Genomic DNA, 115,343 nt, shown 5'->3' on the forward strand with positions numbered 1-115,343 from the left:
TGAGCAAAGAAATCGGTGCAAGAAGCGTTAGGTTGGGTTTTGCGGCAGGATTCGCCGGCGACGATCACTTCGGCCCCTGTTGCGCCAGCGCGGATTTTGGCGAAAGCGGCTTGCTGGGTGGCTTCGACTTCGGCCAGCAGATCCTGCAATTCGCTGTCGGGTTCACCCAGCACCCCCATCCGGCAAATATCACCGATGTAACCGTCAAGATTGCCACCGGAATCAATCGAAAGCACCTCGCCCTCTGCCCAGGTCTGGCTTGATGCTGCGCGGTTGTGGCTGTTGCCAAGGGTCAGCAGGCAGTATTCAAACATCAGCCCGCGTTTGGTTTCTTCCTGACGCAGACGCTCGATAATCTCGAACTTGCTGTCGCCGTGTTTCGCGCCCTGAATGGTGGCTTGCATGGATGCGGTTATGGTTTCTGATGCTTGACGCAGAAGTTTCAGTTCCCGCTCTGTTTTCACCGCGCGGAGTTCTTCCAGCACGGTCGTGGCGTCAAACAGTGTCGCTTGGGGCATCTGTGCGGCAATTTCAGCGGCGGCGTTCATCGGCAGGAAAGAGGGTTCCACCCCGATCCGCCCCGCGCTGATGCCCATCCGGTCCAGATGTTCCAGTGCCTGTTGCGTGGAATCAAGGCTGGTCCAGGACATGGTATAGATGTGCTGTGGCCAGAAGGGGTGGTTCTCATGCTCGCCGCCTTCCATCTTATTGCCCACATAGGCGGTCTTTTCGACAGCACCTTTGATGTAGACGAAGACCGGCAGATAGCGGCTGTGGCCAATGGCATCCATCGCAGAGAAGAAGATGAACTGATAGCCCCCCAGCAGGTAGCGCACGTTATGCTTTGACGTCACCAGAAGCGCGTCGAGCCCTGCCTGCTCCATCAACGCATCCAGATGGGAGAAACTGTAGTCGAGATCGGGTTGTGTCATATCAGCTAGCCTTAAGGTCTTCTTTCGGGATGATGCGGAAATCCGGTGCCTCGCGCAGCATTTTTTCGGGGCCGGTGGGAGAATACACCACAAACAGTTGCATCGGCGTGTCGCCGGTGTTGAGCGTGGAGTGAAAGCGACTGTCGGGCACGAATATGGTGCAACCGGCGCTGACGGCGCGGGTGTCCGGCGTTCCGTTTTCGTCCTCCACCATTTGTTCACCGGTGCCGCTGATCACGAATATGATCTCTTCGGCGTCCGGATGGTTATGGCGGGAATGGCCCTGTCCGGGCGGTACAAACACAACGCCTGCGGAAAACTTTGTGGCGCCATTAACTTCTGGCGCGGTGGTAAGAGCCAAGCGCCCCCAGTCGAACCCGAAGTTGTCTACGTCATTGGGGTAGATGAAATATTTGTCGGTCGCGCGCATTTGAATTATCCTTTTGGTGTAATTTCGATGGCTTTGAACTCTTTGATCTGGTCGCGGATGGCGGTTTCGGCTGGCAAGCGTTCAGCACTGCTTGCGCCGTAAAATCCGTGGCAGCGGTCGGCGTGGCGCAGCACGTATTTGGCGTCTTCTGGCATGCTGATCGGGCCGCCGTGACACAGCACGATCACGTCTTCGCGCACGGAACGCGCTGCTGTTGCGATGGCGTCGATCTCTGTGACGCAATCGTCCAGTGACTTGGCCGAGGTCGCCCCAATGGCCCCGCCGGTTGTCACCCCCATATGAGCCACGATGATATCCGCACCGGCCTTTGTCATCGCGATCGCTTCGTCGGGGTTGAACACATAAGGGGTGGTCAGCAGGTCGATGTCGTGGGCTTGTCGTATCATATCCACCTCCAGCCCGTAGCCCATGCCAGTTTCTTCAAAGCTCTGGCGCATCATGCCGTCAAACAGGCCAATGGTGGGGAAGTTCTGTACACCTGAAAACCCCATCGTCTTCAGTTCTGCCAGAAACTGGGGCATCAGGATGAAGGGATCGGTGCCATTTACGCCTGCAAGAACCGGCGTGTGTTTGACTACAGGCAAGACTTCGACGGCCATTTCCCTGACAATTTCATTGGCATTGCCATAGGCGAGCAATCCGGCCGCCGAACCACGGCCCGCCATGCGATAACGGCCTGAATTGTAAATAATGATAAGATCAATGTCGCCGGCTTCCTCGGATTTTGCGGACAGTCCTGAACCAGCGCCACCCCCGATTATGGGCCGGTTTTCGGCAATCATAGTGTTGAAATTGTTCAGAATACTGGCGCGGTCGAAATAGGGCATAAGCTATTGGTCCTGTTGCAGGGATTGAAAGGCATCCACGGCGGCGGCCGAAAATGCTGGATCGTTTATGTGGTGGGGCAGGCGGATCAATCTGCGCTGCGCGGTCTGTTTGAACTTGGCTGCGAGCGTTTCAAACAGCGCGGCGCTGGCTTTGGGGTCGTGGAACGGCCCGTCTGTTATATCGAGCGCCGAAACCCCGCCTTCGGGCAGTAGCAAGGTAACAGGTCCACGACATTTGTTCAGTTTCGCCGCAATCCACGTCCCGATGTGTACGTTTTCATCAGGCGTTGTGCGCATCAGCGTCACATTGGCGTTGTGGTTGTAAAACAGACGGTCCGCAAAAGCCTTTGGCACGGTATCGGGTGCCCAGAAGTTCACCATATCCACAGCACCCGGAGCCCCGACCCAAGGTTTGCGCGCGCGCGCCACCGCATCCAGCCGCTCTGGGCCTGACGGCAATACGCCGCCCACCAACTCATCCCCGATTTCTGTCAGGGTCATATCCATCACCCCGCTTAGATAGCCACTGTCAAGCAGGCTCTCCAATGTGCGCCCGCCCGTGCCGGTGGCATGAAAAACAACGCAATCGTAATGATGTTTCATCTGCGCGGTGATTTGGGTCACGCAGGGCGTGGTCACGCCAAACATGGACAGGCCAAGCGACTCTTTCTCTACAATCGGGCGCAGATAGGGGCTGGATGTCATCCCCAGCAAGGCCTGTGCGGCGTTGTGCAGAATATTCCGGCTAAGCCGGTTTAGGCCTGCAAGATCAGTGACAGACGGAACGACAATCGTGTCCGTACTGCCAATGTAGGGCGCCATATCACCGGAAGCGAGCGTGCTGACCAGCAGTTTGGGCAGGCCATAGGGCAGTGCGCGTAGCCCCTCGCAGATCATCGCGCTGCCACCGCCGCCGCCAATCCCGATAATCGCGCTGATGTCTTTCTGGCGCGTGCTGCAAAACCGCGCAAACGCCTCTCCCATCGCCTGAACCGCATGTCCCCGATCACTACCGCCCAAAACATAGTCCGCACCTTTCGGGTGATGCGCGGCAACGTCGCGAGCTGAAAAATCTGCAGCATCCGCGCTGGTTTGGGTCGAGAGATCGACCGTCACAAGGGGCAACACGCCACGCCGCAGCAGGGTCGCGAGATGCTCGAGTTCTTCGGATTTCGTGTCGAATGTTCCGACAAGATACAGTTTTGACAATTGAAACCCTCCCGCTTCAACCAAAAGTAGTTCTAAAAAGACCCGCGCCCGTTCCGCGTGTTTTCTTTCCTGTGGATTGCATCTGGTCCGGCCAGAATGGGCGAAATCGGGGCGAGTCGTAAAGCCCTGTTTTTAGAAAATCTCCGCAGCTCCGCCGGCAGGAATGAGTGAATTCCAAATAAAATATAAGGAAAATAACGTATTTCTCTGCGAAATTGGAGAGGGTGAAGGTCGAAAACAATTTCTTGACTCGATCCCTTAACTGGTATTACCAAAAGTAACGTGGGAGACAAATACCCTTTAATTCCGCAGCAGACCGGAAGACCGTGGAACAGGGCGAATTGAGAATTAAAACCGGTGGAAAAACCGCCAGTAGATCACTGCACATTTGGGAGGAAAAACTTATGAAACGTAAAATGACTGGCATGCTTGCCGGGGCCGCGATCTCGGCTCTGATGGCGACGTCCGCCGCTGCCGAAGATCTGGTGATCTTCTGGGCGGAGTGGGATCCTGCCAACTTTCTGCAAGAACTTGTGAATGAATACGAAGAGGAAACCGGCATTTCGGTGACGGTGGAAACCACCCCTTGGGCGGATTTTCAGACCAAGGCATTCACGGAATTTAACGCCCGCGGCAGTGCCTATGACATGATCGTCGGCGACAGTCAGTGGCTCGGTGCCGCGTCCGAGGGCGGGCATTATGTGGATCTCACGGATTTCTTTAAAGAGAACAATCTGGGTGAGGTGATGGCACCGGCGACGGTGAAATATTACGCCGAATATCCCGGCAACTCTGGCAAATACTGGGCTATTCCTGCGGAAGGGGATGCTGTTGGTTGGTCCTATCGCAAGGACTGGTTCGAAGATCCGGCTGAAATGGAAGCATTCAAAGCGAAATACGGCTATGATCTGGCGCCACCGAAAACATGGGCCGAACTGACCGACATCGCCGAGTTCTTTCACCGCCCCGACGAAGACCGCTACGGCATCGCGATTTATACCGACAACAGCTATGACGCGATGGTCATGGGGGTTGAGAACGCGATCTTCTCTTACGGGGCGGATCTGGGCAATTTCGAAACTTACGAAGTTGACGGCTATGTAAACAGCGATCAGGCGGTTGCCGCGCTAGAGAACTATAAGAAGCTCTACAGCTACACACCTCCGGGTTGGGCCAAGACCTTCTTTGTGGAAAACAATCAGGCGATCACCGAAGGCCTTGTGGCTATGTCGATGAATTATTTCGCCTTTTTCCCTGCGTTGCTGAACGAGGCATCCAACCCCCATGCGGCCAACACCGGCTTTTTTGCCAATCCGGCCGGACCTGATGGCGACCAGTTTGCAGCCCTTGGTGGGCAGGGGATTTCGGTTGTAAAATACTCTGAAAATCAAGACATGGCGATGGATTTTCTTGAGTGGTTTATCAAGGATGAAACGCAGAAACGCTGGGCTGAACTCGGTGGGTATACCGCCAGCGCTGCGGTGCTGGAATCTGACGAGTTCCGTCAGGCGACCCCGTATAACGAGGCGTTTTACCAGACCATGTTTAAGGTCAAGGATTTCTGGGCTGTTCCTGAATTTGCCGAGTTGCTGACCTCTGCCAACCAGCGTCTGTATCCATTCATCGTTGGCGATGAAGGCACAGCGAAAGAGACGCTGGATGCGCTGGCCTCTGATTGGGAAAACACATTCAAAAAATACGGTCGCGGGCAATAAACCATTCTGCCTTTGACACGAAAATCGGGGGCGCTGCGGCGCCCCTAGTTTCCAGACCCAACGCCATTTGATCAGAACGAGCGAAGAAGGAACGCCCCGTGCCGACGAATAACATGACCCGGCTAGACCCGAACTCGCAGGCGGCCTCAAAGGGGCTTAGCGACCTGTCGATCCGCAATCTCTTTATAATCCCGACCATCGCATTTCTGATTATTTTCAACATCTTCCCGCTGCTGTATTCGCTGGGATACTCGTTCACGGATTTCCGCGCTTCGACCAATGCACCTGCCAAGTTCATCGGGCTGCAAAACTACCGTGAACTGCTGAACGATCCGTTTATTTGGAAAAACTTCTCGATCACCGCGAAATATGTGCTGATTTCCGTTACAGGGCAGGTCGTTGTGGGCTTTGGCCTTGCGATGCTGCTGAACCGTGCGATCCCTGCGAAAGGGTTAATCACGACGCTTTTGTTGCTGCCAATGATGCTGTCGATGGCGGTTGTAGGCCTGTTCTGGAAGCTGCTTTATGATCCGAACTTCGGGATCATTAACTACTTCCTCGGGCTTGGAAAATTCGAATGGCTTGCCGATCCTGATGTCGCGCTTTGGGCGATTGCCATTGTGGATATCTGGATGTGGTCGCCTTTTGTGATGCTGCTGTCGCTCGCTGGCTTGTCCGCCGTGCCAAAACATCTGTACGAAGCCGCCGAGATTGACCGCGCAGGCAATATCTACACGTTCTTCCGCATTACCCTGCCACTCGTGGCGCCGATCCTGATGATTGCGATCATCTTCCGCACGATGGAGGCGTTCAAAACATTCGATTTGGCCTATGTGCTGTCCTCCCAGCCCACAACCGAGCTGATTGCCATTCGCCTTTACAAGATGGCGTTTCAGGAATGGCAGACAGGTATGTCATCTGCATTTGCCTATATCGTGCTGATCATGGTGGTGGCGATTACCAATATCTATGTGAAATACCTTAACAAAGTGAAGGCGCGTTAATATGGCCGGCGTTCAGACATCCGCAGAAAAATGGACCAACCGCACCGCGATTGCCGCCGTGTTTGTTGCCCTGATCATCATGTTGACCCCGATTTACTGGATTGCGGCCACAGCATTCAAACCCCGAAATCTGGCAACAACCATACCACCGACTGTTGTCTATGAACCCACCGTTGCGCCCTTTGTGAAGCTGTTCACCAAACGCAGCCAATTGCGCGAACAGCCAACGCAAGAGGAATACGACAACGCCCCTTGGTGGGAGCAGATGGTGTTTGACGGCGGTGAAAAAGTTGTGCGGAACCGCAAAAGCGGTGAGGTTCGTTCCTCGGGTTATGGCGACAGGTTCAAAAACTCGCTGATCGTCTCGGTGATCTCAACGATCCTTGCGGTGGGGATGGGCACGCTGACAGCCTACGGGTTCAGCCGCTTCAAAGTCGCCGGAGAGGACGACTGGCTGTTCTTCATCCTTTCAACACGGATGCTGCCGCCCGTTGTGGTCGCGATCCCGATGTTCCTGATGTACCGCGTGGTTGGCTTGAACGACACGCATATGGGGCTGATCATCCTTTATACCGCGTTCAACCTGTCCTTTGCGGTCTGGATTATGAAGGGGTTCATTGATGAAATCCCCCGCGAATATGAAGAAGCCGCATTGGTGGACGGTTACACCCGTATACAGGCGTTCTTTAAGGTGGTGCTGCCCGAAGCGCTGACAGGTATGGCGGCAACAGCCGTGTTCTGTTTCATCACCGCGTGGAACGAATACGCCTTCGCGCTGATCATGACCAACCGCAACGCGCAAACAGCACCACCCTATATCCCGTCACAGGTCGGTTCCGGCCTGCCGGACTGGACCGTGATTGCAGCGGGGACGTTCCTGTTCCTGATCCCCGTGGCGATTTTCACCTTCCTTCTGCGCAATCACTTGCTGCGTGGCATGTCCTTTGGAGCAATCCGCAAATGAGTTTTCGAGAATTAAACTACCGCTTTCTGGCACCGGGCGCACAGACGCTGATGATCCTCGGGATTATCGCGCTCTGCCAACCCTGGAGCGAGTTTTTCCACCGCTACGGGCTGACCATGACGCTGTTCGGGCTGATCGCCTTTCTGGTGACATCGAAAATCAGCCCCGATGCGCCGGTTCAGGACGATTTCGTTGACGAGAGCGCCGATGTGCTGGAACTACACGGGGAACAGCCGGACGACGTTCGCGAAAAGGGCAGCTACAAAGACGGGGGGATCGTCTGATGGCACAGATTGACATGCGCAACGTGCAGAAATTTTTCGGCGCCAATCAGGTGCTTAAGGATCTGGACCTGACGATTGAAGACGGAGAGTTCGTGGTGATGCTGGGGCAATCCGGCGGTGGCAAGACGACCGCTTTGCGGGCGATTGCAGGGCTGGAAACCGTGACATCGGGGCAAATCCTGATTGATGGAGCGGAGATGCAGCACAAAAAGGCTGCTGATCGCGATATCGCCTTTGTGTTCCAGTCGTTCTCTCTCTACCCGCACATGACCGTGCGCGAAAATATCTCCTTCCCACTGCGCGCTGTGCGGTTGGGCGCGGCTGACCGCGAAAAAGCGGTGAATGAAGTCGCCGAAGTCCTGCAAATCACCGAGCATCTGGATAACAAGCCTTCCGCGCTGTCCGGCGGTGATATGCAGCGGGTGGCAATCGGGCGTGCGCTGGTGCGCCGTCCCAAGGCGCTGTTGATGGACGAGCCGCTTGGCGTGCTGGACGCCAAACTGCGCGAACAGATGCGTGCGGAAATCAAACGGCTGCACATCGCGCGGGGGTCCACTTCGGTTTATGTGACCCACGATCAGGTCGAAGCCATGTCGCTGGCGGATCGCATCGTGATCCTGCATGACGGCGTGCTGCAACAGGTCGGCGCACCGGAGGAAGTTTACCTTCATCCAACTAATGCTTTCGTGGCGAAATTTGTTGGCAGTCCGGTGATGAACATCCAAGACGCAGCCTTCAGCGGCCTGAACGGCAGTTCCGCGGTGCATATTGGCGGTGCGCAAAGCGGCTTTCACTTCCCCGAACAACTGGTCAACCATGTGCGCAATACAGGTCAGCCGATATCCCTTGGCGTGCGTCCCGAAGCTGTGTTGCTCTCGCATGAGGCGCAGGACGGGTATCTTGCAGCGCAGACCAGCAATATTGAGCCGCTCGGTAGCCATGACATTGTGGATGTGCTTGTGGGGGAAACCGTGCTGCGGGCCCGCACTGAAAGCGGTTTTGTCGCGCGCGAAGGCCAGCAGGTGTTTGTGAATATTGATCCGGCGCAGGCCCATTTCTTTGACGGGGCGTCGGGCTTGAATTTGAGAGAGGCGAACTGATGGCTGACATTACGCTACAGGGGATCAACAAAAGCTTTGGTCAAAACCGCGCCCTGCGCAATCTCGATCTTGAGATCAAGGATGGTGAGTTCTTTGTCCTTTTGGGGCAGACCGGCGCTGGCAAAACCACAACCCTTCGGGTGATTGCAGGGCTGGAAGAGCCTGACAATGGCAAGGTGCTGATCGATGGGATGGACGCCACCAACTGGAACGCTGCGCAGCGGGATGTGGCTTTGGTGTTGCAGCAATATTCGCTCTATCCGCGCCTGACGGTGCGGGGCAATCTGGAATTTCCGCTAAAATCGCGGACCCAGAATTTTACGCCGGAGCAGATCAAGGAAAGGGTCGATAAAGCAGCGGAGACACTACAAATCACCCGCCTGCTGGATCGCAAGGTGGAACGCCTGTCCGGCGGAGAGATGCAGCGTGTGTCGATCGGACGGGCCATCGTGCGCGAACCTCGTGTGTTCCTGATGGACGAACCGCTATCGGCCCTTGATGCCAACCTGCGCGACGTGCTTCGGGTGGAGCTGAAAAAACTGCACAACGAACTGGGCGCGACCTTTGTGTTTGTAACTCACGACCAGATAGAGGCTATGTCGATGGGCGATAAAGTCGGCGTGCTGAACAAGGGCCAGCTGGTGCAGGTCGGCACCCCGTCGGAAATTTACAATAACCCGCTGAACACTTTTGTTGCCGGATCGGTCGGCACGCCGCCGATGAACCTGATGAACGGCACGCTTGAGGGCGGTGAGGCGCGTATCGACAACGGGTTCAGCCTGCCAGTAACCGCGATAGGGGCCGGGGCAGGGCAGCCGTTGAAGTTTGGCGTGCGCCCTGAAGATCTAGTGCTTGAAAGCGGTGCGCCGGTGGAAGGGCGTGTCTTTGATGTCGAAGATCACGGCGTGATCAAAATCCTGACAATCGATGTGGGACAAAACCGTCTGCACGCGACCGTATCGGCCCAAATGAAAGTGGCGCTGGATGATGCTGTCCGGTTTGGTTGGAAGGCGGATAAGGTGTTGTTATTCGACCAGAAAAACGGCCGCAATCTGGCTTACGCCTAAATAGGTCAAGGCGCGGGAAACCGCGCCTTAAAGGCTGGCAGAGCCTCCGGGTTGCACAGGTTGTCCGGCGTATCCCCCGCCAGAATTTGCGCTGTAATCTCGGTCACTTTTTGCCCCAGCCGCAACATGCTTTCTTCGGTAATCCCCGCCATATGGGGCGTCAAAACCACGTTGCCAAGCGTCATAAGCGGGTGGTCGATGGGCAGGGGTTGTTGGTTAAAAACATCTATCGCCGCGCCGCCCAGATGCCCGGATTGGAGCGCCTCGATCAGCGCGTTTTCCACCACCACAGGCCCGCGCGCAACATTCACAAGGATCGCGCCCGGCTTCATGGACCCGATGGCGGTGGCGTCGATCAACCCGCGCGTTTCATCGGTTAGCGGGCAGCTGAGAACCAGAATATCCGACCGTTCCAACAGCTCCGTCAGGGAAACAGCTTCCACCGTTTCGGGCAGTTTGTCAGGGCTGCGGGTGTGGGAAATCACTGACATCCCAAACCCGTTCTGCGCCATACCTGACAGGGCTGTGCCAATATTCCCAAAGCCGAGGATTCCAAGCGTGCGGCCCGAAATCTCGCGCCCTGTCGGGGAGTGACGGCGGCCGTGTTCCCAGCCGCCAGCGTGCAAATCCCGTGTCACCATCGGGTTCTTGCGCAGTAACGACATAGCCGACCAGATCGCGTGCTCTGCTACCGTCACCGCGTTGGCCCCACGCACGTTCGTGACCATGACGCCTGCATTGGTGCAATCCTCCATCGGGATCATATCGAGCCCCGCGCCGTGGCGAACAGTTGCCATAAGTCCCTGTTCGCGCGCAATAATTTCCGCCGGAATAGGGGCGCGAACCACAATGATATTTGCACCGACAGACTCCGCAAGGATCGCTTCGGGGGTCGGGGCAGACGCCACTTTCAGCGTGCCAAGCTGTCCGAGCTCTTCGCTCACATCAGGGTGCAGACTGTGGGTGGAGAAAATTACAGGGGTCTCGGGCATGGCGTGGCTCCGGTTATTTGGGGGTGTTTTCGCCGGTCGGTTCCAGCAGCTCTGACCAGTAACTGCGGGCGTTGCGCAAGTGGGAATTCATCAGCGCCTTGGCCAGTGATCCGTCCCGATTAACCAGCGCATCGAAGATTTGCATGTGATCCGCGTGGGATTTGCGACTGCGTTCTTCTTTTTCAAAATAGACCGGTAAGCGGCTCTCGCTCAGCACGTAAAAAGTTGTGCAGATATTGTGGAAGATGGAATTCTGGGTCGCCCGCACGATTTCAAGGTGGAACTCATGGTCAAGCCGGGCGAGCCCTTCACCATCGGCAATCCTCTCCTCACTCGCTCTAAGGATTTCACGCAACCGCTCGAAGTTTTCTTCAGTGGCGCGTTCTGCGGCCAGTTCTGCGGCCTGAATCTCGTGGATTTTGCGAACCTCTACGGCTTCGTAAATCTGCATTGGTTCCAATGGGATGCCGGCGCGGGCATAAAATGCCATCTGCTCAATTCCGTGCTGGTTTTCTTTAACGTAGATTCCCGATTTGGCACGTCGCTCGATCAATTCCATCGCTTCGAGAATGGCCAAAGCCTCACGGATCTGGCCGCGGCTGACCTCGAAATGCTCTGCCAATTCCCGCTCTGAGGGCGCTTTGCCCGAGTTGGATTTTGCCACCGTTAACAGATAGCTGGCCAATGTTGGAAGGAACTGATTTTCCTGCATTTTACCCCTGAATTGCGTAGGCTCTGACGGCAGCCTCGTTCATATCTAAACCTATACCCGGAGTTTCGGGAATTGCAATCATACCATCGCTGACTGTGACCGGCGCATTGGACAATTCATGGATCATCGGGTTGGCCCCGAGCGAGAATTCAACCGTAAAGGCCGCTGGCGACGCCGCGCAGACCTGAAGGCCCGCAAAGAAGCAGGGGGCACCGGCCCACAAATGCGGGGCAAGGCGCAGGTTGAAAGCGCTGGCAAGCGTGCCGATTTTCATCGCCTCTGAAATACCGCCACAGTTGGCGGGGTCGGGCTGGAATATGTCTGCAGAACGCAAGGTCGCCAGATCGCGGAAATCAAAGCGGGTTGCCTCGGATTCTCCGGCGGCTATGGGGATGTGGGTGCTGGCGCGCAGTTCTGCCATGCCCTGTTTGTCGTCGCCCGTCACAGGTTCCTCAAACCACGCCAGATCCGCGTCGCGGCACAAATAAGCAAAGCGCTTGGCCCCAGCCACGGTAAACGTACCATGGGAATCAACCATGATATCCACATCCGGCCCAAGCGCCTTGCGCGCGGCAAGAACCCTCTCTGCCGAGCCGTTCGGGGAGGGGTCCATCGCGCCAACGCGCATTTTTACGGCCCTGAACCCGCCCTTATCAATGTAGGACTGAAGCTGTTTGCCGATGTTGTCTTTGTCAGCCCAACCGCCAGAAGCATAGGCCTGCATCCGGTCCGCCTTGCGCCCGCCGAGCAACTGCCAGACTGGTTTACTCTCTGATTTTCCAAGAATATCCCAAAGCGCGATGTCGACGGCGCTGATGGCTGCGATGGACATACCGCGCCGTGCGAAATCGGGCATGGAATGACCGGCGATGGCGGATTTTTCGGCCCGCACGCCGTTGTAAAGGTCTTCCCAGATCACCGAAACGTCGGCCGGATCTCGCCCGACGATACGCGGCCCGAACTCGTGGTTCAGCAGATGCACCAGCGTACCATAATGTCCCGCACTGCCAGCTGCGTTCTTGCCTTCGCCCCATCCGACAATGCCGTCTTCGGTTTCCAGCCGCAAAATCGCCGCATCAAAGGTGCGCAGCCGACCGAAATCGCTGACATGCTGTTGTTCGGTTTCAATGGGAATCTGCACCCACCAGGCCTGAGCCGATTTTATGCGCATGACGTATCCTCGGGTTGTTTTAAGCCGGGCGCGTTGGGAGATGACGCGCCCGGACAGGAACAGGGCGGACCCCGTTTACTTCATCAAGGGAAGAAGGGTTTCTGCGGTGATTTCCATCTGCCGCGCGTAGAAATCCTCGGCCAATAAGGACGAGCCGTGATCCTCAATGAACTTCAACTGCTCGGGTGAGATATCCACCGGATTTTTCTCAACCATATCGGGGTAGGGAGCCGCTGGCGTGCGGTCCAGAGGGGCCACAAACTCGTTGGTGAGCGCACCGTCATAGCCGATTTCTTTCAAGGTCTTAACGATCTTGGGCCAGTCAAGATGCCCCAACCCCGCAGCAAAGCGGTTGTTGTCGGCAACGTGGAAGTCGAACAGACGGTCACCGGCAAGGCGGATCGCGTCAAACATGTCGTCCTCCTCGATATTGAGGTGGAAGGCATCAAGGCAAACGCCGCATTCAGGGCTGACCGCATCCGCCAGCGCCAGCGCCTGTGCGCAGCGGTTGAACAGATAGGTTTCAAACCGGTTGAGCGGCTCCACCGCGATTTTTACGCCGACTTTTTGGGCGTGGTGAAAACACTCACGGGTCGCATCGACCACCCATTCCCATTCTTCTTCCGGTGTACCGTCCGGCACAACCTTACCCACCGTAGCGGGCACCAGCGTGATAATCTCGCCTTCCAGTTCAGACACCATCGTCAGCACGTTTTTGACGTAATCCACAGTACGTTCGCGCTGGCCTTGATCCTTGGCCGCCAGATTGCGATCACCGAGCGTCAAGGTCACAGCCCCCCAGCAGCGCATACCGGTGTCTTTCAGCAGCGCGCGGGTTTCCTTGGTGTCGTACTGATCCGGCTCGCCCGAAATCTCGATGCTTTCATAGCCGTATTGTTTGATCCGGCGCACGGTCGTCTCCAGCGGTTCCGCGCGCATCCAGTTGTGTGTCGAAAGATGCATTCCTGTCCTCCCAAAGGTCTGTTTCACACCCGTATTGCCCCTGCGCTTTTGCGCCTTGCGCCAAGGGAGTGCTTAAATTGGTTAGACCAGATAGCATCGAATTTTCTGATTGGTCAAGGGCTGGTTTTCGGGTTTTTAAACGTACTTACCAAACGGAAAACACGGTTTATCCCATAAAATTGGGTTGATTGGCTCAATTTCAGGATTTCGGCAGGATAAATTCCCTTTGAAGTGCTCTTCTATTTTGGTATGACCAGATTAAGCGCGCTGCCGAGTCTCTTGGTTGGGTCTCATAAAGCGCCGTAGGGAGCCTTTGGGAGGTGGGAATGAAAATCGGAATGTGCATGTTTTTATGGACCACCCATATCGGGCCGGAGCATGAACCCCTGCTGGCTTCGATCAAGGAGGTTGGTTTTGACGGGGTGGAAATTCCCGTCTTTGAAGGCACGCCCGAACATTACCGCGACACCGCAGCGATGCTGGATCGGATCGGGCTGGAGCGCACGGCGGTGTCGGCGATGGGCGATCCGGACATGAACCTGATCTCCGGGGATGCGGCGACCCGCAAGGCGGGGCTGGAATTTATGGACTGGGCCTTTGACTGTACCGCAGCGCTTGGGGCGACGCAGATTAGCGGGCCTTTGCACTCCACCCTCGGCGCGTTCAGCGGGGAAGGGCCGAGCAAGGCGGAAATCGGACACTTCATCGAAACCCAAAGACAGCTTGGGGATCTGGCGGCCAGTCGCGGCGTGGTGGTCGGGCTGGAGGCGCTGAACCGGTTTGAATGCTATCTGGTGAACACAATGGACGCGCTTTGCGGCCATGTGCGCAAGATTAACCACCCCAACATTACCGCCATGTACGACACATTTCACGCCAATATCGAAGAAACTGACCCGATCGGCGCGCTGACCCGAAACGCGGACGTAATTAGCCACATTCATATATCTGAAAACGATCGCGGAGTGCCGGGGCGTGGCAATATCCCTTGGGCCGACACCTTCAAGGCAATTGAACAGACCGGATATAACGACTGGCTGACGATTGAATCTTTCGGTCGCGGGCTGCCCGATCTGGCCGCCGCCACCAAAGTCTGGCGCGATTTTGCGGACAGTCCCGAACAGGTTTACCGCGAAGGCTATGTCCATATTCGCGCCTGTATGGAAAAGGCGGGGCTGAACACGCAGTATTTTTTTTGAGACAACAGAGTTGAGGAAGGTGCAATTATGAAAACGATCAAAGGGCCGGGCCTGTTTCTGGCGCAATTTGCGGGGGACGATGCCCCGTTCAATTCATGGGATTCGATCACCAAATGGGCGGCGGATTGCGGGTATAAGGGGGTGCAGGTGCCAAGCTGGGATGCACGCTTGATTGACCTTGAAAAAGCTGCAACTTCAAAAGACTACTGCGACACCTTCAAAGGCCAAGCCGAAGAGAACGGTGTAGAGGTGACCGAGCTTTCGACCCATTTGCAAGGCCAGCTTGTCGCCGTTCACCCCGCCTATGACACCGCATTTGACGGGTTTGCGGACCCTTCTGTACATGGTGATCCAAAGGCGCGGCAAGCTTGGGCGGTGGATCAGGTGAAAAAGGCGATTTCAGCATCTAACAATATGGGCATCACCGCCCACGCAACCTTTTCTGGTGCGCTGGCGTGGCCCTATATCTACCCTTGGCCGCAGCGTCCCGAAGGTCTGGTTGAGACAGCCTTTGATGAACTGGCCGCCGGTTGGCGCCCTATTCTGGATCATGCAGAAGAAAACGGCGTCGATATCTGCTATGAAATCCATCCGGGCGAAGACCTTCATGACGGTGTGACGTTTGAGATGTTTTTGGAGCGTGTGGACAATCACGCCCGTTGCAACATGCTGTACGATCCGTCCCACTACGCGCTGCAATGCCTTGATTACATTGACAACATCGACATCTACAAAGATCGGATTAAGATGTTCCACGTCAAGGACGCAGAGTTCAACCCAACGGGGCGACAAGGTGTTTATTCGGGCTATCAGTCTTGGGTCAACCGTGCTGGTCGCTTCCGCTCGCTCGGGGATGGTCAGGTGGATTTCGCGGCGATCTTTTCCAAAATGGCAGCAAACGATTTTGATGGTTGGGCTGTTGTTGAATGGGAATGCTGCTTGAAACACCCCGAAGATGGTGCGCGCGAAGGGGCGCAATTCGTTAAGGATCACATCATCCGCGTCACTGAAAAAGCCTTTGACGATTTCGCAGACGGGGGTGCGGATGAGGCCGCAAACCGCAAGATGCTGGGGATTGGCTGATGGTAGATCGTATCAGACTTGGCATGGTGGGTGGCGGCAACGACGCTTTTATCGGCGGGGTGCACCGTATTGCTGCGCGGATTGACGACCGGTTTGAACTGGTGGCGGGGGCGCTGTCGTCAACTCCGGAAAAGGCGCAGGCCAGCGGTGCGGCTCTGGGTCTTGCGCCGGATCGAACCTACGACGATTACAAGCAAATGGCGATCCGCGAGGCGCGGCTGAAGAACGGCATCGAGGCGGTGTCGATTGTGACGCCAAACCACGTTCATTACGCCGCCGCACGGGAATTTTTGAAGCGGGGCATCCATGTCATTTGCGACAAGCCGCTGACCTCGACGTTGCCCGATGCCCGCAAGCTGGTGAAGGCGGCGGAGGCGTCTGATGCGCTGTTTGTACTGACCCACAACTATACCGGCTATCCGATGGCCCGTCAGGCGCGTGAGATGATTGCCGCCGGTGATCTTGGGGATATCCGCGTCGTGCAGGTGGAATATCCGCAGGACTGGATGAGCGAGGAAGTGCAGAACAAACAGGCCGAATGGCGCACCGATCCTGAACGCAGCGGGGCAGGCGGCTCTATCGGTGATATCGGGGTCCATGCCTATAACCTCGCCTGTTTTGTGACAGGGCTGGAGCTGGACTCCCTCTCGGCGGATATGCAGAGTTTTGTGTCGGGTCGCCGTGTTGACGATAACGCCCATGTGTTGTTGCGCTGGAAGGGTGGCGCGCGGGGTATGCTGTGGAGCTCTCAGGTCTCGCCAGGGAATGAAAACGCGCTGAAGCTGCGGATCTATGGCACGAAAGGTGGTTTGGAATTTGCGCAAGAGGACCCGAATTACCTTTGGTTCACCCCGCTTGGTGAGCCAAAGCGCCTGATCACACGGGGAGGTGCCGGTTCGGGTGCTGCAGCAGGGCGCGTGTCACGCATTCCGCCCGGCCATCCCGAAGGCTATCTCGAAGGATTTGCTACCATCTACAACGAAGCCGCGGAGGCGATCCTTGCCAAACGGGAGGGCAAATCACCGCCCGAAGATGTGGTGTTCCCAACCGTGCAAGACGGGTTGAAAGGCGTAGAATTCATCGACGCCTGTGTCCGTTCCTCTGGGCGAAATGCCGCATGGGTGGACCTGCCTTAAGCGACGCTAAACCTAATTCTTAAAGAAATTTTTTAGTATCTGCTGGAAAGGTTGCATCTATTGGCGTGGGTGCAGCCTTTTCTTTTTGCTGGAAATTCCAGACTTTCTGAAAACTGTTTCTTGACCATCCGCAGGCTTTGAAATAGTACCTAAAAATCGGCGCGGGTATGGTGAAATGGTATCATAAGAGCCTTCCAAGCTTAAGGTGCGGGTTCGATTCCCGCTACCCGCTCCAAATCCACCCTAATACACTGTTAAGGTGGCGAACTGCGGACCGCTGGAGAATGCATGGCACAAGATCAGGGCATCACAGCTGACCCGCAATCCCGAGAGAAATCCAAAACCGTCGGGCCGCTAAACGGCCTCGCTCCGTTTCTGCGACCCTATCGTCTGATGATCGCACTGGCGGGGCTGTCTTTGGTCGTGACTGCAACCCTGTCGCTGCTGCTGCCGCTTGCGGTGCGGCGTGTTGTGGACGGGTTTTCATCGGGGTCTACCCAGTTGATGGACCAGTATTTTGGCGCAGCGATCGGGATTGCCGGTTTGCTGGCTGTGGGGACGGGGTTCCGCTATTATTTCGTGACACGGCTGGGGGAGCGGGTTGTCGCAGACATTCGCAAGGCCGTTTACACCAAAATGATCGGGATGAGTCCCGCCTTCTTTGACAAGGTGATGACGGGCGAGGTTCTAAGCCGGATCACCACGGACACAACATTGATCCAGTCCGTGATCGGATCGTCCGTGTCGGTGGCCCTGCGCAATGTGCTTATCTTTTTTGGTGGCCTGATCCTGATGATGTTCACCTCCGCTAAGCTGACAGGCGCGGTGCTGTTGTTGGTGCCGTTTGTACTGGTGCCGATCCTGGTGCTGGGGCGGCGGGTGCGCCGGCTCAGCCGTGAGAATCAGAACAAGATCGCTGAAAGCTCCGGCAATGCCTCCGAAACCCTGCTGGCCGCGACGACGGTGCAGGCGTTTACCCATGAAGCACGCAGCCGCGCGCGGTTTGACACGCTGACAGAAGAGGCGTTTGACGCCGCCCGCCAGCGGATCGGGGCCCGTGCGCTGACCACTGTGATCGTGATTTTCCTGATCTTCACCGGCATCGTCGGCGTTCTGTGGATGGGGGCGCGGGATGTGCGCGCCGACGTGATGAGCACCGGCGCCTTGGTGCAATTTGTGATCTACGCCGTGCTCGTCGCTGGATCTGTCGCTGCCCTGTCGGAGATCTGGAGCGAGCTGCAACGGGCCGCAGGTGCGACCGAGCGGTTGGTAGAACTTCTCCACGCTGAAGATCCGGTTCAGGATCGCGAGGATGCGGCGCAGATGCCCGATGCGATCAAGGGCGCGGTTGCCTTTGACGAGGTGACGTTCCGCTATCCCGCCCGCCCGAAAGCGCCCGCGCTTGACGGGTTTTCGCTGCATGTAAAAGCAGGAGAGACCGTGGCGCTGGTCGGCCCGTCGGGTGCCGGAAAATCCACTGTATTCCAACTGTTACTACGTTTCTTTGATCCTGATACTGGCCGTGTCACGCTCGATGGTATGGATATTTCCAGCCTGCGTCGCGATGCGTTCCGCCATCACCTTGCCTATGTGCCGCAGGACCCTGTTATCTTTGCTACCTCCGCGATGGAAAACATCCGTTTTGGCCGCCCGAATGCAAGTGACGCAGAGGTGATTGCCGCTGCCAAAGCCGCTGCAGCGGACGGTTTTCTAAACGCTTTACCGGAAGGCTATGACAGTTTTGTCGGAGAGCGCGGTGTCATGTTGTCAGGCGGTCAGAAACAACGGATCGCCATTGCCCGTGCCATCCTGCGGGATGCGCCAGTCCTACTGCTGGACGAAGCCACATCGGCGCTCGATGCCGAAAGCGAACAAGCGGTGCAACAGGCGGTGGATCGCCTTTCGGCAGATCGCACGACCTTGATCGTTGCGCACCGTCTGGCCACGGTGAAACGGGCCGATCGGATTATCGTGCTCGACGGTGGGAAGGTTGTGGCGCAGGGCACCCATGATGCGCTGGTGGCGGAAGGGGGGCTTTACGCCCGACTGGCCCGTCTGCAGTTCACTGCCGGTATGGATGATGTTATTGAGCGGCAGGTGGGGTAGCAGCGCTGCTTCAGTGAAGCAGGCTGTTCCGTTCTGCGCTTTCGGTTCCTATTACTCCAGCCGCGTGCCAGACCCCATAACGTGCGGCGTTAAACCAGTAAGCCAGTGATTCCCGTAGTACCATCTTGATGCCTCCGGTGATGTTATCGCCTCTGAACCTGCGGGCATGGATCAGGGTTGTGCGTTTTGCGCCAAAGGCTTTAAAGCTCGCCCAACTGCGGGGCAGGTGAAATCCCTCTGTCACAAGGATGATATGCTCCGCGCTTGCCCAAGCGTCGCGGCTGAACAGGGCGTTTTGCAGTGTGGAGTGGGAGCGCGTTTCCGACAGAATCGCGGTAGCTGGCACCCCCTGATTCATCGCCCGCCGCGCCATCTGTTCGCCCGCTGATGGTGCCCCCGCAACCATCGCGCCGCCCGTGAACAGGATCTGCGGCGCTGCGCCGGTTCTAAACAGTTCCACGCCCCGATCCACCCGCACTGTGGTTGATCGATGCAAGCGACCATCCGCTGACATGCCGCCGCCCAATACAATGATTAAATCTGCCTTAGATGGGGTTGGTTCCCACAAGGGTTGTAGGGCAGCGAATCCGGTGATGAAAACCACGGTCAGCAGGTAAATCGACAGAAAGACCGCGATCAAACGGCGAAAGATTGCAAGAAGCGCCATCGCGTTCCCTTTGCGGCTGAAAACACGCCTCCAAGGCTGGACGCGTGGCGCGGAATAGGCCATATAAGGCCCAGCTAGACAAGTGTAAGGTGCCACCCAGCCAAAACCTGAACGGGCAGGCTTCACATGACGATCCGGCAAATAATTGGCTGGCAAACGGCAAGGCTGACCGCCACGCCTGATGCGGTAGGAGCAAAAGAGTAACGTGATGAAGTCTATCCTGCGATTGTTTACATGGTGGAACGGCCAGACCCTGAACACCCAGTTCTGGACTTGGCGCAATGGCGTCAAGGTCGGTACGGACGACGAAGGCAACCAGTTCTATCAGAACAAGGATGGCACACGGCGCTGGGTGATCTACAACGGCGAGGCAGAGGCCAGCCGGATTTCCCCGGAGTGGCATGGCTGGTTGCACCAGACCTACCAAACACCTCCGACAGAAGCCCCTTTGCCCCGCAAGACGTGGGAAAAAGAGCATCTGGAGAACTTGACCGGCACACCTTTGGCCTATGTTCCAAGTGGCAGCTTGCGCTCTCCGACACCGCCCCACCGCGCGGACTACGAGGCATGGCAACCCGAATAAGCCTGCGCGGTTTATAACAGGTTTTGACAGTCAGCATCCGCTGGAATAGGGGGCCAATATGGCAAACAGTGCAGCAGAAACAGCAATCGGCGCAGTCGTTCTGATCGCAGCGACCGGTTTTTTATACTATGCCGCGAATGCGGTTGGCGTTTCGGGGACTGGCGACAGCTATACCGTGAACGCATCTTTCCGTTCGGTCGAAGGGATTTCCCTTGGCACCGATGTACGGCTGGCAGGGGTCAAAATCGGCACTGTCACAGGGTTGGATTTGAACCCGCAAACTTTCCGCGCTGAAACTGCATTGGCGGTTGGAAACAACATCGTCCTGCCGGATGACTCCTCGGTGGTGATAGCCTCTGAAGGGTTGCTGGGTGGTAACTTTGTGGAGATCGTTCCAGGCGGGTCGGAGTTCAACCTTGAAGACGGGGGCGAGCTTTTGGACACACAAGGTGCGGTCAGCCTGATCTCCCTGCTTCTGAAATTTGTGAGCGGCTCTTCTGAATGAAGCTGCTGACGGTCCTTTGCGCGGCGCTGATGGTGCCTGCGATGTCATTTGCCCAAAGCTCGGTAAAGACCAAGAATGGCGATATTGTCCAACTGCGCGCGCTAGATACCATCACCGGAGAGGTGGAAGACATCGACCTTCCTGTCGGGGATACCACGGTTTATGAACGCCTGATGGTATCTGCACAGGACTGCCGCTATCCGGCGGGTAATATTTCGGCGGATGCGTTTGCTTATCTCGTGATCCGCGATGTGCGTGAAAAACTCCCTGCTTTCGAGGGATGGATGATTGCATCCAGTCCGGCACTTTCGGCGCTGGAACACCCACGGTATGACATCTGGGTGGTCCGCTGCAAGCTTGCCAGTGAGGCAGAGCAGGGCAGCGAATAAACCGCCTTAACCATAGTATTTCGGTTTTAGATCGGCCAACAGGCGCCCCGCATCCGGTGTGACAGGCGCAGTGAAGTCTGCCCGTATCCGCAAAGCTTCTGCCAGCTGCTGATGATAGGCTTCGCGCGGAATTTCAATCGCCCCGAGGCTTTGCAAGTGGCTGGTGATGAACTGCGTGTCAAACAGGCTGAAGCCGCCCGTGCGCAGCCGGTGTACCAGATAGGACAATGCGATTTTCGAACCGTTGGTGGCTTTGGAAAACATGCTCTCGCCGAAAAACGCGCCGCCAAGGGTAACGCCGTAAACGCCGCCGATCATCTTGTCGTCCCGCCAGACTTCCAGTGAATGGGCCAGCCCCATGTCGTATAACGCACAGTAAAGCTGGAATATTTCCCCGTTAATCCACGTTTCGGGACGATCGGCGCAATGTTCCAGTGTCAGGGCAAAATCGCTGTTGATCCGCACAGAATAATCTTCCCTGCGGATCGCTTTGGCCAAAGAGCGCGAGATGTGGAATCCGTCCAGCGGCACGATACCGCGTTCGGTCGGGTCGACCCAATAAATCTCGGTGCTGGCGGCGGTGTCTGCCATCGGGAAAACCCCACTGGCGTAGGCCCGCACCAACAGCTCTGGTGTTACATCCGACACCGGATCAGGCGGGGTTCTGCTCTTCCAACCACTTTTCCAGCCAGTGAATGTCATAGTCGCCGGTCTGAATGTCCGGTTCCTGCAACAAATCGTGGAACAGTGGAATTGTGGTGTCTACACCGTCAACGATCAATTCCCCAAGCGCGCGGTGCAAGCGAGCAAGTGCCGCTTGGCGGCTGGTGCCGGTTACGATCAGCTTGGCGATCAGGCTGTCATAATAGGGCGGGATCTTGTAGCCTGCATAAAGCGCGCTATCCATCCGCACGCCGAGACCCCCGGGTGCATGGAAATGGGTGATCGTTCCAGGGCAGGGGCTGAAGTTCGGCAGTTTCTCAGCGTTGATCCGCACCTCGATTGCGTGGCCCTTGATGCTCAGCTCGTCTTGAACGAATGTCATTTCCTCGCCAGAGGCGACGCGGATTTGCTGTTTCACCAGATCCACACCGAAAATCGCCTCGGTCACAGGGTGTTCCACCTGCAAGCGGGTGTTCATTTCGATGAAATAGAACTCGTCGTTTTCATAGAGAAACTCGATCGTGCCAGCACCGGCATAGTTGATATCCGCCACAGCATCCGAACAGGTTTTACCAATACGGGCGCGCATTTCAGGGGTGATGCAAGGGCCTGGTGCTTCCTCGAACACTTTCTGGTGGCGGCGCTGCAAGGAACAGTCCCGCTCCCCGAGATGGACCGCGCGGCCTTTCCCGTCGCCAAACACCTGAACTTCGATGTGGCGCGGCAGGGTGAGGTATTTTTCGATGTAGACTTCGTCATTGCCAAAGGCGGCTTTGGCTTCGGAACGGGCGTTGTGGAAGGCATCTTCCAGATCATCCCGTGTCTTGGCCAGTTTCATACCGCGCCCACCGCCACCGGCGGTGGCTTTGACGATCACAGGGAAGCCCATGTCGTCGGAAACGGTATAAGCCTCTTCTAATGTATCAACGCCGCCCTCGGACCCTGGAACACAAGGCACACCCAGCTTGCGCATGGTGTCCTTGGCGGTGATCTTATCGCCCATAATGCGGATGTGTTCTGCGGTCGGACCAATAAATTTGATCCCGTGATCTTCCAGAACCTGCACAAACTGCGCGTTTTCCGACAGGAAACCATACCCCGGATGCACCGCTTCGGCGCCGGTGATTTCACAAGCGGAAATGATCGCCGGAATGTTCAGATAAGAGAGCGCACCCGATGGCGGGCCGATGCAGATGCTCTCGTCTGCCATGCGCACATGCATCGCATCGCTGTCAGCGGTGGAATGCACCGCAACAGTCTGAATGCCGAGTTCTTGACAGGCGCGAATAACGCGCAGCGCGATTTCACCCCGATTGGCGATGAGGACTTTAGAGAACATAAGCGACGACCTTTGATTATTCGAGGATGACGAGCGGCGAGCCGAATTCGACAGCGCTTCCATCTTCGACAAGGATGCGTTTGACCGTGCCGGAGCGAGGGGCAGGGATCTGGTTCATGGTTTTCATGGCTTCCACGATCATCAGGGTTTGACCTTCGCTGACCTGTGCACCAACCGAAACAAACGCCGGCGCGCCGGGTTCGGGCTGCAGGTAAACTGTGCCAACCATCGGGGACGGTACGGCACCTGGATCCTCGGCCGGATCGTTGGAAGCTGGCGCTGCTGCTGGTGCGCCAGAAGCTGCAGCGGCAGGCGCTGCTGTCGGCGCAGCAGGGGCCGCGGGAGCAGCATAAGCTTGTTGTGGTGCCGATACTGTGGTTGTGGCCGCGTAGCGTGTTACGCGCACGTTCAGGCTCGAATTGTCGTCATAGTCCCGTTTGACCTGAATTTCAGCAAGGTCTTTGGCACTGACAAGATCTGAAAGCGCTTCGATAAAGGCGACGTCGGCGTCCTGGTGTTTTTTTGACATCAAGGGGTCCTTAACCTGTGGGCGTCTGTCTAAGTGCAGACGTATCCGTCTATATAGGGTGTTTTTCCGCGCGATAAAAGCACAGAGTGGTGATGGTTTTCTGGCAGAGCAGCGGGACTTACCCGCGCACCTCTGCAACGATGTTTTGCATGTCCCGCAGGGGCAGATAGCCGCGTAAGATGGTATCTTCAATCACAAACGAAGGCGTGCCGGAAACTTTCAATTTGTGGCTAAGCTCACGCACGCGCGCTATGTGATCGGAGACTTCGGCACTGTCGAGCAGTGGTTTCAGCGGTTCAAAATCAATCCCGGCTTCCGAAGCGAGCATAGGCATGGTTTGTTCATTCACCGGACCCTGAAATGTCATCAGCACGTCGTGCAGGGTTTGATAAGCCTCGTCGCCGTAATGGCGCAGGGTTGCGATTGCCAGACGGGAAGACGCATCGCTATCCTCTCCCAGAATCGGCAATTCCTTCACAACCCAACGGATGTTGCCGTCTGTTTCCAGCAGCTTTGCCATGTCGCTGTGGGCCTTGCGGCAATACCCGCACCGGTAGTCCAGAAACTCTACGATGGTGATGTCACCGTCGGGATTGCCACCCACATAGGAGATACCGTCGTTGAAGATCTCTTCCGCGTTTTGTGACAGGATTTGCGCATCTGCTTGCGATTCGGCTTGTTGATCGCGGTCCCGCAGAACCTGCATCGCTTCCAGCAGCACTTCTGGGTTGTCCAGAAGGTAGGCGCGGACCTCTTCGCGAAAGCTTGCCCGCTCTGCAGATGTCAGATTGTCCAGATCACTGGCCACAGCGGGAAGCGCAAAGGCACTGATCAGGGCGGCGATTTTCAAAGATTTCATGGAAGGTCCGATCATTCCTAGTCCGTTTTCATTGGCTTGGGGTGGTCAAAGGCACGATAAACGCACCCCACCCGGATATGTTACAGCCCGTTTGCCATAAAACGGGGGCTGGCGAAAGTTCGATTCCACACAGCCTGCGGCGAAAGCAAAAGAGAGGGACGCTATCGCTGCCCTTGGCCCTATTGACGGCACACCCGCCGACTGAAACAAACTGCGCTCAACAAGATGCAGTGTAGGAGCGACAGGATGCGGATTTCAAGCAGGGGTGCGGTTGATCCCTTTATTGTGATGGACGTGATGGAAGCCGCCCAGAAGGAAGAGGCTAAGGGTCGCTCTATTATACATATGGAAGTGGGCCAACCCGGAACCGCCGCGCCAGAAGCCGCGCGGGATCTGTTGTCGGCTGAAATGGCCAAAGACCCGATGGGCTATACTGTGGCGCTGGGGCGGCCCGATCTGCGCGCCCGTATCGCACAGCTTTATAAGGACTGGTACGGTGTCTCCCTGTCGCCGGACCGCATTATCGTCACTGCCGGATCGTCCGCAGCCTTCACGCTGGCCTTTACCACCTTATTTGATGCGACCGAACGGGTGGCCATCGGGGAACCCGGCTATCCAAGCTATCGCAACATTCTTAAGGCGCTGTCGCTGGAGCCTGTGGGCATCCAGACCCAAGCGGAAAACCGGTTCCAGCCGAGCCTTGAAGACATACAAGCCGAGCGGGACCTTGCTGGGCTTCTGGTGGCAAGTCCGGCAAACCCGTCAGGCACGATGCTGGATAAACCTGCTTTGAAGCAGCTGATGGACCATTGCGCCGCACAAAACATCGCCTTTATCTCGGACGAGATTTATCACGGTATCCAATACGAAGGCCGCGCGGTCAGTGCTTTGGAAATCAGCGACGATGTTTTTGTCATCAACTCCTTCTCCAAGTATTTCTCCATGACGGGCTGGCGGATCGGCTGGATGGTCGTGCCGCAAACCCACGTTCGCGCGGTGGAGCGCTTGGCGCAAAACATGTTCATCTGCGCCCCCCACGCCGCGCAGGTGGCGGCCCTTGGCGCGATGGATGCCGAAGCCGAACTGACCGAAAATTTTGCCGTTTATGCCGAAAACCGCCGTCTGATGCTGGAAGAACTGCCAAAAATGGGGTTTGACCAGATCGCGCCACCGGACGGAGCGTTTTATGTCTATGCAGATATTACGCGGTGGAGCGATGACAGTGCCGCATTTTGCGCTGAAATTCTGGCGGATGCCGGCGTGTCCGTGACACCGGGGCTGGATTTTGATCCCAAGCGCGGCCACCAGACGATCCGTTTTTCCTACGCGCGATCCGCCGCCGATATCCGTGAAGGGCTGGACCGGCTTGCCGCCTTTATGGCGAAACGGGCGTAACAGCAGACTTTACCAATGGCCTGTGCAGATGTATCTAGCGGCCTGACAGATCAAGGACACCCGACTTATGCGTGCAGAAATTGAGACAATCGCGGCCAATATCGACAATTCGCTGGAATTGCTGAAGCAACGCATGGATTGGGAAACCGCCGGACACCGGTTGGAAGAATTTAACGCCATGTCCGAAGACCCCGATCTTTGGAATGATCCCGATAAAGCGCAAAAGCTGATGCGCGAACGCCAGGCCCTTGTGGATGCGATGGGGACTTATACCTCGTTGAAACAGGAGCTTACGGACAATCTGGACCTGATCGAACTAGGCGAGATGGAAGAGGACACCGATGTGGTGGCCGAGGCTGAAGAGGCGATCCGCAAACTGGCCAAGGTTGCCGCACAAAAAGAGCTCGAAGCGCTGCTCGACGGGGAGGCCGATGCCAATGACACCTTCCTAGAGATCAACGCAGGCGCTGGGGGCACAGAAAGCTGTGACTGGGCGTCCATGCTGGCGCGGATGTATGTGCGTTGGGCGGAAAAACAGGGCTATAAGGTCGAAGTGCAGTCGGAACAGGCAGGGGATGAGGCGGGGATCAAATCCGTGGCCTATAAAATCTCCGGTCATAACGCCTATGGCTGGCTGAAATCCGAAAGCGGTGTTCACCGTCTGGTGCGAATTTCTCCGTTTGATTCTGCTGCCAAGAGGCACACGTCTTTTACCTCGGTCTGGGTTTATCCTGTGGTGGACGACAATATTGAAATCGACGTGAACCCTGCAGACATTCGCATTGATACCTACCGGTCTTCGGGTGCGGGTGGGCAGCACGTGAACACCACGGATTCGGCGGTCCGGATTACCCACCACCCGACCGGCATTGTCGTCACCAGTTCTGAGAAATCCCAGCACCAGAACCGCGACATCGCCATGAAAGCGCTGAAGTCGCGGCTTTATCAGATGGAACTGGACCGTCGGTCTGCCAGCATCAACGAAGCCCATGAAAACAAGGGTGATGCGGGGTGGGGGAACCAGATCCGATCCTATGTTCTGCAACCTTACCAGATGGTTAAGGATCTACGCACGAACTACGAGACCTCTGACACTAAGGGTGTTCTCGACGGTGATCTGACCCCGTTTATGGAGGCGGTACTGGCACAGGATGTGGCGGGCATGTCGCGCGCGGATGCGCAAAGCGAAGGCTAGGCTTTCGCCCCGTCCTATGCCTGAAATGCAAAGCGGGCGTGGATTGGGGCGGGTGGTGGCGTCCCGGTGATGCGATCGGCAATCTTGCTGGCGATCAACTGGGTCGGCGCATTCAGATTACCACTCGGGATCATCGGCATGAGGGAGGCATCGACCACCCTCAGCGCCTCTACCCCGTGAACGCGCCCTTCATCGTCGGTGACAGCTTCGGGGCCATCGCCCATCTTGCAGGTGCCGCTGGGGTGAAAATCCGTTTCGCTGTTCTTACGGACCCAATCCGCGATGGTGTCAGGGCTTTGTGCGGCACCGCTGGTGGAAAGCTCGTCCCCCGCCAGCCCACCAAACGCCTTTTGCGAGACGAGATCACGGACCATGCCAATCCCTTCGGATAACTCTCGCAAATCCGCCTGATTTTTAAAGTAGTTAAACTTTATCAATGGCTTGTCCATCGGGTCTGCGCTGTTCAGCGTGACCGCACCACGGGATCGGGGGCGCAGCAGGTCAACATGAAACGTAAACCCCTGATTCACGGTGATCTTGTCGCCATGATACTCAAACCCCATCGGCCCGAAATGGTATTGCAGGTTGGGATAAGGCGTATCGGCGTTGGACCGAACGAGCCCTCCGGCCTCCCATATATTGCTGGCCGCCGCCCCTTTGCGAGTAAACAGCCACCACGCGCCTGCCATTCCCTTGCGCAGCGGATGGTTAATGCGGTGGATCGGGTAGCGCTTCAAGCTTTCGAATTGCAGGATGATCGTCGGGTGATCCATCAGGTTCCGCCCCACACCCGGTAAATCCACCCGACAAGGAATGTTGTGGCGGGCGAGCTCGTCGGCGGGGCCAATCCCTGCCAGCATCAACAGTTGTGGCGAATTGATTGCGCCGCCGGACAGAATGATCTCTGCGGCCTCAGCACTATGCTTTTTGCCTTTGTGCCAATAGGTTACGCCTTTGGCACGTGTCCCGTCAAAATCAATCGCTGCCACTTGCGCACGGGTGATCAAGGACACATTTCCCCGCGCCAGCGCAGGACGAAGATGCGCCACCGCAGCCGAACAGCGCCGACCGTTCCACCGCGTTGCATCAAAGCGTGCAACGCCTTCGGGGTTGAAGCCGTTCAAATCGTCAGACCGGCCCTGACCGGCTTGATCGCCTGCATCAAGGAACGCATCGTAAAGCGGGTTGTCGTAACTGCCTTTCGAAACGCCGAGCGGCCCTGACGCCCCGCGCCAAGTATCCGCGCCGCGATCCGAAGTTTCGCCCGCTTTGAAGTAGGGTAGGCAATGGGCATAGGACCAGTCGGACAGACCGTGTTCTGACGCCCATCTGTCATAATCAAGAGGGTGCCCCCGCATGTAAACCATTGAATTTATTGAGGATGATCCCCCGACGACACGGCCTCGCGGACAGTCGATGCCGCGATTATCCACGCCTTCATCCGGCTCTGCGATATAGTTCCAGTTAATCTTGGGGTCGCGCCAGGCGCGGTACACACCGGCTGGAATATGGATCATGATATCGCGATCCGCCGGACCTGCCTCCAGCACAAGGATCGATTTTGCGCGGTCAGCCCCCAGCTTGTTCGCCAGAACGCAGCCAGCAGAACCGGCACCAACAATGATGTAGTCGAATTTCTTCACGTCTGGTGCCCCCTCGCTGAGGTGAATTGAACATGAAGACGCAAAGGACCGCCAGCGGAAACTGGCGGTCTTTTGAAGTGACGCTGCTGTCGCGCTTAAGCGGTCATACGATCCTTAAAGCCGTGGCGGGCAGACTTTGAAATTGTGTAGCTGTCCTGCTTTACACGCAAGATGCGACCATCGCGCATCAGACGGTTCAGGGACCGGTTGGCGGCATCTTCAGAGATGTTGTTCTCCTCCATATAGTCGCCGATGGTCTGAATGATGCGTTCCTGACTGAAGCGCGGCTCGTTTTCTACAATGCTGAGATAGGCGGCAGAGGCCTCAAGCAGTTCATGCAGTGTGTTGGCTCCGATTTTGCGGGCAAATTCCTCAAAGCCGTCTCCCCCTTCAGGGCCCGCAGGCTCCGCAACTTCAGCCAAGAGATCGTCTGCCATGCTTGGGCGAACGATTTTCAGGTCAGGTCTGGGATCGGCCCAAGTTTCAGAGCGGGATGCGCGGGTGGTGAATTCAACGGCCGGGCTTTGGCCATCAGCCTCCGGCTTTTTTACGCGATCGGCTGCCTCCGCAGCTTCGTCTGAGGCGACACGCTGGTCTTTGCCCAGAATGAGCGTTGCGATCGGGTTGCGCGCACGGGGTGTGCCGGATTTGGCAATTGGACGGGTCAGCTGAATTGCTTCGTCGTGATCCTTCTGCGCCTTTGTCATCCGGTTCTTGAATTCGCTGGGATCCACTTTCAGGTCTTTCACAGCGGGGCGTTCGGTGCGAGTTTGTGCCGGCGGTGTACGCAAACGGCGTTCCGCCTCGGTTGCTGCGACTGCGGCTTTCAACCGCTTCAACGCATTCGACTTACGCGAATGGGCCGGTGTTTCCAGCTTGGAGTTTGTTGTCTCCAGCAGACGCTCCAGCGCTTCTTCTTCCCGCTTGATGGCATCGCGGGCGATTTCATCAGCGTTTTCTACGGCCAGAATGCTGGTTACAGCCTGAGCAGCGGCTTCTGCATCTTCGCGGTACCGTGCAGCTTCTTCCTCTTCGGCTGCAAGGGCTTCTTCTTCGGCGAGGGCTTGCAACTCAACGGCAAGCTGGTCTGGCTCTTCATCCGCTTCGGCTTCGGCTTTCGGGAAGGAGTTCGCTTCTGCGTCATCTTCGAAGATATTCAGTTCTGTATCGTCAAAAGCGAATGTATCTTCTTCGCTATCATCCTCTGCATCTAATAAGGCCGAGGCTGGCAGGGTGGGTTCGGATTTTGCAGGAGCCAGAACACCACGACGGGATGAGAACACTGCAGCCTCTACAAAGGGTGAGTCTTCTTTGGTCCGTGTGGCCGGTTTCGCCGGAGCGTTGGCTGCCCGTTCCTGACGCTTCGCCGATATGGAACGAGTAGAGGCAAACAAAGGTGTTGTGTCAGTCGGCTCTGCCGCAGGTGTTTCAACAGCCGGATCGGTCTGGAACGGCGCGGGGTTCGGTTGCGCAGGTTTGGCGGCGGCCTCTTTTGGCACGGGGCGCGCTGCTTCGTCACTGTCAAGCACGTCAGCTTTGCGCAGGGTGATGCCAGTATCGGTGACTTCCGCATCAACCTGATAGGGGTTCGCGTCTTTCGCGATCTGATGCAGGGCGTCGTGATCCGGCTTAAGAGGTTCGCCGCCGAAATAGCGGTCCTTCTGTGCAAGCTTGCGGAAATATTCGGCGACCAGCTGCATTGTGGTGAAAGGATCGTCAAATCCTTCCAGCGTGCAGGAGAAAGTGCCGTAGGACACTGTCATTATTTTTGGATGCGATTCCATGATAAAACCCTACTACTCGTTACTACTCTGATACTATGGTTAATTTACTACCTTGCGATGGCTCACCCTAGAAAAAAAGTCTAAAAGCTTCGTGAATCGCCGGGTTACTTTCCGGATTGAACCCGATTAGGAACCAATTTGGAAGACTTTACCCGCATTGTTCACACATCGCCTTCCGTCACCTTGCTTGGGGGTGGCGCGGCGCGGGAATCGGATCTCAGAGAATCCCTTGATTTTGCACCACTTCTTGTCTGCGCTGACGGAGGGGCAAATCATGCTGCCAAGTGGGGGATCAGACCGGCCGGAATCATAGGTGATATGGACAGTCTTTCTGCAGATTTAAGCGCGCAAACCGACGCGCCGCTGGCCGGTGTTCCGGTGATGGAAGTCGACGATCAAAATAACACCGATTTTGAGAAATGTCTGTCGGTCGTGGGGGCTTCTTTGGTGATCGGGGTGGGCTTTCTGGGCAAACGTCTGGACCATCAGCTTGCTGCTTTGAACGCAGTTTGCAAACATGCAGGGCGTTCGATTGTATTGGTTGGTGAACAGGATGTGGTGTTCCGTGCGCCTCCGGTTTTCACCTTGGATTTGCCTGCCGGCACCCGCGTTTCGCTGCATCCATGGACCGGTGCGCAAGCCCGCAGCGAAGGGTTGCGCTGGCCAGTGGCAGGGCTGGATTTCCAGCCTGACGGCCGGATCGGCAGTTCCAATGCGGCAACAGGCGGGGCCATGCGGATAGAGACTTACGCAGGGCATCTGCTAGTCATGCTACCGCGCCAGTTCTTGGGCGCAGTAGTTAAAGCGCTGGGACCTGCTGTTTAGGAGGTTGGCCTCAGCAGGCGGGCAAATTTACCGCCAGCCCCCCGAGGGAAGTTTCCTTATACTTGTCCGACATGTCCTCACCGGTTTGGCGCATTGTTTCCACGCAGGCATCCAGTGACACCAGATGCAACCCGTCGCCCCGCAGGGACAAAGAGGCGGCGCTGACGGCCTTGATCGCGCCCAGACCATTGCGTTCGATACAGGGGGCTTGCACCAGTCCTTTGATCGGATCGCACGTCATGCCAAGGTGATGCTCCAGCGCAATTTCTGCAGCGTTCTCAACTTGCTGAGGGGTTCCCCCCAGCACGGCGCACAGGCCCGCTGCCGCCATTGCCGAGGCCGATCCGACCTCTCCCTGACAGCCCACTTCGGCCCCTGAAATTGACGCATTATTTTTGATGATCCCGCCAATCGCAGCGGCAGTTAGAAGGAAATCCACAACGTCATCGCGCTTAGCGGTGGGGACGTGATCGAGATAATAGCGGATGGTGGCCGGTACCACGCCCGCCGCGCCATTTGTGGGGGCAGTAACCACCTGACCACCGGCGGCGTTTTCCTCGTTAACGGCCATGGCGTAGGCGGCGATCCAGTCGTTGATCACATGGGGAGGCGTCAGGTTTTTTCCCTGTTCCGCCTGCAACTGGCTGTGAATCCCCATCGCGCGGCGCTTCACGTTCAATCCGCCGGGCAGGATGCCACCGGTATCCAGACCTTTGTCGATACAGTGCTCCATTACCTCCCAGATGCGCATCACCCGTTCATGGAGGTTCTCCGGACCGGAGCGGATCAGCTCGTTCTCCCACTTCATCTGAGCCACAGACTTGCCGCTGTCCTTGGCCAGTGCCAGCATGTGATCGGCGTTGCGGAAAGGGTAGGGCACCTCTTGGGGGACCGCGCCAAGTTCGGCTTCGACCTGTTCCATTTCTTCCGCCGTGGCGACAAAACCACCGCCGATCGAATAGTATATCTGTTCAACCAACACTGCGCCGTGTTCGTCTTTCGCCCAGATTTTCATGCCATTTGCGTGGCCGGTCAGGACAGTTTCGTAATCAAAAACAAGGTCTTCCTCTGGATCAAAAGCATATTCGGGATGGCCCTCCGGCCTTACCGCTTTATGCAGGGCAATGCGCTCTTCTGCCATTTTTGCGGCATCAGGATCAAAATCATCCGGCGTGAACCCGTCCAGCCCGAGGATCACCGCCTGATCACTGCGGTGGCCCTTGCCGGTAAAGGCGAGCGAGCCGTGAAGCGAGGCGCCAAGGCTGCTGGCAGTGATTTTCTCTGACTTCAGTTTCTCAAGAAACAGCCCCGCAGCCGTCATCGGTCCCATTGTATGGGACGACGACGGACCGACGCCGACTTTAAAAATTTCAAAGATGCTCAGAAACATATTACCCGTCCCGTTGTCAGTTTTGGTCTAATTGGCCCGCACCAACGGCGCTTGCTGCACCATATCCGACGTTCTGACCCCACAAACCACCGCATGCCGGTAAAAACAGAGTGAAAAACTGTGAAGTGCGGCCAATTCTCCCTCGCAGCAGTCGCCATAAAGACCTATACAATTGGCAAACACAACAACCAAAGGGCCCGTCATGAGCAGTGAATTCTCTCCCATCGATAAAGCGAAATTCGTAGCTGCCAAACGCGCGGTGGATTACGTGGATGACGGGATGCGCGTCGGACTGGGAACCGGCTCCACGGCGGCATGGATGGTCAAGATGCTGGGCGAACTGGTGCGCGACGAAGGGCTTAAGATTAAAGCTGTTCCAACCTCCAACCGTACAGCCCAACTGGCACGGGATGTGGGGATCGATGTATTCACTCTGGACGAGGTGAAGTGGCTGGACCTGACAATCGACGGCGCGGATGAGTTTGATCCCGATCTTAACCTGATCAAAGGCGGCGGCGGCGCGTTGTTGCAGGAAAAAATCGTGGCAACTGCCAGCGACCAGATGGTGGTGATCTCTGATGCCAGCAAATCTGTCGAAACGCTGGGTGCCTTTCCGCTGCCTGTAGAGGTTGTGAAATTCGGGTGGCAGACCACTAAGGCCCTGATTGAAGAGTGTCTGTCCAATGTAAATGTGTTGGGCAGTGCTGTGTCCCTGCGCCTGCAAAACGATGCGCCGATGCTGACGGATGAGGGCCACTACATTTTGGACCTGCACCTAAAGCGGATCGAAAACGCACGAGAGCTGTCGTTGATCCTGAATCAGGTGCCCGGCGTTGTAGAGAACGGTTTGTTCCTGGATATAGCTGACGCCATTGTGATCGGTCACGGGGATGGCCGCGTGGAAGTCCGTGATATTAACAACGGAACAGTCGAGAAAGAGCAGATTGATATCTTGTTGAACGAGAACCTGTTCGCCGACATCGAGGATTAAGGAAGTTACTATGTCTTTTGATTATGACCTGTTCGTCATTGGTGGCGGCTCGGGCGGTGTGCGCGCGGCGCGGGTCGCAGCGCAAACCGGCGCAACCGTCGGGCTGGCCGAAGAATATCGCTACGGCGGCACCTGTGTGATCCGTGGCTGTGTGCCCAAAAAACTGATGGTCTATGCCTCGCAGTTTTCCGAAGCCTTTGAAGATGCCAAAGGATTTGGCTGGACTGTTGGCGATACCTCTTTTGACTGGGGCACCTTCATGGCGGCCAAGGACAAGGAAATCGACCGGCTTGAAGGTATCTACAACAAAAACCTGAAAGCCGCCGGAGTGAACCTTTATGACACCCGCGCGATCGTGACTGGCCCCCATGAGGTGACTTTGGCCAGCGACGAAGTCATCACCGCCAAGACCATTCTGGTTGCGACAGGCGGGACGCCATTCGTGCCGGATGTAGAGGGCAAAGACCTTGCCATCACCTCGAACGAAATATTCGAGTTGAAGGAACAACCCAAGCGCGTTGTTGTGGTTGGCGGCGGGTACATTGCCTGCGAATTTGCCTGCATCCTCAACGGGATGGGCAGCGATGTGACGCTACTGTATCGCGGCGATCAGATCCTGCGTGGTTTTGACAATGAGGTACAGAATTTCGTTGCCGAAGAGATGCGCGAAAAAGGGGTGAATGTGGTTGTCGGGTCGGACGTCTCCAAGATGGAGCAGACAGGCGACGGCATTGTGGTCAGCACTGACAATGATCAAACCTATACGGTGGATCAGGTGCTCTACGCCACCGGACGGAACCCGCATTCGGCCAACATGGGGCTGGAAGATGTGGGCGTTAAGCTTGGACGTAAGGGCGAGATCGAAGTCGACGCCTATTCCTGCACATCCGTACCGTCGATCTATGCGGTTGGCGATGTGACAGACCGTGTGGCGCTGACGCCGGTTGCGATCCGTGAGGGCATGGCCTTCGTGGAAACGGTGTTCAAGAACAATCCCACAAGTCCCGATCACGGCCTGATCCCGACGGCTGTTTTCACCCAGCCGGAAATCGGCACTGTGGGCCAGACCGAGGAAGAGGCCCGCGAAGAGGGCGAGGTCGATATTTACAGCGCGGCGTTCCGCCCGATGATGCATGTTCTTGCGGACCGTTCGGAGCGGATGCTGATGAAGCTGATCGTTTCCAAAGCCTCGCGCAAGGTGCTGGGCTGTCATATTGTGGGCCACGGCGCCGGAGAAATGATACAATTGGCGGGAATCGCTGTGAAAATGGGCGCAACCAAAGAAGATTTCGACCGGACTGTTGCGGTCCATCCAACGGCGGCGGAGGAGCTCGTCACAATGTCCACGCCAACGCGATAAGCTTTGGGGACATGGTTGATATTTTAAGAATAATAGCCACTTAGAGGGCTGGTAGCTGAACACCTGACGAAAGGACGCTAGGTAACATGGCAGGAAACAATTCAGGGGGTCCCTGGGGCGGCGGCGGCGGTGGAAATCGCGGCGGCGGAGACGATAACAAGGGGCCGGATCGCGGTAGCGACAACGGTCGTAGACCCACCGGCGGCAACCAGCCGCAAATGCCCGAGATCGATGAAATCGTGCGCAAGGGGCAGGAACAGCTTCGCGTTTTGATGGGCGGAAAATCCGGCAACGGTGGCGGATCCAACCGCAATGCGGGTGGCGGTCTTCCAGGGGGCGGCGTCGGACGGGGGACCATTGGTATCGTCCTGCTTGTCGCCTTGGCGATGTGGGCGTTTGCCAGCTTTTACCGCGTGGACACCTCGGAACAATCGGTAGAATTGTTGTTCGGCAAATACGTGGAAACCGGCGAAGAGGGTCTGAACTTTGCGCCTTGGCCGTTTGTAACCAAGGAAATTCGCGCTGTGACCCGCGAAAACACCGAAGACATCGGCGTTGGTCGCGGCACTCGCGGAGACAGTGGCCTGATGTTGACGGGTGACGAAAACATCGTGGACATTGATTTCCAAGTTGTTTGGAACATCAGCGACCTGCGGAAATATCTGTTTAACCTTGGCGATCCGGAAAACACCATTCGTGCGGTATCTGAATCCGCTATGCGTGAAATTATCGCCCGTTCCAACCTCGCACCGATCTTGAACCGTGACCGTGGCGCGATTGCGCAGGAGTTGCAGGAACTTATTCAGGCGACTTTGGACAGCTACGAAAGTGGTATGAATATTGTGCGGATCAACTTTGACAAAGCCGACCCTCCACAAGAAGTGATTGACGCGTTCCGCGAAGTGCAAGCCGCTGAACAGACCCGCGATACACTGGAAAAACAGGCCGATGCTTATGCAAACCGCGTTGTCGCGGAGGCCCGTGGTAAGTCAGCCCAGTTGCTAGAGCAAGCCGAAGGCTACCGCGCACAGCAGGTAAATCAGGCTGAAGGTGAAGCCGCGCGTTTTGTAGCGGTATACGACGAATACGCCAAAGCCCCTGAAGTTACCCGCAAACGTCTTTACCTTGAGACTATGGAACGGGTGCTGGGCGATGTTGACAAGATCATTCTTGATGACAGTGCCCAAGGCGGACAGGGCGTTGTACCGTATCTGCCGATTAACGAACTTAACAAATCACGCGGGGGAGCAGATCAATGAAGCGTTTGCAATTTCTGTTACCGGTCCTTGCCGTTATCCTGATCATCCTGTCGAGCGCGGTTTACATCGTGGACGAGCGTGAAAAGGTACTGCGCCTGTGGTTCGGTGAGGTCACTGCCGAGATCACTGATCCCGGACTCTACTTCAAAATCCCGATGTTCCACGAGATCATCAAATACGATGACCGTATCCTTGCGATGGACACCCAACCGCTTGAGGTTACGCCTTTGGATGACCGTCGTTTGGTGGTTGATGCGTTCGCCCGCTGGCGGATCAGCGATGCCAAGACCTTCCGCCGCGCGGTAGGTGTTGGTGGTGTGGACGGCGCACGTCCGCGTTTGGAACGCATCTTGAACGCAGAGCTGCGCGAAGTGCTGGGCAGTGTGACATCCGGTGCGGTTCTATCTGCGGATCGGGTATCCCTGATGAACCGGATTCGGGACCAGTCCCGTAGTGAGGCCGCGTCCCTTGGCGTCGAAATCGTAGACGTTCGGATCAAACGGGCCGACCTGCCGACACAAAACCTTGAGGCCACGTTTGAGCGGATGCGTGCGGAACGGGAACGGGAAGCCGCAGATGAAATCGCCCGTGGTAACGAGGCCGCGCAGCGGGTTCGGGCGCAGGCAGACCGGACTGTTGTCGAAACTGTGTCCGAAGCACAGAAGAATTCAGACATCATTCGTGGTGAAGCCGACGCAGCGCGTAACGCGATCTTTGCAGGCGCTTTTGGCCGTGACGAAGAGTTCTTTGCGTTTTACCGGTCGCTGTCCGCATATGAAAAATCCCTCGTCGGAAACAACACCTCGATGGTGATGTCGCCAAACAGCGAGTTTTTCAACTATCTGAAAAACGGGCTTGGGACTGAAGGGTCTGCATCTGCGGGTCAAACACCGGCAATCGGGCAATAATGCGCGATCTGCTTATGGCGCTCGGCCTGATGGCCGCGATCGAGGGGCTGGTGCTTGCACTGGCCCCTCTGCGTTTGGAGGATTTGGTAAAGCTCCTCGCGACCCTGAGCCGAAATCAGAAACGGGCCATTGGCCTTTCCATGCTGGCCTTTGGGGTCGCACTGGTCTGGCTGGCGCGCAGCTTTTAAGCGCTGGCTCCTGTTCAATTCCACCCATCGACGAACTCGAAACGTGGAAATTTAATCCAATTTTAAAACTATCCGGTTCAAAAGGGTGAAATCCTGACGATCGGCATTAAGTTGAGCACAAACGGCTCACGGAAGTTTCACCTTTTGTTGCAGCCCCAGCCGTTGCATTGTTGCGCGAAGCTAGGGACACTGAAGCAGGAAAAACGCCGGTTATCGAGCAGTCGTTCCGAGCGCATAGTGAATTGAGGAGAACACAATGAAAGCAATAGCAGCACAGCCTGCGAGGACCCGAAACTCCGTGATGGCATATGCCGCCGGAGCCTTGGTGACGCTGGCCTTCCTGATCGTCCAGACGCTTGGCGCCGCCGCGCGTGGTGCGCCGGACAGCTTTGCAGAATTGGCCGAACGCCTAAGCCCGGCGGTGGTTAACATTACCACCAGTACGATGGTTGCAGGGCGCAATTTACCTGCCATGCCCCGTGCGCCCCGTGGCTCGCCCCTCGAAGAATTGTTTCCCGACTTGTTCGGCCCCCAAGGTGACGGCGAAGAACGCCAGCGCCGCGCTTCGGCCCTTGGCTCCGGCTTCATCATTTCTGCTGACGGCTTTATCGTCACCAACAACCACGTCATTGATGGTGCTGACGAGATCCAGATCGAACTGTTCGACGGCGGTCCTCTGTTGGACGCTAAATTGATCGGCACGGATGCGAAAACCGATATAGCATTGCTGAAAGTCGAAGCCTCTGCGCCGCTGCCGTTCGTGGCATTCGGGGACAGCAACGTGTCGCGCGTTGGCGATTGGGTGCTGGCCATCGGCAACCCGCTGGGGCAGGGGTTCTCTGTTTCTGCTGGTATTATCTCGGCTCGTAACCGGTCCTTGCGGGGCACCTATGACGACTACATCCAGACCGATGCGGCGATTAACAAAGGCAACTCCGGTGGGCCGCTGTTTGATATGGACGGGAACGTGATCGGGGTGAACACTGCGATTATCTCGCCCACAGGTGGTTCCATTGGTCTTGGCTTTGCCATGTCTTCTAATGTTGTGACCAAAGTTGTGGAGCAACTGAAGGAATACGGCGAAACCCGTCGCGGCTGGCTTGGCGTGCAGATACAGGACGTGGACGAAGACATCGCCAATGCGGTCGGCCTGGACGCTGTGAAAGGCGCCTTGGTCAGCAATGTTCCCGAAGGTCCTGCGAAGGAAGCGGGTATTCTGGCTGGTGACGTGATCCTGAACTTTGACGGTAAAGAAGTTTCGGACACCCGTGGGTTGGTCCGTGCGGTGGGTAATGCTGAAGTGGGCAAGGCCGTCCGCGTCGTTGTTTTCCGCGATGGTAAAACAACGACCCTGAAGGTGATACTGGGTCGCCGTGAAGACGCAGAGCGTGATCCGACTGTCCCAGTGGTTGATAAGGGAGAGACAAGTGGTGAAGAGGAAGCAATGGGCATGCGCTTTACCGCGCTGACAGCGGAGTTGCGAAGCCAACTGGAACTGGACGCGTCTGCCAGTGGTGTCGCTGTGCTGTCCGTCGATGAATCCTCTGATGCCTTTACCAAAGGGTTGCGGGCTGGCGATCTGATCTCAGAGGTTGGGCAGAAGCCTGTTACCACGCCAATGGATGTGACAGACGCGCTGAAAGCTGCTAATGACGCGGGCCGTAAATCCATCCTACTGCTGGTCCACCGCGAAGGTGAACCCCGATTTGTTGCCCTGTCCCTGACAGACTAAGGCATCGACCTCTAACAAACCTTACATCAAAAAGGGCGCCGGAATGTTCCGGCGCCCTTTTTGCTTTTTGTGATTGAACCCGCCCGAAGGCGTTTAGACCAGCATGGACATCGGCTTTTCGATGTAACCAGCAAACGCTGCAAGGAACTGCGCCCCAAGCGCGCCGTCAATAACGCGGTGATCCACCGAGAGTGTTACCGACATGACCGTAGCGATCGTCAGATCACCGTCTGGCCCCACAACCGGCTTTTTCTGTCCGGCACCCACCGCCAGTATGGAACCATGAGGCGGGTTGATCACCGCGTCGAAGTTCTCAATCCCGAACATGCCCAGATTGGAAATCGCAAAGCTGCCGCCCTGATATTCATGGGGCGCGAGCTTGCGATCCTTGGCTCGGGTTGCAAGATCCTTCATCTGCTCGGAAATCACGCCGAGCGTTTTGGCTTCCGCATCCTGAATGACCGGCGTGAACAGACCACCTTCAATCGCAACGGCCACCGCCACATCGCTGGCCTTCATCTTAAGGATGCGATCACCGGCCCAGACTGCATTACAATCCGGCACGTCCTGCAGCGCCTTCGCACCGGCCTTGATGATAAAGTCGTTGACCGAAAGCTTTACACCGCTGTCCGCCAGCCCTGCGTTAATCTCGCTGCGGGTTTTCAGTAGCGCGTCCAGATTGATGGAGCGACGCAGGTAGAAATGGGGGATCGTCTGTTTTGCCTCGGTCAGACGGGCCGCAATCGTTTTGCGCATGCCGTTGAGGGTAATTTCCTCAAACTCCCGCTCTGCATACATCTTCTTGACGGTTTCGCTGTCCGCCGATGTTGCTGGCGCAGGGGCAGGCGCTGCTGATCCGGCTGCTTTGGATTGGGCAGGAGCATCCGATTTCTGGGCACTTTCCACATCAGCTTTCACAATGCGACCACGGGGACCAGAGCCTTTGATCGTTGTCAGATCCAACCCTTTGGTTTCCGCAATGCGCCGCGCCAGAGGAGACGCGAAAATCCGTTCGCCATCTTTCTTCGGGGCAGGGGGCGCAGCGGCTGTCGCGGCCTCGCTCTTAGGTGCATCTTGCGCTTTCGCAGATTCCGGCTCTTCTGCCTTCTCTGCTGTCTTCTCCGCCTTTGGTTCGGGCGCGGCATCCGCGTCCTCCCCGTCTTCCAGCAAAACGGCGATGGGAGTGTTCACTTTCACGCCCTCGCTGCCTTCTTCGATCAAAATCTTGCCGATGACACCTTCGTCCACCGCCTCGAATTCCATCGTAGCCTTGTCGGTTTCGATTTCCGCCAGCAGATCACCGCTTTCAACGGTATCGCCTTCCTTAACCAGCCATTTGGCCAGCGTGCCTTCTTCCATCGTGGGGGACAAAGCGGGCATGAGGATTTCTATAGCCATGTGTTTGTCTCCTTAGCGGTAGGTTACGGATTTCACAGCCTCGATCACCTCGGGGGTGGTGATAAGCGCGTGTTTTTCCAGATTGGCGGCATAGGGCATGGGAACGTCCTTGCCAGTACAGTTGATGACAGGCGCATCAAGATAATCAAACGCCTGCTGCATCAAAACCGAACTGATGTAGTTGCCGATAGAGGCGACAGGGAAGCCTTCTTCTACGGTGACGCACCGGTTTGTCTTCTTGACAGATTTGACGATTGCATTGGTATCCATCGGCCGCAGGGAGCGCAGGTCGAGCACTTCGGCCTTGATGCCTTCCTCGGCCAGCGCATCGGCTGCTTCCAGCGCGTATTTCATGCCGATGCCAAAGGATACGATGGTCACGTCATCCCCTTCGCGTGCAATTTTCGCCTTGCCGATTGGCACAGTGAAATCATCGAGTTCTGGCACGTCGAAAGACTGGCCATACAGGATTTCGTTTTCCAGAAAGATCACCGGGTTGGGATCACGGATCGCCGATTTCATCAGACCTTTATAATCCGCAGCGGTGTACGGCATCACCACTTTCAGGCCGGGAATTTGCGCATACCATGCGGCGTAATCCTGACTGTGTTGTGCGCCTACACGGGCCGCTGCACCGTTCGGACCACGAAACACCATCGGAGCCCCCATCTGCCCGCCCGACATATACAGCGTCTTGGCGGCAGAGTTGATGATCTGGTCAATCGCCTGCATGGCAAAGTTGAAAGTCATGAATTCCACAATGGGGCGCAGGCCGGCAAATGCCGCACCCACAGCGATACCTGCGAACCCGTGTTCGGTAATTGGCGTGTCGATCACGCGGCGCGGGCCGAATTCTTCCAGCAATCCCTGACTGATCTTATAGGCGCCTTGATATTCGCCCACTTCCTCGCCCATGAGGAACACCTCATCCGCGTTGCGCATTTCTTCGGCCATTGCATCACGAATGGCTTCGCGCACGGTCTGCTTTTTGAACTTGGTGCCTTCGGGGATGTTTTCCATCTCAATTTCTGGCATGTCGCCAGCGGCTTGTGCAGCGGGTTTGGTGCTGACGTCACTTTCGCCAGCATCGTCGCCATTATCAGTGTCGTCCGTATCAGAACCGGCATCCGCTTTGCTGCCCAGATCATCAGCGGCAGAGGCATCTTCGCCGTCTTCTAGAAGCACCGCAATCGGGGTGTTTACTTTGACGCCCTCGGTGCCTTCTTCGATCAGGATTTTGCCGATAACGCCTTCGTCAACTGCCTCGAATTCCATCGTGGCCTTGTCGGTTTCGATTTCAGCCATGATGTCACCAGAAGCAACGGTGTCGCCTTCCTTCACCATCCATTTGGCCAGAGTACCTTCTTCCATCGTTGGCGAAAGGGCGGGCATAAGTATTTGAATTGCCATGTTTATATTCCTTAAGCGTAGATGTCAGTGTAAAGTTCTTCGAGCGCGGGTTCAGGGCTCTCGGTGGCAAAGTCAGCTGCCTCTGAGACGATCTTCTTCACCTCTTTGTCAATGGCCTTCAATTCGTCCTCGCTGGCGTGTTTGCCAGTGACCAGCAGATCGCGGACGTGATCAATCGGGTCCTTTTCCGATTTGATCTTTTGCACTTCCTCCCGCGTGCGGTACTTCGCCGGATCGGACATGGAATGCCCGCGATAACGGTAGGTCTTCATTTCTAGGATATAGGGGCCTTCACCGGAGCGACAGTGGGCAAGGGCACGCTCGCCAGCTTCTTTCACGGCCAGTACATCCATCCCGTCAACCGCTTCGCCCGGAATGCCAAAAGCCTCGCCTCGGGTGTAAAGCTCCGGTGTGGAGGAGCCCCGTTGAAGGGATGTGCCCATTGCGTACTGGTTGTTTTCAATCACAAAAATGCAAGGTAGTTTCCACAGGCTCGCCATGTTGAACGTCTCGTAGACCTGACCCTGGTTCGCGGCGCCATCACCGAAATAGGCAAAAGACACATCGTCGGTGCCCTTGTATTTATTGGCAAACGCCAGACCGGCACCGATGGGAACCTGTGCTGCTACGATGCCGTGGCCGCCATAAAATCGTTTCTCCGCAGAGAACATATGCATGGAGCCGCCTTTCCCTTTGGAATAGCCGCCTTCACGCCCTGTCAATTCAGCCATCACGCCTTTGGGGTCCATCCCGCAGGCCAGCATATGGCCGTGATCGCGGTAGGATGTGACCCGCTGGTCGCCTTCCTTAGCCGCATATTCCAACCCAACAACAACCGCTTCCTGCCCGATGTACAGGTGACAAAACCCGCCAATCAGGCCCATGCCGTAAAGTTGTCCTGCCTTCTCCTCAAACCTTCGTATCATCAACATTTCACGGTAGTGGCTCATAAGCTCTTCTGCCGAGACGTTGGATTTGGATGATTTCTTGGCTGCGGCCATGAGGGGTCTCCGAAATGGTTTAATATTAAACTATATTATAATGGATGTTCTAAGAAATTACACGTGTTATTTTCGGTGTCCGGACAGGATGCAAATTCATGCCGCTCGCCCCGTTAACGCAGCGCAAAAAAAGACCGCTGTCTTGGGAACAGCGGTCAATTCGTTTTGCACCTTGGGAAAATGACGGGTGTTACTGGATGATAATTTCATCCCCTCTTGCCATGCCGAGCACCTTGCGGGCCCGTTCGTCCAGCAGATCCAAATCGAGGTAACTGTCTGAAAGACGCCGGGTCTTGTTCTGTAGGATTGCGCGTTCTGCATGGAGTTGTGCCAGTTGCTGTTTCAAAGCGGCCTCATCCGCTTCGATTTGCACACGGCGGAAGTGGCCGTAGTCACCTTGCACAGCAGCAAAGACGAAATACGCAGACAGGAGGAATGCTGTGATGAAAAGCATCACCGTGCCAATCGCCGCCCCTGTTTTACCTTGCTGTATCAAAACTGACTCACCTCATGACCCGTTCTTGTGACGGGTTGTGGACCGACTATAGGTCAAGGGAATCCAGATGTGAATCCCAAAACGAATCGCTGTGTGAGTTTTTTAAGGAACAGGTAGGGAACAGGGCAGGCGGCATTGCGGCCGCCGCCCCGTTCAGAAAATCAACAGGCGTTGGACGCTTCGCAGATGCTGTCGATGGTCGCTGCGATGGTCTTGTTGAAATCCTCGTCGGATTGGTCGGCCGACAGGCCTTCGGTCAGTGCACGCGAAAAGCTTGCGATCATACCGTTGTTTTTGGAGAGGCGGGCGTTCGCCTCATCCCGTGAATAGCCGCCAGACAGGGCCACCACACGCATAACAGCAGGGTGATCCACCAGCGGCTGGTAGTGATTTGCAGTCTCCGGCAGGGTCAGCTTCAGCATGACTTGCTGGCCGTCGGGCAGGTTTTCCAGATGGCGTATGATCGAGGACAGCAGCAGATCTTCGGCTTCGGCCTTATCTGCAATGGAAATGGTGACTTCGGGCTCGATGATTGGCATCAGCCCGTGATTGTAGATCTGCGCGGCTACCTCGAACTGTTGGGCTACGATAGCTTCAACGCCGCTTTTCGACGCCGCATCAATCACGGAACGCATTTTGGTGCCGAAAACCCCCGCATCCACGGCGCGGGTCAGCGTTGCGTCCAGACCGCCAATCGGCTTCATCAGCTTCACGCCATCCGCTTCGTCTTCCAGACCTTTGTCGATCTTGAGGAATGGTACAACGCCACGCTCTTCCCACAGATAGGTCGCAGTGGGTTTGCCTGCAATCTCGCGGTCCATCGTCATTTCAAACAGGATCGCACCGATAACTTTATCGCCGGTAAAGGCAGGGGCCTGGGCGATGCGGGCGCGCATCCCGTGGATCAGGTCGAACATTTCGTCGTCGTTGGAATAAGCGTCCTCTTTCACACCATAAAGCCCCAGCGCCTTGGGGGTGGACCCGCCGCTTTGGTCGAGGGCAGCGATAAAGCCTGCGCCGGATTGCATTTTTTCGGTCATTGCAGAGTTTGGCATATCTGGGTCCGTTCTGTTGGTCGTTTGTTGTTTTTTATCAGTCGTTTGCAGCTTCGAGAGCCGCAACGCCGGGCAAGGTTTTACCTTCCAGCCATTCAAGGAAAGCGCCACCGGCGGTGGAAATATAGCTGAAATCATCCGCAGCGCCACTGGTGTTCAGCGCGGCCACCGTGTCACCCCCGCCTGCAACAGACACAAGGCGTCCGGCTTTGGACAGGCTTGCGGCATGCAGCGCAGCGGCATCGGTTCCGGTGTTGAACGGCGGGATTTCAAACGCGCCAAGCGGTCCGTTCCAGACCAGCGTTTTGGCAGCGTCCAGCACGGATTTGATCCGCGCAATAGATTTCGGTCCGGCATCAAGGATCATCTGATCCGCAGGGCAGGCGTCTGCGTCACAGGTGTGGGCATCAGCACCGGCTTTGAACTCCGATGCGGTGACCACATCAACCGGCAAAACCAGTTCGCAGTTGCCGTCTTTAGCCTTGGCCATGATCTTGCGCGCGGTGTCGAGCAGGTCATGCTCGCACAGGGATTTACCCACATTCACGCCTTGGGCTGCTAGAAACGTATTGGCCATGCCGCCGCCGATAATGATCTGGTCCACTTTCGGGATGAGATTGCCCAAAAGGTCCAGTTTAGTGGAAACCTTCGCGCCGCCAACAACCGCTACAACCGGATGGGTCGGGGTGGAAAGTGCTTTTTCCAGCGCTTCCAGTTCGGCCTGCATCAAACGACCCGCACAGGCGGGCAGATGGGTCACGACCCCAGCGGTCGAGGCATGGGCGCGGTGGGCTGCTGAAAAGGCATCATTGCAGTAGATATCGCCAAAGGCGGCCATTTTCTCAGCGAACTCGGGATCGTTAGCGGTTTCGCCGGGATAGAAACGGGTGTTTTCCACCAGAAGAATATCGCCGTTGTTCAGGGTCTTGGTCTGGGCCACAACGCTTTCATAGGTGTCGTCGTGGGTGAACTGCACGGTTTGACCGAAATGCTCTGACAGGGCAGGGATCAGGTGCACCAGCGACATTTCCGGTACATTCTGGCCCTTGGGACGACCGAAATGGGCCAGCAGCACCACACGCCCGCCTTTTTCGGTGATTTCCTTGACTGTCGGAACAATGCGTTCGATCCGAGTGGCATCGGTGACTTTGCCGTCTGCCATAGGCACGTTGATGTCCACACGGGTCAGCACCCGCTTTCCGGCAAGGTCAAGTGCGTCGAGAGTTTTCCAGGTCATCAAATTTCCTATCGCCAAAAAGCTATCCAGTCGATGAGCCGCAGCAATTCCCGCCCCCAAAGGATAAGGTATTCGGCTTCGTTGAACTGAATATCTATCACCACCAGTGCCACAAGGCACAGGCCCAAAATCATCGCTACAGTGTTATTCATGGTCGCGGCCGCCCGTTGGGAAAACGGGCAGCGCGGCCCGTCAAATAAGTTTGCCCATTGCTACAGCCGTGTCGGCCATACGGCAAGAGAAACCCCACTCGTTATCGTACCAAGACAGCACGCGCACAAGGTTTCCGCCCATCACCGTGGTTTGCAGCGATGCAAAGTTCGACGAGTGGGTGTTGTGGTTATAATCAATGGAAACAGTGGGTTCGTCGCCGTATTCCAGAATGCCCTTCATCGGACCTTCGGCTGCGGCCTTCATCGCTGCGTTGACTTCTTCTACGGAAGTGTCGCGCACTGGGATGAATTTCAGGTCCACGGCTGACACGTTCGGTGTTGGAACGCGGATCGCAGAACCATCAAGCTTGCCTTCCAGTTCCGGCAGCACCAGACCAACCGCTTTGGCGGCACCTGTTGTGGTCGGGATCAAGGACATGGCGGCGGCACGGGCGCGGTAGAGATCCTTGTGGCGACGGTCCAGCGTCGGCTGGTCGCCGGTGTAGCTGTGGATTGTCGTCATAAAGCCTTTGTCGATGCCAATGGCGTCGTTCAGCACTTTGGCAATCGGGGCAAGGCAGTTGGTGGTGCAGGAAGCGTTGGACACGATTAGGTCCTCGGCCGTCAGATCTTCGTGGTTCACACCGTAAACGATTGTCTTGTCGGCCATTTTCGCAGGGGCGGAGTTCAGAACCCGTTTCGCGCCCTGTTTCAGATGAACTTCGGAAGCGCCCTTGTTGTTGAACTTGCCGGTGCATTCCAGAACCACATCGACACCGGACCAGTCCAGTTCTTCAGGAGCATAAGTAGAGAACATCCGCATGTCACCGCGGCCAACGTTCATGGTGCCTTCGCCCAATGTGATGTCACCGGGGAAACGGCCGTGGATGCTGTCATATTTCAAAAGATGCGCAGTGGTTTCCAGAGGTCCGGTTGCGTTGATGGCAACGACTTCGATATCGTCCCGTCCGCTTTCAATGATGTGGGCCAATGTGCAGCGACCGATGCGGCCAAATCCGTTGATGGCAACTTTTACAGCCATGGTATTCTCCTAAAGTCCGAAAAAGATGCGGTGTGCGGAATGGCCCACCACTCGTTAAGAACCGCGTAAACGCAAGACGCCCGAAAGGGAACCTTCGGGCGTCTCTGATAAGAGCAATGTTAACGTTAAAGTACGATGTTAACGTTAAAGCAGGTTTTTTACTTTCTCGGCCAAAGCATCGGCGGTGATGCCGAAGTTGGCGTATAGTTCCTCTGCGGGTGCGGAGGCACCGAAGCTTTCCATGCCAACGAAGTCCGCTTTGTTGGCTTTGCCGCGCTCACCCGTTAGCCATTTGTCCCAGCCAAAGCGGGCTGCGGCCTCAATCCCGACGCGCACCGGACCAGCAGGCAGAACCTTGCGGCGGTAGGCTTCGTCTTGTGCTTCGAACAGTTCCCAGCACGGCATGGACACAACCCGTGTGCCGATCCCGACAGCTTGCAACTTTTCACGGGCGTCCAGTGCGATTTCCACTTCGGAACCGGTGGCGAGCAGGATTGCCTGACGTTTGCCCTCGGCCTCGGCCAGAACATAGGCGCCTTGGGCGGTCATGTTCTTGTTGGTGTGCTTGGTGCGCACTGTGCGAACGCCCTGACGGGTCAGGGACAGTACGGAAGGCGTGGACTCTGACGACATCGCCAGTTCCCAAGCTTCCGCCGTTTCCACTGTATCCGCAGGACGGAAGACCCAAGTGTTCGGTGTCGCACGGGAAATCGCCAGATGTTCAACCGGCTGGTGGGTTGGACCATCTTCGCCCAGACCGATGCTGTCATGGGTCATCACAAAGACCGTAGGTACACCCATCAGCGCGGCAAGGCGCATGGCAGGGCGGGCGTAGTCGGTAAAACACATGAACGTGCCGCCATAAGGACGCACGCCGCCGTGCAGCGCCATGCCGTTCATTGCTGCCGCCATACCGTGCTCACGGATACCGTAAGCCACATGGCGGCCTTTGCGGTTGCCCGGCTCAAACCAGTCCAGACCATCGGTCAGCGTGTTGTTCGATCCGGTCAAATCGGCAGACCCCCCGATGGTTTCCTTCATGATCGGGTTGATCACTTCCAGCGCCATCTGGCTCGACGCACGTGTCGCCTTCTTTGGCTGCTCTTCGGAAACCTTGCGCTTGAGCTGTTTGATCACAGCAGACAGGCGCTTGTGCGGTGTGCCGCTGATAACGCGGTCGAATTCGGCCTGACGGTTGTCGGACATTTCCGTCAGACGTTCGTTCCAAGCAGCAAATTCTTCGTTTCCGCGCGACCCGATGGCTTCCCATGCGGATTTCACGTCTTCTGGAATTTCAAACGCAGGGTAAGGCCAGTCGTAGAACTTACGCATCTGCTCCAGTTGGTCACCTTTGATGGCGTAACCGTGGCCAGCGCTGGTGTCCTGTACCCCTTCAACACCCACCGCAATGGTGGTTTTGCAGGCGATCATAGACGGCGTGTTAGTCTTCTTCGCCGCTGTCAGTGCCGCGTCGATTTCATCAGGGTTGTGACCGTCACACTCAAATACAGACCAGCCGGCAGCTTTGAAGCGTTTTTTCTGGTCAGTGATATCAGACAGTTCGATCTTGCCGTCGATAGAGATGTTGTTGTCATCCCAAAGAACAATCAGCTTGCCGAGCTTTTGTTTGCCTGCAAGGCCAATTGCCTCGTGGGAGATGCCTTCCATCAAGCAGCCGTCACCCGCGATCACGTAAGTATAGTGATCCACAACCGATTTGTTGAACCGTGCGGCCATGGACTGTTCAGCCATCGCCATGCCCACAGCATTGGCAACACCCTGACCCAGAGGACCAGTCGTTGTTTCGATCCCTTTGGCGTGGCCGTATTCCGGATGCCCTGCCGTTTTCGCGCCCCACTGGCGGAAATTGCGGATTTCATCCATGGTCATGTCTTCATAGCCCGTCAGGTGCAGCAGACCATAAAGCAGCATGGAGCCGTGACCGGCGGACAAGATGAAGCGGTCCCGATCCGGCCAATCAGGATTGGCGGCGTCAAACTTCAGGTGTTTCTCAAAAAGCACAGTGGCCACGTCGGCCATACCGATCGGCATGCCCTGATGACCGGAGGCCGCGGCATGAACAGCATCGGCTGCCAGAATGCGCAAGGCTGCGGCTTTTTTCCAATGGTCGGGATGGTTGGTCTTAAGCTCTGAAATGTCCACGAAAGGCCCTTTCTTCGGGGGGTGCGCTAGGGGATTTGCTGCCCTGTGATAGCAACTCAGCAAGGTTGGTCAAGCGATTGAAATGCGTTTACATCAGCTTTCTTTCGCAGCGAATTGTTTTTCCACTAGGAAAATGGTCATAATGGCCCCATAAAAATGATTCGCGAGCAGTTGATAGGCTGTCAGATACGAGCAGTAGGTGAAATGATGACACAATTTCCTAAGATTCAGGCGCGTTTTGATGCAGCGCTGGCGGTTTTCGAGGATGCCGCAGAAAACAGTGCAGACGCGGAAAAGCTTGAAGAACAGGCTGCCAAAATCGAACGGCTGAAAGAAGAACTGACCACGGCGCAAGATGCGCTCGATGAAGCCAAAGCGCGCATCGACGAAGTGGAAGCAGAACGTAAGGCGGCGGTCGAGAAGGCGGAGAACCAGCGGGTTGCGCTGGTCAAGCAAATCGACACGCTGGACAAGGCGCGTGCAACGAATGAGAACAATCTCACCAAGGCGCGCCAGTATAACAAGCACCTCAAAAAGCTGAACAGCGGTTTGCGCAAACAGAATGAAGAACACGTTGGTGATGCCGATCTGATCAATGCCTCGCTAGAGGCAGAATTGAACCAGATCAAGGAACAGCGCGATGTGGATCTTGAAGAAGTAAACGGGATTCTCGCCCGAATGACGCCTCTCGTGGAGGGCAATTAATATGGCTGAAGTAAGAGTATCCATCGGCGGACGGGATTTCGAAGTCGCCTGTCGCGACGGAGAAGAGCATTTCCTGCAATCTGCCGCGCTTATGCTGGACAATGAAGCCAGCGCGCTGAACGAGGCGCTTGGTCGGATGCCTGAAACGCGGATGCTGTTGATGTCCGGTCTGATGCTTGCGGATAAAACCGCCAGCCTAGAAGATCAACTGAAACAAACACCAGCCCCACAAGCAGGGCTTTCGGCTGAAGACGAAGCCGTGATCAAGCGGGCCCGTAAAACCGAAGCGCAGCTTGGTGCAGCGCAGGCCGAACTGGCCGAATTGCGTGCTGAACTGGCCGAAATGCAATCGCAAACCCATTCTGCAGGCTCTGAAGCGGAGAACGCCAAGGCCGAACGGGAAGCCGCCGAGGCCGTGCTTGTCGAACTGAAATCCGCGCGCGACGCGGCAGAAGAGCGGGCAAAAGAAGCCGAAGCCAAGTTGGAAGAAGCACAGTCCAAAGCGGATGACGCCGGAAAACGTGCCGATGACGCCGATGCCAAAGTGGAAGAAGCCCGCGCGGCCAAAGACTCCGCTGTGTCAGTGATGCAGGCGATGGTTAAGCGGATGGAAGAGGCCGCTGAACGTCTGCAAAAACAGGACTAAAGCTTAACGCAAGTCATTGTTACCAAATTAAAAACGCCGGAAGAGATCATCTTCCGGCGTTTTTTGTATTGTGGGACGTTCCTGAAATCGGTGCTAGGCACCAACCGGATCAGCCGTTGGCTTCGCGGATCTTGGCGGCCGCGTCTTTGTCGTAGGTCACGCCGTTTTCGTCAAACAATGTGTCCAGCTCACCCGAAAGGGTCATCTCGGTGATGATGTCACAACCGCCCACGAATTCACCCTTAACGTAAAGCTGCGGAATGGTTGGCCAATCAGAGTAATCCTTGATCCCCTGACGAATTGCATCATCGGCCAGAACGTTCACATCAGCGAAATTCACGCCCATGTAGTTCAACACGCCAGCCACCCGCGAGGAGAACCCGCATTGTGGCATAGAGGCAGTGCCCTTCATGAACAAAACCACATCGTTGTTGTCCACGGTTTCCTGAATTTGTGCGTTTGCGTCTGTCATTCTAAGTATCCTTGCTGCGGAGTGCCGCGTTTGCCAGACCATATATCAGTGAACTGGCGAATTACAATGGCACGGGCGGTTCACATCTGCGCCACGAACCGGCGCGTTTGCGTTTATTCTTTGGCTTTGGTGGTCAGGGCCAGCGCGTGCAATTCGCCGGAAGGGCCATCCATTTTGCCCTTCAGCGCCGCATAGACCATGCGCTGTTGTGCAACACGGTTCTTGCCGGCGAATTCCTCGGCCACCACATGGGCTGCCATATGCACACCGTCATCCCCTTGAACGGTGATGTCTGCTGTTGGAAAAGACTCTCGTAGCAAGGCTTCGATTTCTGGGGCGGACATGGGCATGGCGTATTCCTCTTGTGTCGTTGTACCGTTTAACGGTGTTTGGCGTCTTTGTGGATCAGCCGAACACCTTTGGCAAGCACTCCGCAAATCCGGCGCGGGCGGTTGACACGGGCAGGGACTCTGACCCGAGCGTAATGTCATTGCCCCCAAAGCTGCCGATGTTTTCCGCAACGATCCCTGCCGCGCTGGCTGCATCCAGCACGCTTTGCGCATCGGCGGTTGCGATAAGGTAGCGGCCCTGATCTTCGCCAAAGAACCAGCCGGCATCCCCGTCTTTCAACGTCACGCCGCAATCAGAGGCAAACGCCATATCCGCCGCCGCCAGCGCGAGACCGCCATCAGACAGATCGTGCGCCGCATTGATTAGACCCTTGGCCTGAACCGCGCGAATAAATTCGCCCGCAGCCCGTTCCTTTTCCAGATCAACATGGGGCGCATCGCCGTCTTCACGATCAAACACCTCCTTCAACAGGGCAGACTGGCCCAGATGACCCGAAGTCTCGCCGATCAGAACCAGCGCGTCGCCGTCCTGTGCCTGCGTGCCGATCAGTTCGTCCAGAGAGGACAGCAGACCCACAGCGCCAATGGTCGGGGTGGGCAGAATGCCAACGCCGTCCGTTTCGTTATAAAGGCTGACGTTGCCGGAAACGATCGGCATATCAAGCGCGGTACAGGCTTCGCCGATGCCGTGGATGCAGCCGACGAACTGGCCCATGATCTCGGGCTTTTCGGGATTGCCAAAGTTCATATTGTCTGTTGTGGCCAATGGTTTGGCCCCTGTCGCACACAGGTTGCGATAGGCTTCGGCCACCGCCTGTTTGCCGCCCTCATGGGGGTTGGCCTTGCAATAGCGTGGCGTCACATCCGAGGTGAAAGCCAGCGCTTTTGGCGTGCCATGAACCCGCACAACACCCGCATCCGATCCCGGACGTTTGACCGTGTCGGCCATAACCATCGTGTCGTATTGTTCATACACCCAAGCGCGCGAGGCGTAGTTGGGGGAAGATACCAGCGTCAGCAGCGCCTCGGCCGGATTGACCGCAGGCACATCCGCCACGGCCGCTGCCGCTGGGGTTTCCACCCACGGACGGTCATATTCCGGCGCCGTGCCAGACAGGGCCTTTAGTGGCAGATCGGCTTTGACTTCGCCGTTGTGCATGATCAGGAAGCGGTCTTCGGCAATGGTTTCCCCGACGATTGCGAAATCAAGGTCCCATTTGTCAAACACGGCCTTTGCTTCGGCTTCGAGTTCGGGTTTTAGAACCATCAGCATCCGTTCCTGAGACTCTGACAGCATCATTTCATAGGCGGTCATACTGTCTTCGCGGATCGGCACGTCTTCAAGGTTAAGACGCACACCAAGGTTGCCCTTGTCGCCCATCTCAACGGCGGAACAGGTCAGGCCTGCTGCGCCCATATCCTGGATGGAGATCACAGCACCGGTTTGCATCAGCTCCAGCGTTGCTTCCATCAGGCGTTTTTCGGTGAACGGGTCGCCAACCTGAACGGTCGGGCGTTTTTCTTCAATCGTGTCGTCGAATTCCGCACTGGCCATGGTTGCGCCACCAACACCGTCACGGCCTGTCTTTGCGCCCAGATACACAACCGGCATCCCGACACCTGACGCGGCGGAGTAGAAAATCGCATCCGTATCGGCCAGACCTGCGGCAAAAGCGTTTACCAGACAGTTGCCGTTATAGGCTTTGTGAAAGCGCAGCTCGCCGCCCACGGTAGGCACGCCGAAACAGTTGCCATAACCGCCAACACCCTCAACAACTCCGGACACCAGCGATCTGGTTTTCGGATGCGTGATCTCTCCGAAGGACAGAGAGTTCATCGCCGCAATCGGGCGCGCGCCCATGGTGAACACATCGCGCAGAATGCCGCCAACGCCCGTGGCTGCACCCTGATAGGGTTCGATGTAGGACGGGTGGTTGTGGCTTTCCATTTTGAACACCACACACTGGCCATCGCCAATGTCCACGATACCGGCGTTTTCACCCGGACCACAGATCACTTGGGGGCCTTCGGTCGGCAGGGTGCGCAGCCATTTTTTGGAAGATTTGTAGGAACAATGCTCGTTCCACATGGCGGAAAAGATGCCGAGTTCAGTGAACGTCGGTTCCCGCCCGATCAGATCGAGAATACGCTGGTATTCTTCCGCATTGAGGCCGTGATCTTTGATGAGTTTTTCGGTGATTGCCGGATCGGTCATGATGTGCTGTCCCAATGCGCGTGGTTTTCGAGGGCGTTCTACTGGAACCCTGTCATTGGCGAAAGACCCGAAACTGCCGCAGCCTGCATATTTTCGCATTTATTTGTGCGCCTCTGTCGATTCTGGCCCGTCCCGTTCGTCATTTAAGTATCAAACCCTACTGACGGAGGCTTACATGCCCTTACCCATAACATCTTTATATGCTGCAATTCTGGCGCTCATGCTGATCGCGCTAACCTATTACGTGATTAAAGGGCGGGCCAGTTCCGGTGTTTCGATCCTGCACGGCGATGATATGGCGCTGGCGACGCGGATCAGGCAACACGGAAACTTCGTTGAATTTGTTCCGATGGCGTTGATCGTCATGGCGCTGGCAGAACTGAGCGGCGCAAATGGCATCGCGCTGAATGTGGCGGGGCTTTTGTTGGTTGTCGCGCGGCTGGTTCAACCATTTGGAATGCACCCCGACATCGCCACCAAACCGCTGCGCATAATTGGCGGGGCAGGGACGCATCTGTCGATCCTGATCTCTGTCGCCCTGATCCTGCTGGCTCGTTTCTCTGGCTAACCCACACAGCATTTTGTTGATTTTCCACCCCGAGTTTGACCAAACTCGGCTAACCCGAAAGGACTTACCATGAAATATCTTGCTCTTATCTATTCAGCCCCCGGATCAAACCCCGACTATGGCACGCCGGAATTTGCCGCCTCTATGGAGGAGTGGAACAAGGTTAATCAGACCTATATCGATGCGGGGGTCATGGTTTCAGGCGATGCGCTGCAAGATGTGGCGACCGCAACATCGATCCGTATCCGCGACGGAAAAACCGAAACGATGGACGGGCCGTTTGCGGAAACCAAGGAACAGTTGGGCGGCTATTACCTGCTTGATTGCGCCGATCTGGACGAAGCGATCAAATACGCCGCGATGATCCCCGCCGCGCGATATGGCACCGTAGAGGTCCGCCCGATAATGGATCTGGGCTAGGCCGCTGGCTGCACCGGATAAAATGGTTCACGCTGTCCTGAGCGAAGTTGTACAGGACAGCCGTGGCCGTTTGCTGGCCGCGCTGATTGCGAATTTGCGGGATTTCCAATTGGCCGAGGACAGTATGCAAGACGCGCTGGCCTCGGCGCTGGTCCATTGGCGGCGCTCTGGGATTCCGGCCAATCCAACGGGCTGGTTGTTGCAAACTGCGCGGCGTAAAGCGATAGACCGTCTGCGAATGTCGCGAAATTTCGACAACAAATCAGCGCAATACGCGCATCTGCTAAAGCTGGATCAGGCAGACGCGGAGGAAGAATCCGAACAGGAAATTCCAGACGAACGCTTGCGGTTGATCTTTACCTGCTGCCATCCTGCGCTTGATCCGAAAACCCGCATTGCCCTGACCCTGCGCACGCTTGGGGGGCTGACGACCGCTGAAATCGCCCGCGCATTTCTGGACCGCGAACCCGCAATGGCACAGCGCCTTGTGCGGGCGCGCCACAAGATCGCCAAATCCGGTGTGCCGTTTCGAATCCCTGAGGGCGACCAGTGGGCAGAGCGATTGAACTCGGTCCTGAGCGTGATTTATCTGATTTTCAACGAAGGGTACGCCGCCACCAAAGGGGACCGCCAGATCCGCGTCGATCTGTGCGAGGAGGCGATCTTCTTGGCGCAGCTGATTGCCGAACTGCGCGCGGATCAACCCGAGGTAGACGGATTGCTGGCGCTGATGCTGATGATCCACGCACGCAGGCATGCCCGCGCCACACCGGACGGCGCGCTGATCCCGATAGAGGATCAGGACCGCACGGCATGGGACCAGCCAATGATCGCGCAGGGGATAAAGTTAATTGAAACGTCACTGCTGCGCGGTTCTTTGGGGCCATATCAGCTTCAAGCGGCGATACAGGCGGTGCATTCAGAGGCCCTTCATTTTCATACAACACGTTGGCATGAAATACTGGGCCTTTATGATCTGTTGGTACAGTTCGACGGATCGGCCATTGTCAAACTCAACCGCTGTGTGGCGCTCTCTTATGTGGACGGGCCGGAGGCAGCCTTACAGTCCAGTCAGGATTTGGACGTAGAACTGGCAGAGTATCAACCTTATCACGCAGCGCGGGCCGCCTTTTATCATCGTGCAAAGCGTCATTCCTTAGCGGTGCAATCCTATGACCGCGCAATAGACCTTTGCGACAATAACAGTGCAACAGCATTTCTAGTTGAGAAAAGGCGCGACGCAAAAAAAGAGGCCGAGCAGATGCTCGGCCTTTAGTCCAACAGGGAGGTGAAGATGAACGAGAACATTTGCTCAACCGTCCGCCTTCATGAGTAAGATATAAATCGAAAGTGTTAACGACAAGTGTAAAAAGGACACATACGTTGCATATCCGTCATGCGTTTTGCGCATAGCTGTTCCGGCACCGCGGCGTTTTCTCCTTAGCTCATTGAATTGCGGTGCTAAATTTGTGACAATTTCTTGTCAGCCTTAATCTCTTCCAGCACAAAATCCCGGAAGATCGCGACCTTTTTAGAGTGCCTAAGCTCCTCCGGGTAGGCCAGATAGACGGGAACTTGATGGCTTTGGTCATCTGGCAGAACACGTATAAGTTGCGGGAAGTCTACTGTGACATAGCTTGGCAACAACCCGATGCCCACATTATACAGCACCGCTTGCAAGACGCCAAAGTAGTTATTGACGGTCAGGTGGGACAGGTGTTCGCCTGCGAGAATAGGACGAATCCAGTTCAGGCTGGCTGTGACTTGCTGCGCTGTGAGGTTCTGACTGACGATCCGGTGCGAGCGCAGTTCTTCAAAGCTTTCAGGCGTGCCGAATTTATCAAGGTAGGGCTGGGTGGCGTAGAACCGCATGTTCACATCCATCAGGCGACGGCGGACCAGATCGGCCTGGCTCGGCTCTTTCATGCGGATCGCAACGTCGGCTTCGCGCATCGGCAGGTCCAGCACCCGTTCCTCCAGCATCAAATCAATCTTAAGATCTGGATACCGGTCGTAAAGCCGCCCCATGCGAGGCGACAACCACAAAGAACCAAAGCCGACAGAGGTTGTTACTTTCAGTTCGCCGAATACTTCATCTTCTGAATCCCGCAGGCGGGCTTCGGTCGACTCCAGTTTCTTGCTCATCGAAGATGTGGCGTCGAACATCAGCTCGCCTTGTTCGGTCAGGATCAAACCACGGGCGTGGCGGTGGAACAGCGTGACGCCAAGCGTTTCTTCCAGCGCGCGGATCTGGCGGCTGACAGCGGATTGCGACAGATGCAAGGCATCCCCCGCATGTGTCAAACTGCCCGCATCTGCGACGGCGTGAAAAATGCGCAGTTTATCCCAATCCATAGACTGCTCCTCCCAAGTTTTTATCGTTGGCGAATATGTAGGTGTCCAAGGGCTCAAAAGCAATGAAAAGACGTCGGGTGAATAGGTCTTGATAGGTCATATTTTATGACCTATTATCACTTCAAGCACTGTGGAGGATGCCCTATGACCAAACAGGAAATTTCACTTACCGACCGTTTCGATCTGACCAAGGACACCGTTCTGTTAAACGGGACCCAGGCGCTGGTGCGGCTTATGCTCGCCCAGAAAGAGCGAGACCGCGCCGTTGGTCTGAACACAGCAGGATACGTAACGGGCTATCGCGGATCGCCGCTTGGCGCGGTTGATTTGCAAATGGAACGGGCATCAAAACACCTTGAAGCCAACGATGTCGTATTTCAGGCCGGACTGAACGAAGACCTCGCCGCGACAGCGCTTTGGGGCGCACAGCAGGCGGAATTGTTCGGAGAGGGGAAATTCGACGGGGTTTACGGACTTTGGTACGGCAAAGGTCCGGGCGTTGACCGCTCTGGCGATGTGTTCCGCCACGCCAATATGGCCGGTACATCGAAGAACGGCGGCGTTTTGGTGTGCATGGGCGATGACCACACAGGCGAAAGCTCCACCGTATTGCACCAGTCTGAATTCGCGCTGGTGGATGCAATGATGCCAATCCTATCTCCGGCAGGTGTGCAGGAAGTGCTCGATTATGGCGCATATGGCTATGCGCTCAGCCGGTATTCCGGTTGCTGGGTCGGGCTGAAATGCGTGAAGGACACGATTGAAGCGACTGCGGTTGTGGATGGTGAACCGTCCCGCGTGTCGATCAAAACACCGACAGATTTCGATATGCCAGCCGACGGCATCAACATTCGCGCAGATGACAGCCCCGTCACACAAGAGGCCCGTCTGCACGATTACAAAAGGTTCGCAGCCGAAGCGTTCGCCCGGGCCAATAACCTCGACAAGCGGATGGCAGGCAAGCCGGGCGCGAAAATCGGCATCGTTTCAAGCGGTAAGAACTGGCTCGACACGCAGCATGCGCTGGACCTGTTGGGGCTGAATGAGGCCGAACTCGAACGTCTGGGCATCACCACTTACAAGGTCGCGATGGTCTGGCCGCTGGACATGACCAGCTTTCACGAATGGGCTGAAGGGCTCGACATGATTATTGTGGTCGAAGAAAAGCGCAAGCTGATCGAGGTCCAGATCAAGGAAGCCATCTTTGATGACCGCAACGCTCGCCGCGTGATCGGTTGGAAGCATGACATCCGCAAGGATGAAGTTGTTTTCACAGTCAAAGGCGCGCTGGAGCCGATCACGGTGGCCCGTAAAATCGGGATGCTGCTGGGCGAAGAGGGCCGTTTGACCGACGGTATCAAGCAGTCGCTGATGCGTCTGGATGAAGCCACCGCCGGTGACAACGCCGAAGAAATCGCGGCGCGCACGCCTTGGTTCTGCTCGGGTTGTCCGCACAATTCGTCCACCAAAGTGCCAGACGGGTCGCGCGCCTACGCGGGGATTGGCTGTCACTATATGGCGAAATGGATGGACCGTGACACCCACGGTTTTACCCATATGGGGGCGGAAGGTGCCAACTGGATCGGTGAATCGCTGTTCTCCTCGCGGGATCACGTGTTTCAGAACCTTGGCGATGGCACCTACAACCATTCGGGTGTGCAGGCGATCCGCGCGGCTTTGGCGGCGGACACCAACATAACCTATAAAATCCTGTTCAACGATGCCGTCGCGATGACTGGCGGGCAGGACAATGAAGGCGATCTGTCAGCCGCTAAGATCTGCGCTGAAATTCAGGCGATGGGACTTAAGAACTTGTTCCTTGTTTATGATGAAAAGGAAGAGATCGACTTCTCCGAATTCCCATCTGGTATTGAGAAATTCGAACGTGCGGATCTGCTGAAGGTTCAGGAAAAATGCACCAAGATCAAAGGTGTGTCTGCCATTGTTTATGTGCAAACCTGCGCTGCAGAGAAACGCCGCCGCCGCAAACGTGGCCTGTTTCCCGATCCCGATCAACGCGTGTTTATCAACCCTGCGGTCTGTGAAGGGTGCGGTGATTGCGGGGTGCAGTCGAACTGCGTTTCCGTAACGCCGCTGGAAACCGAACTGGGCCGCAAGCGGGCCATTGACCAGTCGAGCTGTAACAAGGACTTTTCCTGCGTGAACGGTTTCTGCCCAAGCTTTGTAACCGTCAAAGGCGGTACACCGAAGAAGCAGGCTGCAAGCGGTATGGAACTGCCGAAACTGGTCGATCCGGTAACTCCGACGATCAATGGCACCCATAACCTTGTGATTACAGGTGTTGGCGGCACTGGTGTTGTGACCGTTGGCGCGGTTCTGGCGATGGCCGCCCATGTCGAAGGCAAGGGCGCCGGTATGATGGAAATGGCCGGTCTGGCGCAAAAAGGCGGTGCGGTGCATATCCACTGTCGTATTGCGGAAAAACCGTCTGACATCAGCGCTGTACGGGTCGCAATTGGTGAGGCGGACGGGGTGATTGGTGGTGATCTGGTCGTCACAGCCGGTGCCAAGACGCTGGGTCTGATGGGGCGCGGACGCACCAAAGTGGTCTGCAATAGCCATGAAATCGTAACTGGCGATTTCACCCGTAATGCTGAATTTTCGCTGCCAAGTGATCGTCTGCAACTGTCCCTGACAGGGCGGCTTGGCGAGGAGGCGGTTAGCTTCTTTGACGCAACCGAACTGGCCCGTGTGCATCTGGGCGACAGCATCTATGCGAACATGCTGATGGTTGGCGCGGCGTGGCAGAACGGTCTGATCCCGCTGTCTGAAGAGTCGATCATGAAAGCGATTGAACTGAACGGCGCTGGCATCGAGGGTAACAAACGGGCCTTCGCGGTTGGTCGTTGGGCGGTCAGCCATCCGACTGATGCGGCGAAGTCTTTGGTAAGCACGGTGATCGAACTGCCAAAATCACTGGACGAAAAAATCAGCTATCGCGCCGATCTTTTGACTGCCTATCAGAATGATGCTCTGGCGAAGAAGTATCGGGATTTCGTTGCGAAAGTTGACAGCGCGGACCTGCGCGAAGCTGTGGCGCAGTCCTATTACAAGCTGTTGGCATATAAGGACGAATACGAAGTTGCACGGCTTCACGCGGATCATGTGGAAACAATGGTTGCCGAGAGTTTTGACAACGTCAAATCCCTTGAATTCCACCTCGCCCCGCCGATCCTACCAGGTAAAACAGCCGACGGGCGCCCGAAGAAGCGCAAGTTTGGTGCGTGGATTTTGCCGGTCTTTAACCTGTTGAAAAAGGGCAAGGTTCTGCGCGGCACCCCGTTTGATCCCTTCGGTTATTCCAGCGAACGTAAGATGGAACGCGCTCTGATTACCGAATTTGAGCGGGATATGAACGAAGTGTTGCCTCTGGATGGTCCTTCGACCCATGAACTGATCAAAGCGCTGGCGGAACTGCCGATGCAGATCCGTGGCTTTGGTCCGGTGAAACAGCAAAATGTAACTACAGTCGGCAAACGGCGCGAGGAGTTGCTTGCAATGATCCGCGCCGGTGGCACCACACATTCCGCCGCGGCGGAATAAGCCCAGACGTTACGCCCCAAGCCCCGCGCGCATTGCCGCGCGGCGCAGCGGGGTGGTTTCGTTCAACAGTTGCAACCCCTTCAGGCGCAGGGCCCGCAAATCTGGGCTTTGCGCCAGTGCAGCACGGTTCAGCATGTCGACGCCGGACACGCGGGCCGTAATGTCGGGCATCCGTTTACGTTCAAATGCGGCCAACATGTCCTGACTGCCCGCGATGTGACCGGACTCCAGCAAATCGACCAGCGCCTGCACATCCCCAAGGCTCATGTTCAGACCTTGCGCGCCAATCGGGGGCACAACATGGGCAGGCTCGGCGATCAGCGCGGTATGGGCTCCGGTCAATCGCTCTGCTTTTTGGGAGATGATCGGCCAGATATTGCGCGGGCTTGTCACAGTTAGCGGGCCAAGAATATCGCACGCCCGAAGGTTGGCTTTGGCAGTAAACGCAGCCTCGTCCAGTTCCATCAAAGCCGCCGCCTTGGGGCCGGTTTCCATCCAGACCACGGCGGACTGTGGCTGTCCGTTATGGTCGGGCAGCGGCACCAGTGTGAATGGACCACCGCTGCGATGAATTTCCGTCGAAATATTGTTGTGCGGGCGCGGATGAGAGACGGTAAAGACGATTGCTTTCTGCCCGTAACGCCATGTTTTCACGCCAATATCCAGCATTTTCCTGATCGGGGAGTTGCGCCCGTCTGCGGCCACCACCAGCGGCGTTTGCACCTGTGACCTATCGCTTAGCGCCACCACCGCGTGGGCTTCGCGGGCCACAATGCGGTTGGTTTTCACGCCCATTCGCAGCGTAATATTGTCAGTCTGTTCAATCTGCGCCAACAGTTCGCGGCGCAACAGCCAGTTCGGCAGGTTCCACCCGAAAGGCTGGTCAGACAGCTCTGCTGCGTTGAAATCGGCAAGGTAACGGATCTCCCCAGCCTCGCCACCCGCATCGGCGAGCCGCATGATCTGAAGCGGCGCGGCGTAGCGGGCGAAACGGGGCCACAGTCCGGCCTGCTCCAGCGTGGCGCGGGCAGGCTGCAAAAAAGCAGTGCTGCGCCGGTCCGCCTTGGGGTCGTTTTGCGTGGTGACGGGGGGCTGTGGATCGACACAAAGAACCGACAGCCCCAACCGCCCGAGCGCACAAGCCGCAACCAGCCCCGAAAGGCCACCGCCGCTGATAAAAATATCAAAGTTTTCCCGTGTCATACCTCTGAGTTAGAGCGGCCGCCCCCCAAAGGGAAGTGTCAGGAGACGATCTGCGACAGAAAACCCGTCAAATCCTCGGTCTGGTGGTGGATGTAGGGACGCTCCACCTTGGGGCCGACCAATACAGTCCGCATCCCCAGCGTATGGGGAATCTCCAGATTGCGGGGATCGTCCTCAAACATAGTGGCTGTTTTTGGATCAAATCCATCCCGTCGCATAATCGCGGCATAGGCATCAGCACCGGGTTTAGGTAGGAAATCCGAATGCTCGATCCCATAAATCGCATCAAACACGCCGGTCAACCCACGGGCCTTGAGCACGCGGATGGCGTGGTTTTCCGAACCGTTGGTATAGACGATCTTGCGTCCGGGCAGGTCCGAAATATGGGCGCAGAGGGCCGCGTCTTCTGGCACATGATCCAGCGTGATTTCATGGACCGCATCAAGATAGGGCAGCGGATCAAGATTATGCTCCTGCATCAGCCCCGCAAGCGTCGTGCCATAGGTTTGCCAATAGTGGTTGCGCAGGTAATCCGCTTTGGGTTGATCCACCTCAAGCGCATCCATCACATAGCTGGTCATGCGGACCTCTATCTGATCGAACAGACGGCAATCGGGCGGGTAAAGCGTGTTGTCGAGATCAAAGACCCAACAGTTAACATGGGAAAAATGCTGTTTCATGGCCCTATGAATAGGCTGGAACGCAGGTCAGGGAAACCGGCAAGCTGGCAATTTCGCGATAGGGCTGCGAAAAACTTTCCCTTGGCGGGCAAAGGGGTTATCACTTGCCAACACAGTCCTGTTACACGGGACCGGACGGGGAGCGAGCGGATCATGACACCGAGCGAGAAGATAGTTCAGGCGCGCAAACTACTGCATGAGGCAGGGCAGGAGCTGACCGAGCTGCTGCAAAACAACCGCAGTCGCGCGCGCGGCGGGATGTTGCGCGAGTTGCATACGCTGGGACGGATGACGGGGGAAAATGACCACTATTTCTCTCAGGCCGGGCAGGACCGGATCGTCGATAATATCCTTGGCCAGAAAACCGACGGCGTTTTTGTGGATGTAGGCGGCTATGACGGTGTAACCGGTTCTAATTCCTTGTTTTTTGAGGTGTTTCGCAATTGGAGCGGTATTCTGGTGGAACCTGCCCCAACCCAATTGCGCAAGGCCGAGGCCGTGCGGCGCTGCCCCTGTCTTGGCTATGCTGTGGCGGGGGAGGCCGGAAGGCTCGATTTTATGGAAGTGACCCGCGGCTACACCCAGATGAGCGGATTTCTGGACAGTTATGACCGCGATCTGCTGGCCCGCGTGCGCGGTGATGCGCGTCATGTCGAAGTGGTACATCAGCTGGATGCAAAGCCGCTGAACGACATTCTGCGTGCGCAGGGGATGCAGAAGATTGATTTCCTCTCGCTCGACGTGGAAGGCGGGGAATTGGACATTCTGCGCAACTTTGATTTTCAGGCTTTCGATGTGGACTTGTGGAGTATCGAAAACAACACGCAGGATTCCCTGATCCCCGAACTGATGCGGGATCACGGGTATGATTTGATTGAATTTGTCGGGGTAGATGATCTGTTTCGCAAACGTAAGCCAGCGGCAGGACCAGCAGAATGACACGCCCGAACGAACCTAAAGACGCCTACGAACTGATCCTGAACGCGATTGATATCGGCATTTACCGTCCTGGCGACAGGTTGGTGGAAAGTGAGTTGGCAGAGCGGTTTGGCGTGTCCCGCACCCCCGTGCGCGAGGCGTTGCAGCGGCTGGAAACCCAAACCATGCTGACGCGGGACGGGCGTTCGTTGATTGTTTCGTCGCTTGATCACAACCAGATGGCAGAGCTTTACGAAGTCCGCGCAGAGCTGGAAGGGCTGGCCGCGCGGCTGGCAGCGAAACATGCGTCCGTAGAAGAGATCAAAGTGCTGCACGCCATGATCGAAGAGGATCGCAAATATCTGAACCAGCCCCGCGAACTGTCCATCGCAAACCGCAGGTTTCATCGCCAGATCCATCTGGCCAGCCGGAACAGGTATCTGGTTCAACAGCTTGAAATGGTTCACAGATCTATGGCTTTGCTGGCTGAAACATCCCTTGCTGCGGACGGGCGCGGAGAAATGGCATTGGCGGAACACCTTGCCATCGTTCAAGCGATTGAAAAGGGGGATGCAGCCTCTGCGGAGCGGCGTCTAAAAGAGCATTTGTCCTTTGCTTTTGAAACGCGCCTAAAGGCGGATGCGGGTGAAATCGGCGCAGGTGACGCCTAGTTCGGTGCCTCATTCAATGTCTCGGCCATATGTGCCGTTAACCTGTTAATCTCCTCTTGGTGTTCGACGTCATTGATGCCGTGGCTGGTCTTGTCCCAATAGCTCGGATGGACGAACAATTCCCACAGGGCCTTATAGGCTGCGAATGCGCCGAGTGGCCAGTAAAACAGCATGGTTGGCAAACGGCTGTAAAACGCAGGGGTTTTGCGCCGTTTCACAGCCAGCGCGCCAAGGCCGAGCAGCAGGATTTCGGTCGATACGAATGCAACCACCAACATGGTAAACAGGTCTGTCGGCACAGCATCGTAAACGGGGAGCGGAACCCCGAAAGTGTAAAGCCACATGGGCAGAACAAGGGGCACCGCCACGAAAGAAGTGAACGTCCCGATCATCTGAATTTGAAACACCAGAAACCCGATCGGCCCTGTCTGGCGGAGCAAGGCCAGCGGGTGGCGCATGTGGGTGATCCACGTTTGCAAGAACCCTTTCAGCCAGCGCGATCTTTGCCGGACCCACGGCAAGACGCGGAAATTTGCTTCTTCATAGGTGGTCGCATCGGACCACAGGCACCGGTATCCCGCACGGTAGAGTCTGATGCCAAGGTCGGCATCCTCTGTCACGTTATGGGCGTCCCAGCGCCCGAGTTTTTCAAGTATATCGCGGCGGAAAAACACCGATGTTCCGCCCAAAGGCACAGGCAGGTTCCAGCGTTGCAAGCCGGGCAGCATGACACGGAATAAGATAGCATATTCAATGGTAAAGCACTTTGATATCCAGTTGGTCGCGCTGTTGTAAAAGTCGAGCTGGCACTGGACGCAGGCGACGGATTCATCGGCCTGATCGAATATGCGGACCACCTTGTGCAACTGATCTGGTTCCGGCGCGTCCTCTGCATCATAAATCCCGATCACATCGCCACTGCAAAAATCGAGCGCATAGTTCATCGCCCTTGGTTTGGTCTGAAGCGTGTCGGCTGGTACTTCGATCTTGCGCATCCAATAGGGCAGGCGCCGCGCAGCGAGATGGTTTTTTGTCGCACTGTCGTTTTCTTCGTAGACCAGACAGATTTCCAGAAGTTGTTTGGGATAAACAAGCGCTGACATACGCTCTATCAGGCGGTCCACGATATCCTCCTCCCGCAATAGGGGGAGCAGGATTGAGACTTTGGGCAGTTTATGGCGCCGTGGGATTGTGGGGGGCGGAAGGGCCGGTTTCTTTGACATCATCATCGCGCCTTTCAGCAGGCCATTGGCCAGCAGCGCGCAGAAAATCCACATCACCAATCCAACAAGCAGCACCTGTGGAGCAAATATGCCAGCGGCGATAAGGGCGGCCAACAGTGCCGCACCGATCAAGCGGGGGCGCAAGCCGGACCAGCTACGACAGCTCATCCCTTCGGGGGTGTGGCTGTTGGCAGCTTTGGACAAATCCTGCCGGTGGTGGATCGTATAATGATGAAGGATGGCGCTGCGACGGGTCAGAACAAACCGGTAGTTTGGTGCGGTGTCGCCAAGCAGGGATTTAACAGCTTCAATCCGGTCCGGATCGGTCAGCGCAACAGTCAGGGTATTACCCACAAACTGCCATAAAACAAAGCGGTGTTTGATCCCGATAGCCGGATCAATCATGCCGCGCAGCAACGGTGAGGGGGGGGCGAGATGTAAATCCACGACCGGAAGGGCGGATTGTTCGGCAGCCGCGTTCAACCGTGCAGTTTCATCAACAAAATTAAGCCCTTGAAGGAGATCGGATAGAGGTTGCCCCTGATGGCTTTGAACCGCCAGCGCCTTAAACATATCCCCCGGTGCGTCCGAAGCGTCACGCAGCAGCAAGTTCTGCAAGCGGGTATTCTGCCGGATCGAACCTGCAAGCGGACGCATCCCGTCAATCATCTTCTTTGGTAGAGAAATCGACATAGTCAAGACCTTGTGAACGACAGGTCTTCATCATGGCGGAGGAAAGTTAAGACCCCCTTAACATTGCTTTAACAGACGAAAAAACCCGCCGGCGCAGTGCTGCGCGGCGGGTTTTAAAGGGTTTTTAGTTGTATCAGGCTGCTGTCATAGACTCTGCAAACCGTTCAAACAGATAGTAGCTGTCCTGCGGGCCGGGGCTGGCCTCAGGGTGGTGCTGAACAGAGAACACGGGACGGTCGGACATGCGGATACCACAGTTGGAGCCATCAAACAGGGACACGTGGGTTTCTTCCACGCCGCTTGGCAGGCTTTGCCCGTCCACCGCGAACCCGTGGTTCATTGAGGTGATTTCGACCTTGCCAGTTGTGTAGTCTTTGACCGGATGGTTGGCGCCGTGATGTCCGTGGCTCATCTTCATGGTTTTCGCGCCGAGCGCGAGTGCAAGCATCTGATGACCAAGACAAATACCGAAAATTGGCAGGTCCTGTTTTTCCAGCAGAGTCTGGATCATCGGCACAGCATAGGCGCCGGTCGCCGCCGGATCGCCCGGCCCGTTGGACAGGAAAACACCTTGGGGATCATGGGCCAGAACTTCTTGTGCGGTGGCGGTGGCGGGAAGAACCGTCACTTCGCAACCCGCAGAAGCAAGGCAACGCAGGATGTTGCGTTTTGCGCCGTAGTCGATCGCCACAACCCGTTTGCCAGGACCGGTCCGGCGGGTGAAACCTTCGGGCCATGCCCAGCGTTGTTCGTCCCATTTATAGGACTGACCGCAGGTTACGTCCTTGGCTAGATCAAGCCCTTCCAGGCCTTCAAAAGCGCGGGCATGCTCCAGCAGTGCAGGCATGTCGAACTGTCCATCAGGACGGTATTCGATCGCCACATGAGGTGCCCCTTGCTGGCGGATCGCACGGGTCAGGCGGCGGGTATCAATGCCGCCAACGCCGATCCGGCCCCGTTTGGACAGCCATTCGGACAGGGTTTGCTCGGACCGCCAGTTGGACGGCTCCGTCGGATCCCATTTGACAATCATTGCGCGGGCCACCGGATCGGCTGTTTCGTCGTCTTCAAGGTTAACACCGGTATTCCCGATATGAGGGAAGGTGAAGGTGATCGCCTGTCCAGCATAAGAAGGATCGGTCATGATCTCCTGATAGCCGGTCATCGCCGTGTTAAAACACAGCTCTGCCTGAATACGGCCCGGTGCGCCGAAGCCCTTGCCATAAAAGGTGGTCCCATCCGCAAGCACAATGCAGGCAGTGGGAAAATCGGGTTGGTCTGATGCGGTTTTGGGCATGGATATGACAGCTTCCTTTGGCCAAATTTGCGCGAAACTACGCCCAAGGTTCTGCAAGGTCAAGAGCCGTGCTAAAATGAAATATCCAATAAGATCAGCGTTTTAAAAAATGTGATCCCAGTTGTCTCCAAACCGCTTTCGGGGTAAACACGGGGCTTGGATTTTGCAACTGCCGGGAGTTGGATGCAATGAGAGATCGAATTAATACCAAGGTCAAGCAGGCCATGCGCGAAAAGGACAGCGAGCAGCTGGGAACCTTGCGTTTGATCAATGCTGCGATCAAAGACCGTGACATCGCTGCGCGTGCCGAAGGCAATTATGACGGGGTTTCCGATGAGGAAATCCTCACGGTGATGGCCCGTATGATTAAGCAGCGTCGCGAAAGTGCCAAAGCTTATGAAGAAGGCGGGCGGCTGGAGTTGGCTGAGAAAGAAATCAGCGAAATCAGCATTATAGAACAATTCCTGCCGAAACAGCTTTCTGATGAGGAATTGCAGACCGCTGTGAAAAAGGCAATTTCGGAAACCGGCGCGGAGAGCATTCGTGACATGGGTCGGGTGATGGGGATTCTCAAATCCAACTACACTGGACAGATGGATTTCGGCAAGGCGGGCGGCACCGTTAAAGAGATGCTCGGCTGAACGTCACAGGGTCAAAAACTCTGCACAAAGGAGCGGATGTAATGACGTCTGCTCTTGCAATCACAGGTTAGAATTGATTCGCTGGAAAAGGCACGGTTGCGACCGTGTCTTTCCTTTTGTTCTACTTCCGCTCAGGGCTGTCGGCAGGCGTTCAGTTGCGCCGTAATCTCTTTATCCAGTGTCACTCGCTCCGCAGCGGTCAAAAAGGCGCCGAGTTCGATCTCGCGTCCTTGACCTTTCAGTGTCAGATAATTCTCAACCGTCTTTGTCTTGCGCAGCCGTGTTGTCACCCAATAGGGGTTCGCCATCCAGTATTGGTCCGCACTGCGCGGGTTCTGTCGGTGCACGGCAATCAGGTCCGGCCAAATGCGGATATGTTCTCCGAGCGTGCCGTCGTGATCATTACGCCGGATGAAATACCACAGCGCCGCAAGGGCTGCGCCGAGATAGGGCAGCAGGGTCCATAGCGCGAATGTCCCCAGAAAAGCCACCAGCGGCAGGGCCAGTGCCGAGGCTGTGAAGGCGATGGTAACGACGAATCCCTGATTGCTCAGCGAGCGGTGCGCTTTGAGGTGACGCTCAAACAGGGGCGGATCGCTCCGGTTGGTGGCGGTGTTATAGTGATCTGCATTGGGCGGGTGTTCCATCGGATGAAATTGTCCCAGAACGCCGGGAGGTGCAAGCTCCGCCGCCCGCTGTAGCCTGCGGCACGTTTGTTAATGCGGTCGGGCTCCACGATCCGGCGGTTAGCTCAGAACGTGGTTCACAACCGGAACAGGGTCCGGTGCCGGTTTCCCCGTTGCCTCGGCCACAGAGGTTTCAATGGTCCGGCACAAAGCGTCCAGTGGGAGACCGTTTTGAAGGTCATGAAACGGACGCTCCAATTCATTCGTGACCGTTTGCAGCCCGAAAAACACGTAAGCGACCACCGCAGCAAAGACAGGTGCGAACCATCCGGTTGCTTCAAGCAGCGCAAAAGGCAGAAGTCCGCAATAAAGATAGGTCGTGCGACGTACCAGCAGGGAATAAACATAAGGAAGGGGCGTGGTCTGTATCCGTTCGCAACTCGCCTGTGCGGTGGCCAGAGAGGACAGAGTTCCAGACAGGGTCATCTGGCCAAAGCCGTCAATCCGTTTTCGATCTGCCAGCACCGAGAGCTGTTCTGCAATATCGCGCAATGCGGCATCCGCGGGGTTGCGAAAACTCTGCAGTTGGTCCGCTTTATCCGCGCCGATGAAGGGAACGATTTGATCCTTAACGTCTGTTTTGCGCAGGAACCCGCGATGCAGATGAGCAAAAGCCACTGCATGGTTAAGTATATCTTGGCGCGCTTCGTCGTCCCTGACAAAGAGGCTGGTCTGACGGGCGAGGTTGCGGATTTCGGCAATCAACGAGCCCCACAGCTTGCGCGCTTCCCACCAGCGGTCATAGGCCGCGTTGTTGCGAAAGCCCAGAAACAACGAGAGCGCAACGCCGAAGATCCCCATCGCTGCGATGGAAATGTGGGGCAGTGGAACGAAGAAATAGTCCAATGCCACAACCAGCAAGGCCAGTAGGGCGATCGTGGAAATCTTGCCAAGGATGGCAGGGACAACGGACCCTTGCACAATGAAGAACAGTTTCAACGAGGAGGGCGGTTCACGCAGGATCATAACAGGGCCTGAAAGTTGCTTGGCACAGTGGTGGGACAAATCTGCAAAAATGCCAACAGAAATTTCGTCTTTCAGCCCCGCCAAAATGAAAAAGGCCGAAGCATATGCTCCGGCCTTTTCTTATTCGCTACGGGAAGCCACTAGTGTTTCTGGTGGTCCCACATATCGGGTGTCGGCAGAGTTTCAAATGTGTGCTCTGGCGGAGGTGTTGGAAGGGTCCATTCCAGCGTATCCGCGCCTTCACCCCAGTAGTTATCCTCGGTGATTTTCTTGCCCCACATCAGGGTGTAGAAAACGATGCCGATGAAGAACACGAAGGATGCGAAGGACAGGAAGGCACCATAAGTGGAGACTTCGTTCCAGAGCGAGAACTGCTCTGGGTAGTCGATGTAACGGCGTGGCATACCTTGGCGACCCAGAAAGTGTTGTGGGAAGAAGGTGATGTTGGCACCGATGAACATCATCCAGAAGTGCAGCTTGCCGGCCCATTCAGGGTACTGACGACCGGACATTTTACCGATCCAGTAGTAGACGCCCGCAAAGATACAGAACACAGCACCCAGAGACATAACATAGTGGAAGTGCGCAACCACATAGTATGTGTCGTGATAGGCGCGGTCCACACCAGCCTGTGACAGCACGATCCCTGTAACCCCACCAACGGTGAAGAGGAACAGGAAGCCGAAGGCCCAGTACATTGGTGTTTTCATCTCGATAGAGCCGCCCCACATGGTTGCGATCCATGAGAAGATCTTGATGCCTGTCGGCACCGCAATCACCATTGTCGCCAGCATGAAGTAGGACTGCTGTGTCAGGGACATGCCCACGGTGTACATGTGGTGTGCCCAGACAACAAAGCCAAGCGCGCCAATGCCAACCATCGCGTAAACCATCGGCAGGTAGCCAAAGATCGGCTTGCGCGAGAAGGTTGCGATAACGTGGGAGATGATACCAAAGCCCGGAACAATGATCATGTACACTTCGGGGTGACCGAAGAACCACAGCAAGTGCTGGTACAGGATCGGGTCGCCGCCGCCGGATGGATCAAAGAAGGTTGTCCCGAAGTTACGGTCTGTCAGCAGCATGGTGATCGCGCCGGCCAGAACAGGCAGGGACAGAAGGATCAGGAAGGCTGTGACGAAGATCGACCACGCGAACAGCGGTGTTTTATGCAGGGTCATCCCCGGCGCACGCATGTTCAGGAAGGTGGTGATCATGTTGATCGCACCAAGGATCGAGGACGCACCGGAAACGTGAACCGCAAAGATTGCGAAATCCATCGAATAACCGGCCTCTTTGGTGGACAGCGGCGCATAAAGCACCCAACCCACACCGGAACCGAGCTGGCCGTTGCCGCCCGGAGACAGCAGGGACAGAACTGCAAGTGACGAACCAGCCACATACATCCAGTAGGACAGGTTGTTCATCCGCGGGAACGCCATATCCGGCGCACCGATCATCAGTGGCATAAAGTAGTTACCAAAACCGCCGAACAGGGCGGGAATAACCACAAAGAACATCATCAGGATGCCGTGGCCCGTGATCAACACGTTCCAGAGGTGGCCGTTTGGCGTACAGTTTTCAACAGCGGCCGCCATGAGGGACGCGCCCTCCATGCACATGTGTTGAACACCTGGTTCCATAAGTTCCAACCGCATAAAGACGGTAAAACATACGGAAATGAATCCCAGTAGGCCGGCTGTAAACAGGTACAGCACACCGATATCTTTGTGGTTGGTTGACATAAACCAACGGGTAAAGAACCCGGGTCTTGCGTGGTCGTCGTGACCATGGGTGGCTGCGTCTGCCATGCTTGTTTCTCCTGACACGTCTTTTGTTGCCGCGAATCCCCGTTTCCGGGGTCCGCAGATACCCGACGCCTACATACCCCAGCCCATGGGGTGTCTCAAGCCGATTAAAAGTCGCAGGTTACAGGCGGGAGCATCTGTCGCAGGACGGCTGAGGCTGCGGGTTTCACGGGCTTTGACGATTTTCTATCACAGCTTGTCAGAAATTACTGATCAAATGGTAAATCAGTCCGGAAATACTTGTAAAAAGCTTTTCTTCAGCGCCACATCCAGATCGTCCATCGTTACCGGCAGACCCAGATCTACAAGGGATGTCACCCCGTGTTCGGCAATGCCACAAGGTACAATGCCGCCGTAGTGGGACAGGTCGGGCTCTACGTTGATGCAGATTCCGTGAAAGCTGGTCCATTTGCGCAGGCGCACACCAATCGCAGCGATCTTGTCTTCTGGCGGGGTGCCAAGGGCTGTGAGCGGTTTGTCATGGCGCACAACCCAAACCCCGACACGCCCTTCGCGCCGCTCTCCGGTGACGTTGAACTCTGCCAGCGTCTGGATTACCCATTCTTCAAGGGTCCAGACAAACTTGCGCACATCGCGGCCCCGTTTGTTAAGATCAAGCATGGCATAAGCCACCCGCTGTCCCGGCCCGTGATAGGTATATTGTCCGCCCCGTTTAGACGTATAGACCGGAAATCGGTCCGGATCGGTCAGATCATTAATATCCGCAGATGTGCCCGCAGTATAAAGTGCCGGATGCTCCAGCAGCCAGATACGTTCGTCCGCACCGCTCCGGATCATGGACTCCACATGGGTTTCCATTTGCGAAACCGCTTCGGGGTAGGGGACAAACCCCTCTGATGTGATCCAGTCTACCATGGCACTGGAAGTGCCGTAACTTGGCAGGGGTGTCAAACCTCTAATGCGCCGCAAGGCCCGCGTAGAAAGCAAGAGCGCCGATAGTTTTTGACCGGTTTCTCAGCGATCTGCGGAATTAATTGCACCAGAGAACATTTTGCTCTTCACATCACGAATTGCCTTGGCTATACGCTGCCTACCTCGCGTGCGGCCGTGGCGGAATTGGTAGACGCGCAGCGTTGAGGTCGCTGTTCCTTAACCGGAGTGGAAGTTCGAGTCTTCTCGGCCGCACCAAAGGGTTTTCCTGATAATGCTATTTTTAACAAAGTGTTAAGCGTGGTCTTGACTGATCGCTTTGCGCTGCAAAAAAAACTGTATTGGCAGGGCCTCAGCCCCCCAGCAAACTCCCCAGCCGGTGCATACACAGGTAGTATCCCTCAACCCCCATACCGATAATCGCGGAATCGGCGCGTTGGGTTACGTAAGAATGGTGCCGGAAGGATTCGCGGTGGTGGATGTTTGAGATATGCACCTCCAGCACCGGACCGTCGAATGTGTTCAGCGCGTCGAGTATCGCCACGGATGTGTGGGAATAGGCAGCCGGATTGATAATGATCCCTGCGGAAGTCTCGCGGCAGGTCTGGATCATATCCACCAGAACGCCTTCATGGTTGGATTGCAGCAGTTCAGAGCGCAAACCGTATTGTGCTGCAACCTCGGCACAGCCAGCTTCCACATCTGCGAGCGTGGCTGTTCCGTAGATTTCCGGCTGCCGCTGCCCCAAAAGGTTCAGGTTGGGGCCGTTCAGCACTGTAACAAGCTTGCTCATGGGGTCTGGTCCGTCTGTTATCTGCCCTGTAACAGGGTGTCTGGCAGTCATAACCAATCCCGCCAAAGACGCAAAGTGGCGATCTGGCGGGGGCGCTTTAATACTGGCGGTGTGTGGTGCAGATGCAAAAGGTAACAGCCGCATCTGTTAGATACGGCTGCACGAAGTTCCGCGGCGGGTGCGCGTCAGCTTAAAACTTGTACTTCTACACGGCGGTTTTCCGATGCGCCGGGATCGGCAGGGATTTTCAACCGTTCCTCGCCCGCGCCAACGGCTTGCAGGCGGGATTGATCAATGGCGCAACTGGTGGTCATGTAGCGGACCACCTCATCTGCGCGAGCCTGAGAGAGCCGTTTGTTATAGTCGGCTTTGCCTTTCGCATCGGTGTGGCCGATGATCTGATACGTGCCTTCACCGCTGTCCGCTTTGATCGCTGCGCAAAGGGCGGTCAGTTGGGTTTTGGATTTGGGTTGCAACAGGGCGCTGTCAAAATCGAAATAAATCGTCAGGTCAATGGTCATCGCCTCGGAAGGTTGTTCGGGGCGTGTCGCTGATGCAGTTGCGAGCGTGGGCAGCGTTTCCGCGCCATTACCGGACGTCACTGACGGAGCGGCCTGTGTGCCGGTGGCATCCTGCGTCGCTGTCAGTTGAAGACCGGATGTGCCGCTTCCCTGATCGCTGGCTTGTAAGGTCAGTCCGGTACTGCTAACCGACGGTGCGACGCTGCCTTCGCTCTCATCAGCGGGGGCCATCGTCAGCGCGGTCTCCTCGGCTGCATTTCCAGCGGGTTTAGAGGCCTCCACAAATCCGAGCGTTCGGCTGCGCTGTGCCTGCAGCCTTTGCAGAATGTCTTCCGCGCTCATCTCGTCAGCCTGCACTGATGGCGTGAGCAGGGCAAGAAGGGTAAGTCCGGTGGCAGTTGTTCTAAGAAAAGTCATTACACGGCTCCTGAAAAAGGGGTGAATGGAAAATAAATTGGGGGTGTTTCACCTGTTTTAGCCGATCTAACAGCTTTTGGGAAAACACAATGTTGAAAAAGTCACTCTTTGGCGGGATAGGGGGCGCAGTTACTCCAGCGTCATCATAAAACGATAGTTCACCAGTGCGCCGTCGTCGGGTAAATCCTCCAGCCGGTCATTCAGGGCTTCGATAAATGCGCCACTGCTTTCGGCGCGGGGGCGAATTTCGTCAAACAAGGGTGTATCGCTGACAATGGCCAGCAGAATGTTCGCGCCCACCGGCTCCACCACCTTGAACCCCAGTTTCTCAATCGAGGCCTCTGCGACGGGATAAGCCACACGCACTGATCGGGTGTCCCCGTCAACACTACCAATATCCTGAAGTGTGTTTGCTGATCGGGCCTGGTGGGGCAGCAAGTGAAAGACTTGTTCCGCCAAATCCACAAAAACCACGTTCAAGAAACCGTCGCGGTCTTTTGGCAGGCGGATGTCGATCACCGGATTTTCACCGATGCGGAAAATATCGCCCTCAACCCTGTCAGCTTTGGTGCCATAGCTGTAGTCGATCTCCAGCGCGCCTGACAAATCCTCTGGCATCAAGCGCAGCACGGAACAGACACTGGAGTTGAGGATTTCCAGATCAGAAGAAATCTCCCGCCCCGGTGCCATTTGGGACAGGTAGGCCTGCACGCGAGACATATCCGCCGCCACCGCCAGTTTGCCGGACACAGCCAAAGCATCATCCGGACCAAGGGCGCCGTTACGGCCTCCGGTCAGGCTAAGCGGGCCGCAACTGGCCATGTCTTGCAGTCCGAAATCCAGATCGTCGAGCGACACGGACGGAATTTCCACTTCGATCCGGTCCACCAACGCCAGTTTTGTCCCCTCAATCGCAGCCCGCGCCCCGTTCAGCAGTGCGGTTTTCTCCAGTTCGTTCTGAGCCTTGGCGATCAGGATCACGTCCATATCGTTGGCCGAGACCGTCCAGCTTTCAACTGCGTCAAACAGCATGGCGACCTTGATGATCCGCTCGCTCCAGCCTGCGAAGGGTTCGCCCCGCGCAGGGGTCACATCAGACAGGACAGCAAATGCGTTAAGATGCTGTTCAAGCTGAGTTGTAAGCGCTGGCACTGCATCTTCCGACGGCAAATTGCCGATCAGACGCAGCGGGTCGTCCGGCGAACCGCGCTCAATCGTTAACACAAAGGGATCGGCAAGGGGCAACGGTTCGGGTTGCGGCGCGGTCTCTGCAAGGCTTTCGGTGTCGGGTTCTGTCACGGGCGCAACCGAGGCTGTGGTGGTTGCAGCTGTGCCAGTGCTGGTGTTGCTTGCGGCGGATTGGGTAGTGGGATCAGACGGGGCAGGGCTGAACTGTCCGCTGAACCACCCCGCAGCGCCCAGAGCCAGCGCCACGGCGATGGCGGAACCGGCGTATAGACCAGTCCGAGACGATTTGGCAGGCGGTGTTTCAACCCCTGCGGCAGGGCCGCCGTGGGTTCCTGTCGCAGTAGTTTGCGGTGTCGTCGTCGATGCTGCCGCCCGTGAAGCGGGGCCACCGGCGGGCAGGATCACGGTTTTTTCGTCGTCGTCGCTCAGTATTCCGAGAAACTCCAACGCCTCTTGTGCGGTTTGCAGACGATCGGCGGGATCGGGTTCCACTAGCCGCGACACCAGCGCAGCCAACGGGCCGGACATATCCGAAATATCCGGCTTCACCGCCTTGGCACTGATGATCTGCATCAGGGACGACCCCGCATTCGGGGATTGGCCGCGGTAAGCCCCCATCAAGGTCATGCCAAGGGAATAAAGATCGGAACGGGCATCGCTGCGCCCCTCCATCTGTTCGGGCGAGGCGTATTGGTATTTACCTGCAAACCCGCCTCCCACAACGGTTTTTGCCCCATCGTTCACATCCTTGGCGATGCCAAAGTCGATCAATGTGGCCTGTTTGGGGTCCCCGCCGCGCAGCAAGATATTGTCAGGCGACAGGTCACGGTGAAAGGCGTTCTTTTCGTGTGCAGCCTTCAACCCGCAAAGCACCCGCTCTGCCACTTCCAGCAGGGTGGTTTCGTTCAGCGGGCCTTTGTCTTTCATCTCGTCCGCTAGGGAGCGGCCCTCGATAAATTCCATAACGATGAACAAAAATCCGCCGTGGCTGTCGCTTTCCAGCAGGTCGTAGTAGCGCACCACAGACGGGTCGATCACCTCGTGCAGGACGGATGCCTCCCGCTTCATCAGGTTCGTAAACTGCTCATCCTGCGCAAATTCCGCTTTCAGGATTTTCACCGCGATTTCGCGCCCTGAAACCCGATTGGTGGCGCGGTAAACTTCTCCGGTGCCCCCAGATGCAACCAGTTCAGCGATCACATAAGTATTGTTCAGCACATCGCCCGTAGACAGGATGCCGGTTTCAGTCGGATCGCTCAATGGGTGGTCCTTTTCATGGGGGCGACACCGCAGTTTGCGGGTCAGTCTTGAAATTATTAGCGTAAAGCGGCTTCATCCTGCAAGTTTCGCCAGTGTTTCGGCCAGTTTTCGGGTGTCTGCGATGGTCTTTTGCAGATTGGCGAGCCTTTCGGCATCGCTTTGGCCCGAAGGCGGCGGGCTGAGCGCGGCTGAAATCCGCGCCTGCGTGGCCGGCGCTATGTTCTGTTCACCGATGCGGATTTTGGAAACGATGATGTCCTGCTGCAACCGCGCCAGCGCGTTTTGATGGGCGGAAACCTGTCGGGACAGGGAGTTGCGTTCTGCCAGCAGGCGTTGCTGGCGAAGTTGCAAGGCGGCGACCCGTTCTTCGCGGGTGGCGATCCTTGCGTCATAGGTGCCGTCAGAGACGTTTTCGATCCCGTTGAAGAAACCGCCGTAGGCCGGATCATCCAGATCGCCCCGCTGGGCGCAGGCGGTTGTCAGCAACAGCGCTGCCCCAAGGGACAGGCCGCGCAGAACCCTGGTGCGGTGGCCGGTTCGGAAAGATGGGGCGTGTTGGGGCATATCAGATCTCCGAAACCAGCGTTGTCGCGATGGAGCGCATGGCCGAAATGCGATCCGACAGCGCGGAATACCGTTCAGCGGCAGGGGCGGTGGCACCGCTTTGGGCGCTGTCCACGGCGAGGAGGGAGCGCGCCTCTCCAAATACGTTCTGCCGCTGGACCGCGGCTTCAATCGCCTTGTTCATAACGGCCAGATTTCCGGATGCCTGTTCCTGCGCCTGCCGGATGGCAATGCCGTTCCCAGACGCCCGCGCCGCTGCCAGCCGCGCGCGTTGTTGGCCAAGAACGGCGCGCATGGTGGCAATGGCGCTTTCCAGATCGCGGTTGTTGGCTTCCAGATCAGCCGCAAGCTGGTTGAGCTGTGCCTCGCGGTTGGCGAAATCTTCTTGCAGGCCGCGCACGTAAACACCCGAAGCCGCGCCGATGAAGCGGCCCAGCCGCGCCCCCGCAAACGCGCCTTGCATCCCGCCGGTCAAGCCGCCGATCAGGGCACCTACGGCAAATCCGGCCATGCCGCCTTCGCCCACCGTGGCCTGCAACGCTTCGGCCTTATGGCGCAGGGCCTTTTCTTCGGCTGTTTCAGGCTGCCAGCTGAACGCCCGCTGCCCGCCCATCGGATCGTTGGGCGAGACTGCACAGGCGGACAGGCCCAGAAACAGCAGTGGTGTCAGGGCGCCTGCGATCAGCTTTGTGGCAGGAAATCGGAAAGCCATTGATAGGATCCTTGGGTTTCGGCATCGGCTGCCTGATTGACATGTTTAAGGAACAGTTTGGCACGACTGGCGAGCTTCTCGTCATCCACAGGGGCAGAGCGTGTCACCGCAATCCCGATGGTGCGTTCGACCATATAGTCGGGGAAATTCGCGTTGGCTTGCGCCATCAGTTCTTCGTAATAGGCCCGTTCCTGATCCAGTTGAGACAGCACCTCGGTTTGGGCGCGTTCGATCGCGGCAATATCGGCGCGGGCCTGTTCAAGGATGGGCTTGGCGTTTTCGTCTCCGGCGGCCACCTGTTCCAGTTCGTCGTAGGCATCCCGCGCAACGATTAGCGTTTGGTCAATGCTTGAAAGGGCGGCGATGTCCACTTGAATTTGCTTGCCCACATTGCCCCCGAGATAAAGCAACAAACGCGAGGCATCGGCGAACAGGTTGTCCTGCGTGAGCGCCGCCTCCTTACCAAGGGACGCGCGATAGGCGGCGGCGGCCAGTTCCAGTTCCTCAATATCCGGCGCGCTGCGGCTTTGCGGGGCAAAGCCGAGAATGCCCAGCGCGGCGGCGATTTTGCTGGTGTCGCTGGTCACATCCAGCTCGGCCACCTTAAGGGGTTTTTCTTCTTGTGACAGATTGGCCGAATAGCTAAGCCGTGCGATCCGCTGGGTGGCAAAATCCCTGAACATGCCGCTTGGAAAGGCGTCGAGATAGGTTTGATAGGCCTGCGGCGTGGTCTCGCTGCTGACACTGCGCCACATTTCGATATCGCGCGCGATCATCGCCTCGCGCCCGCCGGATGCCATCGACGGGTTCATGGAAAATTCGCCAATCAGGCTTTCCTCAACCCACGGCACCTGTGCGCCGCGGGTGCGCAGCACCACATCCTGACGCACCCGACCAAACATCAGACGCACGTCCAGTCCGGGTTCGTTGATGTGTTTCAACAGCGCGGTTGTGAAGATGGAATTATTGCCAGTCCCCTCAAACGCCACATTGCCCGGATCAGTGGCATAGGCTACCAGCAGTCCGGTGGCTGATTTCGCCCGTGCCAGCCCGACAGGCTTGCCCGATTGATCCAGCGTGATCGCCAGAGGATTGTCACGGCAGGCATCGAGAATCACAATCCCTGCATCGGGCTTCGCGTTGGCAAAGGCATCACGCACCCGACCGAGCGTTAGGGAGTACTGCTTCACCGCAGCGGATGTTGTGCCTTGAAAATCCGTTGCCAGCAGGAAATTCTCGCCCCCCGCCTGACTGCCGTGTCCGGCGTAAAAGAACAGGCCGAGTTCTGCGCCTTTCAACTGCCGTTCAAACGCGCCGAGCGCGCGGTCCATATCGGTGCGCGACGCATCCTGCGCCGAGATCACCACAAACCCAAGCGCGGCAAGCCTTTGGGCCATTGCAGCCACGTCATTGGCGGGGTTCTTCAGGGATAGTGCGGAGTTGTCATATCGGCTGTTGCCGATCAGCAGGGCCACCCGTTCCTTAGCAAACAACGGTGCAGCAAGCAAAAGTGCTAGCATCAGCGCAAGGAGGGGCAGGGCCAACGCGGTTTTTCTGGTTAAGGGAAACGTCATAGCCATCTCCTAGAACTCATACCCGAAGTTGATGTTCAGCCCGCGCACACCGCGATTTGCGTGGGTGTAGGTCAGTCCGACACGCACACTGTCCCACGTCACGCCGTTCTTGGACCCGATCGTGCCAAGAGACAGGGACACATCGGTCCATTCGTCAATATAGGTGGGGGTGCCGCCCACTTTGGTGTGGACCAGTGAAAACTGCCAGCTGGTGGGTAAACCGTAAAGACTGCGCTGGAAGGGGCCGGACAATTCCACCCCGTTCTTGTTGATCGTATTGGACAGATCATAGCCGCTGTTACCGGAGCCAAGCGATGTTGAGTAGGTCAGCGCGTTCCCAAACACCAAACCGTAACCGTTGCGCATATCTACGCGGTAGTTGGACATCAGCGAAACATTTGCCAGTCGTGTGGTCAGACCGCGACTGCTGTCGCGCAGTGCCCCGATCCGCACTTCGGGCGTCACCGCCCAATTGTCTGTAACCGGCATCCGCAAACCAACCCCGACAGAGCCGGAAACGTAGTCCTCTCCGTTGATCGTCGAAAAGCTGAGAGGGGCGTTAATTTTGATCGCCCAGCGCGGATCATCCAGCGGCATCGCAAAACTGAGCGGCAGCGAAGTGACATTGGCCGAGAACCCCGTTCCGGAATACCGCCCCGTTTGCAGCGAAATGCCCAAGTGGTTGTAGCTCGCCGTGCCCCGTGCGCGGCTGCCCCCCGTCAGGGGGGAAGGGCCGACATCAGTGCCCGACGTGAAGCTGGCATCTGCCATGCGCGCCATCAAAGACACCGGATTGCCCGCGACCGGATCGCCCGGCGTATTGGCAACGGTCAGCTTCAACGCTTCTGGGTCGCTGGCGTAACGCTCTCTGAGGAATTGGGCCAGAAGTGCCTCGCTTTCGGAACGGGTGCCCCCATCAAACCGCGAGATCAATTCACCGTTGTCATCCCGCAACGCCACGCTGGTGTTGTCCTGCCGATAGCGCAGGGTCAGCGTTTCGCTTGGGGCGGCGAAGGTAAAGGTCGCGCTTGCAGTCTCGGTGTAGCTGGCGCGAATTGTTTGATAGGTTTGCGTGCCAAGCGCGGTGATTGCCTCTTCCACCGTGTCAAATGCGGTGGAACTAACGCTTTGCGCAACAACGCCGGATCCGCTGGCGTACAGCAGACACAGCATAGCAATAGATTTACGACACAGAAACATCTGGCGACTTCCACTAAATAAAATTTATTCCACAAAGTTTGTCAGCAAAGACACGTTCAGTAATAATTGAGGGCAGATACTGCCGACGAACCCTTTAACCTTCCACGACTATTTGGTGCGGATCAACCCCTGACGGAGCCATTGATTGATTTTCTCTTTGGAAACCTGAAAGTGCATAGAGTCTTCTCGCCCAAAGCTTGCCCCCCAATACCAGCCCTCTTTATTAAAAAAATCCGCGAGCAGGATAAGGCCGAGCTGGGTCTTTCCATCCCCAAGTGTATCAAGCTTGCCGTCGATATTGAGATCAACCGACAGCCCGTAGGCATGGGTGGACACAGATCCCGCGCGTCCCCGAATGTGGCGCACGCACAAAGAACCAGCCGTGTTGATCCGCGCATATAACTCCGGTTCGAATATTTTCACGTTGCGAAACACCTGTCGCAAAGACAGAATCGCCGGTTCGATCATTGTAACACGGATCGGACCGACACTTTCGGTTTTGACCAAATCCTTAAGCAGCGGATTGGTCATGGATTGGCAGGCCTCGCTCAGGTCGGGGCGGGGCAGGCCGAAAAGTTTCTTGAGATAGGACGAACCGGAATTAGACAGGCCTTTGTTCACCTCACGCCGGTCCGCAATCAGAACCACTTGCGCAAAACTGTCTGCAAGTGAATCTGTTCTCTCTTCTGTCGGATCGGCAAAAGACTGGATCACTGGCTCCGCCACGCCGGTTTCTTCCAATAAGGTCACGCGCGACGCCAGAGCGTTCAAATCAATCGTAAGGTCTTTGGACTTTTGCGCCTGAACCGCCAGTTGTTCTTCGAGTGCAGCAATTTTTTGGGCGTCATCCGTGCGCGAGAGGGTTTGGGCAAAATACCAGCCCACCGGTGCCGTTAGCACAGCAAGAACCAGCAACGTGATTACAAACGCCCATTTCATCTAATGATCCTAGCACCGGTGTCCGGCTTGATCCCTATCGGGTAAATACCCATCTAATTTATTTATAATGCGAGGTTATTTACTTGCCAAGTTGTCAAGTTGATAAACTGCCTTCCGATTGAAAAGTAAAAGAAAGTGTCGCGAAAATCACTGTTTTGGCGATTAATTCTTGCGCGGTTCCCCAAAGGCAACTACGCTTTTAGTTAATTTACTAAGTATCTCATAAGTAACTAATAAGCCAAGTTTTCTTGAATACCAGCTAATTAATACGGCACTCTAAACGTGGCTTACTCTAATGTTTTAAGGGTTAAAGACGTGAGTTTGGATTTGGACACACTGCTGGCGGGATTTGACGGAGATGCGCCCTCGGGCCCGGATCTGGAATATGACGCAGCCTTCTCGGATCTCGCTATTGCGGCGACAGCGAAGGGCGAACAGCAGGTCGGCGACAAGGTTATCGACGCTGAAGATGCGGATTACGCCGAAGTGGTAAAGCTTGGCGAGGCGCTGCTGGAGCAGACGATGGATTTGCGGATTGCGGTCTATCTGGCAGAGGCCGGACTGAACCGGAACGGCTATCCCTACTTCGCACAGGTGCTCGACTATATAAGACGTGCCTTGCAAGACCACTGGGACACGGTTCACCCGCAGCTTGATGCGGATGATGACAACGATCCGACGGAACGGGTGAATGCGTTGGTGGGGCTGGTGGATGATGCCACGGTCTTGCGCCAGTTGCGCCGCGCTCCGCTGAGCGACAGCAAAATGATGGGGCGGTTTTCCCTGCGCCATGTCTCTGTTGCCAAGGGTGAAATCGTAGCGCCAAGCGATATGGAAAACCCGCCGGATATGGCGGCGGTCGGTGCGGCCTTGAAGGACACGCCGGAAGAGGAAATGACCGAAATCCGCCAAAGCATCGGGGCGGCGTTGGAGCACACGGCTGCGATTGACGCGATCCTTGCGGAACATGTGCCCGGACAGGGACCGGATTTTGCACCGCTTCAGGTGCTGTTGAAAACCGGACAGGCCGTAATTGCCGAATGTCTCGGGGAAGCGGCGCCGGTTGCCGAAGACGGTGCATTGAGCGACGGCGAAGAGGGCGAAGCGTCCCAAGCTGGCGGTGCCCCTGCGGCTGGTGCGGGTGTCAGCGGAATCAACTCTACAAACGACGTGCTGCGCGCGATTGACCTGATGCTGGAATATTACGCGCGGAACGAACCGTCCAGTCCGGTTCCGATTTTCTTGAAGCGGGCCAAACGATTGGTTTCGGCGGATTTTATTACGATTATGAAAGATATGGCGTCAAGCGGCATAGCAGAGGTGGCAACCATTGGTGGCCTGTCCTCGGATGAATACGAATAGATTTTTTAAGACCCCAAGTGAAATCAGATGCCGGACCGAACGGCACCGGAAAAATTAATAACAGAGGAGACGGCTCTTATGGCAGACAGCCAGAAATTTATCGCCCGGAATCGGGCCCCCCGCGTCCAGATCGAATATGATGTAGAGGTCTACGGCGCTGAAAAGAAAGTGCAATTGCCGTTTGTGATGGGCGTGATGGCCGATCTGTCCGGCAAATCGGAAGAGCCGCTTCCTGCAGTGGCGGACCGCAAATTCCTTGAAGTGGACGTGGATAATTTCGACGACCGGATGAAATCCATGAAGCCTCGCGCGGCCTTTACCGTACCGAACACGCTGACCGGCGAAGGCAATATGGCGGTGGATATCACCTTTGAAAGCATGGATGATTTCAGCCCTGCGGCGATTGCCAGCAAGGTGGAGCCGCTGAAAAAGCTGCTCGATGCGCGTACCCAGCTTTCCAATCTGATGACCTATATGGATGGGAAAACCGGTGCCGAAGACCTGATGGCCAAGATCATTCAGGACCCGGCATTGATGAAAGCGCTAAGCGCTGCGCCCAAACAAAAAGATGATGCAGGGGAGGAATAAAGATGGCTGAAGCAGAAGCACAAGTCGAAGGCCAGTCCGGCAGTACGGTATTTGCCAACGACGAATTCGCATCCCTGTTGCAAAAAGAGTTCCGCCCCAAATCCGACACGGCTAAAACGGCTGTTGAAGAAGCGGTTAAAACACTGGCAGAACAGGCGCTTGTCAATACGGGGCTGGTGTCAGACGACGCCCTGCGCTCGATCGAGGCGATTATTGCCGAACTCGACAAAACCCTGACCGCGCAGGTGAATGAGATCATCCATAACGAAGAATTCCAGAAGCTGGAAAGCAGCTGGCGTGGGTTGCATTATCTGGTGAACAACACCGAAACAGACGAGATGCTGAAAATCCGTGTGTTAAACGTATCAAAGAAGGATCTCGGCAAGACGCTGAAGAAATTCAAAGGTGCGGCTTGGGATCAGTCCCCGATCTTCAAAAAGCTGTATGAAGAGGAATACGGACAGTTCGGCGGAGAGCCTTACGGCTGTCTTGTGGGGGACTATCACTTCGATCACTCGCCACCGGATGTGCAACTGTTGACCGAAATGGCCAAAGTCGCCGCCGCCAGCCATGCGCCGTTCATCACAGGGGCAGAGCCGTCCCTGATGCAAATGGACAGTTGGAGCGAACTGGCCAATCCCCGCGATCTGACCAAGATCTTTTCCACGCCAGAATACGCGGCATGGCGATCTCTGCGCGAAAGCGAGGACAGCCAGTACCTTGCCCTTGCCATGCCCCGTTTCCTCGGTCGGCATCCTTACGGTGAAAAGACCGATCCGGTCGAAGAATTTGCCTTTGAGGAAGACACCGAGGGCGCTGACAGCGGGCATTATTCCTGGGTCAATGCGGCCTACGGGATGGCAACGAACATCACGCGGTCGTTCAAGCATTATGGCTGGTGTACCCGTATTCGCGGCATTGAATCGGGTGGTGCGGTGGAAAGCCTGCCAACCCATACCTTCCCGTCTGACGATGGCGGCGTGGATATGAAATGCCCGACGGAAATTGCAATCTCGGACCGTCGTGAATCAGAGCTGGCAAAGAACGGCCTGATGCCTCTGATCCACCGGAAAAACAGCGATATGGCGGCCTTTATAGGTGCTCAATCCCTGCACAAACCGGCGGAATATGACGATCCGGATGCAACGGCCAACGCAAACCTTGGTGCGCGTTTGCCCTATCTCTTCTCCACCTGCCGCTTTGCGCATTATCTGAAATGTATCGTGCGCGATAAGGTCGGTTCCTTCAAGGAACGTGGGGATATGGAAGCCTGGCTGCAAAAATGGATCAGCAATTACGTTGATATGACTCCGGAAATTTCGTCCGAAGCAACCAAAGCCGAGCGTCCACTGGCCGCAGCGCAAGTGGTGGTGGAAGAGGTCGAGGGCAACCCCGGCTATTACACCTCCAAGTTTTTCCTGCGGCCCCATTACCAGCTGGAAGGGCTTTCTGTGTCCTTACGACTGGTCTCAAAACTGCCCTCCGAGAAGGGCTGATGACCCCCCGGCGGCTCGGGGCCTGAAAAGGCCCTGTGCCACCACCCAGAATATTAATGAAACTTAACTTTAAATTCCTAGGAGGAATTCAAGATGATTGACGCATATGCATGGTTTGTTGGTGGTAAAAAAGCCATCAAGGGTGAAACCAACGACAAAACTGTTAAAGAAAAGAACGGCTTCGACCTGATCGACTTTTCCTTTGGCGTGGAAAACCAAGTGAACGTAGGTTCGTCCTCGGGCGGTCTTGGTTCCGGTCGGGTCCAGCTGGATCGGTTTGAATTCTCCAAGAATATGGACACAGCCTCCTGTGACATGGTTCTGGCGGCCTGTACCGGGGACCACATCCCCGAGTTGCATCTCTCTCTGCGCAAAGGCGGCGGTGGCGGCGCATCTGATTCAGGCGGCGAGTTCGTACACGTCCAGATGATTAACGTGGTGATCGAAAGCGTGAAATGGTCCGGTTCGGACGGGGATGAATCCTTTGTGGACAACGTGGTTGTGGCCTTTGCCGGCATTAAGATCGACTACATGAAGCAGGACATGACAGGCAAGCTGGAAGCTGGCGGTGCTGTGGAATGGAACCAGACCACCAACGAAGCCGTCATGGGCAAACCTGGCAAGTAAATGCTCTTGCCTCCGGCGCGCTATTTCTGCGGACCGGAACAGACTGGGGAAGGCGGCTTTGGTGGCCTTTCCTCTACCTGAATTTTGTAAAACCGGGATTTTTCATGAGCGACGCAATCGACCATTTGAAGGCGGGCAATCTGGATGCGGCCTATGACGCCCTGACCGCCAGTATTCGCAAAGACCCAGCCGACAGCAAGTTGCGGGTGTTCCTGTTCCAGATGCTGTGTGTGCGTGGTGAATGGGATCGGGCGCTGACCCAGCTTAAGGTTTGCGGTGAAATGGCCCCCGATACCATGACGATGGTGCAATCCTACCGCGAGGCGATTGCCTGTGAAATGGTGCGCGAAAAGGTGTTTGCAGGGGAAACCGCACCGCTGGTGTTTGGGGAACCGGCGCAATGGGTGGCGCTGATGATCCAGTCTTTGGGCCTGTTGGCCAAGGGCGATACGGCGCAGGCCGCCAGCTTGCGCAACGAGGCCTTTTCCGCCGCCCCAAGCCAGAGCGGCGAAGCCGATGGCACCCCGTTTGAGTGGATCGCCGATGCAGATATGCGCCTTGGTCCGATGCTGGAACTGGTGATGAACGGGCGCTATTACTGGGCGCCGTTTTCCACGATCAAGCGGATGACTTTCGATGATCCAAGCGATCTGCGGGACAAGGTCTGGACCCCTGTGGAAATCACTTGGGCCAATGGTGGCGACGTGGTGGGGTTCATCCCGACCCGCTATCCCGGTTCGGCCCAATCGGGACGGGCAGGGATCATGCTGGCGCGGGAAACCGATTGGATTGATGCGGGCGATGAAACCTATCTCGGCATCGGCCAGCGCCTGTTTGCAACGAACGACGCAGACCTTGCCCTAATGGACCTGCGCAGTATTTCCCTTTCGGCAGCAGGGGGCAGCGATGGCGCGGGCTGAGCTTTCCGATCGCGAGCGTTTGCAACCCTCCTTGCTGGACCGGTTGACCGACAAATCCCCGACCGAGCAAAAAGACAGCGCGGCAGAGCGTTATATCGATGTGCGCCGGTTGCGCGATATCATCCTGCGGGATCTTGGCTGGTTGCTGAATACCGCCAACAACGAAGATTTCATTGATCCTGCCCGTTATCCCCATGCGGCGCGGTCCACCCTGAATTTCGGGATCAGCGATATTGCCGGTCGCAAGGTGTTGCAGACAGACGCCAAAACGCTCGAATCCTCTATCAAGGAAGCAATCTACGCGCTGGAACCCCGGATCATCCCCGGCACGCTGGAGGTGACAGCCGCCAAAGCGACACCGGATGCGGCAGACAGCCAGATCACAATGGACATCCGCGGAGAGCTGTGGGCCACGCCCGTTCCGCTGGAACTGTACCTGCGCACGCGACTGGACGTGGCGGACGGTGATCTTGTCATTGATAAGGTGATGTAGCGGCATGGATACACGGCTTCTCAAACACTATGAAACCGAACTGGCCTTTGTGCGTGAAATGGGCGCGGAATTTGCGCAGGCCTATCCAAAAATCGCCGGTCGTTTGGGGATGGACGGGATTGAAATCAACGATCCCTATGTGGAACGCCTGATCGAAAGCTTTGCCTTTCTGACCTCGCGTATCCAGCTTGAGCTGGACATGCGCTACCCGCAATTCACCCAGCATCTTCTGGAAATCATCTACCCCCATTACCTGTCACCCGTGCCGGCCATGTTCATCGCACAGTTTTCCCCCGAGGCAGGGCTGAGCGAGAAATATACAATGAAACGGGGCACCAAAATGCGTGCGCCTTTGCGGGAGGGGGATCAAACTGCTTGCGAGTTTCGCACCGCCCATGATGTGGACCTCTGGCCGCTGAAAATCACCGAAGTGCAGTATTTCGCCAGCCGCGGAGAGGTTGTCGCCGCCGGTTTTGGTGAAGGCAATGCCGCGCGCGGTGCGATCCGGCTGCGGTTGAAGGCGCCTTCTGGGACAAAACTGAACACGCTCGGGGTGGAGCATCTCGACCTGCATCTGCCGGGACAGGACCGCACCCCTTGGGCACTTTATGAACATCTGATGCGCGACAGTATCGGGATCATGGGCCGCTCGGTGAACCGTCGTGATGACTGGACCGTCGCCCCCCGTGAGGCGAAAGTGGAGCAAATGGGCTTCACCCCCGAGGAATCCTTGCTGCCATTCCCCGGCCAGTCCTTTGACGGCTATCGCCTGTTGCAAGAGTATTTCTCGCTCCCACAGCGGTTCTTTTTCTCTCGTCTTGCAGGATTATCGCGGATTATGGCGAACTGCGAAGAAAACGAGATTGACCTTTATATCCTGCTGAAAGACAGCCAGCCCGCGCTGCAACAAACGCTGACACCGGAGAATTTCGCACTTTATTGCACGCCTGCGATCAACCTGTTGGAAATGCGCTGTGACCGCGTTCATGTGCAGCGCAAGGACGCCGACCATTTTGTCGTCGTAGACCGCACGGCCCCGATGGATTTTGAGATTCATACCATTCTGGATGTGGATGGTATCAAAAGCGACGACAGCGATGACATTGATTTCAGACCGTTTTACAGCGCGGATGATTACACAGCGGCAGGGGAAAACCACGAAGCCTACTACGCCATGCGCAGACGGTTCCGGCAGCGTTCCGAAAGCCAGAAGCTGAAAGGCACGCGCACGTCTTATCTGGGGACAGATGTGTTTCTAAGCCTCGTTGATCGCAGCGAGGCCCCGTATTCCGGTAAGCTGGAACAACTGGCAATCCGTGCGCTGTGTACCAATCGCGATTTGCCGATGCTGTTGCAAACCGGCGGCGGCGGTTCGGATTTTGATATGACGGATGGTGGTCCGGTGGACGGTATCAAAGCGGTTTCGCCGATTTCAGCTCCAAAATCCTCACCGGCGGTGGATGGCAGTGCGGCGTGGCGGCTGATCAGCCACCTTAGCCTGAACTACCTGTCGATGGATGACGCGGACCGCGGCTCGGCGGCGGCGGGTTTGCGGGAACTTCTGGGGATTTATACGCCGAAAGGGGATCGCACCCTCGCCAAGCAGCTTGAAGGGGTCGCGGGCGTTCAGTCCCGCCCCATCGTGCGGCGTATGGCGGATGAGGTTTTGTCTACCGCCGTGCGCGGGTTGGAGGTGAAAATCACCTTTGACGAAAGTTATTTTGAAGGCACCGGCGTTTATCTGTTGGGCGCGGTGCTGGAACAGTTTTTTGCAAGTTATGTGTCGCTGAACAGTTTTACTGAAACCGTGATCAGCGGCACCGAAAGAGGAGAGATCGCCCGATGGAGCGCCAAGAGCGGGAGGCGTCGGATGATCTGAGCCGCCTTGCGGAGCTGACCGACGATCCCAGAAAATTCAACTTTTTTCAGGCGTTGCGTCTGATTGAAGCAAGCTATCGCAGTGCGCCGCGACTGGGCAATTCCAAACGCCCGCGTCAGGATAAAGTGCGGCTGAAGCAAAAGGTGGATATGGCCTTTGCGCCCTCGACCGTTGAAAACTTCCGCACCACAGGCAAGGGGGGCGGACCGGCGGAATTGTCGAGCTATCTGTTTGGCGTTTTCGGGCCAAACGGTCCCTTGCCGCTGCACATTACCGAATATGCAAGGGAGCGCGAACACAATGCGCGGGACCACACTTTCGCCGGTTTTGCCGATATGTTCCACCACCGCCTGATCAGCCTGTTTTACCGCGCATGGGCCAGCGCCGAACCGGCGGCGAGCTTTGATCGCCCCGAAGATGACCCGTTTGCCAACCGTATTTCTGCCCTGTCCGGCATGATGGGCGACGCTTTTGCCGACCGCGATGCCATGCCCGATCTGGCCAAGCTGCGCTTTGCGGGGCGGTTGTCCAACGGTGCAAAGAACGAAGAGGGCCTGCTGGCGATGATCGCTGTGTTCTTTCGCGTACCGGTCACGATTGAAAGCTTCGTGGGCAGTTGGCTTGAACTGGAACCGGACGATCAGTGGCAACTCGGCGTGGAAACCCCTGCGGGCGGGCTTGGGCAGGGGACATCCCTTGGCAATCGGGTCTGGTCGCGGCAAGCCAAGTTCCGCATCCGGATCGGCCCGCTGGATCTTGAGGAGTACAAACGCCTGCTACCCGGCGGGATCAGTCTCTACCGGCTGGCGGCTGTGGTGCGCAACTATATTGGCGAGGTGCTCGACTGGGATGTAAACCTCGTGCTCGCCGCCGGGCAGGCGCCGCAGGTTAAGCTGGGTGAACAAGGGGAATTGGGTTGGACCACATGGGCGGGAACCCCGCCACAGGACCGGCCATTGGATGATTTATATGTAACCGTTTCAAGAAGATAGTACGCACGCGGACAATTAAGATCCGTTTCAGGGAAGGAATTGAATTATGTCAGAGATCAGCCGTGTTGCCCTTTTTGGCAAACTGAACAAACTTGGTTATCAGGGGATCGAAAGCGCCACTGTGTTCTGCAAAATGCGCGGCAATCCATATGTAGAGCTGGTCCATTGGATGCATCAGATTTTGCAGGGACAGGACAGCGATCTGCACCGGATTATCCAGCATTATGATCTGGAACCGGCAAAAGTGGCTAAGGATATGACGGCCGCGTTGGATGCCTTGCCCCGTGGTGCATCGTCTATCTCCGATCTGTCCGAACATCTGGAAAATGCTGTGGAACGGGCGTGGGTTTACGCATCTCTGGCACATAAAAGCCCGCAGGTTCGCACGGGGCATTTGATCCTCGGGATGGTTAAAACTCCTGCGCTGCGCAGTGTTTTAAACGGGATGAGCGACGAGTTTAAAAAGGTGAAGCCCGATGATCTGCTGGATGATTTCCAAGACATAACCAGCGGCTCGCCCGAAGACGGACTGTCGCCACAGGATGGGACTGGCATCGGGGCGGGGGCGGGCGCACAGCCCGGCGAAGCCTCGGATGCGATGGCCCCTGCGGCGATGGGCAAGGAAGAGGCTTTGCAGCAATATTGTAAGGATCTCACCGAACAGGCCGCCAGTGGAGAGATCGACCAGATCGTCGGACGGGATGAGGAAATCCGCCAGTTGATCGACATCCTGATGCGCCGTCGTCAGAACAATCCGATCCTGACGGGGGAAGCGGGTGTCGGCAAAACCGCCGTGGTTGAAGGCTTTGCCTTGCGCATCGCAAAAGGGGACGTGCCGCCAATGTTGCAGGGCGCGCGTTTGCTGGAACTGGATGTGGCCGCGCTGCAAGCCGGGGCTAGTATTAAGGGCGAATTTGAAAACCGTCTGAAGCAGGTGATTGAAGAGGTTCAGTCCTCTACCACGCCGATCATTATGTTTATTGACGAAACCCACACCCTTGTCGGGGCAGGCGGCGCGGCGGGGACAGGCGATGCGGCGAACCTGTTGAAACCGGCGCTCGCACGGGGGGAGTTGCGCACCATCGGGGCCACCACGTGGGCCGAGTATAAGAAACACATCGAAAAAGACCCCGCCCTGACACGGCGTTTTCAGGTTGTGAAGGTAGATGAGCCCAGCGTTGAAAAGGCGATCCTGATGATGCGGGGCATTGTCGGGATGTTGGAAAAACACCACCGCGTTCAGGTGCTTGACGAAGGGATCGAGGCAGCCGTGCAGCTTTCAGCGCGCTATATTCCGGCGCGCCAGTTGCCGGATAAGTCGGTCAGCCTGATTGACACCGCCTGTGCACGGGTCGGCATTTCGCAACATGCGACACCTGCCGAGGTTGAGGACTCCCAAAAGCGGATCGCCGCGCTGGAAACCGAACTGGGTATCATCGGGCGAGAGAAATCCGCCGGATATGATGTGGGGGACCGCGAGACCGAGGCGCAAGAGAAGCTGAACGCTGAAACAGACCGGCTCGAAGGGCTGACAGAGCGTTGGCAGGCGGAAAAGAAGATTGTGGATGATATTCTTTACCTGCGGGCCACCCTGCGGGGCGATGGCGGCGCGGTGGAAGGCGAAGAGGCCGCAGAGGTGCCCGAAGGCAGCGAGATGAGCGAGGCCGAACGAGCTGTTTTGCTGACCGATCTGAAAGCCAAAGATGCTGAATTGCGCGAGGTTCAGGGCGAAAATCCCCTGATCCTGCCGATTGTGGATGAACAGGCGGTGGCCAGCGTGGTCGGGGACTGGACGGGTATTCCGGTGGGTCGCATGGTCAAGGACGAGATTAACACCGTTCTAAATCTTGCCGATGCGCTGAAGAAACGGGTGATCGGACAGGATCACGCGATGGAGATGATCGCCAAACGGGTGCAAACCGCGCGTGCGGGCCTCGACAACCCCAGCAAACCTATCGGGGTGTTTATGTTGGCAGGCACCAGTGGTGTGGGCAAAACCGAAACCGCCATCGCCATTGCCGAAACCCTTTATGGCGGTGAGGCGAATATGATCACCATCAACATGTCGGAGTTTCAGGAGAGCCATACAGTCAGCACCCTGAAAGGCGCGCCTCCGGGGTATGTGGGCTACGGCGAGGGCGGCATCCTGACCGAAGCGGTGCGGCGCAAACCCTATTCCGTTGTGCTGCTCGACGAGGTGGAGAAAGCCCATTCGGATGTACACGAGATCTTCTTTCAGGTGTTCGACAAAGGCGTGATGGAAGACGGCGAGGGCCGCACAATCGACTTTAAGAATACGCTGATCCTGCTGACTTCAAATGCGGGTAGCGATCTGATTATGGATATGTGCAAAGACCCTGATCTGATGCCCGAACCCGAAGGTATTGCCAAAGCGCTGCGCGAGCCGCTGCTGAAGGTGTTTCCGGCGGCACTGCTCGGGCGGATTGTTACAATTCCCTACTTCCCGCTTAGCCCTGACATGATAGGCGAGATCACCAAATTGCAACTGAACCGCGTGGTCAAACGGATCAGGGACACCCACGGGGTACCGTTCAATTATGACGACAAGGTGGTCGATCTGATCGTGTCCCGCTGTCAGGAAGTAGAGAGCGGCGGACGGATGATTGATGCGATCCTGACCAACAGCTTGCTCCCTGCAGTGTCAGGAGAGTTCCTGCGCAAAATGATGGCGGGAGAAGACGTCAAAACAGTGAATGTCAGCACAGACGGAGACGAGTTTACGTACGAATTTGGGTAACAAGTACATTTCTAAAACCTCTTAATCTCAGGGAGAGAGACCAATGGCGACGATATCATCCAAAGGCAGTCTGAAGATCGGATATAAAGGTTCTTTGTTTCAAAAGCCGAAATGCGAATATGAACTGAACCATGTGTTACCTGAAGGTGAAACCCCGACAGAAACAAAGCTGCTTGTGGAGGCTTTCAAGAAGCTGTTCACGAAGGGATTTGCCAAGCTGGCGGCGGCGCGGGAAAAAGCGATTAAGTCGGCCATGGAGGGAACCGAGAAGGACTGGAAGAAAAAGCCCCCCAAAGACATGGATGCGGCGGTAAAAGTTGCAAACCAGATGATCCAGCAAGGCGTAGATGTCTGGCGGAATGTAGAGGTTCCCAAGCTGGCGGAAGAATGTATCGAAAACGTCTACGCCTATATGGAAAAGAAGCTTAAGAAAAAGCTGAACCGCAAGAAAGCGAAAGTCGTTCTTAAGATTGTTGTGCTGGTTCTGATCGTTGTGGCTGCGGCAGCCATTTCTATCGCGACCGCCGGATTGGCCGCACCTTTAGCAGCAGGCATCACCGCGGGGGTGGTGATCGGTATGATTGCCACAGGGGTTTCGGCCCTGGTCAAAAGCGGCCAGATAATAGCTAAGGAATACAACGCCTATCAGGGGTTTCTTGACAAGATAAAGAAGGATGTCGATGCCATTGAAAAGGCGATCGACTACCAGATTAAAAAGAAGAAAGCCGCCGAATATCGCAAGCTGGGCCCCAAAGAGAAGGTCAAGCTGTTGATGGGTGGCACCAAAGCGCACGTCAAGTCTCTGAATAAGCATCTGGACGCCGCCGAGGCCCGCTTCATCCTGATGCGGAAGGAAAACCTCAAGGCCATAGCGGCGGCTGCCGATGCCAAAGAGCATTGGGATAAAATGGCTTCCCATCCCAATAAATCGGTCTCTGCGGAAGCGATGAAAGCCAAGGAGATGGCTGGCCGGACAGAACGGATTGCGGAAAAGTTTGACGAAAAGCTGAAGGCCTTTGCAAAGCTGAAGACCGAAGTGAAAGCGCAGTTGTTGCGGTTGGACAAAACTGGCGAGTTTACCAGTGACAAAGTGACTGGCGTATTGAAATTCGCAGGCGATCATCAGGAGTTTGCTCAATCTGTCGTTACTGGCGGCAAAGGTCTTTTTGATCTGACCAAAAAGCTGAACGGCGTTTTGAAAAAGCTGGGCTAAGCAAATCGGTGGCGGCGCCAGCGGGGTGCCGTCACCTTGAATATTCTTACAAGATTGAACCTTCGAATGCTGTATACTTCAACAGAACCCAACAGGCGCACGCACCGGCAAAAGCTGGTGGCTTGGCTTGAACAGCCGGCTGTGACAAAGTTCATTCTCGTTATCATCATCCTGAACGCGATTACACTCGGCCTTGCTACGTCTGATCGGATTGTTGCAGAAACGGGCGGGGTGCTGGCTTTGTTTGACGATCTGGTGATCGTCATCTTCGTTATTGAAATGGCATTGAAGCTTTATGCCTACGGGTGGCGTTTCTTCCTATCGGCATGGAACATCTTTGATCTTGCGATTGTGGCGGTTTCGCTCATTCCGGCGTCTGACAGCCTGCGGGTGCTGCGCGGTTTGCGGGTGATCCGCGCGATGCGGGTGCTTTCGGCGGTGCCCCAGATGCGGGACGTGATCAAGGCGCTGCTGGATGCGATGCCGGGCATGGGGGCTGTGGTGATCCTGCTCTCTATCGTCTTTTATATTTTCGCGGTCATGGCCACCATGCTCTATGGTGAAACCTTTCCGCAGTGGTTCGGATCGGTCGGGGCATCGCTTTATTCGCTGTTCCAGATCATGACGCTGGAAAGCTGGTCTATGGGGATCGTGCGCCCCGTGATGGAAGCGCACCCCTACGCTTGGGCCTTTTTCGTTCCTTTCATCATCTGCACCGCTTTTGCGGTTCTCAACCTGTTTATCGGTTTGTTGGTCAACACCATGCAAGCCGCCGTGGAAGAGGAACAGGACGCCGAACTGGAACGCATCATGGGGGTGGTGTCCGAAGGCAACGCCCGCGTGCAGGAACAACTGGTAGAGATCCAGCAGCAGCTTACGGCACTCAAAGCCGAAGGGGACAGTAAAAATGGCGGATAGTCAGAAGTTCATTGCCCGCAATCGCGCCCCCCGTGTTCAGATTGAATATGACGTAGAGGTGTACGGCGCGGAGAAAAAGGTTCAGCTTCCTTTCGTTATGGGGATCATGGCAGACCTGTCGGGGGCTTCCGAGATCGCGCAAGGTAGCGTTGAGGATCGCAAGTTCCTTGAGGTGGATGTCGATAATTTCGACAGCCGCATGAAAGCGATGAAGCCCCGCGCGGTGTTTTCGGTGCCCAACACCCTGACAGGCGAAGGCAATCTGCCCGTTGACCTGACATTCGAGCGGATGGAGGATTTTTCACCGGCTGCGATTGCCAGCAAGATCGAACCGCTGAAAAAGCTGCTTGATGCCCGCACGCAGCTTTCAAACCTGATGACCTACATGGACGGCAAGACAAGGGCAGAGGATATGATCCTGTCCCTGCTGCAAGACCCCACCAGCTTTCGCGCGCTACTGGCTGGCGAAGCGGTAGAGGGCGGCTCTGGCGAAGTGGACGGTATCCTGTCTGCAATGAAAGCGGCTGCTGACACTGCGCCAGTAGGGGTGGAGGATAAGACCGACGCGGTGCTCGCCGGACTCGCGGCGACACCTATTGCGCGAGAGGAGGCAGATACAACCGCCGATGTGCTTGCATCTATGGCGGCAGGCGCACCGGAGGATGTGGAAGAAGTGGACGCCGCAGCCGATGTGCTCGCCAACATGGCCGCCTCTGCGCCCTTAGAGGCTGAAGCGGACAACAGCACGTCCGAACTGCTCGCCGATATGGCCGCCAGCGCCCCTGAACCCCAAGAACAGTCTGACGACGTGGGCGGGATTCTGTCAGATGTGGCCGCTCAAGGCGTACCGGAAGAAGAAAGCGAAGACAAAACGGACGCGCTGTTGGACAGCCTGTCGGCAGAGGCACCTGATGAGGTGGAAGACGATACCTCTGTAGATGACCTCCTGTCCGATATGGCGGATGAACTGCCCGCCGATGAAGGGGATACGGAGGAGGACTTGGACAGCCTGCTTGCGGATGTAGCGGAGAGTGCGCCTGAAGTGGAGGAGGACGACAGCAGCGATGCTCTGCTGGATAGTTTGTCGGCAGAGGCACCTGATGAGGTGGAGGACGATACCTCTGTGGACGACCTCCTGTCTGATATGGCGGAAGGACTGACTGAGGATGAGGGGGATACAGGAGAGGACTTGGACAGCCTGCTCGCGGATGTAGCTGAGAGTGCGCCTGAAGTGGAGGAGGACCACAGCAGTGATGCCTTGCTAGAAAGCTTGTCGGCAGATGCACCTGAGGAGGTGGAGGACGATACCTCTGTAGATGATCTCCTGTCCGATATGGCGGAAGGACTGACTGAGGATGAGGGGGATACAGGAGAGGACTTGGACAGCCTGCTCGCGGATGTAGCTGAGAGTGCGCCTGATGTAGAAGAGGACCACAGCAGTGATGCCTTGCTAGAAAGCTTGTCGGCAGAGGCACCTGATGAGGTGGAGGACGATACCTCTGTGGACGACCTCCTGTCCGATATGGCGGATGAACTGACTGAGGATGAGGAGAATACGGGGGAGGACTTGGACAGCCTGCTCGCGGATGTAGCGGAGAATGCGCCTGAAGCGGAGGAGGACGACAGCAACGATGCTCTGCTGGATAGTTTGTCAGCAGAGGCGCTTGATGAGGTGGAGGAAGATACCTCTGCGGATGACCTCCTGTCGGATATGGCGGATGAGTTGCCCGCAGATGAAGAGGATACGGAGGGGGACGATCTGGATGCACTTTTGGCTGACGTTGCAGAAGATGCGTCTGGGGATGACGTTGAAGACGGCAGCGATCTGGATGAATTGCTTGCAGATGTGACGCAGAGCACTGATTTTCCTGAGGATAGCAGTGAGGATGAAGACGACACAGATCTCGATGCCCTGCTGGCAGAAGGCGATAACCCTGACTTGGATGATCTGCTGGGGGATGATGACGACGAGACAGATTTGGACACCTTTCTGGGAGGGGACGATGACGAGCCCGATTTGGATGACCTTCTAGGCGAAGATGAAGATGATCCTCAGTTGGACGATCTGATGGGGGATGGCGAAGACGACACTGATCTCGATGCCTTGCTGGCAGATGACGATGAAGCCCCCGATCTGGATGATCTCCTCGGCGAAGATGAAGATGATCCTGAGTTGGATGATCTGCTGGGGGACGATGACGACGAGACAGACTTAGACGCCTTGCTGGCAGATAGCGATGACAACACCGATCTGGACGATCTTTTGTCCGAAGACGGCGACGATGATGATCTTGATGGGTTGTTGGCGGATTTGGATGAGGACGACGATCAAACCCCTGATGCGGATGATACAGAGGAGGAGGCGACAGAAATGCAAGCAGATGCGACAGCGGCAAAAGCGCCTTATAATCCGGCGTTTGGCAAGATGACTGCGCCCAAACCCCAGATCAATCCGGGCGACCGGCGCAAGATGCGGATCGCGATCCTAGGAGATTTCTCGGGGCGTGCGAATAAGGGCGAATTGCAAGGCGGTGTGGAGCTTGCCGGTCGCAAGGCGATCAAGTTTGACATTGATACCGTAGAAGATGTCATCGCCCGTTTTGCAACAACGCTGACGTTGCCCGTGGGCAAGGACGGCTCTGCCATCGAGGTGGAACTAGGGGAGATCGACGATCTGCACCCCGATGAACTGTATGACAATGTGGAACTGTTCGCCGAACTGTCGAGCCTGCGCACACAGGTGAAACGAGGCAGCAATCTCGACAGTTTGACAGCGAAGCTGCAGGAATGGGGCGGTGCCTTCGGGGACTTCAAACTGGCGCGCAAGGGGCGGGCCAAAGGGGCGGCGGCCAATGCCTCCCTACAGGTGAGCGAATTTGCAGCCCTTATCGGGGCCGAAGCTGCGCCCAAGCCGGAGCCGACTGGGATTGACGAAATGATCCAGCGGATCGTCGCACCGTTTATCGTGGCGGCACCTGACAGCGGGCAGGACAGCCTGCTGGACGCAATAGATCGGGCGCTGGGCGCGGCGATGTCTTCCATCTTGCACCATCCGGATTTTCAGGCGGTAGAGGCGAACTGGCGCACGCTTGATATGCTTGCACGCCGGATTGAAACGGGCAGCCATCTGGAACTGGTGCTTTATGATGTGGCGGTCGAAGAATTTGCCGCCGATCTGGCCGCCCATGAGGATCTGGGCGAAAGCGCGCTTTATGATATGTTGGTGGAACGCCCCCGCCTGAGCGAGGATCAGGGACCGCTGGCCGCCGTGCTGGGACTTTACACTTTTGAAGAAACGCCGCCCCATGCGGAACTGCTGGCGCGGATGTCCAAAATCAGCGCCCAGATGGATGCGCCTTTTATCGCGGCGATGGGAGCGGGGTATCTGAACACCAAAGCCGAAGATCTGCACCCGTTGATCGCCAAGACTTGGGCGGCCCTGCGGGAGACACCGGAGGCGAAATACATCGCGCTTGCCACACCGCGGTTCCTGTTGCGGATGCCCTATGGCAAAAAGACCGAACCGGTGGAGCCTTTCGCCTATGAGGAATTTAACACCCGCGAAGGGATGCGGTCGCTTTTGATGGGCAATCCGGCCACGCTGGTGGCGATCCTGCTAGCGCAAACACTGGCGCAGCAGGGGGCGGAGATGTCGCTCGGCTCTATTATGACGCTGGATGATATGCCGTTTCACTACATGCTGGACCAATACGGCGATCAGGTGGCGCTGCCTTCAACCGAACGATTGATCAATGTGCGCATGTCAACAGAAACCGTCCAGCGCGGCTATCTTCCGGTTCTGTCGATACAGGGGCAAAATGTGGTGCGGCTCGGCTCTTTCAACGGGCTTGGGGGCGGCGAATTGCTGGGACTGTGGTCTGGTGAGGAAGCCAAGTTGCTGCAATCAGGAAAAATACAATCGCGCACCGGTGTCGCACTTGGGGCCGGTATGGCCAAAGCCGCACCGAGCGGGGCTTCGGGCACGGGGGATGCGGACGCGGACGGCGACGCAGAGGATGACGACTTCGATCTCGGGCTCGACGGGAACGACGATGATTTTGATCTTGGCGGCGATGACGACGACTTTGATCTCGGGCTTGATCTGGACGATGACAATGACAGCGATGATCTTGATCTGGACCTCGGGGATGACGGTGATCTGGATGACCTGCTGGCAGGCTTTGACGACGACGATGATGACGACAGCGCCGACGATGATGACGATGAAGAAATGGATGAGGATCTGGCAGCCCTGCTGGCGGATCTCTGAATGAAGATGCACCGGCGGGTGGGACTGTGCCAGCGCCGGAAAGGAGATGACAATGGCCGATCCACTGCCAATTGAGGGCCGTTCGCAACGGGTGAAATGCGAAGGCCAGAAATGCGATCTCTATATGCTTTCGGCTGACATCAGCGAAGGCATCGACCAGCTGAGCGATTTCTCTGTGGAGTTTCTCGCCGAGAAACCGGACCTGGAGAGCAAGGACTTTCTGGCTAAGTCTTTTACGCTTGAAATGGATCTGGAATCCGGTGTGCGCAAGTGGTTTGGCACCTGTGTCGAATGCACCTTCCTTGGCATGTCTGCGGGCATGGGGTTTGGCACATACGCCCACTACAGGGTCCGCCTGCGGGCTTGGCCTTGGCTGTTGACCCGCACGTCTAACTGCCGGATATTTCAGGAAAAGAACGCCGATGAAATCGTAAAGGAAGTGCTGCGTGACGCTGGTTTCAGTGATCACAGCTGGACTGTCAGTGAAACACCGCCGGTCCGCGAATACTGCGTTCAATATCGTGAAAGCGACTGGCACTTTGTTCGCCGGCTCCTAGAGGAAGAGGGTCGGTTTTTCTACTTTGATTACAGTTCAGGCAAGGACCAACTGACCATCCGTGATGACAGCGCCACGCTGTCGCCGATTGCTGGTGATCCCAATATTGAGATGATCGATAAAGAGGCGGGGCAACGCTCTGAGATTGATTACATCGACAACTGGAAGGATGGCCACCGCGTAGATACGGATAAAGTCACGCTGGATGACTACGATTTCACCAAGTCTAAAACCAAGTTGACCGGCACCCGCAATCACGATGCGGAAAAGCTGGAAGTGTTCGATTATCCGGGCCGTTTTGACGTTAGCACGATTGGCACCAAACGTGCACGTCGCCGGATGGAAGCGATCATCGCGGGCAAGAACCGTGTTTGGGGGCAGGGGATTGTCAAAGCCATGACACCGGCTGCGAAGTTTACTCTAAAAGATCATCCCGCCCGTGCGCAGAATAAAGAATATCTGGTTCTGACGCTCAAACAGAAACTTCGCATAGAGCAAACGGACGAATGGCGCGAGAAATCCCGCAGCGGTAAATATGACCCCGCAGCGCTGATTGAATCCCAGACGATTGAGCTTACCGCGCAGGATGCAAAGATCGCTTATGTGCCGGTTTCAACAGTGCCTTGGCCGATCATCCACGGGATACAAACCGCTGTGGTCGTTGGGCCCAAGGGCGATGAAATTTATACGGATAAACACGGCCGCGTAAAGGTTCAGTTCTTCTGGGACCGTGAAGGCAAAGATGACGAGAAATCCTCTTGTTTCATTCGGGTTGCCACCCCGATTGCGGGTAAAAACTGGGGGATGATCCACATTCCACGGATCGGCCAAGAGGTGGTCGTCCAGTTCCTAGAAGGCGATCCGGACCGGCCCCTGATTGTGGGCAGCGTTTATAACGACCAGCAGACCACACCGTTTACCTTGCCGGAAAACAAAACCCAGATCGGACTGGTCAGCGACACCCACCAAAACGAGGACACCAACGCCAAACACGAATTCGTTCTGGAGGAGAAGAAAGACGAAGAATACATCCGGATGCAGTCTGAAAAGGACTATTTCCAGATCATCAAGAACAACGCGGATGTAAAGATCGGGGACGGCACCAAAGATGACGGGGATTATACCCAATCCGTCTGGCGCAATACAGTTCGAGAGTATGGTGTAACCGGCGGAGAGGGCAATCTGACGGAGACAGTCCAAACCGATTTTGAAAAAACCATCAGTGATGGGGAATACACACTGGCGGTGGAAACCGGCGGACGGACCACCACAATCGCATCGAATGACAAGCTGACAGTGGATGGTAAGGTGGATGTCACATCAAATCAGAAAATCACCATGACGGCCACGTCCTCGATCAAACTGGTTTGCGGGGGATCAACGCTGGAACTGACTCCCAGTGCGATAAAACTGTCGTCAACGCAGATCAAACTTGATGGCACGCAGGTCAAAGTTTCAGGCAGTTTGGTCGATGTGTCGGGCAGTATGATCAAACTGGCCGGTTCTTTGGTCAAGATTAACTAGGGGCGGGCATGATGAACCAAACGGCTGAGACAGCGACACCGACACCGGACTTTAGCAATCTGAAGAAGATTGCCGACCGGCCATTTGGCCCGTTTTGCGCTGAACACAAAATCAAGATTGATCCGGCGCTGGCGATTGCGCCGGATATTTCTGTATCAGACGGGCTTGCAGCTCTATACGCGGCGCGGGTGGTGCCATCCTATCTGCATGTGATGGCCCATGCGCTGCCGGTACGGGAATCTGTATGGCTAGCCTGTCATGGCGCTGCGCTGATGTTACCCGTAGGTGCGGAGCCGAGCGAAGCGCTGCAAGTGGCACGGGCGTGGGTGTATCATCCCAACCTTGAAACCCGCGCTGCAGTGCAAAAGGTGATCGAACAGGCGGACCCCGATGATCCAACCCTGATGGCTGCCGACGCAGCCTTTCACGGTATTGCCAAAGGTATGGAAGAAGAAGTCAAAAGCGCCCCCTCCGCCACGCCCACGCTGGTGTTTGCGGTCCTTCTGAACGCGGCTTTGAAGGACGAGGATCAGGATCAGGCAGAGGCCAACTGGCAGGAACTGGTCGCGATCTCTGTCGATATAGCGAGCGGTGGCACCGGAGAAAAACCGCAGTGAACCGGCTATAAAGATGGAGAAACAAATGAAACCACTTATAGTGAATGTGATAAGTAAGGAGCCGACCAGATGAGCCTGCCTGCTGCCCGCGTGTCCGATATGCACACCTGCCCGATGGTGACAGGTATTGTGCCCCATGTGGGCGGTCCGATCCTTCCCCCCGGACAGGTCAACGTCCTGATCGGCAATATGCCGGCGGCCAATGTGGGCAGTATGTGTACCTGTGTTGGGCCACCGGATGTTATCGTCAAAGGCTCCACCTCTTGCCTTATCGGCAACAAGCCAGCCGCGCGATTGACCGATTCCACCGCGCACGGGGGGCTGATCGTGGGACCGGGCTGCCCGACGGTTCTGATTTCATGACGGGAGCAAGACCAAGACCATGACTCTCACACTGCAAATCCTGTCCAGTGGCGCCCAACCGGGCCGCGAGACTGTCTTTCCGTTGATCGGCGGCGCACTGACGATCGGGCGGTCTGATACCAATAATGTCGTCCTGCCTGATCCCAACCGCGAGATTTCCTCCTCCCACGCTGTGGTGCAAGAGCGGGCAGGGGATTACGTGATTGTGGACACCTCTACCAACGGCACCTTCTTGAACGGAGAGTCCGAGGCGCTCGGGGATTTTCCAACCCCTTTGAATGATGGCGACGTCCTGCGGATCGGTCCTTATGAAATGCAGGTGGTGATTGCTAAGGCCAGCCAGGCTGCCAATCCCTTCGATGACTTGCCGCCACCGCTCGGGGAGGAGCCGATTGTAGAGGACACCGCCCCCACGCTCGACACGTTGGCAGAGGTTGGCAGTCTGTACAACGATGGCGGCGATTTCCTTGACGATCTTTTGGGGGATGCCCCCCCCAATGCGATGAATATGAAAACGCCGGAACTGTCGGATGATGCCGACAACACCATTGACGATTTTCTTGACGTGGCCCCCAATCCCGACCGCGAAGGCGGGGCCAGCATGCCGGATCATTCCGGACCGGGGCAGGATTTCTTCCAGTCCAACAGCACCGCGCCGTCTATTCCAGACAGTTGGGAAGATGACCTCCTTGGCGCGAAACCCGAACCGATGGGTGGCCCGCCCAATGCCAGCGCCCCGTCAGATTCTGCACCGGCAGGAGGCGGCTTGATACCGGAAACCACGTTTTCGTCGGAACCGTTCTCTATCCCGGAACCGCAGACGCGCCAGACGGAACCAAAGCAGAAGGACACAGATGTCGGGTCCGATCCGATAGACGATCTTCTGGGCACACCGCCCGCGCCCGCGCCAGAGCCACAAGTTGCACACCCTCAACCCGCAGCCGAGCCAGCGCCAAAACCGGAACCAAACCCGGAACCTGCGCGCTCCGAACCGGCTTCAGGGATTGCCCCGCCATCCTCTGGCCCGCAACCATCAGCCGGTGACGCTACACTGGCGCGACAGTTCCTAAGCGCTGCCGGTGTGGATCACAGCCGGATCGATGACGATGAACTCGGCCCGATTATGGAACGTACCGGCGTTGCCTTTCGCACCCTAGTCGAAGGGGCGCGGGAAGTTTTGATGGCGCGGGCCTCTATCAAGGACGAACTACGACTTGGCCAGACCACGATTTCGCCCGATGGCAATAACCCGATCAAGTTCTCCATTTCCGGCCAGCAGGCTGTTGAAGCGATGGTTAAGCCGACCGTGGCAGGGTACCAGACCGCTGATAAAGCCGCCGCAGAAGCGATGATGGACATCAAAGCCCATGAGGTGGCGATGATGTCAGGAATGGAAACAGCCATCAAAACCCTGCTCTCTAGGTTCGATCCGGCCGAACTTGCCACACGAATAGAGGACAGCGGCCGATTGGGAGGCTTGCTCAAAGGCAAAAAAGCGCAATACTGGGATGTATTTGAAAAACTCTACAAACAACTGTCCGAAGACGCAGAAGAAGACTTTAATACTTTGTTTGGCAAGGAATTTGCCAAAGCCTACAAGGACCAATTGCAAAAACTTAAATCGAATTAGGAAAGGACTGGAATTATGCTAGCGAAACTGAAGCTTACGGGCCTGTCTGTAATTGTGGCAGGTGTGATGGCCGCCTGTACCCCTTCACCCACCGAAGTTGCCATGAATGTCACTGCAAGCGCGGGGGTGAACGGTGGTTTGCCTGTTAAGGCGACGATTTATTACCTGAACTCTACCGCTAAATTCAACGGCGCGGATTACGCTTCTCTGACGGCCAGTCCTTCGGCGGTTTTAGGGGCTGATTTGGTGCGCAAGGAATCGGTATTGCTGTCGCCGGGGCAAACCAAAAACGTCTCGGCTGCGTTTGAAGGCGAAGGCCCTGCAGCGATTGGCGTTGCGGTAGGGTTCAAGGCGATTTCAACCGCAAAATGGCGCACAACGACCTCTTTGGTTGGTGGGAAAGTCAACACGCTGACCATCTCGCTTGGGGCGAACAGCGTGAATATCTCTAAATAGGAAGGACGCGCTACGTGTCTTGGGAAAGTAAAGTCATCTGGTCCGAAGGGTTGTTTTTGCAGCCCCATCATTTCCAGCAGAATGACCGCTATCTGGAAAGCCAGATTGCGGGTGTGTCGCGGGGAGCTGCGCCCTATGTGTGGGGGCTGCGCGAGCTGACCATAGATGACGAATTGCTAAGACTTGGTAAATTCGCCATCAAATCCTGCGACGGGATCACGCCGGACGGCACCAGTTTTCGCATTCCGGCGGTGGATGATCTGCCACCGGCGATGGAAATTCCTGACACTGTCAAAGACTCGGTGGTGTTTCTGGCGATCCCGACACGGCGGCATGGAGCGGTGGAGGTCGAACTCGAATTCCACGAAAACTCTGCCTCGCGCTATCAACCCGCAGAGGTGGATGTGACCAACGCAGTTGGGCGGGACCGCAAGGCAACCACTATAGGTGTGGGTAAGCTGCGGTTGCAATTTGCGCTGGATTTGGACGATCTGGAGGACCAGCTTGTGATCCCGATTGCCAAGGTGATCGAGGTGCGCTCTGACGGTGAAATTCTGCTGGACCGCTCATTTATCCCGACAGTTCTGGACCAGCGGGCGGCGGCCCCGCTGACAGAGTTTCTGCGGGAGATCGAAGGCTTGCTCGGCCACCGCTGCGAGGCCCTTTCGGGGCGGTTGGCGGACAATGGTCCGGCCAAAGGGGTGGCAGAACTGTCGGATTATCTGCTGTTGATTACAGTGAACCGCTATCTGCCGCAAATCCGTCACTTGGGGTTGATCGAGAACACACATCCCTGCGGGCTTTACATGATGCTGCTGGGGTTGGCAGGGGAACTAGCGACCTTTATGGCGCCTGAAAAACGCCCGCCGGAGTTCCCGCCGTATCAGCACGACAACCTGACCGTTACTTTCCAGCCCCTGATCCGCACATTGCGGCAGTATCTGTCGGCGGTGCTGGAACAAACTGCGGTGTCCATCACGTTGCAACCGCGCAAATACGGCGTTTCGGTGGGCGTGATCGCGGACAAGCGGTTGCTTAGTGACACGCAGATGGTGCTGGCGTGCAAGGCCGATACCGCCGCCGAGAACATCCGTCGCCACATGCCAACGCAAGCCAAACTCGGTCCGGTAGAGGACATTCGCCAACTGGTAAATTCAGCCCTTCCGGGCATCGGCCTGCGCCCCTTACCAGTGGCCCCGCGCCAGATCCCCTATCATGCAGGGGTGGTGTATTTCGAGCTCGATCCGGACAGCGAGTATTGGAAAAAAATGCGCACTTCCGGTGGGTTGGCAGTGCATGTGGCCGGAGAGTTTCCCGGACTTGAGATGGAATTATGGGCGATCCGCAACGGATGAGCCGCTTGACAACGAGGTGCTAGGGTGAACAAAGACGATCCTTTTGCGGAACCGGGGGACACCGAAAAAACGGTTGTGAACCTCAATCCGGGCGGTCGCTCCCCCGCTGCGCCATCTGCGCCTGCACCAGAAGCAAATGCGCCGCCCGTGGCCCAAACACCGCCCTCACAAGTGAGCCCGCCACAGCAGGCGGCGGCTCCGGTTGACATAAATGCGGCACGCTCCGGTCTGAACCCGCTAAATGCCGCCGCTGCGCCGTTGTTTTCACTGGTGGGGCGCATCCGCAATCGGGCGCAACACAATGACCCAACGGCCTTGCGCAACGCTGTCGTGCAACAAATCCAGACCTTTGAAACCACAGCTTTGCAAGCGCAAGTTCCTGCACAGCAAGTGAAAATCGCCCGCTACGCAATTTGTGCGACGATTGACGATGTGGTCTTGAACACCCCGTGGGGCGGGCGTTCGATCTGGGCGCAGCAATCCATGGTCGGCACGTTTCATAAGGAAACCCACGGCGGGGACCGTTTTTATGAATTGCTGGCGCGGCTGGAAAAGGAACCGACCGTTAACCTTCTTCTTCTAGAGTTCATTTTCATGTGCCTTTCGCTCGGCTTTGAGGGGCGCTTGCGTGTCGAGGATCGGGGCGCAGAGAAACATGCAACTATTCGCGCAGGACTCGCCAGCCTGATCCGCGCCCAGCGTGGCCCGCTGGAACCGGAGGTCGCGCCGGTGTGGAAGGGATTGAAATTGCCCCATAAACCGCTCAGTGCGTGGATGCCAGCATGGCTGATTTTCGGGTTGATGACCGTTATCATGGGGCTGTCCTATGTGGGGCTCGCTTGGGCGCTGTCCGGGGATACCGAACGCCTGCAAGGACAACTTGCAGCGCTTGGGGCACGGGAACAGGTGGAACTGAAACGGCAGGCACCACCCCCACCAGCGCCCCCACCTGTAGAAAGCGGCCAGAAAGAGCGTGTCGCCAAATTCCTTGAAAAAGAGATTGAAGAACAACTTGTTAGCGTGTTCGATGATGCCAATACAGTGACGGTGCGGATCAAGGGATCGGGAATGTTTCAACCTGCCTCTGACACGTTGGTGGATCGTTTTAAACCGATCATGAACAGGATCGCGCAAGCGTTAAACGAGGAACCGGGCCGCGTCATTATCGCGGGTCATTCCGACAATATCCCAATCAAAACCGCGCGGTTTCCTTCAAATTTGCATCTGTCCCTGAAGCGGGCCGAGAAGGTGATGGAATCCATCGCTGGCACACTGAACGATCCGGCGCGCATGTCAGCGGAGGGGCGGTCTGACAAGGAACCGATTGCGGACAATGGCACGCGCGAGGGGCGCGCGGAAAACCGGCGGATCGAAGTGATTTTGATGAGAGAGAACAACTAGATGGCGATCTTCCGGCGCATATTCCAGTGGATTTTCCACACCAACGGCATTCTTGCGATTGTTGCCGGACTGCTGATGGCCTTTGTCTGGTTTATCGGACCAATCATTGGTCTTGGGGGGAGCTTTCCTCTGGAAACGGTGACTGCGCGGCTGGTCACCATTGGTGTCATCTTCGTTTTCACCTTGTTCCTGATGCTTTTACTGGCGCTGTTGCGGTCGCGCCGTGAAGGGAAGATGGCCGATGAAATCGTCGAGGTGGAAGACGATCCTGCGGATGAACAGGATGAAACCGTCAAGGCAGAGATGGCCGAGATGCGCAACAGAATGCGCGATGCGCTGAAAACTTTGCGTAAATCGAAACTTGGCGGGCGGGGGCGCAGCCAGAAGCTTTATCAACTGCCGTGGTATCTGATGATCGGCCCTCCGGGGGCTGGTAAGACGACGGCGATTGTGAACTCGGGGCTGAAATTTCCGTTGGCGGAAAAAATGGGGATGCAGGCGATCGGCGGCATCGGCGGCACGCGCAATTGTGACTGGTGGTTCACGGATGAAGCGGTTCTGATCGACACGGCTGGGCGCTATACCACGCAGGACAGCGATGCAGAGGCGGACAGCCGTGCGTGGAACGGCTTTTTGAACATGTTAAAGAAGTTCCGCAAACGCCAACCGATCAACGGTGCGATTGTAGCAATTTCCCTGTCTGATATCGCTGTGCAGAATGAAGCCCAGCGCAAGGAATACGCCACCGCGATCCGCCTGCGCCTGACCGAACTGCGAGAGAAACTCGGCGTGCGGTTTCCGGTCTATATCCTGCTGACCAAAGCGGATCTATTAGTTGGTTTCACAGAGTTTTTTGAACATCTGGGCCGCGAAGCGCGCGAACAGGTCTGGGGGTTCACCTACCCGATGGAAGGCCCCAAGGACAAACGCAAGCCGCTTGATGGGTTTGAGGCTCAGTTTGAAACCATGTTGGCCCATCTGAACGACCTGTCGCTGGACCGATTGGGCCAAGTCACTGATCCGCAACGCCGCTCTATGATCGCGGGTTTCCCCCAGCAAGTCGCCAGTTTGCGTCCTGTGGTTAAAGATTTCCTGTCTGAAATCTTCCTCGACAGCAAGTTTTCCCAGACCCAACTGGTGCGGGGGGTCTATTTCTCGTCCGGCACGCAGGAAGGCACACCGATTGACCGGCTGATGGGCGGTATGGCGCGGACCTTTGGATTGGGGCGTCAGGCGCTTGGTGCGGGGCAGGGCGCAGGGCGCAGCTATTTCCTGCGCAACCTTCTGGATAAGGTGATCTTCCCTGAGGCAGGGCTTGTTTCTGCTGATGACAAGGTGGAACGGCGCTACCGCTGGATTGTGCGGGGCACTGTGGCGGCGGCGGTTTTGCTGACGCTTGGGGTGGTGGGTCTCTGGTCCAACAGCTTTCTGGGGAACCGGCAGTTGGTGGCAGACGCCAAGACGCAGATTGAACTTTATTCTGCCAAAGTGGCCGATGTGCCGGGCAATCCGATTGCCGACACAGACGTGCGCCAACTGGTTGAACCGCTTGATATTTTGTTGGCTATGCCTGGCAACCCGTCCCAAACCGATCCGCTGCCCCCGCGCAGTCTGACCTATGGTCTCTATCAGGGCGATGCGGTTGGGACCGAGGCAGCGCAGACCTATCGCGCCGCGCTGAATCAGAAACTTCTGCCCCGTCTGCTGTTGCGGATGGAGGAACTGATCCAGTCCAATCTGAACAACGAAACGCTGCTGTTTGAAGCGCTCAAGGTCTATATGATGTTGGGCCAACAGGGGCCGATGGACCGCGATCTTGTGTTGCAATGGTTCACGCTGGAATGGGCCAATGAATTCGCAGGGGAACCTGACGCCGCCTCGCAACAGGCGCTTGTTACCCATTTAACCAATATGATTAACCAACCGATGATCTCTATCCCGCTGGATGGTCCCTTGGTGGAACAAGTACAGAGCATCCTTTCTGAAACCCCCGTCGCCGCACGGGCCTACCGCACCATTGTCGAAGGACCGGAGGCCAAAGCACTTCCGGACTGGACCCTGCTGGTGGCTGGCGGGGCTGCGACAAATCAGGTCATGGTCCGCCCGAGCGGTCTGCCCCTGTCCAGCGGCGTAGAGGGGATTTACACCTATGACGGGTTTTATAACGTCTTCCTACCCGCTGCCTTGGATGTGGCGGAGCAAATCAAGAAGGACAATTGGGTGCTTGGCCCGCGCGCGGAAGATCTCAGCGATACAAATGCGCTGGCGCTGATCGCCAAGGACGTGCTCGATCTGTATTACGCCGATTATATCATCGCTTGGGAAACGATTTTGGGCGATGTGGATATCGTGCCGATGTCCTCTATGTCACAAACGGTCAAAACGCTGAACCTGCTGTCCGGCCCGTCCTCACCGGTGTTCAAAATCATGAATCAGGTCGCTGAACAGACGCGGTTGGCCGAACGACGTGCCAACGAGGTTGTGGAGGGGGTCGCCAGCGGCTTTGGCGAGGAAGGCGGCGCCCTTGCGCTCGAAGGGCTTGGCGTGCGCACACAGCGGCTGCTCGCCGTGCTCCAGTCCGCTGCGACCGTCGATGGCGCCGCCCCGCCCAAACCCGGCCAGCAGGTGCAGGATCGGTTCAACAGCCTGCACACCTTCGTCAAAGGGCTGGACGAGAACACGCCCGGCGATATCAACCGTATCATGGAATTATACGTCGCGGTTTATCAGGAACTGAACCGCCTGTCGGTCAGCGGCACGGTCACAGGGCAGGGCGAGGCCGTCCAACGCCTGCAGGAAACCATCGTTCCGATGGACGGTCCGATCAAGCGCTGGTCCACCCAGATCATCGAAGCCGCCTCCGGCGCAGCGGCGGGGGGGCAGCGGTCCAAACTAAACAACCAATGGCAAGCGCAAGTGCTGCCGTTTTGCAAACAGGCCCTAGACAACCGCTATCCGTTTAACCGGAAATCCCGCGCAGAAGTGGGGATACAGGATTTCGCTCGCCTGTTTGCCCCTCAAGGGTTAATCGACACATTCTTCACAGCCAATCTTGCAGAACATGTGGATGTCTCCTCGCGTCCATGGAAGTTCCGAAGGACCACTGGCAAAGATCTGGGTATTTCCGATAGCGTCCTGCAACAATTTGAACTGGCCGCTGAAATCCGCGATGCGTATTTCCTCGCCCCCGGTTTACCATCCATTACGTTTGATCTGAAACCCATCGCGCTGGACCCGAACGCGCAGGAGGTGACGTTGCTGATTGATGGCCAGCCTTTGAATTACGCCCACGGACCCCAACAAACGACTTCGCTTAAGTGGCCACAAGGGGGCAGCACATCCGTCACCTTCAGCCCCTCGATTGAGGGACGCCGCAACCAGCGCCAGATGGACGGCCCGTGGAGCTGGTTCCGTTTGCTTGACAGTTCGGAAATCCGCCGCACCAACGTGGCCGATCAAACCCGCATCGTATTTAACGTGGGCGGGCGCATTGCCGTCTTCCAGATGCGGGCCGGTTCCGCGATCAATCCATTTTCGTCCAAGGCGGTGCGGCTGTTTCGCTGCCCCAATTCGCTCTGACGTGTTTGGCTTTTATGGAAAAATCCCCGCCCACGGCGATTTCATCCGCTTCCGCGCAGATGTGTCATTCGTCGCTAAATGGGACCAGTTTTTGCAAGAGGGACTGGGAGAAAGCCGTGAGGCGCTTAATTCGAAATGGGGCGCGGCCTACCAGAATGCACCGATCTGGCGGTTTGTGCTGGATCCGGATGTATGTGGCAAGCGGGCCATGACAGGGATTTTGATGCCAAGTCAGGACCGCGTTGGCCGCCGCTTTCCACTGACCATTTTTCACTCTTTGCCCCAGGCGACTTCACCTTCATTGCTGGACGATGAACCGTTGATGACGGAACTGGAAAACACTGCGCTTGCTTGTCTGGATGCCCAAATCGACAAGGACGAACTGGCAAGACGGCTCGACGCTGTGCCATTTATGCAGGCTGCGGATACCGGTGATGCGAACGGACACTCCTACTGGCTCTCTACATTTTACGCAGGCACTGCAAGGCGGGATACCCGTCGATTTGACGGAATGCCTAAACCGGCACAGTTTGTAGAGCTTCTTACACCGGATCGGGGGCGATAGCATGTTTGAACAGGGACCAGTCTTCAGGATCGATGCGGCCAGTCATGTAGGCCTTGTGCGGGATCTAAACGAAGACAGTATGATCAGCCGAGATTCGCTGGGGCTCTGGACCGTGGCTGACGGAATGGGCGGTCACGCTGGCGGCGATTTTGCCAGCCAGACGATCGTTGCGGCAATCAAGGCTATTCCGGATGATCTGCAGGGCGCCGCTTTGATGCAGGCCGTGCGCGATGCGTTCCATTCCGCCCACCATTCGATCCAACAGGAAGCGGAGGCGCGCGATGGCGGCACTATGGGCTCCACCGCGCTCTCGCTGATCTTGCGGCAGGACCATTTCGTCTGCCTCTGGGTCGGGGATAGCCGCCTGTATCACTGCCGTGATGGCGCTGTGCGTCAATTGTCCTCGGACCATTCACTGGTGAATGAGTGGGTGGAAGAAGGAAAACTGACCCGCGAGGAAGCCGAACGCCACCCTCACGGCAACGTCATCACCCGCGCCATTGGCGTGGGGGAGGTGCCCGAAGTCGCCAAGATACGCGGTCAATACGAACCGGGGGACAGGTTTCTGTTATGCTCCGACGGGCTGAGCGGGTACATGGACGAGGCTGATATTTTTGACGTGCTTGCCAATCAACCGATGGAAGGTATCGCAGAGCGTCTCGTAAAGGGGGCTCTGGACGGCGGGGGGCGGGACAATGTCACCGTGATCGTGGTTGAGGTTCCGTGGTAAATTCCATTTTCGACAAATATCCCCGCGCGGAGCGCTAAAATTTCGCCTTCGGCGAGGATATTTTAAGAAAATGGTAAGACACGCACAGCTATAGGTATTCTACGGTACAGGCGGGGACGCCGATGACCGTGAAAATGGAGACGCTCTGCGGCAGAGTGGCCGCAGGGCGTTTTAAAGGACCACTACGGCCAATCCATCACAACTTTACCGGCGGAACCATCGATCATAGCGGCGAAGCCTTCTTCAAAGGAGTCAATTCCTATGCGGTGAGTAATCAAACCGGAAACATCGAGGCCACCCTGCACCAGCGCGATCATCTTGTACCAGGTTTCAAACATTTCGCGCCCGTAAATGCCTTTGATGTGGAGCATCTTGAAGATCACCTTGTTCCAGTCAATTTCAAACCCGACCGGTGCGATTCCGAGCACTGCCATCTTGCCGCCGTTGTTCATGGTATCAATCATATCGCGAAAAGCGGGTGGCGCGCCTGACATTTCCAGCCCCACATCAAAGCCTTCCGTCATTCCGATCCGCGCCATGGTTTCGCGCAGCGATTCTTCGGCGGCGTTGACGGTGTACTGAACCCCCATGTCCTGCGCCAGTTGAAGGCGGATTGGATTTATGTCTGTGATCACAGTTTTCCGCGCACCGGCCCGCTGCGCGACGAGTGCTCCCATAATGCCGATCGGACCTGCGCCAGTGACAAGAACATCCTCGCCCACGCAATTAAAGGACAGGGCCGTGTGGACGGCATTTCCAAAAGGATCAAAAATCGCCGCGATGTCGTCCGGTATGTCGTCGGGAATCGGGACCACATTATCTTGGGGAAGCGCGATGTATTCAGCAAAGCTACCAGGGTGGTTCACTCCGACGCCTTTTGTGTTTCGACACAGATGTCCGCGACCAGCGCGGCAGTTTCGGCAGTGGCCACAGACAATATGACCTTCGCCGCTCACCCTTTGTCCGATTGACAGGTTTGTGACAGCCGCGCCCAGTTCGACGATTTCGCCACAGAACTCATGGCCGGTGATCATCGGGACGGGGACAGCCTTCTGGCTCCATGCGTCCCAGTTCCAGATGTGGACATCCGTGCCGCAGATAGCGGATTTGCGGACCTTGATCAGCACGTCGCGCCGCCCGATTTCTGGAATTGGGACCTGTTCCATCCACAAGCCGGGTTCGGCGTGGGATTTTACCAAAGCTCGCATTGTGTCGCTCATGAGAGGACTCCCAATTCGCGGCCAGCTGTCTCGAAGGCGTCGATAGCACGATCAATTTCTTCAAGACTGTGGGCTGCTGACATTTGTGTACGGATTCGGTCCTGATCCCGTGGCACCACCGGAAAACTGAAGGCCGCCACGTAAACGCCAAGCTGATCCAGCCGCGCAGCCATTTCGCTGGCCAACTTCGGGTCGCGTAGCATGACCGGAATAATCGGGTGATCACCTGGCAGTAGTTCAAACCCGAGCGCGCCCATCCGATTGCGGAAATGGCCGGCATTCCGGCGTAATCGGGCGCGCAATTCACCGCCATCTGCCAGCATGTCAAAGACAGCAATCGAAGTTTGCGCGATGACAGGGGCGAGGGTGTTGGAAAACAAATAGGGGCGGGAGCGTTGGCGAAGCCAGTCCACGACACGCGCGCTTGCTGCCGTATACCCCCCGGATGCGCCACCCAATGCCTTTCCGAGCGTTCCGGTGATGATGTCGACCCGACCCTCTACGCCGCAGTGTTCTGCTGTGCCACGTCCATTTTCACCCATGAACCCCACGGAATGGCTGTCATCAACCATGACGAGAGCGTCGTATTTGTCGGCAAGGTCGCAAATTTCTGGGAGTTTTGCGACGAAACCGTCCATCGAGAACACACCATCGGTTGCAATCAATCGAAAGCGCGCATCTTTAGCGGCAATCAACTGGCGTTCCAGATCTTCCATGTCGGAGTTGCCGTAACGATAGCGTTGCGCCTTGCACAGGCGCACACCATCAATGATGGAGGCGTGGTTTAATGCATCGGAAATAATCGCGTCCTCCGGCCCTAGGAGGGTTTCAAAAAGGCCGGTGTTCGCGTCAAAGCAGGCGGCGTATAGGATTGAATCTTCCATTCCGAGAAAGTCCGAGATACGTTTTTCCAAAGCTTTATGAGGGGTTTGCGTGCCGCAGATAAAGCGAACGGAGGCCATGCCGTATCCGTATTCGTCTAAGGCCTTTTGTGCTTGTTGGACGAGTTCGGGACTGTCCGCCAACCCGAGGTAGTTGTTGGCACACAGGTTAATTACCTGCCTTTCCCCCAAATTGATCACACCGGATTGGGCGGAAGTTATGACCCGCTCGCTCTTGTATAGGCCCTGATCTTTCAGTTCCGTTAACGCTTGATCGAGCGTGTTATCCAACCTGTCTGAGGCCCCCATCGCTATGCTCCACTGTTGTGATTGCTGTATCACTTGGGTGTAACACGAAGCGAGTGGCCTGTCTTTCCTTGTGATACCAGCGGTTGGACGGATGGGATAGTGGAATCACCTCGCCCGTCAGACACGGTTTGCTCTACCAAGCGCCTCTGGAAGGAGAGATTGTGCCGACTTTAAGGCGGTTTTTGACGGCTAGTCTGGCGCGGGACTGGGTGTATTTCCAAATTTGAAGTTTCAATATTTTCTGATTAGTTGATTAAAAGTATATAGTTACGGTGCGATATTAAATCTCCGTTCGCTTTTCGTGGACAAACTTGTGAGAAATTAGAAACAAATTTGTCAAAACTTTGGCGCTATAACTAAGGCATCAAGGTTTTAGTAGTTCAGTGTAAGTGAGTATCAAAAATGGTCATTGCCAGCATCTTCGCATCGGGTATTGCAATCGGGTTTCTCGTCGGTTTTGTCAGCTTTACGCTGATCTATGCATTTCTCGCATAAACCAGTCAGGTCACGGCAGGCAGCCATAAGGTATCTTTAACGCTGTCCGGATCGTTGGGTTTCTATCGCACGTGCAAAAAAACACCGCTCGGAGTCCGGCGGTGTTTTTGCATTTCATGCGTAATTTTTTAGGCGTCGATAAAGCCGCGGGCACATGGGCCGTAGGCGTCGGGTTTGCGGCGCAGAACGGGGAAGGTCTCTAGCACAGCATCCCGGCTGTTTTCGGGCAGCAAATCTAGATTTTCGGGTGTCGGCATGAAGCTTTCCGAGGCGGCCGCCTCTGTGTAAATTACCTCATGCTGGTCGGTAACAATCTGGAAAAACTCCATTTCCCCGCCAACAGCCTGAATTACCGTGACGTCATCTACAAGGATGCGCGCAGGGATCAGAACCTCTTTCACACCGTAGACAGCCATAGCTTCGGCGCCCTTGAGTACCACCCGTTGATCGGCGCTCACGACGAGGTCACGCGCGTTTTTGATTGCGCCTTTGCGGAACAGGATAGGAGCGTTGTCCCGCGTGATTTCGACTTTATGCGAACCGATCCAGCGAATTTCCTGCATGCCGCGATCACGTGTTATGACACGATCACCGACAACCAGATTTTCAACCCGCACTTCACCCCGGTTTGTCATAACATGGGTGCCTCGCGCAATACCGAGCCGGTTTTCGGCTTTGTTTTGCTGCGTGTCTGCACCTTTTACGGAATTTTCGCCTGCCTGAGGCATCGAAACGCTGACGGTTTCGTAAACGTGCTCTTCAACCAAGGGGCGGTCGCTAACCAGTTCGGAATATAGCGCAGCGTGATTGCTGGAAATATCCTGACGGGCGGTGAACACTTCGTCTGTGAAACGGTCCCGGAGCACCCAAACGATTTGCGCTTTCGTGGGGGCGGCATTGGTGTTTGCGTTCGGTTTCGGCGTGCTGATCAGA

Annotated in this window: 101 protein-coding genes, 2 tRNA genes and 1 pseudogene (2 of these 104 only partly in view); 56 read left to right on the plus strand and 48 right to left on the minus strand. The window is 56.4% G+C overall.

Going from position 1 to position 115,343, the window contains the following annotated elements:
- The 4 genes in view from IEX10_RS03760 to IEX10_RS03775 are tightly spaced (at most 5 nt apart) and all read right to left on the minus strand, a layout consistent with a single transcriptional unit that may run on beyond the window.
- Positions 1-932, minus strand: partial view of a M24 family metallopeptidase gene (locus tag IEX10_RS03760; protein WP_188671029.1) — the 5' portion only. 235 nt of this gene lie to the left of the window's left edge; 932 of the gene's 1,167 nt are visible here — the first part of the coding sequence; the start codon lies at positions 930-932; the stop codon falls past the left edge of the window.
- A gap of 1 nt (position 933) precedes the next feature.
- Complete coding sequence (locus IEX10_RS03765; protein ID WP_188671031.1) at positions 934-1,362, minus strand: cupin domain-containing protein; 429 nt, start codon at positions 1,360-1,362, stop codon at positions 934-936.
- A gap of 5 nt (positions 1,363-1,367) precedes the next feature.
- Positions 1,368-2,210, minus strand: a complete 843-nt coding sequence (locus tag IEX10_RS03770) for a phosphoenolpyruvate hydrolase family protein (protein WP_188671033.1) — start codon at positions 2,208-2,210, stop codon at positions 1,368-1,370.
- 3 nt (positions 2,211-2,213) lie between these two features.
- Positions 2,214-3,419, minus strand: coding sequence for a Tm-1-like ATP-binding domain-containing protein (locus IEX10_RS03775; RefSeq protein WP_188671035.1), 1,206 nt, complete (start codon positions 3,417-3,419; stop codon positions 2,214-2,216).
- A gap of 404 nt (positions 3,420-3,823) precedes the next feature.
- On the opposite strand from IEX10_RS03775, the gene IEX10_RS03780 reads away from it, so the two are divergent.
- The 6 genes from IEX10_RS03780 (at position 3,824) to IEX10_RS03805 (ending at position 9,553) form a co-directional block, all read left to right on the plus strand.
- Positions 3,824-5,134: an ABC transporter substrate-binding protein gene (locus IEX10_RS03780; RefSeq protein ID WP_188671037.1), complete on the plus strand. Its 1,311-nt coding sequence runs from the start codon at positions 3,824-3,826 to the stop codon at positions 5,132-5,134.
- A 98-nt stretch (positions 5,135-5,232) separates the two neighbouring features.
- Positions 5,233-6,138 carry a carbohydrate ABC transporter permease gene (locus IEX10_RS03785; protein ID WP_188671039.1) on the plus strand — a complete coding sequence of 302 codons (906 nt, stop codon included), beginning with the start codon at positions 5,233-5,235 and terminating at the stop codon, positions 6,136-6,138.
- 1 nt (position 6,139) lies between these two features.
- Positions 6,140-7,102, plus strand: coding sequence for a carbohydrate ABC transporter permease (locus IEX10_RS03790; RefSeq protein ID WP_069299271.1), 963 nt, complete (start codon positions 6,140-6,142; stop codon positions 7,100-7,102).
- Positions 7,099-7,386: a hypothetical protein gene (locus IEX10_RS03795; RefSeq protein WP_188671647.1), complete on the plus strand. Its 288-nt coding sequence runs from the start codon at positions 7,099-7,101 to the stop codon at positions 7,384-7,386. The genes IEX10_RS03790 and IEX10_RS03795 overlap by 4 nt, the downstream gene beginning before the upstream one ends.
- On the plus strand, positions 7,386-8,486 hold the full coding sequence (locus IEX10_RS03800; protein WP_188671041.1) for an ABC transporter ATP-binding protein: 1,101 nt from the start codon (positions 7,386-7,388) through the stop codon (positions 8,484-8,486). Before IEX10_RS03795 ends, IEX10_RS03800 begins: the two co-directional genes overlap by 1 nt.
- Positions 8,486-9,553 (plus strand): ABC transporter ATP-binding protein, encoded by a 1,068-nt coding sequence (locus tag IEX10_RS03805; RefSeq protein ID WP_188671043.1) that lies wholly within the window; start codon positions 8,486-8,488, stop codon positions 9,551-9,553. The genes IEX10_RS03800 and IEX10_RS03805 overlap by 1 nt, the downstream gene beginning before the upstream one ends.
- 5 nt (positions 9,554-9,558) lie before the next feature.
- Here IEX10_RS03805 and IEX10_RS03810 read toward each other — a convergent pair whose 3' ends face one another.
- From IEX10_RS03810 to IEX10_RS03825, 4 genes are all read right to left on the minus strand, one after another.
- A complete protein-coding gene (locus tag IEX10_RS03810; RefSeq protein WP_188671045.1) occupies positions 9,559-10,545 on the minus strand; it encodes an NAD(P)-dependent oxidoreductase in 987 nt (328 codons plus the stop codon).
- Positions 10,546-10,558: 13 nt separating this feature from the next.
- Positions 10,559-11,257, minus strand: coding sequence for a FadR/GntR family transcriptional regulator (locus IEX10_RS03815; RefSeq protein ID WP_188671047.1), 699 nt, complete (start codon positions 11,255-11,257; stop codon positions 10,559-10,561).
- A 1-nt stretch (position 11,258) separates the two neighbouring features.
- On the minus strand, positions 11,259-12,428 hold the full coding sequence (locus tag IEX10_RS03820; RefSeq protein WP_188671049.1) for a mandelate racemase/muconate lactonizing enzyme family protein: 1,170 nt from the start codon (positions 12,426-12,428) through the stop codon (positions 11,259-11,261).
- A 75-nt stretch (positions 12,429-12,503) separates the two neighbouring features.
- On the minus strand, positions 12,504-13,391 hold the full coding sequence (locus IEX10_RS03825) for a sugar phosphate isomerase/epimerase family protein (protein ID WP_188671051.1): 888 nt from the start codon (positions 13,389-13,391) through the stop codon (positions 12,504-12,506).
- A 326-nt stretch (positions 13,392-13,717) separates the two neighbouring features.
- Between IEX10_RS03825 and IEX10_RS03830 the strand changes: the two genes are divergently transcribed.
- The 5 genes from IEX10_RS03830 to IEX10_RS03850 all read left to right on the plus strand — a co-directional run bounded on the left by IEX10_RS03830 (position 13,718) and on the right by IEX10_RS03850 (position 18,915).
- Complete coding sequence (locus IEX10_RS03830; RefSeq protein WP_188671053.1) at positions 13,718-14,590, plus strand: sugar phosphate isomerase/epimerase family protein; 873 nt, start codon at positions 13,718-13,720, stop codon at positions 14,588-14,590.
- Between the two features lie 27 nt (positions 14,591-14,617).
- Entirely contained in the window at positions 14,618-15,673 is a 1,056-nt protein-coding gene (locus tag IEX10_RS03835; protein WP_188671055.1) for a sugar phosphate isomerase/epimerase family protein, read from the plus strand.
- Complete coding sequence (locus IEX10_RS03840; RefSeq protein ID WP_188671057.1) at positions 15,673-16,809, plus strand: Gfo/Idh/MocA family protein; 1,137 nt, start codon at positions 15,673-15,675, stop codon at positions 16,807-16,809. The genes IEX10_RS03835 and IEX10_RS03840 overlap by 1 nt, the downstream gene beginning before the upstream one ends.
- A 161-nt stretch (positions 16,810-16,970) precedes the next feature.
- A tRNA-Gly gene (locus IEX10_RS03845) sits at positions 16,971-17,044 on the plus strand.
- 53 nt (positions 17,045-17,097) lie between these two features.
- The gene (locus tag IEX10_RS03850; RefSeq protein ID WP_188671059.1) at positions 17,098-18,915 is read left to right on the plus strand and encodes an ABC transporter transmembrane domain-containing protein; all 1,818 of its coding nucleotides are present in this window, start codon (positions 17,098-17,100) and stop codon (positions 18,913-18,915) included.
- 10 nt (positions 18,916-18,925) lie between these two features.
- Here IEX10_RS03850 and IEX10_RS03855 read toward each other — a convergent pair whose 3' ends face one another.
- Positions 18,926-19,582: a YdcF family protein gene (locus tag IEX10_RS03855; RefSeq protein ID WP_188671061.1), complete on the minus strand. Its 657-nt coding sequence runs from the start codon at positions 19,580-19,582 to the stop codon at positions 18,926-18,928.
- A 208-nt stretch (positions 19,583-19,790) separates the two neighbouring features.
- On the opposite strand from IEX10_RS03855, the gene IEX10_RS03860 reads away from it, so the two are divergent.
- Genes IEX10_RS03860 through IEX10_RS03870 form a run of 3 tightly spaced genes read left to right on the plus strand, consistent with a single transcriptional unit; the run spans position 19,791 to position 21,059 of the window.
- A complete protein-coding gene (locus tag IEX10_RS03860) occupies positions 19,791-20,165 on the plus strand; it encodes an NADH:ubiquinone oxidoreductase subunit NDUFA12 (protein WP_188671063.1) in 375 nt (124 codons plus the stop codon).
- 58 nt (positions 20,166-20,223) lie between these two features.
- Positions 20,224-20,670 carry an outer membrane lipid asymmetry maintenance protein MlaD gene (gene mlaD / locus IEX10_RS03865; RefSeq protein WP_188671065.1) on the plus strand — a complete coding sequence of 149 codons (447 nt, stop codon included), beginning with the start codon at positions 20,224-20,226 and terminating at the stop codon, positions 20,668-20,670.
- Positions 20,667-21,059 (plus strand): DUF2155 domain-containing protein, encoded by a 393-nt coding sequence (locus IEX10_RS03870; protein WP_188671067.1) that lies wholly within the window; start codon positions 20,667-20,669, stop codon positions 21,057-21,059. The genes mlaD and IEX10_RS03870 overlap by 4 nt, the downstream gene beginning before the upstream one ends.
- Before the next feature lie 6 nt (positions 21,060-21,065).
- Here the strand turns inward: IEX10_RS03870 and aat are convergent, their stop codons facing one another.
- From aat to IEX10_RS03890, 4 genes are all read right to left on the minus strand, one after another.
- Positions 21,066-21,761 carry a leucyl/phenylalanyl-tRNA--protein transferase gene (aat, locus tag IEX10_RS03875; protein WP_188671068.1) on the minus strand — a complete coding sequence of 232 codons (696 nt, stop codon included), beginning with the start codon at positions 21,759-21,761 and terminating at the stop codon, positions 21,066-21,068.
- Positions 21,712-23,061, minus strand: a complete 1,350-nt coding sequence (accC, locus tag IEX10_RS03880; RefSeq protein WP_188671070.1) for an acetyl-CoA carboxylase biotin carboxylase subunit — start codon at positions 23,059-23,061, stop codon at positions 21,712-21,714. Before accC ends, aat begins: the two co-directional genes overlap by 50 nt.
- Positions 23,062-23,077: 16 nt before the next feature.
- Complete coding sequence (gene accB / locus IEX10_RS03885) at positions 23,078-23,590, minus strand: acetyl-CoA carboxylase biotin carboxyl carrier protein (RefSeq protein WP_188671072.1); 513 nt, start codon at positions 23,588-23,590, stop codon at positions 23,078-23,080.
- A 118-nt stretch (positions 23,591-23,708) separates the two neighbouring features.
- Entirely contained in the window at positions 23,709-24,449 is a 741-nt protein-coding gene (locus tag IEX10_RS03890; protein WP_188671074.1) for a DsbA family protein, read from the minus strand.
- Positions 24,450-24,695: 246 nt separating this feature from the next.
- On the opposite strand from IEX10_RS03890, the gene IEX10_RS03895 reads away from it, so the two are divergent.
- Together IEX10_RS03895 and prfB are read left to right on the plus strand one after the other, a co-directional pair.
- Complete coding sequence (locus tag IEX10_RS03895) at positions 24,696-25,844, plus strand: pyridoxal phosphate-dependent aminotransferase (RefSeq protein ID WP_188671075.1); 1,149 nt, start codon at positions 24,696-24,698, stop codon at positions 25,842-25,844.
- Between the two features lie 67 nt (positions 25,845-25,911).
- Positions 25,912-27,039 (plus strand): peptide chain release factor 2, encoded by a 1,128-nt coding sequence (prfB, locus tag IEX10_RS03900; RefSeq protein ID WP_188671077.1) that lies wholly within the window; start codon positions 25,912-25,914, stop codon positions 27,037-27,039.
- A 14-nt stretch (positions 27,040-27,053) separates the two neighbouring features.
- On the opposite strand, the gene IEX10_RS03905 is transcribed toward prfB, so the two are convergent.
- Positions 27,054-28,682 carry a choline dehydrogenase gene (locus IEX10_RS03905; protein ID WP_188671079.1) on the minus strand — a complete coding sequence of 543 codons (1,629 nt, stop codon included), beginning with the start codon at positions 28,680-28,682 and terminating at the stop codon, positions 27,054-27,056.
- Between the two features lie 95 nt (positions 28,683-28,777).
- Positions 28,778-30,466 (minus strand): hypothetical protein, encoded by a 1,689-nt coding sequence (locus IEX10_RS03910; RefSeq protein WP_188671081.1) that lies wholly within the window; start codon positions 30,464-30,466, stop codon positions 28,778-28,780.
- A 183-nt stretch (positions 30,467-30,649) separates the two neighbouring features.
- Here IEX10_RS03910 and IEX10_RS03915 point away from each other — a divergent pair, with 183 nt between their 5' ends.
- The gene (locus IEX10_RS03915; protein WP_229678431.1) at positions 30,650-31,291 is read left to right on the plus strand and encodes a thiamine diphosphokinase; all 642 of its coding nucleotides are present in this window, start codon (positions 30,650-30,652) and stop codon (positions 31,289-31,291) included.
- Positions 31,292-31,301: 10 nt separating this feature from the next.
- Here the strand turns inward: IEX10_RS03915 and IEX10_RS03920 are convergent, their stop codons facing one another.
- On the minus strand, positions 31,302-32,681 hold the full coding sequence (locus IEX10_RS03920; protein WP_188671083.1) for an L-serine ammonia-lyase: 1,380 nt from the start codon (positions 32,679-32,681) through the stop codon (positions 31,302-31,304).
- A gap of 202 nt (positions 32,682-32,883) precedes the next feature.
- Between IEX10_RS03920 and rpiA the strand changes: the two genes are divergently transcribed.
- From rpiA to IEX10_RS03950, 6 genes are all read left to right on the plus strand, one after another.
- Entirely contained in the window at positions 32,884-33,672 is a 789-nt protein-coding gene (gene rpiA / locus IEX10_RS03925; RefSeq protein WP_188671085.1) for a ribose-5-phosphate isomerase RpiA, read from the plus strand.
- A gap of 10 nt (positions 33,673-33,682) precedes the next feature.
- Positions 33,683-35,032: a glutathione-disulfide reductase gene (gene gor, locus IEX10_RS03930; protein ID WP_188671087.1), complete on the plus strand. Its 1,350-nt coding sequence runs from the start codon at positions 33,683-33,685 to the stop codon at positions 35,030-35,032.
- Positions 35,033-35,118: 86 nt separating this feature from the next.
- The gene (hflK, locus tag IEX10_RS03935; RefSeq protein WP_188671089.1) at positions 35,119-36,291 is read left to right on the plus strand and encodes an FtsH protease activity modulator HflK; all 1,173 of its coding nucleotides are present in this window, start codon (positions 35,119-35,121) and stop codon (positions 36,289-36,291) included.
- Positions 36,288-37,199 (plus strand): protease modulator HflC, encoded by a 912-nt coding sequence (gene hflC / locus IEX10_RS03940; protein WP_188671090.1) that lies wholly within the window; start codon positions 36,288-36,290, stop codon positions 37,197-37,199. Before hflK ends, hflC begins: the two co-directional genes overlap by 4 nt.
- Positions 37,199-37,387 carry a DUF2065 domain-containing protein gene (locus IEX10_RS03945; protein ID WP_188671092.1) on the plus strand — a complete coding sequence of 63 codons (189 nt, stop codon included), beginning with the start codon at positions 37,199-37,201 and terminating at the stop codon, positions 37,385-37,387. Before hflC ends, IEX10_RS03945 begins: the two co-directional genes overlap by 1 nt.
- Before the next feature lie 256 nt (positions 37,388-37,643).
- Positions 37,644-39,119: a Do family serine endopeptidase gene (locus IEX10_RS03950; RefSeq protein ID WP_188671094.1), complete on the plus strand. Its 1,476-nt coding sequence runs from the start codon at positions 37,644-37,646 to the stop codon at positions 39,117-39,119.
- A 93-nt stretch (positions 39,120-39,212) separates the two neighbouring features.
- On the opposite strand, the gene IEX10_RS03955 is transcribed toward IEX10_RS03950, so the two are convergent.
- The 9 genes from IEX10_RS03955 to tkt form a co-directional block, all read right to left on the minus strand.
- Positions 39,213-40,517, minus strand: coding sequence for a pyruvate dehydrogenase complex dihydrolipoamide acetyltransferase (locus tag IEX10_RS03955; RefSeq protein WP_188671096.1), 1,305 nt, complete (start codon positions 40,515-40,517; stop codon positions 39,213-39,215).
- A gap of 12 nt (positions 40,518-40,529) precedes the next feature.
- Positions 40,530-41,927, minus strand: a complete 1,398-nt coding sequence (locus IEX10_RS03960) for a pyruvate dehydrogenase complex E1 component subunit beta (RefSeq protein ID WP_188671098.1) — start codon at positions 41,925-41,927, stop codon at positions 40,530-40,532.
- Positions 41,928-41,938: 11 nt separating this feature from the next.
- Positions 41,939-42,928 carry a pyruvate dehydrogenase (acetyl-transferring) E1 component subunit alpha gene (pdhA, locus tag IEX10_RS03965; protein ID WP_188671100.1) on the minus strand — a complete coding sequence of 330 codons (990 nt, stop codon included), beginning with the start codon at positions 42,926-42,928 and terminating at the stop codon, positions 41,939-41,941.
- A gap of 190 nt (positions 42,929-43,118) precedes the next feature.
- Positions 43,119-43,382, minus strand: coding sequence for an FtsB family cell division protein (locus IEX10_RS03970; RefSeq protein ID WP_188671622.1), 264 nt, complete (start codon positions 43,380-43,382; stop codon positions 43,119-43,121).
- 203 nt (positions 43,383-43,585) lie between these two features.
- Positions 43,586-44,479 carry a fructose bisphosphate aldolase gene (locus IEX10_RS03975; protein WP_188671102.1) on the minus strand — a complete coding sequence of 298 codons (894 nt, stop codon included), beginning with the start codon at positions 44,477-44,479 and terminating at the stop codon, positions 43,586-43,588.
- A gap of 37 nt (positions 44,480-44,516) precedes the next feature.
- Entirely contained in the window at positions 44,517-45,716 is a 1,200-nt protein-coding gene (locus IEX10_RS03980; RefSeq protein WP_188671104.1) for a phosphoglycerate kinase, read from the minus strand.
- Positions 45,717-45,724: 8 nt separating this feature from the next.
- Positions 45,725-45,868: a hypothetical protein gene (locus IEX10_RS03985; RefSeq protein WP_180957712.1), complete on the minus strand. Its 144-nt coding sequence runs from the start codon at positions 45,866-45,868 to the stop codon at positions 45,725-45,727.
- 40 nt (positions 45,869-45,908) lie between these two features.
- On the minus strand, positions 45,909-46,910 hold the full coding sequence (gene gap, locus IEX10_RS03990) for a type I glyceraldehyde-3-phosphate dehydrogenase (RefSeq protein WP_188671106.1): 1,002 nt from the start codon (positions 46,908-46,910) through the stop codon (positions 45,909-45,911).
- A 144-nt stretch (positions 46,911-47,054) separates the two neighbouring features.
- Positions 47,055-49,073 carry a transketolase gene (gene tkt / locus IEX10_RS03995; protein WP_188671108.1) on the minus strand — a complete coding sequence of 673 codons (2,019 nt, stop codon included), beginning with the start codon at positions 49,071-49,073 and terminating at the stop codon, positions 47,055-47,057.
- 207 nt (positions 49,074-49,280) lie between these two features.
- Between tkt and IEX10_RS04000 the strand changes: the two genes are divergently transcribed.
- Positions 49,281-49,778, plus strand: coding sequence for a hypothetical protein (locus IEX10_RS04000; protein WP_188671110.1), 498 nt, complete (start codon positions 49,281-49,283; stop codon positions 49,776-49,778).
- Position 49,779: 1 nt separating this feature from the next.
- Complete coding sequence (locus tag IEX10_RS20150; protein ID WP_188671112.1) at positions 49,780-50,424, plus strand: cell division protein ZapA; 645 nt, start codon at positions 49,780-49,782, stop codon at positions 50,422-50,424.
- A 109-nt stretch (positions 50,425-50,533) separates the two neighbouring features.
- On the opposite strand, the gene grxD is transcribed toward IEX10_RS20150, so the two are convergent.
- From grxD to purL, 3 genes are all read right to left on the minus strand, one after another.
- Entirely contained in the window at positions 50,534-50,896 is a 363-nt protein-coding gene (grxD, locus tag IEX10_RS04010; protein ID WP_188671114.1) for a Grx4 family monothiol glutaredoxin, read from the minus strand.
- Positions 50,897-51,009: 113 nt separating this feature from the next.
- Entirely contained in the window at positions 51,010-51,246 is a 237-nt protein-coding gene (locus tag IEX10_RS04015; protein WP_188671116.1) for a BolA/IbaG family iron-sulfur metabolism protein, read from the minus strand.
- A 55-nt stretch (positions 51,247-51,301) separates the two neighbouring features.
- Entirely contained in the window at positions 51,302-53,461 is a 2,160-nt protein-coding gene (gene purL / locus IEX10_RS04020) for a phosphoribosylformylglycinamidine synthase subunit PurL (protein ID WP_188671624.1), read from the minus strand.
- Positions 53,462-53,636: 175 nt separating this feature from the next.
- Here purL and IEX10_RS04025 point away from each other — a divergent pair, with 175 nt between their 5' ends.
- The 3 genes from IEX10_RS04025 (at position 53,637) to IEX10_RS04035 (ending at position 55,725) form a co-directional block, all read left to right on the plus strand.
- Positions 53,637-54,029, plus strand: a complete 393-nt coding sequence (locus tag IEX10_RS04025; RefSeq protein WP_188671118.1) for an MAPEG family protein — start codon at positions 53,637-53,639, stop codon at positions 54,027-54,029.
- Between the two features lie 69 nt (positions 54,030-54,098).
- A complete protein-coding gene (locus tag IEX10_RS04030; protein ID WP_188671120.1) occupies positions 54,099-54,449 on the plus strand; it encodes a YciI family protein in 351 nt (116 codons plus the stop codon).
- A gap of 22 nt (positions 54,450-54,471) precedes the next feature.
- Positions 54,472-55,725, plus strand: coding sequence for an RNA polymerase sigma factor (locus IEX10_RS04035; RefSeq protein WP_188671121.1), 1,254 nt, complete (start codon positions 54,472-54,474; stop codon positions 55,723-55,725).
- A 185-nt stretch (positions 55,726-55,910) separates the two neighbouring features.
- On the opposite strand, the gene IEX10_RS04040 is transcribed toward IEX10_RS04035, so the two are convergent.
- On the minus strand, positions 55,911-56,804 hold the full coding sequence (locus IEX10_RS04040) for a LysR family transcriptional regulator (protein ID WP_188671123.1): 894 nt from the start codon (positions 56,802-56,804) through the stop codon (positions 55,911-55,913).
- A 144-nt stretch (positions 56,805-56,948) separates the two neighbouring features.
- Between IEX10_RS04040 and IEX10_RS04045 the strand changes: the two genes are divergently transcribed.
- On the plus strand, positions 56,949-60,368 hold the full coding sequence (locus IEX10_RS04045; RefSeq protein ID WP_188671125.1) for an indolepyruvate ferredoxin oxidoreductase family protein: 3,420 nt from the start codon (positions 56,949-56,951) through the stop codon (positions 60,366-60,368).
- A 9-nt stretch (positions 60,369-60,377) separates the two neighbouring features.
- On the opposite strand, the gene IEX10_RS04050 is transcribed toward IEX10_RS04045, so the two are convergent.
- Complete coding sequence (locus IEX10_RS04050; RefSeq protein ID WP_188671127.1) at positions 60,378-61,571, minus strand: UbiH/UbiF family hydroxylase; 1,194 nt, start codon at positions 61,569-61,571, stop codon at positions 60,378-60,380.
- 38 nt (positions 61,572-61,609) lie between these two features.
- Entirely contained in the window at positions 61,610-62,251 is a 642-nt protein-coding gene (locus tag IEX10_RS04055; protein ID WP_188671129.1) for a pyrimidine 5'-nucleotidase, read from the minus strand.
- Between the two features lie 153 nt (positions 62,252-62,404).
- Between IEX10_RS04055 and IEX10_RS04060 the strand changes: the two genes are divergently transcribed.
- Entirely contained in the window at positions 62,405-63,190 is a 786-nt protein-coding gene (locus IEX10_RS04060; protein WP_188671131.1) for an FkbM family methyltransferase, read from the plus strand.
- Positions 63,187-63,840 (plus strand): GntR family transcriptional regulator, encoded by a 654-nt coding sequence (locus IEX10_RS04065; RefSeq protein ID WP_188671133.1) that lies wholly within the window; start codon positions 63,187-63,189, stop codon positions 63,838-63,840. The genes IEX10_RS04060 and IEX10_RS04065 overlap by 4 nt, the downstream gene beginning before the upstream one ends.
- Here the strand turns inward: IEX10_RS04065 and IEX10_RS04070 are convergent.
- Positions 63,837-65,756 (minus strand): glycosyltransferase family 2 protein, encoded by a 1,920-nt coding sequence (locus IEX10_RS04070; protein ID WP_188671135.1) that lies wholly within the window; start codon positions 65,754-65,756, stop codon positions 63,837-63,839. The two genes, IEX10_RS04065 and IEX10_RS04070, sit on opposite strands and share 4 nt — an antisense overlap.
- 133 nt (positions 65,757-65,889) lie before the next feature.
- Complete coding sequence (gene carA, locus IEX10_RS04075) at positions 65,890-67,053, minus strand: glutamine-hydrolyzing carbamoyl-phosphate synthase small subunit (protein ID WP_188671137.1); 1,164 nt, start codon at positions 67,051-67,053, stop codon at positions 65,890-65,892.
- Between the two features lie 188 nt (positions 67,054-67,241).
- Here carA and IEX10_RS04080 point away from each other — a divergent pair, with 188 nt between their 5' ends.
- Positions 67,242-67,694, plus strand: a complete 453-nt coding sequence (locus tag IEX10_RS04080; protein ID WP_373287410.1) for a GatB/YqeY domain-containing protein — start codon at positions 67,242-67,244, stop codon at positions 67,692-67,694.
- A gap of 131 nt (positions 67,695-67,825) precedes the next feature.
- On the opposite strand, the gene IEX10_RS04085 is transcribed toward IEX10_RS04080, so the two are convergent.
- From IEX10_RS04085 to lipB, 4 genes are all read right to left on the minus strand, one after another.
- Entirely contained in the window at positions 67,826-68,341 is a 516-nt protein-coding gene (locus IEX10_RS04085) for a DUF2244 domain-containing protein (protein ID WP_188671141.1), read from the minus strand.
- Between the two features lie 99 nt (positions 68,342-68,440).
- Positions 68,441-69,346, minus strand: a complete 906-nt coding sequence (locus IEX10_RS04090) for a bestrophin family protein (RefSeq protein WP_188671143.1) — start codon at positions 69,344-69,346, stop codon at positions 68,441-68,443.
- A 140-nt stretch (positions 69,347-69,486) separates the two neighbouring features.
- Positions 69,487-71,157, minus strand: coding sequence for a cytochrome c oxidase subunit I (locus IEX10_RS04095; RefSeq protein WP_188671145.1), 1,671 nt, complete (start codon positions 71,155-71,157; stop codon positions 69,487-69,489).
- A gap of 222 nt (positions 71,158-71,379) precedes the next feature.
- A complete protein-coding gene (gene lipB, locus IEX10_RS04100) occupies positions 71,380-72,030 on the minus strand; it encodes a lipoyl(octanoyl) transferase LipB (protein WP_188671147.1) in 651 nt (216 codons plus the stop codon).
- 186 nt (positions 72,031-72,216) lie between these two features.
- Here lipB and IEX10_RS04105 point away from each other — a divergent pair.
- Positions 72,217-72,303, plus strand: a tRNA-Leu gene (locus tag IEX10_RS04105).
- Between the two features lie 94 nt (positions 72,304-72,397).
- On the opposite strand, the gene aroQ is transcribed toward IEX10_RS04105, so the two are convergent.
- The 8 genes from aroQ to IEX10_RS04145 form a co-directional block, all read right to left on the minus strand.
- Entirely contained in the window at positions 72,398-72,838 is a 441-nt protein-coding gene (gene aroQ, locus IEX10_RS04110; RefSeq protein ID WP_188671149.1) for a type II 3-dehydroquinate dehydratase, read from the minus strand.
- 185 nt (positions 72,839-73,023) lie between these two features.
- On the minus strand, positions 73,024-73,776 hold the full coding sequence (locus IEX10_RS04115) for an OmpA family protein (protein ID WP_188671150.1): 753 nt from the start codon (positions 73,774-73,776) through the stop codon (positions 73,024-73,026).
- A gap of 129 nt (positions 73,777-73,905) precedes the next feature.
- The gene (locus tag IEX10_RS04120) at positions 73,906-76,224 is read right to left on the minus strand and encodes a serine/threonine protein kinase (protein WP_188671152.1); all 2,319 of its coding nucleotides are present in this window, start codon (positions 76,222-76,224) and stop codon (positions 73,906-73,908) included.
- A 72-nt stretch (positions 76,225-76,296) separates the two neighbouring features.
- Positions 76,297-76,788: a hypothetical protein gene (locus IEX10_RS04125; protein WP_188671154.1), complete on the minus strand. Its 492-nt coding sequence runs from the start codon at positions 76,786-76,788 to the stop codon at positions 76,297-76,299.
- Position 76,789: 1 nt separating this feature from the next.
- Positions 76,790-77,500, minus strand: a complete 711-nt coding sequence (locus IEX10_RS04130; protein ID WP_188671156.1) for a hypothetical protein — start codon at positions 77,498-77,500, stop codon at positions 76,790-76,792.
- Positions 77,470-79,074, minus strand: coding sequence for a caspase family protein (locus IEX10_RS04135; protein ID WP_188671159.1), 1,605 nt, complete (start codon positions 79,072-79,074; stop codon positions 77,470-77,472). The genes IEX10_RS04130 and IEX10_RS04135 overlap by 31 nt, the downstream gene beginning before the upstream one ends.
- A gap of 9 nt (positions 79,075-79,083) precedes the next feature.
- The gene (locus IEX10_RS04140) at positions 79,084-80,274 is read right to left on the minus strand and encodes a hypothetical protein (protein ID WP_188671161.1); all 1,191 of its coding nucleotides are present in this window, start codon (positions 80,272-80,274) and stop codon (positions 79,084-79,086) included.
- 108 nt (positions 80,275-80,382) lie between these two features.
- Complete coding sequence (locus IEX10_RS04145; RefSeq protein ID WP_188671163.1) at positions 80,383-81,213, minus strand: M15 family metallopeptidase; 831 nt, start codon at positions 81,211-81,213, stop codon at positions 80,383-80,385.
- A gap of 315 nt (positions 81,214-81,528) precedes the next feature.
- Between IEX10_RS04145 and tssA the strand changes: the two genes are divergently transcribed.
- The 23 genes and pseudogenes from tssA (at position 81,529) to IEX10_RS04255 (ending at position 111,505) form a co-directional block, all read left to right on the plus strand.
- Positions 81,529-82,575, plus strand: coding sequence for a type VI secretion system protein TssA (gene tssA / locus IEX10_RS04150; RefSeq protein ID WP_229678415.1), 1,047 nt, complete (start codon positions 81,529-81,531; stop codon positions 82,573-82,575).
- A 78-nt stretch (positions 82,576-82,653) separates the two neighbouring features.
- Positions 82,654-83,163 carry a type VI secretion system contractile sheath small subunit gene (gene tssB, locus IEX10_RS04155; RefSeq protein WP_101656443.1) on the plus strand — a complete coding sequence of 170 codons (510 nt, stop codon included), beginning with the start codon at positions 82,654-82,656 and terminating at the stop codon, positions 83,161-83,163.
- 2 nt (positions 83,164-83,165) lie between these two features.
- Complete coding sequence (gene tssC / locus IEX10_RS04160) at positions 83,166-84,659, plus strand: type VI secretion system contractile sheath large subunit (protein WP_188671165.1); 1,494 nt, start codon at positions 83,166-83,168, stop codon at positions 84,657-84,659.
- A gap of 93 nt (positions 84,660-84,752) precedes the next feature.
- Complete coding sequence (locus IEX10_RS04165; protein ID WP_188671167.1) at positions 84,753-85,286, plus strand: type VI secretion system tube protein Hcp; 534 nt, start codon at positions 84,753-84,755, stop codon at positions 85,284-85,286.
- A gap of 104 nt (positions 85,287-85,390) precedes the next feature.
- Positions 85,391-86,206 (plus strand): type VI secretion system accessory protein TagJ, encoded by an 816-nt coding sequence (locus IEX10_RS04170; RefSeq protein WP_188671169.1) that lies wholly within the window; start codon positions 85,391-85,393, stop codon positions 86,204-86,206.
- The gene (gene tssE, locus IEX10_RS04175; protein ID WP_188671171.1) at positions 86,193-86,699 is read left to right on the plus strand and encodes a type VI secretion system baseplate subunit TssE; all 507 of its coding nucleotides are present in this window, start codon (positions 86,193-86,195) and stop codon (positions 86,697-86,699) included. The genes IEX10_RS04170 and tssE overlap by 14 nt, the downstream gene beginning before the upstream one ends.
- Positions 86,700-86,703: 4 nt before the next feature.
- Entirely contained in the window at positions 86,704-88,578 is a 1,875-nt protein-coding gene (gene tssF, locus IEX10_RS04180; protein WP_188671173.1) for a type VI secretion system baseplate subunit TssF, read from the plus strand.
- The gene (gene tssG / locus IEX10_RS04185; RefSeq protein ID WP_188671176.1) at positions 88,542-89,570 is read left to right on the plus strand and encodes a type VI secretion system baseplate subunit TssG; all 1,029 of its coding nucleotides are present in this window, start codon (positions 88,542-88,544) and stop codon (positions 89,568-89,570) included. Before tssF ends, tssG begins: the two co-directional genes overlap by 37 nt.
- 46 nt (positions 89,571-89,616) lie before the next feature.
- A complete protein-coding gene (gene tssH, locus IEX10_RS04190) occupies positions 89,617-92,328 on the plus strand; it encodes a type VI secretion system ATPase TssH (protein ID WP_188671178.1) in 2,712 nt (903 codons plus the stop codon).
- A gap of 43 nt (positions 92,329-92,371) precedes the next feature.
- Positions 92,372-93,541 (plus strand): hypothetical protein, encoded by a 1,170-nt coding sequence (locus IEX10_RS04195; RefSeq protein ID WP_188671180.1) that lies wholly within the window; start codon positions 92,372-92,374, stop codon positions 93,539-93,541.
- Positions 93,542-93,607: 66 nt separating this feature from the next.
- Positions 93,608-94,459 carry an ion transporter gene (locus tag IEX10_RS04200; RefSeq protein ID WP_188671182.1) on the plus strand — a complete coding sequence of 284 codons (852 nt, stop codon included), beginning with the start codon at positions 93,608-93,610 and terminating at the stop codon, positions 94,457-94,459.
- Positions 94,449-94,922, plus strand: a pseudogene (tssB, locus tag IEX10_RS19955) (type VI secretion system contractile sheath small subunit); the annotation flags it as partial. The gene IEX10_RS04200 and the pseudogene tssB (IEX10_RS19955), both read left to right, overlap by 11 nt.
- Positions 94,923-95,603: 681 nt before the next feature.
- Positions 95,604-98,729, plus strand: a complete 3,126-nt coding sequence (locus IEX10_RS20175; protein WP_373287422.1) for a type VI secretion system contractile sheath domain-containing protein — start codon at positions 95,604-95,606, stop codon at positions 98,727-98,729.
- A 52-nt stretch (positions 98,730-98,781) separates the two neighbouring features.
- Entirely contained in the window at positions 98,782-100,809 is a 2,028-nt protein-coding gene (locus tag IEX10_RS04210) for a type VI secretion system Vgr family protein (protein WP_188671186.1), read from the plus strand.
- A gap of 8 nt (positions 100,810-100,817) precedes the next feature.
- Positions 100,818-101,426 carry a DUF6931 family protein gene (locus IEX10_RS04215; RefSeq protein ID WP_188671189.1) on the plus strand — a complete coding sequence of 203 codons (609 nt, stop codon included), beginning with the start codon at positions 100,818-100,820 and terminating at the stop codon, positions 101,424-101,426.
- Between the two features lie 69 nt (positions 101,427-101,495).
- The gene (locus IEX10_RS04220) at positions 101,496-101,789 is read left to right on the plus strand and encodes a PAAR domain-containing protein (RefSeq protein ID WP_188671191.1); all 294 of its coding nucleotides are present in this window, start codon (positions 101,496-101,498) and stop codon (positions 101,787-101,789) included.
- A gap of 19 nt (positions 101,790-101,808) precedes the next feature.
- A complete protein-coding gene (tagH, locus tag IEX10_RS04225) occupies positions 101,809-103,419 on the plus strand; it encodes a type VI secretion system-associated FHA domain protein TagH (protein ID WP_188671192.1) in 1,611 nt (536 codons plus the stop codon).
- Positions 103,420-103,434: 15 nt separating this feature from the next.
- On the plus strand, positions 103,435-103,875 hold the full coding sequence (gene tssJ / locus IEX10_RS04230; RefSeq protein ID WP_188671194.1) for a type VI secretion system lipoprotein TssJ: 441 nt from the start codon (positions 103,435-103,437) through the stop codon (positions 103,873-103,875).
- A gap of 14 nt (positions 103,876-103,889) precedes the next feature.
- Positions 103,890-105,230: a type VI secretion system baseplate subunit TssK gene (gene tssK, locus IEX10_RS04235; protein WP_188671196.1), complete on the plus strand. Its 1,341-nt coding sequence runs from the start codon at positions 103,890-103,892 to the stop codon at positions 105,228-105,230.
- A gap of 24 nt (positions 105,231-105,254) precedes the next feature.
- Positions 105,255-106,631, plus strand: a complete 1,377-nt coding sequence (gene tssL, locus IEX10_RS04240; protein ID WP_188671198.1) for a type VI secretion system protein TssL, long form — start codon at positions 105,255-105,257, stop codon at positions 106,629-106,631.
- Positions 106,632-110,210 carry a type VI secretion system membrane subunit TssM gene (gene tssM / locus IEX10_RS04245; protein WP_188671200.1) on the plus strand — a complete coding sequence of 1,193 codons (3,579 nt, stop codon included), beginning with the start codon at positions 106,632-106,634 and terminating at the stop codon, positions 110,208-110,210.
- A 1-nt stretch (position 110,211) separates the two neighbouring features.
- Entirely contained in the window at positions 110,212-110,775 is a 564-nt protein-coding gene (gene tagF / locus IEX10_RS04250; protein WP_188671202.1) for a type VI secretion system-associated protein TagF, read from the plus strand.
- Positions 110,776-110,854: 79 nt separating this feature from the next.
- Positions 110,855-111,505 (plus strand): PP2C family protein-serine/threonine phosphatase, encoded by a 651-nt coding sequence (locus IEX10_RS04255; protein WP_229678416.1) that lies wholly within the window; start codon positions 110,855-110,857, stop codon positions 111,503-111,505.
- A 182-nt stretch (positions 111,506-111,687) separates the two neighbouring features.
- Here the strand turns inward: IEX10_RS04255 and tdh are convergent, their stop codons facing one another.
- The 3 genes from tdh to IEX10_RS04270 all read right to left on the minus strand — a co-directional run.
- A complete protein-coding gene (gene tdh / locus IEX10_RS04260; protein ID WP_188671206.1) occupies positions 111,688-112,725 on the minus strand; it encodes an L-threonine 3-dehydrogenase in 1,038 nt (345 codons plus the stop codon).
- Positions 112,722-113,915: a glycine C-acetyltransferase gene (locus tag IEX10_RS04265; protein ID WP_188671208.1), complete on the minus strand. Its 1,194-nt coding sequence runs from the start codon at positions 113,913-113,915 to the stop codon at positions 112,722-112,724. Before IEX10_RS04265 ends, tdh begins: the two co-directional genes overlap by 4 nt.
- Before the next feature lie 623 nt (positions 113,916-114,538).
- Positions 114,539-115,343: the 3' portion of a Hint domain-containing protein gene (locus IEX10_RS04270; RefSeq protein WP_188671209.1), read on the minus strand. Its footprint extends 119 nt past the window's final position; the window shows 805 of its 924 coding nt (coding positions 120-924); its start codon lies off the right edge, out of view; the stop codon is at positions 114,539-114,541.

This window comes from Neptunicoccus cionae (genome assembly GCF_014643735.1).
Lineage (GTDB): Bacteria > Pseudomonadota > Alphaproteobacteria > Rhodobacterales > Rhodobacteraceae > Amylibacter > Amylibacter cionae.

Bases quoted from the DNA above. Each gene is read 5' to 3' on its own strand.
- IEX10_RS03765 (WP_188671031.1), bottom strand. From the start codon at position 1,362: ATGCGCGCGACCGACAAATATTTCATCTACCCCAATGACGTAGACAAC.
- IEX10_RS03770 (WP_188671033.1), bottom strand. From the start codon at position 2,210: ATGCCCTATTTCGACCGCGCCAGTATTCTGAACAATTTCAACACTATG.
- IEX10_RS03780 (WP_188671037.1), top strand. From the start codon at position 3,824: ATGAAACGTAAAATGACTGGCATGCTTGCCGGGGCCGCGATCTCGGCT.
- IEX10_RS03790 (WP_069299271.1), top strand. From the start codon at position 6,140: ATGGCCGGCGTTCAGACATCCGCAGAAAAATGGACCAACCGCACCGCG.
- IEX10_RS03795 (WP_188671647.1), top strand. From the start codon at position 7,099: ATGAGTTTTCGAGAATTAAACTACCGCTTTCTGGCACCGGGCGCACAG.
- IEX10_RS03800 (WP_188671041.1), top strand. From the start codon at position 7,386: ATGGCACAGATTGACATGCGCAACGTGCAGAAATTTTTCGGCGCCAAT.
- IEX10_RS03805 (WP_188671043.1), top strand. From the start codon at position 8,486: ATGGCTGACATTACGCTACAGGGGATCAACAAAAGCTTTGGTCAAAAC.
- IEX10_RS03810 (WP_188671045.1), bottom strand. From the start codon at position 10,545: ATGCCCGAGACCCCTGTAATTTTCTCCACCCACAGTCTGCACCCTGAT.
- IEX10_RS03815 (WP_188671047.1), bottom strand. From the start codon at position 11,257: ATGCAGGAAAATCAGTTCCTTCCAACATTGGCCAGCTATCTGTTAACG.
- IEX10_RS03820 (WP_188671049.1), bottom strand. From the start codon at position 12,428: ATGCGCATAAAATCGGCTCAGGCCTGGTGGGTGCAGATTCCCATTGAA.
- IEX10_RS03825 (WP_188671051.1), bottom strand. From the start codon at position 13,391: ATGCATCTTTCGACACACAACTGGATGCGCGCGGAACCGCTGGAGACG.
- IEX10_RS03830 (WP_188671053.1), top strand. From the start codon at position 13,718: ATGAAAATCGGAATGTGCATGTTTTTATGGACCACCCATATCGGGCCG.
- IEX10_RS03835 (WP_188671055.1), top strand. From the start codon at position 14,618: ATGAAAACGATCAAAGGGCCGGGCCTGTTTCTGGCGCAATTTGCGGGG.
- IEX10_RS03840 (WP_188671057.1), top strand. From the start codon at position 15,673: ATGGTAGATCGTATCAGACTTGGCATGGTGGGTGGCGGCAACGACGCT.
- IEX10_RS03850 (WP_188671059.1), top strand. From the start codon at position 17,098: ATGGCACAAGATCAGGGCATCACAGCTGACCCGCAATCCCGAGAGAAA.
- IEX10_RS03855 (WP_188671061.1), bottom strand. From the start codon at position 19,582: ATGGCGCTTCTTGCAATCTTTCGCCGTTTGATCGCGGTCTTTCTGTCG.
- IEX10_RS03860 (WP_188671063.1), top strand. From the start codon at position 19,791: ATGAAGTCTATCCTGCGATTGTTTACATGGTGGAACGGCCAGACCCTG.
- mlaD (WP_188671065.1), top strand. From the start codon at position 20,224: ATGGCAAACAGTGCAGCAGAAACAGCAATCGGCGCAGTCGTTCTGATC.
- IEX10_RS03870 (WP_188671067.1), top strand. From the start codon at position 20,667: ATGAAGCTGCTGACGGTCCTTTGCGCGGCGCTGATGGTGCCTGCGATG.
- aat (WP_188671068.1), bottom strand. From the start codon at position 21,761: ATGACATTCACTGGCTGGAAAAGTGGTTGGAAGAGCAGAACCCCGCCT.
- accC (WP_188671070.1), bottom strand. From the start codon at position 23,061: ATGTTCTCTAAAGTCCTCATCGCCAATCGGGGTGAAATCGCGCTGCGC.
- accB (WP_188671072.1), bottom strand. From the start codon at position 23,590: ATGTCAAAAAAACACCAGGACGCCGACGTCGCCTTTATCGAAGCGCTT.
- IEX10_RS03890 (WP_188671074.1), bottom strand. From the start codon at position 24,449: ATGAAATCTTTGAAAATCGCCGCCCTGATCAGTGCCTTTGCGCTTCCC.
- IEX10_RS03895 (WP_188671075.1), top strand. From the start codon at position 24,696: ATGCGGATTTCAAGCAGGGGTGCGGTTGATCCCTTTATTGTGATGGAC.
- prfB (WP_188671077.1), top strand. From the start codon at position 25,912: ATGCGTGCAGAAATTGAGACAATCGCGGCCAATATCGACAATTCGCTG.
- IEX10_RS03910 (WP_188671081.1), bottom strand. From the start codon at position 30,466: ATGGAATCGCATCCAAAAATAATGACAGTGTCCTACGGCACTTTCTCC.
- IEX10_RS03920 (WP_188671083.1), bottom strand. From the start codon at position 32,681: ATGTTTCTGAGCATCTTTGAAATTTTTAAAGTCGGCGTCGGTCCGTCG.
- rpiA (WP_188671085.1), top strand. From the start codon at position 32,884: ATGAGCAGTGAATTCTCTCCCATCGATAAAGCGAAATTCGTAGCTGCC.
- gor (WP_188671087.1), top strand. From the start codon at position 33,683: ATGTCTTTTGATTATGACCTGTTCGTCATTGGTGGCGGCTCGGGCGGT.
- hflK (WP_188671089.1), top strand. From the start codon at position 35,119: ATGGCAGGAAACAATTCAGGGGGTCCCTGGGGCGGCGGCGGCGGTGGA.
- hflC (WP_188671090.1), top strand. From the start codon at position 36,288: ATGAAGCGTTTGCAATTTCTGTTACCGGTCCTTGCCGTTATCCTGATC.
- IEX10_RS03945 (WP_188671092.1), top strand. From the start codon at position 37,199: ATGCGCGATCTGCTTATGGCGCTCGGCCTGATGGCCGCGATCGAGGGG.
- IEX10_RS03950 (WP_188671094.1), top strand. From the start codon at position 37,644: ATGAAAGCAATAGCAGCACAGCCTGCGAGGACCCGAAACTCCGTGATG.
- IEX10_RS03955 (WP_188671096.1), bottom strand. From the start codon at position 40,517: ATGGCTATAGAAATCCTCATGCCCGCTTTGTCCCCCACGATGGAAGAA.
- IEX10_RS03960 (WP_188671098.1), bottom strand. From the start codon at position 41,927: ATGGCAATTCAAATACTTATGCCCGCCCTTTCGCCAACGATGGAAGAA.
- pdhA (WP_188671100.1), bottom strand. From the start codon at position 42,928: ATGGCCGCAGCCAAGAAATCATCCAAATCCAACGTCTCGGCAGAAGAG.
- IEX10_RS03970 (WP_188671622.1), bottom strand. From the start codon at position 43,382: ATGCTTTTCATCACAGCATTCCTCCTGTCTGCGTATTTCGTCTTTGCT.
- IEX10_RS03975 (WP_188671102.1), bottom strand. From the start codon at position 44,479: ATGCCAAACTCTGCAATGACCGAAAAAATGCAATCCGGCGCAGGCTTT.
- IEX10_RS03980 (WP_188671104.1), bottom strand. From the start codon at position 45,716: ATGACCTGGAAAACTCTCGACGCACTTGACCTTGCCGGAAAGCGGGTG.
- IEX10_RS03985 (WP_180957712.1), bottom strand. From the start codon at position 45,868: ATGAATAACACTGTAGCGATGATTTTGGGCCTGTGCCTTGTGGCACTG.
- gap (WP_188671106.1), bottom strand. From the start codon at position 46,910: ATGGCTGTAAAAGTTGCCATCAACGGATTTGGCCGCATCGGTCGCTGC.
- IEX10_RS04000 (WP_188671110.1), top strand. From the start codon at position 49,281: ATGACACAATTTCCTAAGATTCAGGCGCGTTTTGATGCAGCGCTGGCG.
- IEX10_RS20150 (WP_188671112.1), top strand. From the start codon at position 49,780: ATGGCTGAAGTAAGAGTATCCATCGGCGGACGGGATTTCGAAGTCGCC.
- grxD (WP_188671114.1), bottom strand. From the start codon at position 50,896: ATGACAGACGCAAACGCACAAATTCAGGAAACCGTGGACAACAACGAT.
- IEX10_RS04015 (WP_188671116.1), bottom strand. From the start codon at position 51,246: ATGCCCATGTCCGCCCCAGAAATCGAAGCCTTGCTACGAGAGTCTTTT.
- purL (WP_188671624.1), bottom strand. From the start codon at position 53,461: ATGACCGATCCGGCAATCACCGAAAAACTCATCAAAGATCACGGCCTC.
- IEX10_RS04025 (WP_188671118.1), top strand. From the start codon at position 53,637: ATGCCCTTACCCATAACATCTTTATATGCTGCAATTCTGGCGCTCATG.
- IEX10_RS04030 (WP_188671120.1), top strand. From the start codon at position 54,099: ATGAAATATCTTGCTCTTATCTATTCAGCCCCCGGATCAAACCCCGAC.
- IEX10_RS04035 (WP_188671121.1), top strand. From the start codon at position 54,472: ATGGTTCACGCTGTCCTGAGCGAAGTTGTACAGGACAGCCGTGGCCGT.
- IEX10_RS04040 (WP_188671123.1), bottom strand. From the start codon at position 56,804: ATGGATTGGGATAAACTGCGCATTTTTCACGCCGTCGCAGATGCGGGC.
- IEX10_RS04045 (WP_188671125.1), top strand. From the start codon at position 56,949: ATGACCAAACAGGAAATTTCACTTACCGACCGTTTCGATCTGACCAAG.
- IEX10_RS04050 (WP_188671127.1), bottom strand. From the start codon at position 61,571: ATGACACGGGAAAACTTTGATATTTTTATCAGCGGCGGTGGCCTTTCG.
- IEX10_RS04055 (WP_188671129.1), bottom strand. From the start codon at position 62,251: ATGAAACAGCATTTTTCCCATGTTAACTGTTGGGTCTTTGATCTCGAC.
- IEX10_RS04060 (WP_188671131.1), top strand. From the start codon at position 62,405: ATGACACCGAGCGAGAAGATAGTTCAGGCGCGCAAACTACTGCATGAG.
- IEX10_RS04065 (WP_188671133.1), top strand. From the start codon at position 63,187: ATGACACGCCCGAACGAACCTAAAGACGCCTACGAACTGATCCTGAAC.
- IEX10_RS04070 (WP_188671135.1), bottom strand. From the start codon at position 65,756: ATGTCGATTTCTCTACCAAAGAAGATGATTGACGGGATGCGTCCGCTT.
- carA (WP_188671137.1), bottom strand. From the start codon at position 67,053: ATGCCCAAAACCGCATCAGACCAACCCGATTTTCCCACTGCCTGCATT.
- IEX10_RS04080 (WP_373287410.1), top strand. From the start codon at position 67,242: ATGAGAGATCGAATTAATACCAAGGTCAAGCAGGCCATGCGCGAAAAG.
- IEX10_RS04085 (WP_188671141.1), bottom strand. From the start codon at position 68,341: ATGGAACACCCGCCCAATGCAGATCACTATAACACCGCCACCAACCGG.
- IEX10_RS04090 (WP_188671143.1), bottom strand. From the start codon at position 69,346: ATGATCCTGCGTGAACCGCCCTCCTCGTTGAAACTGTTCTTCATTGTG.
- IEX10_RS04095 (WP_188671145.1), bottom strand. From the start codon at position 71,157: ATGGCAGACGCAGCCACCCATGGTCACGACGACCACGCAAGACCCGGG.
- lipB (WP_188671147.1), bottom strand. From the start codon at position 72,030: ATGGTAGACTGGATCACATCAGAGGGGTTTGTCCCCTACCCCGAAGCG.
- aroQ (WP_188671149.1), bottom strand. From the start codon at position 72,838: ATGAGCAAGCTTGTTACAGTGCTGAACGGCCCCAACCTGAACCTTTTG.
- IEX10_RS04115 (WP_188671150.1), bottom strand. From the start codon at position 73,776: ATGACTTTTCTTAGAACAACTGCCACCGGACTTACCCTTCTTGCCCTG.
- IEX10_RS04125 (WP_188671154.1), bottom strand. From the start codon at position 76,788: ATGCCCCAACACGCCCCATCTTTCCGAACCGGCCACCGCACCAGGGTT.
- IEX10_RS04130 (WP_188671156.1), bottom strand. From the start codon at position 77,500: ATGGCTTTCCGATTTCCTGCCACAAAGCTGATCGCAGGCGCCCTGACA.
- IEX10_RS04135 (WP_188671159.1), bottom strand. From the start codon at position 79,074: ATGACGTTTCCCTTAACCAGAAAAACCGCGTTGGCCCTGCCCCTCCTT.
- IEX10_RS04140 (WP_188671161.1), bottom strand. From the start codon at position 80,274: ATGTTTCTGTGTCGTAAATCTATTGCTATGCTGTGTCTGCTGTACGCC.
- IEX10_RS04145 (WP_188671163.1), bottom strand. From the start codon at position 81,213: ATGAAATGGGCGTTTGTAATCACGTTGCTGGTTCTTGCTGTGCTAACG.
- tssB (WP_101656443.1), top strand. From the start codon at position 82,654: ATGGCAGACAGCCAGAAATTTATCGCCCGGAATCGGGCCCCCCGCGTC.
- tssC (WP_188671165.1), top strand. From the start codon at position 83,166: ATGGCTGAAGCAGAAGCACAAGTCGAAGGCCAGTCCGGCAGTACGGTA.
- IEX10_RS04165 (WP_188671167.1), top strand. From the start codon at position 84,753: ATGATTGACGCATATGCATGGTTTGTTGGTGGTAAAAAAGCCATCAAG.
- IEX10_RS04170 (WP_188671169.1), top strand. From the start codon at position 85,391: ATGAGCGACGCAATCGACCATTTGAAGGCGGGCAATCTGGATGCGGCC.
- tssE (WP_188671171.1), top strand. From the start codon at position 86,193: ATGGCGCGGGCTGAGCTTTCCGATCGCGAGCGTTTGCAACCCTCCTTG.
- tssF (WP_188671173.1), top strand. From the start codon at position 86,704: ATGGATACACGGCTTCTCAAACACTATGAAACCGAACTGGCCTTTGTG.
- tssG (WP_188671176.1), top strand. From the start codon at position 88,542: ATGGAGCGCCAAGAGCGGGAGGCGTCGGATGATCTGAGCCGCCTTGCG.
- tssH (WP_188671178.1), top strand. From the start codon at position 89,617: ATGTCAGAGATCAGCCGTGTTGCCCTTTTTGGCAAACTGAACAAACTT.
- IEX10_RS04195 (WP_188671180.1), top strand. From the start codon at position 92,372: ATGGCGACGATATCATCCAAAGGCAGTCTGAAGATCGGATATAAAGGT.
- IEX10_RS04200 (WP_188671182.1), top strand. From the start codon at position 93,608: ATGCTGTATACTTCAACAGAACCCAACAGGCGCACGCACCGGCAAAAG.
- IEX10_RS20175 (WP_373287422.1), top strand. From the start codon at position 95,604: ATGGCGGAAGGACTGACTGAGGATGAGGGGGATACAGGAGAGGACTTG.
- IEX10_RS04210 (WP_188671186.1), top strand. From the start codon at position 98,782: ATGGCCGATCCACTGCCAATTGAGGGCCGTTCGCAACGGGTGAAATGC.
- IEX10_RS04215 (WP_188671189.1), top strand. From the start codon at position 100,818: ATGATGAACCAAACGGCTGAGACAGCGACACCGACACCGGACTTTAGC.
- IEX10_RS04220 (WP_188671191.1), top strand. From the start codon at position 101,496: ATGAGCCTGCCTGCTGCCCGCGTGTCCGATATGCACACCTGCCCGATG.
- tagH (WP_188671192.1), top strand. From the start codon at position 101,809: ATGACTCTCACACTGCAAATCCTGTCCAGTGGCGCCCAACCGGGCCGC.
- tssJ (WP_188671194.1), top strand. From the start codon at position 103,435: ATGCTAGCGAAACTGAAGCTTACGGGCCTGTCTGTAATTGTGGCAGGT.
- tssM (WP_188671200.1), top strand. From the start codon at position 106,632: ATGGCGATCTTCCGGCGCATATTCCAGTGGATTTTCCACACCAACGGC.
- IEX10_RS04255 (WP_229678416.1), top strand. From the start codon at position 110,855: ATGATCAGCCGAGATTCGCTGGGGCTCTGGACCGTGGCTGACGGAATG.
- tdh (WP_188671206.1), bottom strand. From the start codon at position 112,725: ATGAGCGACACAATGCGAGCTTTGGTAAAATCCCACGCCGAACCCGGC.
- IEX10_RS04265 (WP_188671208.1), bottom strand. From the start codon at position 113,915: ATGGGGGCCTCAGACAGGTTGGATAACACGCTCGATCAAGCGTTAACG.